Raw genomic sequence first — 115,343 nt, forward strand, 5'->3', positions numbered from 1 at the left:
CTGGGCAAAGAACAATGACATTGAGCTCAAATACATACAGCCGGGCAAACCTTCCCAGAATGGTTTAATGGAACGACTTAACAAGACCTTACGCGTTGAATGCCTTGATCTGAACTGGTTCCAATCTCTAGTGGAACTGAACGAGCGCATACAAGAATGGTCGGTAGTTTACAATCAGGTACGGCCACACAGCAGCATTGGATACAAATCACCCGTAAATCACGAGAAATCAAAACAGAATTTCTACTTTAGAGTGGTAGCGGCCTAGGGGAAGCGTACACTACCTTCCCTTGCACCAGCGTGCGCGCCCAATATGTACTTACGTAGAAGTACGAGATGCTTGTCGTGACAACAATATTTTATGTATTTTATGGGCGCGGCCGCCGGTGCAGGGGAAAGGACAAAAAGCAGGGTGGGGAGCCTCAAACCTACCTGCTAACCCGTCCCGAACCATCCCCTTCCATCAACTGCATTACTTCTTCCAACCGAATGCGGTTAAGGTCACCAAAAACGGAATGCTTCAGTGCGGAAGCTGCTAACGCAAAGTGCAACGCTTTATCGTCGTCTTCCGGCCAGGTCATCAGGCCATAAAGCAGGCCACCGACGAAACTGTCTCCGCCACCAACACGGTCGACCAGGTGGGTAAGCTCGTAGGTGGGAGCAGTATGTAGTTGGTCGCCATCATAAAGCAGCGCCGACCAACTATGGTGACTAGCTGAGTGGGACTGTCGCTGTGTAGCGATGATTTTCTTTGCCTTCGGAAAGCGTTTCATGAAGGTCCGGCCTGCTGCGATAAACTCGGCATGATCAGGACGAATATTTGCTGAAATATCGGGCTTTTCGAGCTGGAGGCCGAAGCAAAATTCGGCGTCAAAACCATTGCCAAAAATGATGTCACTGTATTCTACCAGAGCTGGCAGGATCTCACGCGGATGCTTACCATATTTCCACATCTTGGCGCGATAGTTGATGTCAGTACTGATGGTGAGGCCCATTTTCGCTGCCGTTCTGCAGGCGATGAGGCATTCATCTGCGGCCGCTTGCCCCAGCGCGGGCACTACGCCCGACCAGTGAAACCAATCAGAGCCGGTGAAAGCCGCTTCCCAGTCTATTTTGCCCGGTACCAGGGTCGCCATGCTCGAGTGAGCACGGTCGTAAACTACCTTCGGTCCGCGTTGCATGTCACCCATTTCCACGAAATAAATCCCCAGTCTGTCTCCGCCGCGAACCACCTGGTCGCACCCAACGGATTTCGTACGTAGAAAGCGCATGGCCCGGTCTCCGATATCATTATCCGGAATACGGGATACGAAGTTCGCTTTGATACCGTAGTTTGTCAGGGATGCGGCAACGTTAGCTTCTCCACCACCAAAAACCAGATCGAAGGAGGTCGCCTGACTGAAGCGTTTTCTGTTGGGCGGGCTTAAACGAAGCATTATTTCTCCGAAGGTTGTGAGCTGGGGCATGGGGGAGGGGAGTATTGGATTGGTAAATATAGTGCTTCAGATGAAGGAAGACCGGAAAGTAGTGTTTCAGAGTATTAGCCTGTTGTTAGAATGGACTCCAGGTAATTTGACCAATTTGCAGCGCTGTTTTACGCCGTCTCTGATGATGTTACCTCAGGTAAACAAAACAACGAAGCACATCACGACCACACGGGATATCCCGCTACCTGTACCGTATAAACTTCCGCTCATCACGGCCATGATCGCGCCGCTGATGCTGAAGATTAGCACCCCCGCAATTATGAAGTTGTTGCGCTGGGTTCTCCAATCCGCCTTAGACCATCCCTTACGCTGAATGAATAGCCGTCGCGACAGAAAAGTAGCCGCCGCCATAGTTGTACCAACAAATGCCGCAATTAGCATACCCGCTCCTTCGACTTCTGGAACCGTAGGGATGAGACCTCGGATGACATCACCTGGAAGTGGATAGACGAAGAATAGGGTATAATAACGGCTTCCATAAATATAGAAAGTTGAAATTGGTTAACCAAATTTTGGTCAACCAATTTACTTCGTCTATCTTTGGAAAACAATTCTGACCTGTCGGTCATCGAGCTGATTGCCCTGGCCACCGTCATAAACTACATCGACTGGCAATCATTATCGGCGCGGCGCTGGCTTTAATTGCAATCATCAGCGTGTGGGGGTTGATCTCAAAAGTTAAGCCATTCAAATCGAATTCGTCGATCACAATCTTATAAATCATTCATCAAACAAGCCATCCACTAAACCTTTAAGAAGTACGGATGGCGTATTTAAAACTAAACATAATGAGTAATCTTAATGGAAAAATTGCCATCATCACGGGAGCCACGGGCGGTATCGGTTTTGCGGTAGCAAAACGCTTAGGCCAGGACGGGTTCACCGTAATATTAAACGGTATTGACGACCAAAACGGCGCTGCCCGCGTAAAAGAACTAACGGAAGAGGGGATCAAAGCGGAATACCACGGATTCGATGTAACGAAAGAGGACGCAGTAACTAAAAGCATTACCAGTATCGGGGAGAAATACGGTAAGATCGACGTACTGGTCAACAATGCCGGAGGGCTTGGAGGACGTTCCCGGTTTGAGGAAATGACTACGGAGTTCTACCGTAACGTAATGGCACTTAATCTGGACTCAGTATTTTTCGCTTCGCGGGCGGCCATTCCTTTTCTAAAGAAAGGAGAGAGTGCAACCATCATCAATTACACCTCCAACGCAGCATGGAACGCGGGCGGGCCAGGAGCGGGAATCTACGGCACATCCAAGGCAGGCGTACAAACCATTACGCGGGCACTGGCCAAGGACCTGGCAGAATACGGTATTCGGGTAAATGCGGTGTCTCCCGGAACAATCGATACTCCCTTCCATAAGCAGATTAAATCTACGAAGCCCGAGGTTTTTGCTTCCTGGGCAAATAACATCATGCTCGGCAGGCTGGGCCAACCCGAAGACGTTGCCGGAGTAGTTTCCTTTCTAGCCAGTAAGGACGCTGCTTTTCTAACGGCAGAAACCATCCAGGTTGGAGGTGGTCAGGCTTTAGGCATTTAACACCGCTGCATCGCTGGACGTCTCAACCCGCCCTGCTTGCAAAACCTATAATTGTACCTGCGTCTGCGCCCGAATACTTTTACTTTAAAGAAGAGTGTTCGGGCGCGTCGCCGGTACAGCTATCCTACCTTCTTTGCTCTTTATAGATATATAATTACTAAATATATTTCAATGTCTACCTCGTCTAATTTAATGTTACTGATCGTCCTATGCTTAACATTGATCAGCTGTGGGGACAACACTCCCCCCGAAACGGAGAATACCAAGGAAAATGCCATCACTCATCCAAGTGACTTGATGCCTTCGATTGATCAGTGGGGAATACTGCTCGGTAACGGAGAGTCGATCAAAGACTTGGCGGGATTTTCTCACGAGGACTACTTCTACCACGTAAACGACGGCACCGATTGGGTCGTCTACAAAACACCAAATGGAGGAGTTACTTCCCCTAATTCGCACAATACACGGACGGAACTGGGGCAAAAGAAAGCTAACCGTTGGGTACCCGAAACCGGAGGAAAACTTACCGGAACGCTTAAGGTCACACACGTTTCCACTTCAGGGGACGCTAGGGTAGCGGCATCTTTTTCTGTAGTTGTGGGCCAAATCCACAGCGATAGCGGCCATGAGAATGAGCCCCTTAAAATATTCTACAAAAAATTTCCCGGTCACGCTAAAGGCTCTGTTTTCTGGAATTACGAAATCAATACGGCGGGTGATGACAACGCCGGACGGTGGGATTTCTCTACCGCCGTATGGGGTTACGACATGGCGAAGATCGGCGCTGACTCAACCGATTTTCCCGCTGAGCCAGAAGACGGAATCGAATTAGGAGAGGAGTTTAGCTACGAGGTTAATGTGTACAAAGGCATTATGTATCTCACCTTCACCAGTGATGGCCACGCGACGAAGGAGTTTACGAAAGATCTCACCGCTTCCGATTACGTCAACAAGTCGGATTTGCCCCAGCAAGTTATTACCCAATTCGTATCCATCGGTCAGGATGGAACGGAACGCCCGGAAGCTTATGCCGGCGAAACTCAGTTCTTCAAACAAGGAGCTTATAACCAAACTAACGGCCGTAGCCCGTCTACCAATATGGTATGGAGCACAGGCGGAAACACTTACGACGGCAATTTGGAGAAGCAATATGCCAACGGTGACTATGCGGAAGTCTGGTTCAGGGAATTTTCCGTTGGGCCGGGCGTCGCTCCACGTTAAAACTGTGGCGGGACCTCAAGCCTATGCGTATTTTGCCAGTTCGTTCCAATTGCTACTGATCGCTAAGCCAAACACTTAATAATCTTGTGCTTTGTTAACCAGAGGTTCTTTATTGAACAATGATTGGAACTGCAAATACGTGCCCACCCGCCAACACCCGAATGATGTAAGTCCCCGCCGGCTGCTGACTAAGGTCAAGCGACTGATCGGTAACCGGCAAGCCCAGTACACGTCCGCGCAAGTCATAAGCCCCAATAATTTGTGCCGGACCTGATACCTGCAAAACGCCCGTAGTCGGATTAGGAAACAACTTCACGCCCAGCTCAGCGAGTTCCCGGATTTCACTCAAAACATCGATGACTACATCTTGGAGAAGAGTATCCCTACACGGCCCGTTGATCGCTACGTAAGTGACCTCATAGGAGCCCGTCGCGGCATAAGTATGAGTAGGCTCCGCCTCCATACTCAGGCTATCATCCCCAAAGTTCCAGTAATGCTCCGTGGCGTTGAGGGAGAGGTTGACAAAGGTAGCCGCCGAAGTATCAACGGAAGCAGTTAACTCAGCCGTCGGTTGCGCATAGATACGTACCGGAATCGTGCGAATGGTATCATTGCCCACTGCGCCAAACAGCGTAAGGGTGATTTCGTAAGTGCCTGGTTCTGTATAAGTGACTTCCGGATTCGCTTCCTGGGATGTCTCCGGGCTGCCGCCCGGGAAGTTCCACTTCCGATCATCGTAGGTCCCGGTGCTGATATCGGCAATGGAGAATGTAAGTGGAGCACAGCCGTCTACATCTTTCAAGCTGATCTCTGCGACGGAAAATTCAGGAAGGATCGTCCTGGCTAATCCTGCCACGAGATCGCCACAATTCGCATTCAGCAGGGTAACTGTAACGAGGTAGGTCCCACCTTCCTGGTAAGTATGATCCAGTACCACAACGTTAGTATCGATGATTGTGCCGTCACCAAAATCATAGCGGATACTGTCGAAACCATTTGCACCGGTAAGGTTGACGGAAACAAATTCGTCATCGAAAATGATGTCTGTAGTTTCGACTACAGGGTTGGGAAACACCGTGAAAGTAGCGGTATCTCCAGGGTAGATGAATCCACGTGGTGTTTGCAAGGTTTGAATAGCCCTGAAGGTTCCGCGCACGGAGTCAGCAAAAAATATCCGAAGACTCAGCCCAACGGGCTGAACCGTTACTCCGGGAACCTCGGGAAGAACCTCCCAGGTTACAGCACGGGATCCCAGGCTTGCATCAGTGATTAACAGCTGCTCACCGCCGCACAGTGTGTCGGCAGATTGCGTGAAACCGCCAAAGGGTACGGGGTAAAGTATGGTGGTTTCATTTCCAACGCTGCCAACGCCTGCCGGCTCGTCGTTGGGGCCACACTCGTTAGAACCGAGCCTTAAGCCTGGTCCACCCTGGCTAAAATTTGAGACCGGACTAAAGGCGCTGCGTGCTCTGGCCGCAGAGATCATTCGGCCGCCGCTTCCGCCACCCCCGGGCCCAAAACAGCGATCAGGAGCGTTGGTTACATCGCCACCTTTTCCACCGGAGAGGTCGATTGCAGGATTTCCCCGAAGAGTATCGGCGATCAATAAGATGGAACCGGCCGCTCCGCCGCCACCGCCACCATCACCGTTGACGTCCTGCCCGGGCAGGCCAGAAACATCCAGCCGGCTACTGACGTCGAAATTGATGGTTGGGGCCCACAGCACGATGAGACCCCCTCCGTTTCCACCGGAGGCCATGTTCGTATTGTTGGCATGTCCGGCGCCACCACCTCCCCCGAAATAAAGAATGTCGTGATTGGTAATCAAGCCTGAGCCTCCCCAGCCGGGGAAATTCCCACGACAGGCGTTATTCAGCAGCCCCATAACGATGTTGCGCGCACCGTTGCCGCCGGGGCCGGAGTTGGCTCCACCTCCACCTCCGGAATTGTGGTCGTTGCCACCGCCGCCGCCGTTGGCGGCGAAGGCACGGCCTGCCTCCTGGCCGGCGGGTACGCCGGCAATGCCCTCGCCCCGTGGAGAGCCTCGCCAATTCGCCAGGTCGTAAACTTCTCCATCTGCCGAAGTGAACCGATTGCAATTACTGTCGGACTCCCGACCCGCAGCCCCACGAAAACCCGAGCCTTCGGCGTGTAATACGGCGTTCTTCTCCAGGCTGATTCGTGACTCCGCCGCCAGGAAAATGACGCCACCGGTAGTACCGTCGTAGGGTTGGCTGACCAATTGTTCTCCCGTTACCGATACCTCATTCCAGCTCTGATAAACCACGAGCTGTGTACTCGCCAGAGCATAATCATGTGTGATGGGAAAAGCCAGGAAAAGGGTGTCCCCGTTTACCCCGATGACTTTATTCAGATCGTAATGCCCTGCCCCGTTAGTAGCGCTTACCCGGCCGATGTTACTCCCGCTTAGATTAATGTCTGCACCGCCATGTTGGTAAATGAGTAACCGGGTTTGGTCATCTGCTCCCTGTGCCGCGGTACTACGCAGCCACTGCTCGGAGGAGTTAATTTCAACAATAACGTGATAACTGTTCTGTGCAGACAGCAATGCACAAAACAGCAGCGCCAGGCTACTAAATAAAAATTTCATTAGGGAAGATTGAATAGTGTCAGTGTCTGAAATCAAAGCTCTAAAGCATAAAGATACGTTTGGGATAGGGTAGGAAGGTAGAGCCTTAACTTACTCGTTATGATATTTCTCCCCCCGGAGAATGGTCATCGCCCGATACAATTGTTCAGAAATAAATAAGCGGATCATCTGGTGGCTGAAAGTCATTTTGCTGAGCGAAAGCTTCCCGTTGGCTCGTTCGTAGATAGCGGGTGGAAAACCGTAGGCACCACCCACAAGAAATACCAATCGGCGATAAGGCTTTTGCAGCTGTTTATCAAGCCAGTAAGCGAAATCCACACTCCCATGCTGTTTGCCACCTTCATCAAGGAGGATCAGGCCATCGTCGTTCTTCAGGCGGGAGAGAACCAGCTCTCCTTCCTTTTCTTTTAGCTTATCGGGAGACATTTTTCCGGCGCCCTTGATGTCGGGCAAGACCTCAAAAGTGATGGGGAGGTAGTGCTTTAGCCGTTTGGCGTAGATGGCTTCACCCTCCCGGAGATAGGGTTCGGTAGTTTTTCCAATGAAATAGACGTGGACTTTCATAAGGCGAAGATAAGGTGGGCAAACGAAACCCCAGCGATAGTAGTTAACCGACGAATTAGATGCGAGGGGGCAACTTACCCTGCGCTTAACCGCCTTATCTTTGCACCTGCGGCCGCGCCCCGTTTGTCAAACAGTCAGATAGTCCTGTGGTCAAGCAGTTGGTCGCATAGTTTTAACCCCAATAAACAAAAACCATGGAATTTTCCCAAGGTCGCTACCAGATTGGTGGCGTGGATGCCCTTCAGATCGCCGAACGCTTCGGCGCGCCTGTTTACGTTTACGATGCTGCGACGATGAAACGCCAGTATGCTCGTATGACCAAGGCATTCGGAAAAGTCAAACGGTTACGGATCAACTACGCTTGTAAAGCGCTGACCAACGTCAACGTACTGCGTATCTTCCGTGAGCTTGGCAGCGGACTCGATACCGTCTCAGTTCAGGAAGTCGAGCTCGGCCTGCTGGCCGGTTTTGATCCCCACGACATCCTGTACACCCCCAACTGCGTGAGCCTTGAGGAAGTAACCGAAGCCGTAGAGAAAGGCGTACGAATCAACATAGACAACATAGAGATACTGGAACAATTCGGTGCAAAGCACCCCGAAGTGCCCGTTTGTATCCGGCTTAATCCGCACATCATGGCGGGCGGAAACTCTAAGATCAGTGTTGGACACATCGACTCCAAGTTTGGAATCAGCATCCACCAGGTACCCCACGTACTCAAGGTAGTTGCTGCGCTGGGACTGAAGATCGAAGGGCTGCACATGCACACTGGTTCTGACATTTACGACGCTGAGGTATTCCTGCGGGCAGTCGAAATTCTGCTCAATGCTGCGGGTGATTTCCCTGATCTTGACTACCTTGATTTCGGCTCCGGCTTCAAAGTGCCTTACAAGGATGGTGGCATCGCTACCGATATCGAAGACCTGGGCGACCGCCTGGGCGACCGTTTCAACGAATTCTGTGCCGAATACGGCCGGGACCTTGAACTGATGTTCGAGCCGGGTAAGTTTCTCGTTAGCGAAGCCGGGTTCTTTCTGGTACGGACCAACGTGGTAAAAACCACCACGGCTTCCGTCTTCGCGGGGGTTGATAGCGGACTGAACCACCTCATCCGCCCGATGTTCTACGATGCTTACCATCACATCACCAATATCTCCAATCCGGAGGGTAAGCCGAGAATTTACAATGTTGTCGGCTATATCTGTGAAACGGATACCTTTGGTGTTAACCGCAGACTGAGCGAAGTGCGGGAAGGGGATATCCTGTCTATGGCTAATGCCGGTGCCTACAGTTTCATGATGGCCAGTAACTACAACAGCCGTTTCCGGCCCGCCGAAGTGCTGGTCCTCGACGGAGAGGCCCACCTCATCCGTCGCCGTGAAACGATGGAAGATTTGCTGGGGACGCAGGTGCAGCTGGATGCGCTAAGAAGAGAAGCTGTTGTTTAGAAAAGGAAGTTGAAAGGCAGCGAGTTTATTGGCTTTTGCGTTAGCAAAACAGAACCCTGATACATGAAATTCCTTCTAGCGCTACTTTCTTTTAATTTTCTGTGCGTCTGGTGCTTCGGTTTACAGGATTGTTCCGGTGACGACCTGATCTGCGAGGAATTCTTACCGGTCCTGCCGCAGCTTGCTACCGCAATACCTTATGAAAACGGTGAGGTTTTACAATTCCGCTTTGAGGACGATCCTGAAGTCATTAGCATCAATGTATTTAGGAACGAAGGTTTAATTGGTAGTCAGCAATGCCAGGATATGATTCTCACAGTTTTGGAAACGGGGGACTCTGATCGGCGGTTTCGGCTTTCTCTATCAACAGATACAAATGGCGAAAGCCAACTGTGGTTTGATTTTTCATTTACCTCTCTGGAGCCTGAGGATCGGGAATTTTTCAATCTTGAGTATGATGAATTGGACGTAGCGGGTGTGAGGCCACCGCTTGAGCTTCGTATGGTCGCCGATACGACTTTGGCTGGGTTCAATTACCAGGACGTAGCGATTGTTAGGATTTCCGAGGTGGTGGAGCCGGGAAAAATCAGCTCCTTCATTTATAACCGGGCAGACGGTTTGTTACGGGTGGAAAGAATGAATGCTCCCGCCGTCTTCCGTGTTAATTGATTCAACAACCAAGATCACGCTATCATGCATGTACATAAACTCTACCGCTACCCAGTCAAGTCTCTCGGCGGCCAGTCCGTGACGTCTCTAATGCCCGAAATCCGTGGCTTTCAGGATGACCGCCGTTGGATGTTCGTGGAGGAAAGCGGCCAATTCATTTCCCGTCGGGCAGTGCCAGCCATGTGCGAATACGCAGCGGAGGTACATGGTGACGAACTTAGGTTTGTACGTATTGCCGACGGTAGTGTTTTGGGCGCGGTCGCAGGTGCAAGGGAAGGTGACAAAAGCATTGAAGTCAATGTTTGGGATGATACCTTAACGGCTACGCTGATCGAAGATGAGCGCCTCCCTGCCATCGCCGCAGGCCTGGGTATCCCCGGCGCCCGGCTGGTGTACATGGGGGAGGAGAACCGCCGCCCGGTTGACCCGCGCTACGCTAAACCTGGAGAAGAAGTCTCTTTTGCTGATGGTTACCCTTACCTAATTACCGGAACCATGAGCCTGGTTGATCTTTCAGACAGGCTTCGTACCGATGTTGATGTGCGCCGTTTCCGGCCCAACATAGTACTGGAAACGGTTGTCGAATACGTTGAAGACAAATTAGCCTGGATAACGGTCGGTGCAAATCATTTTCGCCTCACTAAGCCCTGTGCCCGCTGCATCATGGTTACCCAGGATCCCGATACCGGAGAACGGGACCTGCGGGTGCTGGCCGAGTTGGCCTCCTATCGCAAAGAAGGTAATAAAGTGCTGTTTGGCATGAATGCCTGCTGGGAAGGAGGTTCGGGAGAAATTTCGGTGGGCGACACGGTGGATTATCCTCCGGTGTACAGTGACAAAACTTTTTAAGTAAAGTTATCCGGTTGTCGGGTTATCCGGTTCTCGAGTTGTCGTACTACTGGAATAATCCGACAACCGACAACCCGACAACTTGACTAATACCGATACCCCTTAACCGTATCCACAAACGCCCGCACACCCTCCAGCGGCGTATCCGGGTAAACGCCGTGGCCAAGGTTCACGATGTGCTTACCGCCGAAGTTTTTGATCATAGCGTTGGTCGCGGAAATGATCTCGTTGTGGGGGGCGTAAAGTTGAACTGGGTCCAGGTTGCCCTGTAAAACTTTGCCCTGTACCTGCTTTCTTGCTTCTACCGGGTCGGCGATCCAGTCCAGCTGGACAACGTCGCAGGCAAGTTGACCGATCTGCGGCAGTGCATGTCGGGCATCCTTGGCGAATATGGTCACTGGTGTCTTCCCACCTAACTCCTCAATAATAAGCTTCAAGTAAGGAAGGCTAAATTCCTGATAATGAGCTGGAGGCAACACGCCAGCCCAGCTGTCAAATAACTGAATAAGGTCCGCACCATGTTCAACTTTCCCCTTCAGATAGGCAGCGGTTGCCCGTGCGATTCGTTCCAGGAGCGCGTGACTTAGGGCAGGGTCTTTGTACAGCATTGCACGTGCTTTGCTGAAGGTCTTGCTGCCGCCGCCTTCAACCATGTAGGCGAAGATCGTCCACGGTGCACCGGCGAAGCCGATGAGCGGAACGCGGTTGTTGAGGGCTTTTTTCGTGGCATCGAGCGCATCGTACACGTAGCCGAGGTGGCTGGGGGCATCGGCTGCCGGACGAAGCTTATTAACGTCGGCCATTGACTTGATGACCTCGGGAAAACGGGGGCCAACTTTTTCCACCATCGTGTAATCCAGGCCAAGCGCCTCGGGGATGACCAGTATGTCGCTGAAAATGATGGCCGCGTCAACACCCAGTTCATCTACCGGCTGAATGGTGACTTCAGCGGCAAGGTCAGGGGTGGAAACCAACTCTTTAAAACCACTCAGCTGCGCGCGTAAAGCCCGGTACTGGGGCAGGATGCGTCCGGCCTGGCGCATCAGCCATACGGGCGGTCGTTCGGTGTTTTCGCCGCGCGCTGCGCGGAGGAATAGGTCGTTGTCGTAACTCATTCGGTAAAGATAGACTACGGATTATTCTGAATTCCTTTGAAGCGCAAAAGTTGATATTGACATGACATGACTTAATTTGCGTTAGATGGCAGACTAAGGACGCGAAGCTGCTGTGCTACCTGATCGTTGCGGGAGGGTAGTGAGCAAATGGCGCGGCCGCAGGTGCAAGGAGAGCTTAAGAAAGAGCAAGGATGTAAGATCGTTACTACTGCTGATTTTTTTACTCATTTGATACTTTCTCAAAATGAAATCAATAGTTGTGGTCGGGTCTTCCAATACCGACATGGTTGTAAAAACGGAACGCTTCCCTAAGCCAGGTGAGACGATTGTTGGCGGAGAGTTCTTCCTCTTTGCCGGAGGCAAAGGTGCCAACCAGGCTGTGGCTGCCGCCCGGCTGGGCGGCGGTGTTAAGTTCGTCGCCAGGGTAGGGGATGACCTGTTTGGCCGGCAGGCCGTGGCGGGCTTCAAAGCTGAAGGGATTGATTGTACCTCGGTCAGGACCGATCCGGACCTTGCCTCCGGGACGGCACTGATCACCGTTGATGCCTCGGGCGAGAACAGCATTGTCGTTGCCCCGGGAGCCAATAACGCCCTGGAACCTGAAGACTTAGCGGAGATTGATTTCTCCGCAGCAGGCCTGGTCCTGATGCAATTGGAAACGCCGCTTCCCACCATTGCTGCCGCTACTAAAGCCGCACCCGGAAAATGTGTCCTCAACCCGGCCCCCGCCCAAACCTTGCCCCCTGAAATACACAAAGGCCTCTACCTCATTACCCCGAATGAAACCGAGGCCGAACTGCTTACCGGTGTTTTACCAACGGACCCTGCATCCTGCGTGTGCGCCGCAAAAATCTTACATAACGCTGGCGTCCGGCACGTAATCATTAAGGAAGTGTAACTTTTGTTCCCCGGCACTTGTGCCGGATTTGTACTAACCGGCACAAGTGCCGGGGAACAATCAAGCAAAAATATTCTCATGCCCGGAGTCCATGACGAACAGGCATGTGGTGCCCACCTTTGCTGCGGTTTCATGATAATAATTCATGTCGTTACCGGGATGAATACCGAAAAAATTGAGGTCTGCCGGCGGAGTATGATTCAACTGTTCGAAAAAATTGCCATGGATCACCCGGGTTTCGTCAATCGGCATTCTGGCGAGGGCAATTACTTGCTGTAGGTAATTTCTTGCCTTAGTCTGGTCCTCAAAATCATCAACTACGGTGATGATGCGGACTTTGGCCGACCAGTTAAGCTTCAATTTGTAAGCCAATAATAAGGCCAGGTCCTGGTTCTGATGTTCAGGTGTCACCTCCCAGTCGGGTGCCTGGGCACGCAACCATACATTGACCGTTTGCTGGCGGCCCAGCATGGCCAACGGGTGTGGGGCGTAAACGATCACACCGAGTTCCAGCCGACGGGCTTCTCCAATAATTTTAGGAAAATCATCTACCGCCTCCTTGGCTTCCAGCAGGTTTAGGAATACAATGTTGGGCCTGAAGAAGGCCGCCGTCAACGCCTGGTTACCGAAGTTAACCCCTTCGGCAAAGCTGTTGGTCCGCATCATGGCCACCGACGAGTGCACGTCTACCTGCTGAAACGCTCGTGAGGTTGCGTGGAGACGCATATTCAGGTCGCCTTTTTCGCCATCACCGATACCTAGTAAAACCGCAGCTCCTTTAGGGTAGGCGAGGTCACGGATGATCGAGAAACTTCCCTGCACTGCCGCGTTATCACCAACGGGAACAATCAGGTTCGGTTTCCAGGTACGTTCTTGCTGGTGGACATTCTCCGCCGTATGCTTTGCTGCCCATTCGGCGAAAGAGGTGAACAGTCCGCTCCGGACGTCCTCAAACCGCGTCTCCAGTTTCCTCCGGCTAAGCAGGCCGTAAACGAAGAACATCAACGCCCAGGACACCAGACTGATGATGGGATTGATGATGAACATGGTAAAGAGACTACCGATCAGGCCAACCCATGGCACGATATGGTTGACGGTGAACGTAGGCCGAAAACTTACCAGGCCCAACCTTTGCTCGATGATGACTACAATGTTGAGCATCGCGTAAGTGATGAGGAAAAACATGGTCACCAGCGGGGCGACAGCATTGAGGTCGCGCAGCAGCATGGTGGCAAAAATGAGCACCCCGGTTACGAGCATGGCATTTCGGGGTTGGCCGGCCTTGTCCTGAAATTCAAGCCATTCGCTCTGTGGCAATACCCGGTGTTGCCCCATGGCAAACAGGATCCTGGAGGAACCAATGATGGAGGCCAGCGCAGAGGAAAAAGTAGCACCCAGCACGCCTGCAATAATTAGCGGAGGGAACCAGGCTTTTTCGATCATGATGTTGTAATTCGACACCAGCTCATATTCTGAAGCGGAGCGGGCGATCCAATAAGCCAACAACATGTAAATGACAAAACTGACGCCGATGGCCCACAAGGTTCCTTTAGGGATGCTCCGTCCTGGATTCTTAAGTTCTCCAGACATATTTGCCCCAGCCATAATACCGGTTGCTGCGGGGAAGAATACGGCGAACACCAGCCAGAATTTCTCTGAGCCTTCCGCTGAAACTCCGGAATAGCTTCCAAAGCGTACAACATCGGCCGTTCCGTTAACCATAGAACCATTAAAAGCGGCCATTACGATAACCGCCAGAGAGGCACAGATAATCGCCATGATGATGTACTGTGTCTTGATGGCCAGCTCTGCACTTTTCCAGGCAATGCCATAGAGCACCACGAATACGAGGACGTCTATAAGAAAAGCGGGATGCTCCGGGAAAATGGACAGCCAGCCTTCCCGAAAACCGAAGATGTACATGGTAACGGCCAATCCCTGGGATATGTAGCGTGGTATACCCAGACTTCCCCCAACCTCCAGGCCAAGGGCCCGGGCAATAATGGCGTAGGCACCTCCGGCACCAATGCGGGTGTTGGTCGTAATGGAGGACATTGACAGTGCCGTAGTCAATGTGATACCGAAAGCCAGAATGATGATGGACCAGGCACCGAGCAGCCCTGCATTACCGACCACCCAACCCAGGCGCAGGTACATGATTACGCCCAGGATAGTCAGCAGAGTAGGGGTGAATACGCCGCCGAAGGTTCCGAACTTTTTCATGGGTTTAGTTAGTAATGGTTATTGGACTGAAAACAGCTTGGACGGAATTCTCAAGGAATAATTCTAAGGACGCCCTTCGCCCAAATTAACGCTAAGTCTGCAAAACGCCCATCTTCCATTCTTCAGTAGGCGCAAACTGCGCTGCTTCCACCCCCGCTGAAATCCAGCTCCGGGTGGCCCGTGGGTCGATAATCTCATCTACCCATAAACGGGCCGCTGCGTAGTAGGGACTGGTTTGGGCGTCGTACCGGTCAGTGATTTTTTTGAGGAGTTCTTTTTCTTCGGTAGCCGTTACAATTTCACCTTTAGCCTTACGGCTGCCGACCTGAATCTGGAGTAATACCTTGGCGGCCTGCGCGCCGCCCATTACGGCCAGTCGGGCACTTGGCCACGAAAGCATCAACCTGGGATCGTAGGCACGGCCGCACATGGCGTAGTTGCCCGCTCCGTAGCTGTTGCCAGCCACGATGCTGAATTTTGGCACTACGCTGTTGCTCATAGCATTCACCATTTTAGCACCGTCTTTGATGATGCCGCCCTGCTCTGAGCGGCTACCGACCATGAAGCCGGAGACATCGTGCAGGAAGACCAACGGTATGCCCTTCTGATTACAGATCATGATGAAGCGGGCTGCCTTATCCGCCGAGTCAGAGTAAATAACACCGCCAAACTGCATTTCGCCTTTACCGGATTTTACGACTTGTCGGTTATTAGCCACGATGCCAACGCTCCAGCCATCGATGCGGGCGTAACCGCAAAGCAGGGTTTGTCCGTATTCTTCTTTGAATTCGGTGAATTTGCCGCCGTCTACCAAGGCTGCGATTAGTTCCCGGCCCTCATAGGGCTTGGCCCGGTCTTCGGGCAAGACTTTCAGAATGGCGTTGTTGTCGTCGCTGGGTGGTACCGCTTCAATTCGATTGAAATTAGTCAGTATGGTTTGGGGCATCCGGCCAACAAGGTCGCGGATGGTAGCGAGGCACTCCTGATCATCCTTACATTTGTAGTCGATGACGCCGCTGACCGAAGCGTGCATTTCCGCGCCGCCAAGGTCTTCAGCGTCCACCTTTTCGCCGATGGCGGCCCGCACTAGGTAAGGTCCGGCCAGGAAAATACTTCCGGTGCCTTCCACGATCAGGGATTCGTCCGACATGATCGGCAGGTAAGCCCCCCCAGCCACACAGCTGCCCATTACTGCAGCTATTTGAGGCACACCCATGGCACTCATTTTTGCGTTGTTCCGGAAGATCCTACCGAAGTGTTCTTTATCCGGGAAAATCTCATCCTGCATGGGCAGAAAGACCCCCGCACTATCTACGAGATAAATAATCGGCACCCGGTTTTCCATTGCGATTTCCTGGGCACGGAGATTTTTCTTAGCGGCAATGGGAAACCATGCGCCGGCTTTTACGGTGGCATCATTTGCCACTATAACGCAAAGGCGGCCATGTACCCGGCCATAGCCGGTTACTACACCTCCTGCGGGGCAACCGCCGTACTCTTCGTACATTTCATAGCCGGCGAAAGCACCAAATTCTAAGAAATCTGTGCTTTCGTCGCAAAGTTGGGCCACTCGTTCACGTGCCGTTAATTTTCCATTCGCGTGTTGTTTGGCAATTCGCTTTGCGCCGCCACCTTCGCGTATTTTATCCAGACGATGATTCAGGCGTGAGAGGGAAAGATGCATCGCATCTTCGTGTTCGAGGGCGGCTTGTTCTTTTTTGGTCATGTTGTGGTGGTAGTGTATTGGTTGGTTGGGCAATAGTCCTCGGCAATATACTGCTAGAGACACAAGATACTGCGGTAAGGTTCAATTTCATTTACTCTTGTATTTTTGCCCCATGACATCTTCAACTGCCGGCCTAATCGTCGAAATTCTACTCTTTGCCATCGGGCTCTATCTGTACCTCTTTGCCCGGGGAATCATCAGCTTCGGCAGCGACGAAGCAAAGGCCCGCGCCGAGGCCTTTCGCAAGGACAATGCTACCTGGATGCGCCTGATGGGTTTGGCCCTGGCGGCCGTAATGGCAATGAACGTATTTTTTCACGTTCGGGAGATGATGGGGTAGGGGAACAAAAAAACGGCCCCCAACATGCGTTGAGAGCCGTCCAGTATGTACTTGTACCCGGAACGGGAATCGAACCCGTACTTCCTCAATGGAAACTGGATTTTAAGTCCAGCGCGTCTACCAGTTCCGCCATCCGGGCGGTACAGTCGCAAAGGTAATTCTTTGGCGCACATTCACAAGCCCAAAGTGATTTTTAGCGCAACCTTGCACCTGTTAAATACCGTTACCCTTCTGGAAAGTTTCTCTTATTGGCTTTCCATGCCCCATTTTCCTTTACTCCTTTCACCTTTCTTCCTTTTACCGATGAGACAATTCGCCATTTCAGACATCCACGGCCACCTGGATACTTTTAAGGCCCTCCTCCGTCAATTAGCTTTCAGTAAAAGGGATGAACTCTTTCTATTGGGAGATTTTATCGACCGGGGACCAAATAGCAAGGGGGTGATCGATTACGTGAAGGCCCTTCAGGCCAAAGGACGTCGGGTCCATTGCCTTCGGGGCAACCACGAACAAATGTGTGTTGAAGCGCCAAATAACCGGGATTACTGGCGCATGTGGCTCCAACATGGTGGAAAGGAAACCTGCGCCAGCTTTGCCAGCCAGGACTACACAGTGCCCGAGAAATACCTTTCGTGGATGAAGGAATTACCACTGCACCTTGAAACAGAAGGGTATCTTTTTGTCCACGCAGGGATCGACACCCGCAAATCGGATCCGTTGGCAGACCAGGATTCGTTGCTTTGGGCAAGAAATTGGACAGATAAAATGGACCACGATTGGCTGGATGGCCGCATCATTGTTCATGGGCATACACCGACACCCGTTGAGGACATTCAGCTCAGCGTTCATGCCGTAGACCACCTGCCGGTCATTAACGTTGATGCAGGTTGCTTTGCGAAAAAAAGGAGCGGTATGGGCTATTTGTGCGCATTGGAGTTAGGGAGTCATGCGCTTACTTTTCAGAAGAATGTTGGCTAGGTAGGGAGCTCGAAGCGTCGCGCAGCGACTTTTGAGCGTCCATGAGAGAGCAACCTTGAAGAGGGGGCAAAAGCACCCTGAAACCTCCCTTTGCACCTGCGTCCGCGCGCCATTCATCTTACTCCGGCAACCCAAACGCTACATAGCTATCCCCAGCCCGGGTCCCCAGCTTTCCACCACCACAAGCAATCACTACTAACTGTTTTCCGTCAATTTCATAAACGGCAGGCGTAGCAAAGCCCGCAGCGGGCAGATCTGTTTCCCAAAGCAAGACCCCGGTACGTTTATTAAAGGCCCGGAATTTACCATCGGAGGTGGCGGCAATAAACAGCACGCCTCCGGCGGTGATCACGGGGCCGCCGTAGTTTTCTGTACCGGTGGCAGGTAGGCCCTTCGCCTTATAATCCGGGTATTCCCCGAGTGGAATTTGCCAACGGTGCTCCCCTGTATTCAGGTCAATAGCGGTGAGCGTTCCCCAGGGTGGTGAGATGGCTGGTTTGCCGTCTGGAGCCAGGAATTTCTTATAGCCGTTCATCTTCCAGGGTATAAAATACGGGTCTTCTCCGGGCGACAACGGTTTGAGCGTAAACGGCTGTTTGCCCTCCGTTTCTTGTTCCAGTACGAAGCTGGCCAGTGCTGCAACCTCCTCCTCTTTCAAGTGGCCAAAAGCTGGCATCATCCGTCGTCCGCTACGGATCAATTCGGCGAAGGAGCTGGTTTCGTAACGTTCGCCAATGTTGATAAGCGTAGGGTTGTTGCCCGTGCCAATCCGGTCCTCTCCGTGGCAGGTTTGGCAATGCTTCACGTACAGCCGCTGACCAGCTGCTGCCCAATTCTCGTCTCCCCGGGGCGTCCACTCTACCTCCCGCATATCAATCAGCCAGGCCATATTGCTGCTGTTAACGTAGAGCATGTTCTCCTTTGGGTCAAAGGCCGGTCCTCCCCATTCTGCACCGCCATCAAAACCAGGCAGCAAAATGAAGGGTTGCTTACCCGGGGGGAGATACGGATTGCCATAACGATGGGTACGAAATACTTCTGCTACTACCTCGCGGTCCGCTTCGCTGAGGTAGGGGTTAATGTCGCCCGGCCCAACAACTTGTCGGGCAAAGGGAGCAGGTTTGTCCGGAATCGGTTGGGTAGGGTGGAGCTGTTCACCGGGCATGGCACCAGCTTGCGGAACGGGCGTTTCGGTAACTGGGAAAACTGGTTTTCCGGTTTCACGATCTAACACAAATAAGTAGCCATTTTTAGTAGGCTGTGCTACCGCTGCAATGTCTTTGCCAGCGTGGTTGACGGTGACCAGTACGGGCGGGGTGGGGTGGTCTTTGTCCCAAAGGTCATGGTGGACGGTCTGGTAGTGCCAGCGGCGCTCTCCGGTAAGCGCATCCAAAGCAAGTACACAATTGGCGTAAAGATTTTCTCCTGGCCGGTTGCCACCGTAAAAGTCATAGGACGCTGAACCGGTACCGCAAAAGATCAGCCCCCGGCCCTTGTCCATGCTGAAGCCCGACCAGGCATTGGCTCCTCCGGTGTACTCCCAGGCAGATTTGTTGTCCCAGGTGTCAAATCCTTCGTCCGTAGGCCCCGGGATAGTGCGGAAGATCCATTTTTGTTCTCCGGTACGAACGTCATAGGCGCGGATGTGGCCCGGTGCAGCCGGTAGTGACTCGTTGACCCGGGTACCCATCACCAGCACGTCCTGATAAACAATCCCCGGAGAGGTGGAGACGATGAAATCATCGTCCACATTACGACCCAGCCCCTTGTGTAAATCAATATGGCCTCCGTTTCCGAAGGAAGTAATAATTGCTCCGTCAGCGGCGTCGATGGCATAGGTTAGCGATCCGGCGGTAAAGAATAACCGGGTGCCGCCATCGCCTTTCCAGTGCGCCAGACCACGAGCATTAATCATATTGTGCTTGAACCTGCTTCCATTCTCATCCAGTGCAACATCCTGAGGGTCAAAGACCCATTTCTCCATCCCAGTCGCTGCTTCAGCGGCGAAAAGGCGCATTTGTGGCGTTACACCGTATAAACTGCCGTCCACCACGATTGGGTTGCACTGAATTTGGCTGAAATTGGCCGTATCAGCATCACCAGTGTGATAGGTCCATAAGGGAACCAGTTGATCTACGTTCGCCGTGTCAATCTGCGTAGCTTCACTGTAATGACTTAGACCGGGGTCACCGCCATAATACGACCAGCTTGCAGGGGGCGCTTGATCAGGCGTACAGGCAAAAAGAACAAGGAGTAGCAACAGAGGAATTAAGCGCATAATCGTGTGGTTGATCCGCTTTAAAGGTAATACGTTCTTATTTTCTGGCGGGGCCGCGGGTGCAAAGGGAATTTTTGGAAAGCAAGGGAAAGAACTATAAAGAAACTAAGGCATTGAGTGCTACACTAAGAAGAATTCAATCAAGATGAGATTTAGCCAAAGCCAGGGAAGGTGCATCCGCCGCAAAGTCTGCCCTTAAACTTATCCTTGCACCTGCGGCCGCGCCCTGAAAGTCAAGGAGAGAATTCGTGAATGAAGGGGTAGCTACCGCATCAAAATGCCCACAGTACTCGTTTTGCCGACCCCGAAATTTAATCTTTTCTACGGCTCCATAATGCCTGAATGAACTTAATGGTTTCTGCCCTATAGCTCCCTTAGCGGAATTCCTTAGTTTTCTTAATGTCTTAGTGGTTACTGCCTCCCTACCTTGCAACTCTTTCACCAAATCTTCGTCTTTCCCATCGTGACGACTAGTAACCCCAATTTTTACCTCCTCATCCTGGCAGCCCTTGGCTGGGCGGTTAGCCTGTATTTTGGCTTTTTTCGCTACAGACAATATCTTTGGAGTCGAAATAAAGTCCGGTATGACCTATTGCAAAAGATCGATCAACGCCGGGCTGACCTTGCTTCGAAGCTGTTGATGTTTCTTGACATCAGCACTGCAACTAAGCCCCGAAAAGCAAGGACTAAAGCCCTACTTCGCCGATACTTCTCCCTCCTGCAGCAAGTTAATTTTTATCAGAATGAAGGGGTATTCGATGAGGCCATCCTGGTACATCTTCGGTCAACCATCTCCAGCGATCTCCGGGCCATTACCAGCCGCGATAAACAACTAAACAACTTACTACTCGAGTGGCTGGCGACAGTGGCTACTCCTGGTGATTTTCTCAGTAGTCTGAATTTTGAATAATATTTTAGATGAGCGTAATTTTCCTTAATTCTCACCGGGCAAAATCCGGTGTTCTCAATGGCCAGCCTTTACCAGAGGGCTATATTCTTGCCTGCAAATTCTTCGATTGTGGCATAATTGATCGTACCGCTACCCTTGATCAGGGCTTTAACTATGAGGTGCTTGATCCTATTCCCGAAGTATTGGGCGATGCAACCTCGTTTGCGGCAATTTGTGATCTGGTGGCAGCAGAAATTGTCGCCCGGGCCCGGGCGGAAGACCGGCCGATCCGGGTGCTGTGGTCAGGAGGTATTGACTCTACCGTAGCGCTCGTGGCTTTAATTAAGGCTTTACCGGAAGAAGAGTATTTTCGCCTGGTTCCGTTACTCAACATGATATCGATCAATGAGTATCCCTTGTTTTTTCGTCGGTACATCTTACATAAGTTACCCTTTCAGCATTGCTTGCCCCCAATTACCCAACACTTTGGAGATCGTGAATTATTGGTGACCGGAGAACACGGCGATCAGCTTTTCGGCAGTGATAAATTGCTTCCGCTGATCGTCAATGGCCTGAGCGAAGAGCCCTGGGAAAACGTTTTACCCCTGCACCTTTATGAGAAATTCGGCAAGGCTAAAAAGGTCGATCGGCTGATCGATTACCTACAGCCACAAGTTGGCACAGCTCCCCAACCGATCAACAGCACATTCGAGCTCTTCTGGTGGCTTAACTACTCCATTAAATGGCAGCAGGTTTCCCTCCGCTTACCGGTTTTTACATTCCGGCCTGACGTTAAAGAAATATTTGATCGGACCCATCATTTTTTCCGAGATGCTCGTTTCCAGCAGTGGAGCATTGCCAATCATCCTAATCGGGCCTGTACAAGGCTTAGTGATTATAAGATGGTCGCAAAAGAATACATCCACGCTTTCACTGACGATGAGGATTACCTGAACACAAAAACCAAGGAGCCTTCCCTGAAGCACGTCATTTTAGACCGTGCTACCCAGGGAGACGATCGCTATCGCATCGTGATGAGCACCGACTATCAACCAGTTATCGAAACCTTCCACAAGAACCTGAAAAACCAACGAATCGTATGACACCCGCTTACTCAGAATTTGAATTCACCAACGGACTTTTGTTCGATTATACGAACGACGAATACCCAACCCGCCTTCACGCCTGGACCGAAGATTCCGATTTTTCTTCGCCCGGCTCTACTTTTTACGGCTACGTATTCGAAGGCCCCGCTGCTGTTGCCGGTGGCGGCAACGAATACCAGCTCAAAGCCCGGCAGTTTTTCTGTTTTAATGAAGCAGTATCCATTGCCGGAGGACGGGGAATTATAATCGAACGCGTTGGGTTCCGCGGCATGAACTCCCTTGGTGGCCCCGTCGAGGATTGGGGGCGCCTTAAATACATCGATGGTTGTACGGATTCCTTATTAGTCCCACCCGTAAAACTCGGAGACCCCTGTCTGAACGCTTTATTCTTCCCCGAGAACATTGACCAAACTGCCCACACGCATCCCTCCATGCGCGTGGGGATGGTCATCGACGGCGCGGGCCGATGCGTGACTCCCGATAAAGTCTACGATCTGGTACCTGGAAAAATTTTCATCATCCACCCTGAAGGTACCCACCGTTTTCAAACGCTGGACGGGGGGAAATTAACGGTTGTCGCTTACCACCCTGACTCCGATTTCGGCCCGCAGGATGAGAACCATCCGATGATCAACAGAACGATTGTTGATGGGGTCTCGGCGGCTAAGATTGCTGAGATTCGGACGGTTTAATACTGGCAGGTCTTTTCAGAAATTAGGATCTACGTGTACTTCTAAGGTTGAAGATTGATGACAATCCAAAGAGCCTGGTTTGTAATAGCCGGCAGACAAACTTTTGTCCGGCTACGCCAGGCCAAAAGCATTTGTCGGACGGCGTGTGCGCCCCGTCCGACGGATGCTTTCTTGTTTGCGACGAAGGAGCGAAAAAAAGAAAGTCCCTCTCAAGGGTTTGGGAGTTATTTCAGCAGCACAATCGTCCCCGCACGCCTAACACTTTCTCCATTGATCAAACGAGCGGTCAATTGATAAGTAAAAGTGCCCGGACTTTCCTCGTCGCCATCCCACCAATTTTCGCCAGGAGCGTATTCCCAGACCATGCCTCCCCAACGGTTAAAAATCTGACAACTGGTGAGCGCTTCGACCTCCGGCCCTAAACCAGGAAGCCACCGGTCATTGATCCCATCTCCGTTTGGGCTAAAAGCGGTTGGCAGGTAAATCCGTGGCGCTCCATCCAGAACACTGAGCAGAATACTGTCGGTGACAACGCAGCCACGATCAGTAGTAGTCTGAAGTGTTAGGACAACATCTGCCACTGGCCTAAACTGGGCTACTGGACAATCCGAGCAGCTTATCGAATCCAGAGCTGTCCATTGGTAATCAACGAAATTGGTTCCAGTAACGGAGGTGGCCATAAGGCTTACTGTTTCTCCCAGGCGTATGTAAGGAGATGTACTGATTGACACCTCTGCCGGAACCGCGTCAGGTACTGTAACCTGGCGAAACGCCTCACAACCGGTGCTGTCGCGCAGGATAACCCCATAACTACCGGGCGGGAGACCTTCTATCCTGCCGGGTAAGAACGCGCCGTCAGGTATGAGCCGAAGACTTCCCCGGCCAGAAGGAGAAAGGCTGATGGTACCAGAGGAATCCCCGGTACAGGCCGGTGCTTCAGCCAAAAAACTAAGGGTTTGTCGGTTGGCTAAGTCAACAACAATATCTACGACTGAGGGCCTGCACCCAATGGCGTCGTTTACCGTTACCCGGTAATTGCCCGGGGGCAGGGTGGGGGTGTCGCCTAAAGCCGAGGGATCTGACCACGTGAAAGAATATGGGAACTCTCCGCCACTTACCGATAAACGTACTTCTGCCGTAGACAAACCACATTGCCCCAGTATGGAATAAGTTACCTCAGGGCCATCGGAGAAAGCCAGCTCCGTAAAATGGATGGAATCGCAGGCGTTCAATACTCCGGGAAATGTATCAGTATAAACACCTGCAATGCTTAGGAACCGTCCGTTAAGCAGCAATGAATCTCCACGACAGACCGCAGTTCGGCTGAAACTGGTAGATTCACAGCGATCACAGGACCGGTTGCAGTCATCGGTAATGACCAATGTTGATGCTTCCCGATCAGTTGCTTCGGGGAGCCAATTGGTGGCCAGGGCGTTTACGTCTAGCAAAATGGGTCCCCATCCATTTGAAAGACTGGAAACTTCTACCGTCAAACTTCGTAACTCCAGGCATTCTGTATTACTTCGCCCTTCGTCGGTAAGACTTAACACGGCACCAGTACGAGCACTTTCTCCCGGGTTGTCGAAGGATGCTAGGGTAAAAATGCCCTCATTCCCTACAAGTAGTTGCTGGTTTGCCCTTAGGTAGACGTTTGCATTTCCAGCCAGCAGGTAGCTGTAGCTCCAGTTAACGACTCCTTCAAGGTCAAGCTGCATTAACCAGGGGTCTCGCTTACCGATAAGTGAAAAGCCATAGGTGAAAAGTCTTCCATCCTGGGCGACCAACTCAATGGGAGACTCACCGTTGTATTCAGTGATGTCGTATCGGCGGGTCCAGTCTACGGAGCCATCTGAAATATTAAGCCGACTTAGCAGCATGGAGGTATTGAGGCCTCCGGTTACGACACCGATACTTCCCCAATGCAGGACATATAATTTGTCTCCCACTATTTCAAGGTCAAAGGCATAAAGGCGGGCATTGGAGGTGCCTGGTACCGGGCCGATTTGCGTCCAAAGCGGTGCACCTTCCGGGGAGAACCGGCTGATCATTGCTCTGATGTCACCGGCTCCGCCGGTGGCCGAAACATTGCCGACGGTGTAAATACTTCCATCTTCGGCAACGGCGGCGTCCAAAAAGGCCTCGTCTCCAAGGAAGTCGTACCGTTGGCCTTCCGTGATTGGTTGACCATTGGCTTGATTAATGCGATGCATCATGGCGGAGATAAAGACCGGAAAGGCTTCGCCCTGCTTGCTGCCGGTGATCAGGTATTCACCACCAACTAGTTCGCTAAGGCCGGTGGCCTCGGAAGGGTAATTGGGCTGTACGAAATACATAAGCTCGTCCTGGTTAGGGTCGTACCTGAACAGGTAGGCTTTTTGCAGGTTGTCGTTAAAGGTGGCACCGACGCCGGCAATCATTCCAGCCCGGTCAACGATCAGTTCATTAAGGGTTGAAAGCTCAGTACTTTCACTACTGGTGACGATCACCCGTTGCCAACGGGGCTTTCCTTCATTATCTATTCGCGACAAAAAGATGTCTCCACCTACGGTTCCACCCAGTAGAATATCTCCAGACGCTCCGGGGTAGGCCAACGCGCAGGTTGGTCGGAGATCGCGCCCTGATTCATCAGACCAAAGCTGAACAAAGGTTTCCCCGAAACAGCCTTCGCCCTGAGCGAAGAGTTGAATCGGACAGAAAAAAATCAGAATAAGGGATAGCTTACTTAATGCGGAATACATAATCTTTGGCAAGATAAGGGTTGCCAGGGAAACGGGGCGTTGGCAGGCTGTTCCCGCCAAAGTAATCGTAAGCTCGGCCAAGTAAAAGCCTTCGCTCTCCGGACGAGGCAGGAGGTACTGCCTGACTCGGCCGAAGAGCTATCTTGTGGTTGCACTGTTGTTTCTTTGGTCCCTTCCCTGGCACCTGCGGCCGCGCCCCTAAAACACGCCCGAGCAAGGCCGACATAAACGAAAAGCGGCTCGCCTTCCATAAGGAGGGCGAGCCGCTTTTTATCAATACAGTTCTGATCTAGAACTCAATCTTGTGTCCGCGCTTACGCTCGGCCTCGCGCAAAAGAATCTTCCGCAAGCGGATAGATTCAGGCGTAGCTTCCACGTACTCGTCGCCCTGAATGTACTCCAGTGCTTCTTCCAGTGTAAACTTCCGGGGTGGGATGATACGGGCCTTTTCATCAGCACCAGAGGAACGCATGTTACTGAGTTTCTTGGTCTTGGTCACGTTGATAACCAGGTCGTTGGCGCGGTTGTTCTCACCGATAACCTGACCTTCGTAGATCTCTTCGCCAGCATCAACAAAGAAGCGACCACGGTCCTGTAAGTTGTTGATAGAGAAAGGAATGGCCTTTCCGAGTTCCATTGATATCAAGGACCCGTTCATGCGTCCGGGGATGTCTCCTTTGTGCTCCTGGAATTCTTTGAACCGGTGCGTCATGATGGCCTCACCCTGAGTGGCAGTCAACATGTTTGAGCGCATACCTATGATACCACGTGATGGAATTTCAAATTCGAGTACGACACGGTCTCCCTTGGGGTTCATGCTCAGCATCATGCCTTTACGCTGGGTGACCATGTTAATGGCAGTTCCAGACATTTCTTCGGGAAGGTCGATGGTCATTTCCTCAACCGGCTCAGACTTGACGCCGTCAATTTCCTTAATGATAACCTGCGGCTGACCAATCTGCAGCTCGTAGCCTTCGCGACGCATCGTTTCGATGAGTACAGAAAGGTGCATTACACCACGGCCATAAACCCGGAAGGTATCAGCGCTTTCGGTATCTTCTACACGAAGGGCAAGGTTACGCTCGAGTTCCGCCGTCAGACGATCCTTGATGTGGCGGCTCGTTACGTACTTACCTTCCTTACCGAAGAAGGGGGAGTCGTTAATTGTAAAGCTCATGGAGAGCGTTGGCTCATCGATGGCGATAGTAGGCAGGGCCTCAGGGTTCTCAATGTGGGCGATGGTATCACCGATATCAAAACCTTCTGCGCCAAAGACTGCGCAAATGTCGCCGGTCTGCACTTCGTCTACTTCCGTCCGGCCGAAGCCTTCGTATACGTAGAGGTTACGCGCCTTAGCACGGGTTTCAACACCTTCACGATTGATGAGCGTGAGTTGCTGGTTCTGCTTCAGCGTACCACGGTTGAGGCGGCCAATGGCCATACGACCAATGTACTTGCTGAATTCAATGCTGGTAATCAGCATCTGGGTGTTTCCTTCCTCCGCTTTGTGCTCTGGTACATGCTCCAGGATGGCGTCAAGCAATGGAATGATAGAGTCAGTTTCGTTGCGCCAGTCGGTGCTCATCCAGCCGTTCTTGGCTGAGCCGTAGATGGTCGGGAAGTCCAGTTGTTCTTCCGTTGCATCGAGACTGAACATCAGGTCAAACACCATTTCGTGCACCTCTTCGGGCGTACAGTTGGGCTTGTCGACCTTATTTACTACTACGAGTGGATTCAGCCCTAGTTTCAGGGCTTTATCCATTACGAAACGAGTCTGGGGCATTGGGCCTTCGAAAGCGTCTACGAGTAGTAATACACCGTCAGCCATGTTAAGGACACGCTCCACTTCGCCACCGAAATCGGCGTGACCAGGGGTGTCGATAATGTTGATCTTGGTGCCTTTGTAGTTGATGGACACGTTCTTGGCAAGAATCGTGATGCCGCGCTCACGTTCCTGATCGTTGCTGTCCATGATCAGTTCGCCGGGCTTCTCGTGGTCGCCAAAGAGTTGGCCGGCAAGAAGCATTTTGTCTACCAGGGTGGTTTTACCGTGGTCTACGTGTGCGATGATCGCAATGTTACGAATAGACTTCATCTCGTTATTTTAGGGGCGCTATGCGCTAAGAGGGCGCAAAGGTACGGTATTTTGGTTAGGTTGTTAGGGTTAAGTTGTTATGGGTAGATTAAATTTTTCAGGAAGTGAATGGGTGAATGAGTGAATAATGGAATGGGAGAATAATTGAGTAGCACCAGCGGTAGCCTAATTCTCCCATTGTCTTATTCCCCCATTCACTTTTAGGGCGAGGACGCAGGATGCAAAAGAAGATTAGAAAAAGCAGGGTCAACCTGCTCTTTTCCTCCTTAATTATGATCCCTGATTTACTTGTTGGGTTGAGCGACTATGTCGCGATTACCAACTTTCAGATCGAGCTGCAAGCGCTCAACCTAATCAGGAAGTGAGTTGTCTGGCGAAATCAATTGAGCAGTATGTGGAAAAATGTGTTTGTATGCTATATTTAAACACAAAAAATTTCGTCATCGTTTGTCCGGCCCTCCCCTCCGTTCGTATATTTACCCTCCAGAAACAGCCCATATGCCCGATTCCGTAGCTCCTCAACAACCGCCGCACTACCTAGACGAACTCAACCCGGTTCAGCGGCAGGCTGCCGAGAAAAGGGAAGGACCGGTACTCGTCATTGCCGGGCCGGGCTCAGGGAAAACCAGGGTGCTGACTTACCGCATTGCGCACCTGATCGAAAAAGGAGCTGCTCCGTGGGAAATACTGGCACTGACGTTTACCAATAAGTCGGCGCGTGAGATGAAAGAGCGGATCGCTAAAGTGGTTGGCTCCAAAGCCTCAGACATCTGGGCAGGGACCTTTCACTCCCTGTTTGCCCGAATCCTGCGGGTTGAGGCAAAACACATTGGCTATCCGACAAACTTCACCATCTACGATAGCGACGACACCAAAAGCCTCATTGGCCAGATTATCCGGGAGATGAACCTGGACAAAACGGTTTACCAGGCGAACGCCATCAAAAACCGGATTTCCAGTGCAAAAAGCAGCCTCACTACGCCTAAACTATATGCGCAGAATGCCGAATTGCTGACGCAGGACAAAGCCGCGAAAATGCCCTTGGTCCATAAAATTTATGCAACCTATGTAGCCCGCTGTAAAAAGGCAGGTGCGATGGACTTTGATGATCTGCTCTTTCGCCTCTTTGAACTGTTTCAGAACCATCCTGACGTTGTCAAAAAATACCGTAGAAAGTTCAAGTACGTCATGGTGGATGAGTTCCAGGATACCAACACCCTCCAGTACGCCATCGTCAAAAAACTGGTGCAATACCCCAATAGCCCCCGTAACATTTGTGTAGTAGGGGATGATGCTCAATCGATCTATGCCTTCCGTGGGGCGACCATCCAGAATATCCTGGATTTTGAGCGGGATTTTGCCGATCACGGCATTGAGACTTTCAAACTGGAGCAAAACTACCGGAGCACGGAACACATCGTGCAGGCCGCTAATGCAGTCATTAGCCACAACCGACGGCAGATTCAGAAGAAAATCTGGAGCCATAAAGGGGAAGGGCAAAAAATCCGCATCCTCCGGGAAATGGACGACACCAGTGAGGGACGCCGGGTAGCGGATACCATCCTGGAACAGAAAAGCAGGTACCACCTGCGCCATCAGGATATTGCCATTCTTTACCGAACCAATGCCCAGTCCCGGATCTTCGAAGAATACTTGCGTCGTTTTAACCTGCCTTACCGGGTATACGGAGGATTAAGTTTCTACCAGCGCAAAGAAGTCAAAGACCTGATTGCCTACTTGCGGATGGTGGTAAATCCATCTGATGAGGAAGCCTTCCGCCGCAGTATCAATAACCCTAAACGGGGAATCGGCGGAACAAGCATCGAGAAAGTTGTTAAGTTAGCAACCCAGCAAGGGATCACTAACTTTGAAGCCCTGAAGCACGTTGCCCTGCCCAAGCGGACCCGCCATTCTGCGGATGGTTACATCGACGTTATTCAGAAAGCCAGTGCCAAAGCAGACACTGCGAATGCTTACGAATTGGCCGAGACCATTGCCCGTAAGTCTGGTCTGTTGGACAACATGCGTAAGGACACCTCCATTGAGGGAATGGGAAGGCTTGAAAACTTCCAGGCCTTGCTCGACGGTATCAAGTCATTCGTGGAGGAGGATACCTTGATCGATACGGATACACTACCAGATAAAACCCTGGCAACTTACCTGCAGAACATCGCCTTACTGACGGACTTCGACAGCAACGAAGAAAAGGACAATACTGATGTAGTTACGCTAATGAGTGTTCACGCTGCAAAGGGCCTGGAGTTCAAGTCAGTATTTGTCGTGGGCCTGGAGGAAAAGCTTTTCCCCAGCTGGATGAGCATGGATTCTGCAGAAGGAATGGACGAAGAGCGCCGCTTATTCTACGTCGCCATCACCCGCGCGGAGCAGTTCCTCACCTTGAGCTACACCAACACCCGTTACCGCTACGGTAAAATGGTTATGAATGAACCTAGTCGGTTCCTGACCGAAGTTCCCTCAGAGTCGGTAGAAAGTACTACCTACAGCCGGCGTTCGGAGGCTTCGGAGTATGATCCGCTGGAGCGCCAGCGGGCTAAGGTCACGGGCATAACGCCCGTGCGGCAGCGCGGGACGGCCAAATTCTCCAAGCCCAAGGTAGACCCATCAACTTTTAAGCCTAGCGCTCCCGGAGAGATTGAGGTAGGACAAAATGTTATGCACCTGAAGTTCGGAGAGGGTAGGGTAACTAAAGTCGACGGAGGTGCGGGCAACCGGATTGCCACAATCCACTTCAGTGATCTGGCGCAGCCGGAAAAGCGGATCATGTTGCGGTTTGCCAAGTTGCAGGTGCTGGACTAGTGGTATTGCTAATCCACTACTACCACCCGTTTAGTCCAGGTATTGTCTTTAGCAAATACCCGTAAAATGTAGGCTCCAGCCGGAAGACCTCTCAGTTGAACTTCGTTTACACCTGGGTTTAAGCGTGCCGGCAGGTTAACAACCTGCCCTTTTGCATTGATCAATTCCCCCCGCAGATTCCTACCTTGATTGGCTTGTAACCGGACGAACAAGTTTGTCGTAGCAGGATTGGGCCATACCTCAAGTTGACCTTCAGTTGCTTCGGAGGCAACGCTAACCGGCGGCGCCAGGGAAAATTTCATGATGGTTCCCGGGTTACGGACACCACTAATCAGGTTTAAGCCCGACTGGTCCGTGATGTTGCCAACCTGATCTGTAATCAAATAGAAAGTCTTGCCATCAGGACTGGCGGCAATATCGCGGTAGCGGTTGCCGGTGTAGAACAATTCGGTGGTATCACCAACAATGGCAGATCCCGCCTCATCGAGCTTTAATCGGTAGACCTTACCTCGTTTAAGGCTTACCACCAGTAAGGAATTGGTCCAGGAAGGAATGGCATCGCTTTCATAGATGTCAATGCTTGAAGGGGCTACGTTTGGCCGGCAGGTGTAAGCATTCTGGCAGGCAGGATTGTTGTAGTCATAGTCGTCCGTTACCGCAAACATGGAGAATAGCGGCTCCTGGTAATTCGTGTCCACAAGGCTACTTTCTTCCACCAGAGTAGCGTCTGCGGGACAGCTGCCATTTGAGTAGTCTTCTCCCTCACAATCAGCAGCGGTGGACCAGTTGCAATAGTCGTAGGCCTGGTCGTCCTGAAAGCCGACCACTATGGGCCAGCCATAGTTTTTGCCTCCCCTGATCAGGTTCACCTCGTCATCAGTGTTTGGTCCGTGCTCATCAGAATAAAGTATTCCATTGCTACCGAAAACCAACCCCTGCGGATTTCGGTGTCCGTAGGAGTAGATATGGCTTTGCACACCGTTGAATATCGGATTGTCATCCGGTATCGAGCCATCGGTATTGAGCCTGAGAATTTTGCCAGGATAATTCTGCCAATCTGATTGGTTTACCTCCTCTTGGGTGGGCAGCACTTGTGCTAAAATAGGATTGCAGTAATTACGATTCTGGTTTCCGCCCTGGTCTCCAATGGAGTAATACAACTTTCCGTCGGGGCCAAAGACCAGCCTCCCCGAATTGTGATCATTACTAGCCGGCATATTTTCGATCAGCGTTACCGGTTCCGTCAAAACACCATCTCCCATCGAGATCGAATAAGTGTAGCGTACGATTTTTTGCTTACGTTCCCCTTCGATCTGCTGGGTATAGGAAAGGTAAACGTAGGGGCTATCTCCCAAAATGTCTTCGTGCAGCGCCATACCCAACAGGCCGTCTTGTCTTGAGTCTGTATAAACATTAGGTACCCGGACTAATTCGTCCTTTGCACCACTGTCAGGATTTATTCTGAAAACCCTGCCGGTTTCTCTTTCCGTCACCCATAAAAAGTCATCCGGACCATAGTGCAGGTCCCACGGCGTGTCCAGGAAGTTATTGGCTCCAACCTGAGTCACCGTGAAGGTTTCTTCCTGGCTGTAAGAATGATGCGTATAGAGAAGGATAAATAGAAAAAGAACGAAGCGTATGGATAGCGAAGCTTTCATGTTGGAGTCAGTGGATAATTAACAAGGGTAAATGCTTACTTACCCGAACGTTAGCGCTTGGAGAAATCCGCCAACGGCAGAACGCGGTTGGCGGAATGTCCGACAAGGTAGCTAATGTGTCAAATATACACAGTTTAATTTTTCTCCACTTCCATTTCTTGAATCAGGGCGACTTCTTCCATGTTGTAAGGCGTACCATCCACCCTGAAAACATCGTGGTGCCAAAGGTGGGGCTCAGCCGTAAAGGTGGAATCCCAACTGGACCAGGGGTAAATGGTATTTGACTTTCCGGACACGAGGCCCCAGTTGTAGGCACCTACTTTATGCTCAGAAATTAAGGGAAGAATTGACTCGAAAGTGGAGCCATGGGTTCGGGCTATGTATTCGGTGCAAACTAATGGCCGACCATATTTCTGTAATCGCCCGATTGTTTTGGCGTGATGGCTGGCATCCCGATAATTATGATAAGAGATGAGGTCACTATGTGCTAATTGGAATTTGTTGAATCTACCAAGTGGGAGGTCTTCATCAATTATATTAAAAAGGTCTCCCCACCAAACTCCTGCGGTAAGTGGCTGGGATGGATTGACCTCCCTGGCCCATAAGAAGCTCTTCACCAATAATGCAAAGGCAAAATCAGCCTTGTTTTCAGGTTCATTTGGGAACTTCCCAAAATTATCGTTGTCGGGTTCATTATACAGGTCCCACATGTAAATGCGTTCGTCGTTCTTGAAATGGCGCAGAATACCCTGAACGTAGTTTCTTCCGAGGTCGTAGTACCGGTCACCATTCATCAACTGACGACTTTGGGGGCTTTGCACCCACCCGCTGTTATGGACGCGGGGTAGGGGAGCAGGCTGATCTCCGAGTTCGGCTACGGGATTCCAAACGGCGTCATACAATACAAAAGTGGTGGATATTCCATGCTTCTCAGCAATTCCCAGATACCGTTCTATTCGCTCAAGGAATCCGGTGCTGTCCTGTTCCCAGACGAGGTTGTGGAGGTAAACCCGCATGGAGTTCATGCCGATATCGGCGGCCCAGCCAAGTTCCTCGTCGATCTGGTTTGGATTGAATGATTCTGCCTGCCACATTTCCAGCTGGTTAATGGCGTCACGATTAATGTAGTTGGCGCCAATCGGTTGAGGCCGGGCAGCAGCATAGGCATTAGCTTTTTCTGCAGACCATCGATTTTCAGTAGCAACCTCCTCTGAAACATCAGGCGCGGCCGCAGGATCAGGGTCCGGACCAGAAGAGCAGGCAAAAAACAGCAGACACAGCAGTAGGCAGAGGGATCCTTTCATAGTGCTCAAGATATAAATAAGCCAGCAACTAATCCAGTAAGGGTAACTGGTGGCTTAAGGCCATGAAATAGCGAAGATTGGGGAGATCGCATTGCCTGAATCTATTTGCTGCACCTGCGTCCCCGCCTCCTCCAAAAGTGTGTGGAAAACGGCGAGTAAGTAGGCAAGTAAAGCCAAAAAATGACCTCTATTGTCATCCATTACAGAAAAATTGCGACCTTACTCCACCTTTTACGAACTTTGTTGTTCAACGAATAACCAATCACCAAGAAATGCTACGAAACACGATCCTTTTTGCCGTAATGATGCTACTGATGATCAGTTGTAAAACTGAAGGCACTACTGCGACCACTCCTGATACGCCCGATGTGGATGCCCCCGCCCCTAACCCCATCGTCTCTGATACTTCAGAAGATGTAGATATGTCTACCAAGAGCTATGTCCTTAATGTTGTCGACGCTACCATCAAGAGCCCCCGCAAGGAACTGGTTGGGAAAGCTGGCGACGTGCCCCTGGTTATCAATTACGGTAGCCCAGCCGTAAATGAACGTACCATTTATGGTGATCTCGTCCCCTACAACAAAGTGTGGCGTACGGGCGCTAACGAAGCTACCCGCATTACCTTCAGTGAAGACGTAATGGTGGGTGAAGCCAACAAAAAATTGTCTGCCGGCACCTACTCTCTCTTTACCCTTCCCTCCAGCAAGGAAGAATGGACGGTTATCTTCAACAAAGTAGCCGACCAATGGGGAGCCTACGATTACGAAGAAAGTGAGGATGTTGTTCGCATTAAAGGAATGTCTAAGCCAGCTGCTCAAAGAGCCGAACGCATGGACTTCGCTCTGGACGGCAACTCCATACAACTGATGTGGGACGACCTGGTCGTTGCTTTCCCGGTGACTAGCGCTACTAAATAATAGTTCGAGTTGCCCAGGTTTTCAAGTTGTCCGGGTTGTCCGGTTATCCATACCCAATTGCCCTCACAATAAAGCATAAGCCCCGGTTTCCATTTCGGAAACCGGGGCTTATACTTTTTAAGATGGCGTATGCTTCGACAACCCGAAAATTCGCCCCCACTACCCCCCCGTAGGCCGGCCAATAATGTCCGCTTTGATTACTTGTCTGGGCTCCGGTATCGGGGCCTTTTCATATTTATGGCTAAACACCTTAGATGCTTCGTGCCAGCGACCGTCCTTCCCTAACTCAAGCGCATGATAGCTACCGTCTGGCATATTTACCGGTCCTTCATTATCGGGCCCTTCAGCGATGATCAGGTTCTCATAAATGATGCGCTGGCTTTCCTCCTCAAACCGCATAGCTACGCTGGCTTCCGCGCTGTATTGCAGGATCAGGCGGGTACGATCTTCTAATAAGTGACCTTCCGGCGTGTAGGTTACAAAAACCGGAAGACCGAAGGATGGGGTTCCTTGTTCGTCAAAATAGAACACGTCCAGTATTTTCTGCCGACGGAAAGTGCCGTAGCGATCATAGCCAAAGAGGATGTAATACTTTTTACCCTCAAAGGTCCCTCCAGGCAGGATATTATAGGCAACGTAGCCCAACCAGTTTTCGTTGGAGGTGATAACCACTTCCGGATTCTGCCGGATCTTATCTCCTCTGTCAATAAGCGGAGCCAGCTTGAGTTCCCCCGAATTGTACTGAATGGCACCGTAATGCCGATAGTTGTCACGGTCTATGTTCAACTCCCAGGTAAAAAACCGGAAGCTGTTATCGGGCGCAGTAACGACGTTTACACCTTTCAGGGCCGCAAAATCATAGTTGAAACTGTTAGGTGTCTTTAACGCATTCACCAACTCCTTTATCAAGGATTTGCAAGCAACGAAGCGTGCCTCCTCATTGCTGTCAATATGCATGGTGTAGGAAAGCTTTAAAAGATCGGCTTCAAGTGCGGTGAGGCTGGCTCGATCATCTGCAGAAAGCGGCCCTGCCTGTGCGTACAGGGAAAGTCCACAAAGGAGGCTGAGTAGAATGGAAAAAACTGATTTCATGGGATGTGTTGGTTACAAAGACGGGAATAATACGTTTGCGGGCAGTAAAAAGTATTTATAAGACGGCTACATTTGCATTATGGTAACAACTGATTTCACAAATCGTACGGTATTAGTAACCGGAAGTAGTAAAGGCGTAGGTGCCGCAACGGCCAGGATTATGGCTAAGGCAGGTGCCAGGGTCTGCGTGCATTATAAGAGCGATGTCGCAGGTGCAAAGGCCGTTTTAGCGTCGCTGCCGGGGGCGGGACACACCATGTTTCAGGCAGACCTGTCGGATCCTAAAGCCGCCAGGCGATTGGTGGAAGGTGCCGCGGTAAAACTTGGTCGTCTGGACATACTCGTCAACAACGCCGGCATCTTTCAGCCGCATCCCGTTGATGGTTCTATGGCTTTTGATCAGTGGCTGGAGTCTTTCCAGTTGACTTTGCAGACTAACCTGGTAGGCCCCGCAGCGGCGGCTTTCGCCGCCATTCAGATCATGCGAAAGCAGGGTGGGGGGGTGATCGTTAATGTTGGTAGCCGTGGTGCCTTCCGTGGCGAAGCTGGCCAGGTCGGCTACGGCGCTGCGAAGGCAGGATTACATTCATTGTCTCAATCTCTCGCTCAGGCTGCCGGTCCCGACAACATTACCGTCCACGCCGTAGCGCCGGGATTCATAGAAACGGCCATGGCACGCCCCCACCTCCAGGGAGCTGCCGGTGATGCCGTTAAAGCTCAAAGCCCCCTCAATCGGGTAGCGACGGTAGAAGAAGTGGCCCGCACCATTCTTTTCCTCGCCAGCCCCGAAGCTCGCTTTACCACGGGTGGTATTGTGGACATCAACGGTGCCAGCTATCTTCGGTAAGTGATAAGCAAATAGATGAAGGATTGAATAATGACCGAACACAACAACTACTTCCCCTCCGGTATCTGGGACGGTTTTTACCTCTACCAGTCAGGCCCCGATAGTAATCGCCACGAAATGTATTTCTATCTCGACTTCAGCGACGGTGTCGTAACTGGATCAGGAAGCGATGACGTAGGAGGCTTCACGTGGAACGGGACGTATAATACAGAGACTTTCGTTGTGAAAATGACCAAGTATTACCAGATGCACACAGTACACTACGATGGGCGTGCTGACGAAACCGGTATTTACGGTCGTTGGGAAATAAAAGGCGACCTTAACGGCGGTTTCCACATCTGGCCCCGTAAAGGAAAGGCGGAGGAAGAAGTCGCAGAAGAAGTGGTAGAAGCAACCATTTCTGCCTAAATTGGTTTCAAGGGTTGCACGGTCACTTCTCTCCTGTTGCAGTTGAACGCGAGTTATCATCCCCTGCAATATCTACACCTCTGGCAATGAAAGCTTAAACGAACCCTGTAATCCTTGTAACTACTGCAACTATGTCTGATTCTTCCAGCCAGCTACTCGACGATAACGCCCTCCCCGGAGAGTATGCCGTCTACCAACGGTTTAACCGGGAAGAGGACATGCTCTCTGTCCTGGAGGTGTTGAAGGAGAATAACATTCTTGTTCGGCACGCATCAGAAGATCAGGGAGAGTGGCGGGAGTCTACCATTATTGGTTCTCCGCTCCAACCAAAATTCTGGATTGAAATCCCGGCAAATCAGTTCGAGAAAGCCAACTTCATGCTACAGGAGGCGGCGGACGAAGCCCTCAGCGAGGAAGACCTTCAATCACATCCCTTTGCCGACTATTCAAAGAAAGACCTGGAAGAGGTGCTGCTGGAAGAAACGGACTGGAGTCCGGAGGCAGTCGTGGTGGCGCGCAGGCTGCTACTCAGCCGTGGTCATGATGTCGATCTGGCTAAGATCAGGCAGGCAGCCCGGGAAAAAATAGCGAAGGATTACACCCCTAAGTCCGGCAATAGACTGGTGATCATCTTCTTTTCACTTTTTGGAAGCTTTTCCGGACTCTCCATCTGGTTCACCAGTGTATTGATTGCCCTTGGCGTATTGCTCTACTACGTAGTTGGCAGCCGGCGCGATCCTAAGGGCAACAAACATCCGGCTTATGATACGCCCACCCGGCAATTCGGCCGGATCGGCTTAGGCCTGATGGTTGTTTGTACTATACTGGGTTTACTCAACTTCTTTTACCTGCACTGGGTGCGGTTTCCAGAAATTGACCCCTGGTACTGGATTTGGCTGTAAGCCCCGGGGTCAGTCAAGCGAACTATTTCAAGACTTCCAATGCTTTCGCTAGCACAACATCCCGGCCGTCAAGATAGTCCCGGATCGATGGGGTAACATGAATGTCAACGCTCACTCCGGGCCCTACGAACACTTTCCCATCCGGATAGGTATCCCGCTTAGTGCATATCCTTGCAGAGCCACCTCCGGGTAGCGATAGCATCAGCGGCTGTCCGGTACTCCCAAAACTTGGCTCTCCGATGAAGGTGAAATTTTCAAGCACGTCTGCGGCCACCAGGAAATCTTCAGCAGCGGAGGCAGTATAATTGCTCACTAAAACTGCGACGGGCATATCCGGCATCGGATCATCGGCAGGCTGGATAGTATCAGCAGGAGCAATGTGCCAAACCTCCCCGAAATACATCTTCTGGTTGTTCCGATCCCATTCGCTTAGGGTTGTGGGATCATCTTTGGCAACAAATTTACCCCAGGCCCGGTTTGCGGCCCGGTGTTCGCGGGTCTGCCACGACGAGGTCAGCAGTGGTTTATCCGTAAAGTATTTCAGCATGTCATATCCGACGCCTGAATTTCCGCCACCATTTTCCCTTAGATCGATGATCAACTTCCTGCACTTTCGGATTTCAGGAAGGTATTCCAAAAATTCTTCCGCCGCCCTGCTGTTGCCAAAAGAGTTTAGGGTCAAACGCCCCACGTCACCTTCGAGCATTTCAAATTTTGTCAAAAACCAATCTGGATCAGGCACCTCCCAGGTGATGTCGCTACTGTTGCGGTTGCGCGGTAGGGTGGCGCTGCCTCCCATTCCCTCAACTTTCTGGTAGCTAAAGCCGACGTTACTTCCTGCCGGTCCTTTCAGAACATCATGAGCCCCCCAACGCTGGCGCACGTGGTCACTGCCGATCGAAATATAGGGGTAAATGTGCTCTTCCAGGTAAGCAGCAACGGGTTGGTTATTCACCGAAGTGATTCGGGCACCCAGCGGTATCATGTAACTAAGCCCCTCGGACCGGTTTACGACAACGGGCGCGCCGTCAACGAGTTCTATTTTCAATTGCGGCCGGTCGAATTGCTGCGCAACGTGTGCCGGCGGATAAATATTCGTATGCCCATCCTTAAGTAGTGCACAAAATTGTTCTAGTAACCGATAGTACGAAGCGTCATCCTCAGCCGCCTGCACCAACGGTAAGTATTCCTGCAAGGCAGCATCCCAATTGAGCTCCGGTACCTGATCGAAGTAGGCGAAATTATATTTAGCTTCCGTCCAGAATTGCACCAGGCCGAAGGTCCGTTCAGCGGCGGTAAGCGGCCGGTCAGGATGGGTGGCGTAAATCATCCGGTCTTTGGGGACAAGGTGGCTAACCAGCTTGTCTACTCGTTCTGACAGCACCTCTACCGCATTCAGGTATGCTGCCTGTTGAGCAGCGTCAGGAAATTCACCCCAGGCAGGTAAAGAGAAAGGGAATTCTATGCCCGTGGATATTACCAGTGTGCCAATGATGGCAGTCGCCTGTAAAGTACTGAGCTCTTCCCCTCCAAGTTTCAGGTAAAAACACGAATTATTGTACTGGACGCCACTGTAGGTACCGATCATTTTCCACATTTCATTTTGTGGGTCATTAACACCGACCCCAAAATTGAAGAGGGTCAGCCACTCGGAACCAGAAGCATTTTCCTGATGCAACTTCACAATTATGGTATCCGAAGAGAGCCGGTTGTTTCCAATACGCAGTTGCGTAGGTGTTCGTTCCGTTAAACGCTCACTATCGCTGAATTCCTTTGCAAACTGGACAAGGTTTGCTTTCGGAAACTTTGGATCTCCCTCCTTAGTTAAGAAATCCAGTTGGCCAGCGGGAGGTCTCATTGGAGGAAAATAGTCGAACCCGTCGTCGGTTTGGGCGCGGACGCAGGTGCAAAGGAGGAGTAGGATAAGCAGGGTGGGGTACCATCGCTGTTGCATAAGGATCAGGATTGGGGGCAGTCGCTTCCAAGGTCAGGGAACAGAACTACTATCAGTACTTAAATAACCTCAGGAAGATACAAAACACATAAAGCTTTTTTGTGAAAGGTAAAGGGCACCGGAAAGGAATATGGTATTCCTCAGGAGAAGTGGGAGACTTTTGCATAACTGCTTCTGTAAGCTGCTTATGAAAAGGACACCAACTGGTGCTCTCATTGCTTTCCCCTTTCTACTTTGCGCAGCCCGGCAGATGGACTTTCTCACTGACCAATCCATCTCCCTTTTACCACCTGGGGCAACGAATACAAGACGCCTTACCAAAGAAGTTGAAGAACGAAAGCTCAATGGCCCCCACACTATTCGTCGCTGAACGAAGACGCGAAACGTTCATGTCGTAATTAGCAGAAAACCGGTAGCCGGGCCCGTTCCACTGTCCGACAATGATTAAAGCATCAGACCCTAATCCGTTCACGCCGATATTCATTCGGTAGGCTGCCCCAAGCGAAAGGTATTTTCCGTCTCCGGTTTTGGTCCTTTCCAGGTTGAGCAGTACCCGACCCAGAATTTGGTTGTGCGGACCTTGAACGCTCACTAACCCGAGCACGCTTAGGGTTGTATTGCCCAATGCCGGTGTAGGTAGGTTGTTCCCACCCGCATGGATTGTCCAACGGGTAGGGAGGTTGACGCTCGTCTGATTGTCAGTGGCGGGGTTGTCAATAAACCTCAGTTCGGGCTGACCAAGGTGCTTGGCTGAAATGCCGGCATTAAAACCGTAGCCCGACTTCGCCTTCGAGAACTGGGTAAAAAAAATGCCGACACCATAATCAAAAAGCAGGAGGTTCTGAAAGCCCAGGGCCTCATCCGGTAACCCCGGGTCGTCAAACTGATCGTCGAAGGTAAGGCTGCCCTGCTCCAGGTTGAACTGTAAATAACCAGCCTCCACACCTGCGCTGAGTAGGCGCGTCTGGAAACGGGACGAGAAATCTTTGGTATAGGCAAAACTGCCGAACAGATTGATTCTTCGCAGACTGGGATCTCCCTGCCAATCCGCCTGCACGTTGGCCCCAAAAGCAAAGTAATCACCGTCGTCATTACCACAAAATCGTTGCTCAATGCCAGTCGTCATCGTTCGATACGCGCCCGTACCCAAAAAGCTGCGCCATTGTTCTCTGGCCCTGACTTGCAAGCGAGTGGTGGCATCTCCTGGGATGAAACCCGTTAGCGCAGGGTTGTGGTAAAAGCTGGCCTCGTCGAAATTTGTGAACAGGCCATCCTGGCCGTGTAGTGTACCTGCAATAAGGAGCAGACAAAAAAGTAGTTTTTGGGATAACATAAACGTTGGTTTCTTGCTTGTTGAAAAACTTACCTGGCACCTGCGGCCGCGCCTTATTAGTTAAGTAGTCAGATAGTCAAATAGTACTACCGCATTTGGATGCTCGCCTCGCTCGTAAGCAGCCTAACTAAACTTTAGCACTTCCGATTAATGGAAAACCCGGACACTTCCACTCAACTCTTTTGTCTCGCCGTCTACGTAGCGGACTTTGGCCTGGTAGACGTAGTAGCCAGGGACAACCTTGGTGCCGTTGAAACGCCCGTCCCAACCAAAGGCGAGGTCGTTTGGCGGGAAGTCTTCGGCGGAGAAGAGTAGCTGGCCACCGCGATCCCTAACCTCAAAAAACTCAATTGTTTCTATACTCTTTTCAAAGTTGCTACGTACCCTGAAAATGTCATTGCGCCCGTCAGCATTCGGGGTGAATGTGTTTGGAATGTATACCTCCCGGCCAAGGTTTACCCTGATGTACACCTCATCGCTGGCCGGGCAGCCACGGTCACCCTGCATAGAGAGCAGGTAGGTTGTATTGGAAAAGGGTCGGGCAATCGGCGACTGGCAATCGGTACAATCCAATCCCGCCGAAGGCGTCCAGCGAAAAATAGGATCATCGGCATTAAACAGGATCGTATTCAGCGCTACTTCTTCTCCTAATTCAAGAAAAATCGTATCCTCCAGAATATCTACGGAGACGGGATCAGGCTCGATGATCTGTCTTTCAAAATCCAGTACACAGCCAGCAGAGTCAATGAGCTCCACACTGTAGAAATCAGGTCCAAGGCCGTCAAACCGTGATATGCCCAATCCACTTTCCTGGTAATTTGTACCAACAATATTGATTTGATAGGGAGGGACACCGCCCGAAATAGACCGGAACCGGATGGCGCCGTCCATAGCGCCATAACAACTTATTTGCTGCACAGAATCCTGACTAAGGATTGGCGGGTTTTCTGGCACCGTTACCGGAACATCAAACCTGCAGCCGTTTACATCCGTAACCGTTATCAAGTAAGCTCCTGCGAATAAGCCAGTTGCATTCTGGTCGCTGGTTCCGCCGGTCCAGGAAACGGTGTAGGGACGAACGCCGCCGTCAATATCGAGGGCTACTGCTCCATCGGCACCATTCGCGCACGTTACCCGCGTCACGGAAGGAATTGCCGTCAGCGGGGCAGTTTCAGTAAAGGTGGCCTCCGTTTGAAATTTGCAGCCTTCCCGATCAGTGATGCTTACCGAGTAAGTACCCGCCGTAAGCTGGTCAACAATTGGCGTGTTCCGGCCGTGTGACCAATCATAATCATATGGTGGTGTGCCCGACGTAACAATGAGCGAAAGCAATCCACTACTGTCGCCATTACAGATAACTTCTTCCCGCCGGTCAAACTCAGCAATGACGGGTGGATGAACGGTGACAAAAACGGAGGTACTGTCCGAACAGCGCGTATCTCCCGCTACGGTGAGGACCACTTCGTAAGTTCCCGGGGAGGTAAACTCATGGGAAGGGTTTGGGTCAAAGGAGGCTGTACCGTCGCCGAAATTCCAGAAATGTTCTTCGACATCACCCGTAGCGAGGCTGCTGAAATTGACGAATTCGCCAAAGCAGACGTCCTGGACGTCAACTTCTAAGTCGGCAATCGGTGCTTCCCGGATAATGATTTCCTGGGAGCTTTCGGCAAAGCAAATACCTCCCTGGGTAGCACGCAGGGTGACGGTATAAGGGCCTGATGCCGGATAGCGATGAATGGGGTTGGTGGCCGTTGAAGTCGTGCCGTCACCAAAATCCCAGAAAAACCCGTTGGCTCTGGTAGTTTCATTGGTAAAACGTACGGAGTCTGAATCACAGGCAGTTCTGACGGCAAAACTGAAGTCCGGCTGGGGTACCGGCCGGATGAAGACACGTTGTGAGCTGCTGTCCCGGCAGCCGTTCAGGTCCGTCACGGTTTGGGTCGCAAGAAAGGTTCCCGACGACGTGTAGGTATTCTCAGCCGTACAACTGACACCAAAGTTACCGTCGCCAAAATCATACGTACAGGCTAAACCTCCCGCGGCGGTGGAAGAGAACAAAACTGTCCCGTTCTGACAGACGCTGTCGCTCGCCATAAAGCCGGCCTCCGGTGTCGGAAATACTTCCATTACTTGACATACCTGCCGGTCACACCCGGCAGGATCGGGGTTGGTCACCGTCAGGCAGACGCGGTAGCTACCGGGTGTGGTATAAGTGTGTATTGGGCTGAAGTCTTCGCTGAGTGCAGTGCTGTCACCAAAATCCCAACTGACGGCCAGTCCATTGGCACTGGTGTTGATGAATTCAACGGGTTCATTAGGGCAGACGAAGTTGGGATTCCTGAAAGAGGCATTTGGCGCTGCCAGTACCTCTACCTGATTCAAAAACTCATCTTCGCCGCAGCCAAAGGCCCGCTGGCTGATCCGGTAGGTCCCCGGCAACTCATAGACAACATAAGGATTCGGCTGGCTGCTGCCCTGTCCATTACCAAAATCGTACAATACGGGTACGCCATTAGAAGCACCGCTCATCAGGAAAAGGGTATCGCCAACACAAAGAGTAGTTGCACTCACGTTAAAGAAGGCAGAAACATCGGATGGGGTGACGATAACGTCCCGGCACAAGGTGTCCCGGCCGCAAACGCTGGCAATTTGCAGGCACACCTCAACGGTGTCCAGACCCCCAGTTTCCCGTACGATCAGTGGTGGGATGGAATCGGTACTTAGCAGCATTCCATCTACCACCCACCGGTAGCTGTCTGGCCGGCCAAAAACGTTGCTCGAAAGCTGAATTGTGTCACCGGAACAATAGGCCACCTGATCGGTGGAAAAGCGACTTTGCGGCAGCGGCCGGGTGACGACAGATTCGAAAAACTGACGGGTTTCACAGCCGTTGCTCAACGCCAGGCTGATCTCGAAGACAGAGTCCCGGATAACCGAGGCCAGCGTTAATGAAGGGGGCTGGCGCAAATCGCTGAAAGTTTCCCCGTTAAGCATCCAGTTGTAGGTTAGCTCTGCCCCGCTATTCGAATTGTTTACGATCGATACTTCAAGGCCGGAGCAGCGGTCCGGATCATAAACCAAAGCAAAAGAGGGCGCGGGCGCAGGTGCAACGCGGATGTTTTGAAGCGCAAAGGCCGTACAATTGCCGCGTTGTACTTCCAGGCGGACGGGGTAATCCCCCGGGCCGGGAAAAGTGAAACAAGCATCGCCGGAAGTAACATCAAGCGTACTATCCGCAATGATCCAGCGTAAGGAATCGTAAGCTACACCCACGGGCGCCGTGAAGCAAAGCTCGTTGCCATCACAATCGGAGACCTCGAAACTGGTGACTAATTCAGCTACGGTTACCGTAAAGGTGTCCTGACTACTGCAACCTGGAAGTGCAGCACTTTCAAAGCGATAGGTTAGCGGATAGACTCCCTCCCCAGTCAGGCCCGGATCAAAAAAGCCGTCAGGCTGGACGCCTGCTCCGCTGAAGAGACCACCTGAGGGAGCGCCCGAAAAGGTGACTGGGGCGTCATCATCGCACAGTTCCAGATCTTCAGGTACGGTGACGCTGGCACCGACAACCGTAATAACTACCTGATCGCTAATCAGGCAAGAGTCCCGGCCATAGCTAACCACGTAGTCTCCTTCGCTATAAGCTGCCGGATCAAAAATGCCGTCAAACTCCCGGTTATCTACTCGCCAGATCCCTCCGGTGGCGGGGCTGGCCCGCAGGGCAAACGGCTGGCTTTGATCACAAACAGTAGTGTCCGGAATACCAATAGCGGCAACTTCCTGGGACGTGACGTTGAAGGAATCCACTAACGGTGGCGTAGCACAAAGCGCGGTGGTATCAATGATCTCTGCGTCCACCCGATAGCTTCCGGGGGGAAGGTTGACGGGAAAATCTCCCGGTTGAATCGTGTCTCCGTTGACCAGGTAAGTGGCCGCTTGATTCAAAGGGCTTGGACTATAGCTTAACGATAAACAAGCATCTTCCTGCGGGGCCAACCTGAGTATTGCCGCATTCACTACTTCTACTTGAAAGGAAGTAACTTCTTCTACGCCGCAATCTTCATTCAACCCGGTAAACAAAACCGTGTATAAGCCCGCCTCCGTAAAACTCACGGTAGTGATCAAGGCAGAGGTATCAGCTACTACGGCTCCGGTATCCGGACTAACGGTCCAACTCCAGTCCGTAAGCCCGGTTGACATGGAAGCGTTTACCCGAATGGGAGAGACACTGTCCAGGCAAACCTGGTAAGGCATGGTATTCGGTCCGGTCAGATTGGAATCCGGGAAGGCAATGATGTTTGGTCCCTCGATCACGGTCACAAAACCGGTGACGGAGTCCTGACCACAAGGGTTGGTGGCGCGTAGCGTCACCGGGAAAACGCCGGTATTTGGATAAGTATTTGTCGTGGTGTCCGAGTAACCATTTCCAAAGTCAAACTCCAGCGTCAGTGCTTCTGCGGGGCAGGCGCTTGCGCCAAAGTCGACCGTTTCTCCCTGACAGACGATACTTGGAAAATTACCGAACATGGCTTGCGGCGGATTCCGGACCGTTAAAGGAATAATGTTTTGATTAGGATTGTCAGCCCCGGCTATGTAGGAGGTCAGAATAACAAACGTACCCGACAACTCGTACTGGCAAGTGAGGTAAAAGTCGCTGAAGTCATAACGATGAGTACGGTTAAATGAAGCGGTGCCGTCATAGAAAAACTGAGGGTCCGAGCCATCCCCCCAGGTAATGGACAAGGAGTCCACGATGCCTTCAAAATCGGGGTCGATGGCTACCGTTACGCACAAGTCGAGGGTAGAGTCCTGCAGGCAAACGAACTGGTCCCCACCACAGATTTGAATGGTGGGAGCACTGGTGTCTTGAGCGTTAACGGTAGAAAAAAGAAGGAAAGAGAGTATCAAACCACCGAGATATCCGGCGGAGCAGCTAAGGCGCATTAATTTCAGTTATTGGGTATAGTCGACCCCAAAATACAGGTAAAGGCACTTAAATTGATGACAAAAACAAATCCGCTGCCTGTGTGGTTGGGTTTTGAAGGGGATCGGTCGGTTTGAGGGTGGGGAAGGTAGATGGTACATTCGGCCAGCATTTTACGACCTGCATCTTGACCCAAGCGGATCTTTTCTTATCGCCTGAATCTTTCTTGACTAGTGCCTGAAGCGAACGTAGTAGGGAATAATACTACCTCCACTACCATAAGTATAGCCACTTGCAGCCCAATCCAGTCTATCTCTTCCGGTAGTTCTCACGGTATGATAATGACCATATCGAGTGGTGCTACGGGTACTCAGCCGGGGATAATAAATGACAAAATCGCCCCAAACGCCAACACCACTACTGGCATTATAAGGTCCTCCACCGAAGGCAGTGATCATACCAATTTCCTCTTTGTCATTAATGTCAAAATAGGGATAAGCAAATGCAAAACCAGGATTCCAGACCTGCATTTGGTTGGTGAGACGGAAGTTATTGCGGTTTATTTCCACGATCTGAATATGAGGTTCTGGGAAATTGCTATTGGTGCCCGCGTTCCAGGCGAAATAAAGTTTATTACCGCTAACTGCAGCAGCTCGTACATAGGTTTTCCAGCTGCCGTCCGCCAGCCAGTCGCTACCATCTGCAGTAGTGGAGGTCATGGTGTTATTCGGCCAGGAGTTAACGGCTACGTCGCGCCAGCTATAGAATCCATCACCGTCCATCATACTGTACACCTTCATGGTACTGTTGTCTTCGTGTCCAGCCCAATAGACGCCGTTATTACTATTTTGGGTCACGTGCGACCAAAAGGCATCGGTAGTTCCTGTAAACTGAAAGTTAACCGTAGATCCAGCTGCCAGTTGAGAAAGTGGTACGCGAACAACATGACGGTCTCCACCAATAATACTACTTGTCCAATACAGAAAGCTGTTGCCGACACTCATGTCGTTGTAGTCAAGTGCTCCGCTGGAAGCAAATGTCGTATTGGTGAAATCCCAGTAGGTCCAGGCAGTTCCGTTACTGGACCGTACTTGTTGGGTATTTTGAACGGCAATGCGAATGGCGTTGGTCCCGGCACCGTTAGTTTGGTATTGCAGCAGCCATACAAACAGGTCGTATTCCGGTACGTAGTGAAGCACCTGGTCACAGCAGAAGCCACCGTAGTCCTGTGGGAAAATGGTGGTTGGGTTGACGCTGTTAAAGCTTTGTCCTCCATCCAGCGAAAGAGAAATGAACCAGTTACCAGACATCATCACGGTATTACCGTTAGCAGCTACGCTGGGCTCAGGAAATCTTCCGGAAGTTTGAGGAGAATCGCCAATTTCGTCGTACTCCTCAAAAGTTACGGCTTGGTTGATGTCGCCCATTTTATCAAGTTTGGAAGACGTATTCAGTGGTTCCATTTTTCCTCTTAGTGGGCCGTTCGGAACTATGTAAGGCGTTGTAGGCTCATTAAGCTTAATGTCCGGATCAATCCGTACTGGTGGAAATCTACCGCCGCTTACTTTTTTAGGCTCCACGGTTTTGGTGGTAAGCTCAAGCCTGCCACCGTTGTTTTCGTCCGAGTCTAATGGTGGAATTGGATAGGTTGTACATCCATATCCAAAGAATAAAAGAAGGATGATCAGGTTGCGAATAATGGTGTTTCTATGCATAATCAGGGTATTTAGGGATGAGTGTTCAAAGCGTTCAGAGGTTGTTACTCTAATCTCCCTACATACTACTATACGTTAAGCCGGTTGCTAAGAATCCAGGTTGGAAAGAAGAAGCTTAGTGGTATAAATCACTCTATCTTGGTAAATAGTAGTTAGGATTCCGCTGGGTTCACCACAAAGTTCAGGAGAATAGTCCCACTATGCATTATAACTAAAGTTGGTAAAGCTTTTAGGCGCGGTCGCAGGTGCAAATAAGGCTTTTAATGAAAGGAGCCTTCCCTAAAATCCATAAACTTTCCTATGAGAATCCAATTATTACGTCCTTCTACTGACAGGTAAGATTGCGAATAAGTGAAAGCGGCACACGAGCGCAGCGAGCGACCCCATGCGGCAGCTATTCTCTGATTCCATCATTCATTTACTCAACTATCTCCTACAGCGGAATATTCCCATGCTTCCGCCGCGGCCCCTTCACCACCTTATCCTCCAACATCCCATAAGCCTTGATCAGCTTCCGGCGGGTATCCTTCGGTAGGATTACTTCGTCGATGAAACCGCGCTGCGCCGCGCGGTAAGGATTCGCGAAAGTCTTCGCGTATTCAGCCTCCTTCTCGGCGAGTTTTGCGGTAGGGTCATCGGCCGCCATGATCTCCCGGCGGAAGATGATCTCACTGGCGCCTTTGGCGCCCATAACGGCAATCTCTGCCGTCGGCCAGGCGAAGTTCATATCTGCACCGATGTGCTTGGAGTTCATCACGTCGTAGGCACCGCCGTAGGCTTTACGGGTGATCACGGTGATGCGGGGGACGGTGGCTTCGCTTAGGGCATAAAGTAGCTTCGCGCCGTTGGTGATGATGGCGTTCCATTCCTGATCGGTACCGGGCAGGAAGCCAGGAACGTCGACAAGTACCAGCAGTGGTACGTTGAAGCAATCGCAGGTACGGGTGAAGCGGGCGGCCTTTTTGCTGGATTCTACGTCCAGGACGCCCGCCAAACTCATTGGCTGGTTGGCTACGATGCCGATACTACGGCCCGCCAGGCGGGCAAAACCGACTACAATGTTATCCGCATAATTTTCGTGAATTTCGAAGAAGGTATCTTCGTCAATGATGCCGTTGATCACCGTCCGCATATCGTACGGTTGGTTGGCGGATTCCGGGACGAGTCCTTCCAGCTGTTCCCGTACTTCAGTCCCTAGTTCGTAGGGTAGGGCAACTGGCTTTTCTTCGCAGTTCTGCGGCAGATAGCTGAGCAGGGTTTTAAGTTTGTTCAGGCAGTCGACGTCATTGGCTGCCGTCAAGTGCGTCACACCTGATTTGGTAGAGTGCGTGCTTGCTCCGCCCAATTCTTCGCTGGTGACCTCTTCGTTGGTCACCGTCTTTACCACGTTCGGGCCGGTAACGAACATGTAACTGGTGTTCTCCACCATGATGGTGAAATCCGTCATCGCCGGGCTGTACACTGCACCTCCGGCGCAGGGGCCCATGATGGCCGATAGCTGGGGTATAACCCCGCTGGCCTGTACGTTGCGGTAAAAGATGTCAGCATAGCCACCCAATGAGCGCACGCCTTCCTGAATCCGTGCACCACCACTGTCATTAAGGCCCAGTAGGGGAGCACCGACTTTTACGGCCATGTCCATCACCTTACAGATTTTCTCCGCGTGCGTTTCTGATAAAGAGCCGCCGAAGACGGTGAAGTCCTGGGCATAGACGTAGACCAGTCTTCCGTTTACGGTGCCGTAGCCGGTAATTACACCATCTCCGTAAAAAACCTGTTCCTGCATCCCGAAATCGGTGGTGCGGTGGGTCACCAGCGCACCGATTTCTTCAAAGCTTCCGGCGTCTAATAAGATATGGACGCGTTCCCTGGCAGTTAGCTTGCCCTTGGCATGCTGCTTTTCGATACGGGATTGGCCTCCGCCGAGGTGGGCTTTGGCTAGTTTTTGGTGGAGTATGTCTTGTGGCTTCATGGTTGATGGGGTGCGCCGGCTGCGCCGGCATGTATCGTATTGTATCTCGTTGACTTCACTTTATGCTGCGTGCCCGGCTTAGTTTGGGGCTATTCCGGAGCTTCACTTGTGCTCCGCACTTGTTCGGTGTGGGGGTAGCCCCGGACTTCACTTGTGCTTACGCACTTGTTCGGCGTGGGGGTAGCCCCGGACTTCACTTGTGCTTACGCACTTGTTCGGCGTGGGGGTAGCCCCGGACTTCACTTGTGCTTACGCACTCGTTCGGCATGGGGGTAGCCCCGGACTTCACTTGTGCTTACGCACTTGTTCGGCGTGGGGGGTGCCCCGGACTTCACTCGTGCTTACGCACTTGTTCGGCGTGGGGGGTGCCCCGGACTTCACTCGTGCTTACGCACTCGTTCGGCGTGGGGGGAGCCCCGGACTTCACTTGTGCTTACGCACTCGTTCGGCGTGGGGGGTGCCCCGGACTTCACTCGTGCTTACGCACTCGTTCGGCCGGGGTTAAAGCGATTTGATCCCTCCGGGATCGGTTACAGGTTGCGTTGGTAGTCTTCGAGGAGGTTTTTTTCTTTAGAGGTGAGGGAATCGATGCCTTGGTTGGATATTTTATCCAATAATTCATCGAGGGTGGGTTGTTTCTTTTTGGGCATTTTGTAGATCTTTAACTGGTGGGCTTCTTCTCCCCAGTAGTTCTCAACGTACATGATGGCGGGGTTACGCAGGAGAATGAAGAAGAAGATCAGCGAAGGGACCATGATGAGGAGGACCATCCACCAGTTTTCGATAGCCAGGGAAGGCTCCAGGGCCAGTGCAAGTAGTACTCCGGTGATACCTCCACCGAGGTGGGCGTCGTGACCGATGTTGTCTTTCTGGTACTTCATCCCAAAGATGGAGATGATGACGAAGAGAAAGCCGATGACCCAGGCTTTGATGCCGATATCAATAAACGGGAAGCTAAGATCTGCGTTGGGGTAGAGAACGATGAAAGCCATGATGACACCGCTTACCGCCCCAGAAGCCCCCAGGCCACGGTACTCCCCGTGGTTTCGGTGGATGTATAAAGCCAGCAAACTTCCCCCCAGCATACTCATGAAGTAGATCAGGAGGAAATACCAGATGCCGAACCGTAATTCGAGAACCTGATTAAAGCTCAGCAGTGCCATCATATTGAAGGCAAAGTGAATCCAGTCGCCGTGCAGAAACCCGGAGGTAAACAATCGGTCGTATTCTTTTCTGATTAGTACGCCGTCGGTCCACAACAAGTACCGCTCCCTGACCTCGGTATGGTTGAGGGCGGAGTAGGTGGCAAGGCCCGTAAGGGCCAGTAGTAGAAAACCGATTGGGCTTTGGTCCATAGTTGCAAGTGTTGCAGGGTCGCTTACGCTCCGGTTGAAGGCCAGTCGCTACGCTCCTTGTTGCAGGGGGGGCAGTGCATTTATTGTGATTAATTTTTCACGTCGCATCAAGGTAGCATGATTTTTAAAATAGTAGACGCCGCTTTAGCGATGACCGTTCCAGGGCCGAAGATGGCGGCGACACCATGATCGTAAAGGAATTGGTAATCTTGTTCGGGGATCACACCGCCGGTTACGACCAGGATGTTGTCCGCACCGTAGCTTTTCAGGGCAGCGATGGTTTGTGGTACCAATGTCTTGTGCCCCGCGGCAAGAGAGGAGATACCCAGGATGTGAACGTCGTTTTCAACGGCGTGACGCGCGGCTTCTTCCGGGGTTTGGAACAGCGGACCTACGTCGACGTCGAAACCGATGTCGGCAAAGCTCGAGGCGATGACCTTCGCCCCCCGGTCGTGGCCATCCTGCCCCAGTTTAGCGACCAGGATGCGGGGCTGTCGACCGTAGGCTTCAGCAAAGGCTTTAGTGAGGCCCCGTGCCGCTTGAAAGTCGTCGTTGTGTTTCATTTCGTTAGCATAGGCTCCGCTGATGATGCGGTTAGTGGCGCGGTAGCGCCCAAAACTGGCTTCCATAGCGTCGGAGATTTCCCCGAGGGTTGCCCGGGCTCTTGCTGCGGCAACGGCCATCCCAAGAAGGTTACCCTTGCCGGTTTCCGCACATTGCTTTAAAGCCTCCAGTGCACCTGCGACCGCGCCCGAATCCCTGTTTGCTTTTACTTCTTTAAGGCGGGTCACCTGTCCTTCACGAACGGCCTTATTGTCTACCTCCAGTACGTCAATCACTTCCTCCTCGTCAAGGTTGGGAAACAGGTTGACGCCAATTATCTTGTCCGTTCCGCCGTCAATCCGGGCCTGCTTACGCGCCGCCGCCTCCTCAATGCGCAGCTTGGGGACGCCCTGCTCAATCGCCTTGGCCATCCCCCCGAGTTCTTCGATCTCTGACATCAATTCTCTGGCCCGTTCGGCCAGTTGTGCGGTCAGTTTTTCTACATAATAGCTACCGCCCCATGGATCAACCACCCGGGTAATGCCCGTTTCCTGTTGCAAGTACTTCTGGGTGTCCCGAGCAATTTTTGCCGAAAAATCGGTGGGTAAAGCGATGGCTTCATCCAGCGAATTAGTGTGTAAACTCTGGGTGCCGCCAAAGACCGCAGCCATCGCTTCGATGGTTGTCCGGGCAACATTATTAAAAGGGTCCTGCGCCGTCAGGCTCCATCCAGAGGTCTGGCTGTGCGTCCGCAATGCCATTGATTTTGAGTTCTCCGGATTGAATTGACCGACGATCTCCGACCACAGCAACCGACCAGCCCGCAACTTAGCAATCTCCATAAAGTGGTTCATCCCAATGCCCCAGAAGAAGCTAAGTCGTGGTGCAAAATCATCAATTTTCAGGCCCGCCTTCAGCCCGGTTCGGATGTATTCCAACCCGTCGGCCAGCGTATAAGCCAGCTCGATGTCTGCCGAAGCTCCCGCCTCATGCATGTGGTAGCCGCTGATGCTGATGCTGTTGAACTTAGGCATGTGCTTCGCCGTAAATTCGAAAATGTCTCCCACGATCCGCATCGATTCTGCCGGCGGATAGATGTAAGTATTCCGCACCATGAATTCCTTCAGGATGTCGTTCTGGATGGTACCAGACAGCAGGGCAGGGGAGACCCCCTGTTCCTCGGCAGCTACAATGTAAAACGCCATGATCGGCAACACCGCACCGTTCATAGTCATGGACACCGACATTTTATCCAGCGGAATCTGGTCAAAAAGCATTTTCATGTCCTCCACCGTGTCGATCGCGACCCCAGCCATACCGACATCGCCGGTTACTCGTGGATGATCAGAATCGTAGCCCCGGTGGGTAGCCAGGTCAAAGGCCACGGAGAGCCCTTTCTGTCCCTGCGCCAGGTTGCGCCGGTAAAAAGCGTTGCTTTCCTCAGCAGTGCTGAAGCCAGCGTACTGACGGATCGTCCACGGGCGCACGGCGTACATGGAGGAGTAAGGACCACGGACGTAGGGCGGCAGGCCGGCTACCGAGCCGAGATGCTCAAGTCCTTCGATGTCGCTGGCAGCGTAGACCGGTTTAATGGGAATACCTTCTGGCGTCATCGTTTCGCTGCCAGAATTACCGCTATCGGTCACCACTCGTCGGAAGGGAATCTTACTAAAATCTATCGGTTCCATTAGCGACGGTTATTTTGCCAGGCGTGCCCCGTAGGACAGGCAACCCGCAAGGTTTGCTGCGCTTCAGAGAACAGTCTTGCCCCAACCAGCGCGGCAATCTCTTCTTCAGCGTGTTGATCAGCAAGAATTGCCTCGGGTGAGTAATGTTCTTTAACAAAGTTCGTGTCGAAGTCGCCACTTATAAATGCCTCGTGGTCAACGACAAAGCGACCAAATGATAAAGTGGTTTCGATGCCTTTGATGTGGTAATTGTCAATGGCCACCCGCATTTTTTGCAGTGCTTCGGCGCGGGTAGCGCCAAAAGTGATCAACTTGGCGATCATCGGATCGTAGTAGATCGGGACATCCATTCCCTGCTCAAAGCCGTCATCGACACGAATGCCCTCACCTTCCGGTTTAACGTACACCTCCAGGGTGCCAATACTTGGCAGGAAGTTGTTCAGTGGATCTTCTGCGTAAACGCGGAGTTCGATGGCGTGGCCCTGGATTTTGAGGTCTTCTTGTTTGATGTCGAGCACTTCCCCACGGGCCACCTTGATCTGCAACTCGACCAGATCAACACCGGAGATGATCTCGGAAACGGGGTGCTCCACCTGTAGTCGGGTGTTCATCTCCAGGAAGTAGAAATTACCCTGACTGTCAAGCAGAAATTCTACGGTACCTGCGCCGAGGTAGTCACAGGCTTTAGCGCATTTTATGGCTGCTTCACCCATGCGGGCGCGAAGATCAGGGTTCAAATTCAGTGGAACGGCCGGAGCTTCCTCTACTACTTTCTGGTGCCTGCGTTGGACGCTGCACTCCCGCTCAAACAGGTGGATAACGTTGCCGTGAGCGTCCGCCATTACCTGGATCTCGATGTGGCGCGGATTGGTGACGTATTTTTCGATGAAGACGGAACCGTCGCCAAAGGCAGAGGTCGCTTCACTGATGGCACGTTCCATGCCTTCCTTAAGACCGGCTTTGTTGTCGACAACCCGCATACCTTTGCCGCCACCGCCTGCGGCGGCTTTAATCAGAATAGGATAGCCTACTTCTTCGCCAATCCTGGCGGCCAACTCCAGGTCGGTGATCGCTTCTTCGATACCCGGCACCATTGGGATGTCATAGGCAGCTACGGCTTCTTTGGCTGCCAGTTTGTTGCCCATTACCTCAATGGCGTGGGGACGAGGGCCGATGAAGGTGATACCTGCATCGGCTACCATCTGGGAGAAGGTGGCGTTTTCACTCAGGAAGCCATAACCTGGATGAATGCCATCGGCACCGGTGTCTTTAGCGGCCTGTATGACTTTGTCCATCACCAGGTAAGACTGATTAGACGGTGCGGGGCCAAGTAAAACAGCTTCATCCGCGAAACGTACGTGCGGTGCGTTTCGGTCCACTTCAGAGTATACGGCTACGGTTTTGATGCCCATTCGGCGGGCGGTGCGCATGACTCTGAGGGCAATTTCTCCACGATTGGCGATAAGGATTTTCTTCATTTTTCTTGGGTCGCTTAGCGACTATTTTTTCTCACAGGTTTTTCTCACAGAGGGCTGCACGGAGGGAGGTACAGAGGATCAGATCAATTTGCCTAACCATGCTTGCTGATTTGCTGGAATTCTTCCCAGATTTTTTTGGCGATGGTGTCGGTCAGGGCTTCGATGTAGTAGCTGCCGGCGGCGGGGTCGGTTACCTTGCCAAGGTGGGACTCTTCAATTAATAAGTGTTGTACGTTTCTCGCAATTCGTCTGGAGAAAGCAGTGCCTTCACGGCCATCAGATGGGTCAATAAATAGAACATCCACCCCGCCAAGGACTGCAGCCATCGCCTGGGTTGTTGCCCGTATTTTATTGTTATGCTCACTTGCTTCCGGGCCCGGACTAACCTGTACAAAAATCTCACACGTGTTTTCTTGTTTCAGCGCATCTTGAATTTGCTGCCAACACAAACGAAGTGCTCTAAGTCGGGCAATGGTCACAAAGAAATCTTCTGAACTGTTTAGCCAGAAAGCCGGCGTGTAATCAGCCCCTGAATTTTGTTGATAGGCGACGTGGAGCGCTTTTGCTAACTGACGTAATGTTGCTTCTTCTTCTTTGTTTCTAACGTCAAAGTGACGAACGCCCTCTCCCGAAATGCCATCCGCAGTTTCTTCATAAACTGAAATCCAGCCCAATTCAACGTCCTTTAAGAGCTGTTCTCGATCAGTTGCCACAAGTGGCTTTTCCATTACGATACTAATCGCCTGGGCACCGTTAAGAAGGGCCTCTAATATTTGCTTATTCCCTTTTCCGACATCGGTAACGTAGATCCTTTCTCCGATCAACCAATGATTGGCGGACTGTATGCCTTTTTCAGAGATGGCGATCGGCGGATGCGCTAAATCTTCCCGATGCCAGAACGGCGAATATATTTCTCCTTCCACCTCCCAGTTCAGGCCCTCCAAAGGCTTCCCCTTCAGGTCCTTTTCCACCTTAGCCAGCCATTCGGCTTTAGATACGTTTGGGAATTCGGTTTGCATGATGGTTTGGTTTTGTTCCCCGGCACTTGTGCCGGCAAGTAGAGCTATCCGGCACAAGTGCCGGGGAACGATTACTCCAGTTCAATCAATAACTGCCGTTTCTCTACAGCATCGCCTTTCTTCACGGAGATGGATTTCACGACACCGTCTCCCTCCGATTTCAGGACGTTCTCCATCTTCATTGCTTCCAGGATGAGTAGGGGAGTACCATCCGTAACGGTATCGCCAACGGCGACCATAATGTCGAGCACCAGACCGGGCATCGGAGCAATCGCGTTGAGGCTTTTAATGGCGCTGACGGCGGAGAAACCCAGTTTTTTTACCAGTTGGTCCGTTTTATCGGCTAATTGGAGGTGGTGCTCCCGGCCGTTGACGCGCAGCGACATGGTTTTAGCATCGGCGTCGGTACGGAGGACTTCTACAACGTATGACTTACCGTCGTGCAGGAGATGATGGGTTCCCTCCCCCGTAGCGATCAGGTCGAGCGCATTCAGGGCTTCTTCGGGGGCCGGGTACTCCCGGTCGGCAATGGTTACCTGGTATTTGGGCATTCAGGACGGTTTTCATTTACAACCACCCAAATGAAGGTATGTTGTAAGTTATTTGTGGTGGAGGGCAAGATAGTAATTTGTCTTGTTCTCTGGTAGTCTTGCGGGTTGTGAGCGGTAAATAGGCAAGGCGAGGAGTAACCACAAAGGCACTAAGGCAGTAAGAAGATGGACTAAGGGGAGGGGGGGTAAGTAACCATTAAGAGACATTTAGGCATTAAGATGAAGCTTTGGCCCACTGAGGTCTGAACACTTTGTCTTAAACCTGAATACTGTTTCCTGAATACTCCTTTGGGCGCGGCCGCAGGTGCAATGACCGGATGGAAGGAGCAGGGAAAAAGAGATTGTAGTAACCATTAAGGCAGTCAGGTAAAACTTATGGACACTGAAATCTGATCCCTGTACCTGAGACCTGAATACTGCCACCTGAATACTACCTTGCGCCCATGGCCAGACTAACCCTAGAAGATTTCAAGATAAGCACCTCCTTTCCCGTCCACTGGGGAGATATGGATGCTGCGCAGCACGTCAATAATCTTGTGTACCTGAAATGGACGGAGACCGCCCGTTTGTTCTACTTCGAGGAGATGGGGATGGACGTATCCTTTAAGGGCGGCGAAGCCGGCCCGATCCTCGCCTGGCAGGACTGTAAGTACACCTTTCCGGTTACCTATCCGGATACCGTCCACGTCGGTATCCGTACCGTGCAGATACTCGAAGACCGTTTCATGATGGAATGCGGCGTCTTTTCCGAACGGCACAACCGCATGGTGGCACTTGCTAAACAGATGATCGTACCGTACGATTTCGAGGCGTTGCAGAAGGTTTCCATGCCGGAGGCATGGCTTGCGGCGATTCGGCGGATTGAGGGGATGGCTTAAGGACCGCAGATCGCCTGCTCTCTAAATCTCTCCCTTTGCACCTGCGGCCTCGCCCATATTAGTTCAATAGTCGATAGTTCAGTAGTACAAAATTGCTCGACTACCTTCTTTGAACTACTAAACGATCCACTAGTTCACCCCCAACAAATAGAGCAACCCAACGCCTATCAGGCCGCTTAGTCCCATGACCAAGGATTGAAGTGTATAAGTTCGATACAAGGTCGCCACAGGCACGCGATGCAGCCGGTTGAGCAACCAAAAGAAGCTGGAATTGGCGTGAAAGACACAGAAAGCGCCGCATCCGGTAATTGCTGCCAGCAGTTCCGGAGAGTAGGGTAGTACGTCCACCAGCGGGCCAACCATTGAGGCGGCCCCAATTAGGGAAACGGTGATGGATCCTGTAGCTGTAGTCAGGACCGCCGCAAGCAGAAACGGCAAGAAAAAGCCAAGAAAAGGCAGTTCTGCGAAGAAATCCGTCAAGGCAGTTTGTACACCAGACTCTTTTATGAGGTAGCCGAAAGCTCCGCCTGCTCCTGTGATCATTATGACCAGGGCAGACTTGACGATGGCTTGCTCAACAAGTTCACCGAGGTTGCCTTTGGTGGTCCGGCGGCGGTATTGTAGCCCGGCAATGCCAGCCCCAACGAGTACGGCTACCATTGGCGTGCTGAATAAACCGACAATCTCCTGAAAAACACTGTTTTCATCAGATTGCAGAAACGCGCCAGTGCCCATGAGCAGAATGGGAATTAGAATGGGCAACAGGTCCAGCAAAGGAGACTGGTTAGCAGCTGTCTCCGCATCTGGTGCTGCAGGTGTTGCGTGGAGGTTTTTCGCAAGTTCTTCATCGTAATCTATCCATTGATCTTTGCAGAAATGCCTGGCCCACAGCACTCCTCCGGCAAGCGCGAAGAGCCCCACAAAGGCGTTTATTAGGAGCAAGCGGCCAATGTCTGCACCGAGGATGGAGGCAACCGCTAATGGCCCGGGCGTGGGGGGCAGTAGCGTATGGGAAACGGTGAGCCCCGCCGTAAGTGCCAGGCCAATGACCAGGACCGGCTTTTTTGCTCGTGCGGCTATGGCTTCGGTTACTGGTTGGAGGACGATGTAAGCAACATCGACAAAAACGGGGATGGAGACCAGGTATCCGGTAAAGCCCATTGCCCAGGGAAGTCGCTTCTCTCCGAATAACCTGACCACGGCGTTTGCGATACGAAGGGCGCCGCCGGTTTCCCGCAATACCTCGCCAATAAAAGCTCCCAGGATCACCACAATTGCGATCCACTTGAGGGTATTGCCAAAACCTTCTCCCAGTAGCCGGACAGTTTCGCTTCCACCGATACCTGAGCAAAGCCCTAGTGCCAGGGCGGAAAGTAATAAGGCAATGAAAGGGTGCCATCGCCAGCGGGAAACCGCCAATACCAAGAGGACCAATACGACTAACAGAACGCTAAGTTGCCACATCCTTAATTTTTGACGATTATAAGGTTATTAACCCAAAAAAGAAGATGCGTTGCCGTTTAAGGTTAAAATACGGTCACTGTTGGGTAGTTTTAGGTAGGTTTTGAAGGTAATAAAAACAACTTACGCCATACCTTTACAAAAGATGAGGCTAAAGATCGAATTATGAAACTGCACTACAAGCCGACGGATAAGAATCCCTTAAGTTCCGTTTACGTCAAACGTATCCATCAGCCTTATTTAGGCGAGAACTGGCATTTTCATGAAGAGTTTGAACTGATCTACTTTCTGAAGGGGAGTGGGATGCGGATAGTTGGGGATCATATCTCCAATTTTCAAGCGGGTGAGCTAGTGTTGGTTGGGCAGTGGTTGCCGCACCTGTGGCGGAATGCAGAAGATGGTCCCGAAACCGCAGGAGGGGCAGATTTCATTGTCGTTAAGTTTTCCCGGCTACTTAAGGGGATTGATTTTTTTTCGTTACCTGAACTGAATGCCGTCAGGTCAATGCTGGCAAAAGCCATCAGGGGAATACAATACTCTTCTGCTACTGGCGCGGCCATCCATCATTTATTGACTAAGCTACACGGTAGTAAGGCTTCGGAACGCCTGATCTTGTTTCTCAGAGTATTGGAAATGCTTGCAGCAGACACGGAGTATGTTTTTCTGAGCACCCCTGGCTTTACTTTGCCCAATGAAGTATCCAATGAAAACCGGCTTCAGAAAGTGATTAGCTATATTTTTACCAACTATAGTCGGGAAATAAGCCTGGATGAGATCGCCGATCTGGCGTGCATGACTTCACCGGCATTTTGCCGCTTTTTCAAAGGGCGGACAAACAAAACATTCTTTGGTTTCCTAAATGAATTCAGGGTGAACAAAGCATGTCAATTACTAATTGACGGAGAGCTCCCCATTAAGGAGGTGTGTTATGAAGTCGGGTTTCGTTCCCTCACTAATTTTAACCGAACGTTTAAAAAAATTAAGGACGTTACCCCAGGGAATTACCGAATGACATCGGCCAGAATTCGTCAACAGCTATAAACTTGTCCCGCTTCAACATCAATTAACTCTGCACAGGTTTCCAAATAAAAGCGGAAGGTTAAAAAGTGGTCAGTCATTGGTAAAACGGGGCTGTTTTCTAGCTGTTAGCCTGCTTAGCTTTGCTTCACCTGGAATTTAGGGGCTTGTATTAACCTTTAAGTTCAGGCATAGATCACCTTCAAAGTCGAATAAGTGAAAATCGCGAGCGTAGAAACATATTTATTGTCGGACAAGCTGGAGGAGAGTTTTTTCTTCTCCCAGTGGGCTTACGCTGAACGACGAATTTGCGTCGTTAAGGTGACGACTACCTGCGGGATAGTCGGATGGGGAGAAGGGTATGGCCCAGCCGATGTATTGGAAGCCGGAATAAGGCTACTCAAGCCAATGGTGATTGGTAAGAACCCGCTGGAGCAGGAAAGCATTTGGTTCGATTTGTACCGCAAGACACTCGATTTTGCCCGTAGAGGTATTCTCGTAGCATCCATAAGTGCCATTGACCTGGCACTGTGGGACATAAAAGGGAAGTTCTTAGGCCAGCCGGTAAGTGTGTTACTTGGAGGGCGTCATCGAGAACGTGTACTGCCATATGCTACTGGTCTTTACTTTTCCGAAGGGGAGGGTTTAGCGAACCGACTCGCCTGTGAAGCTACGGAGTATGTCAAGCAGGGATTTAAGGCCATCAAGATGAAGGTCGGGCTGACGATTGAGCAGGACCTTGCCAACGTCCGTGCAGTCCGTGCAGCAATTGGGGATAATATAAAATTAATGGTGGACGCTAATCATGCTTACTCGCTACGCGAAGCCACCGAACTGGCCAGGAAAATTGAAAAGTATGATATTGGCTGGTTCGAAGAACCAGTATCGCCGGAGTTTTACCACCACTATAAAGCCCTTCGGGGAAAAACCACCATCCCCATCTCGGGTGGTGAGTGCGAATACCTTCGCTATGGTCATCATCAACTGTTGAAAAATGAAAGTGTAGACATTCTGCAAGTAGACATTTGCTCGGCCGGCGGCCTCACCGAAGCAAAACGAATCGCGGCACTGGCAAGTACTTACGGCGTCGAGATCATACCGCATACCTGGGGTACCGGCATCGCTTTTCACGCTGCTTTGCATTTCATTTCCAACCTCGAGCCCGTCCCCGGCCGCCTCTACAACCCTGATTTTTACATAGAATATGACCGCACCAGCAACGGAATCCGGGAACGCCTGACGATCCCTTCCATTGAAATGAAGGAGGGCTATATTGAGGTGCCGACAGCCCCTGGCCTCGGCATTGAGGTGGATGAAGGAGCGCTCGCTTTCTACAGTGGCAAGAAGCTTCACGGTACGAAAACCGGCTGAAGAACAACATAATAGTGAGAATCAGCCTGGCGGTAGCACCTGCTACAGCCCAGAACGCTATTGCCCGAAACCTAGATGATTTACCAAAATTAAACGCAAGACTAATGTTTCCATTCATTTTAGTCCTCATCGCCAGTGTCTTCCAGGGAAGTTTTGGCGTGGGTATGAAACATATGGCTCCCCTTAAATGGGAGGCATGGTGGCTCGTTCACGCTACGGTGGCCATGGTTATTTTTCCGCTTACCTGGGCATTCATCGTAGTCCCTGACCTCTTCGGAATTATCGGCCAGGCACCTTCCAATGCAATCATGCTGGGTATGTTGTTCGGGTTCTTATGGGGAATTGGAGGCATTATGTTTGGCAAAAGCATTCCCTTTATCGGCATATCACTGACCTACGGCATCGTGATGGGCGTCTGCTCCGCTGTAGGCAGTCTGATTCCTTTCTTCAACTTAGAAAATGCCACCAGCCTCCCTGCATTCCCTTACGTGATTGGTGGGGTAGTGCTGATGCTGATCGGAGTGGCAATTACCGCTTACGCTGGCATTAAAAAAGATAAATTGTTAAATCAGGAAGTAGAAGGTGGTGCCTCCAAACTGCGCGCAGGCCTCATTATCGCTTTTGTTAGCGGCGTCCTTTCTGCCTTATTGAACGTCGGATTTGTGTACGCACAGCCAGTGGGAGAAATTGCTGCTGAATCGGGCGTCATTACCCGAAATACCAGTTTAGCCGTTTGGGTAGTTGTACTACTTGGTGCCTTCGTGATGAATGCTGGCTACGCCATTTTCCTCTTAGTTAAGAACAAGAGTTGGAGTTCCTTTTCAGTGGCCAATTCGAGAAAAGCATACAGCTGGTCAATCGTAGCAGGTTTGCTCTGGTTTGGCGCATTGGGTGTGTACGGCCAGGGCGCCACTTTGCTAGGCGATATCGGCCCCGTAATCGGCTGGCCAATACTATTGGGTGTATCACTCATCATTAGTAACATATGGGCCTATTTCAATAAAGAATGGGAAGGTGCCCGTGGGCCATTCAACATTCTTCTTGGTGGGCTTTTGGTGCTGATTATTGCCACCATAGTACTAGGGTATTCCAACGGGGTATAACGGCTTTGCTACTTATAACTCTCCATGGCACCTGCGTTCCCGCCCAAAAAAAGGGAAGAAAGGTTGAAAGGAGGAAGGGAACGCATAAACCCATAATTCCACTAGTCCCTTACCACCACCTTATTCCATTATCTCTTTTATTCCTTTACTATGCAATTCGGATATAAAAAACTGTACCTCGACGGCCAATTGGTCGATGCTGCAAGCGGAAAGACCTTTGACGTGGTTTGCCCCGGAGACGAGACCGTGATCGCTTCCGTCGCCTGGGCAGGAAAGGCGGACACCGCTCGGGCATTGGAATCTGCCCAAAATGGTTTCGAAACCTGGTCCGTCTTGCCGCTCACCGCCCGGCTTGATTGGATGGACAAGCTCCGAAATAAGATCTTGGAGCGCCGGGAATATTTACGCCACGCCATCTCGAATGAGATGGGCAAAGTCTGGGCCGGTACCGACGAGGACCTCACCAGCATCACCAATTCTTTGCAATACTACGCCGACGAAATTCGGAAGCGTGGAGACATTGAGATAAAGGACCGGGAAGGCACCCATCGTCACCGAATTGTGGATCAACCGCTTGGGGTTACGGTCGCTTTTCTGGCCTATAACTTCCCCTTGTTGAATCTGGGGTTTAAGCTCGGACCGGCGCTAGCTACGGGCTGTTCCATCATAATAAAACCATCGGAGTTTTCACCACTCTCAGCTTACATTATCGGAGAACTTTGCCACGAGATCGGCTTTCCTGCCGGCGTCATCACGATCCTTTGCGGAGACGTGAAGGAGGTGGGGGTCCCGCTATGTGAAAGCACTATTCCGAAGCTTATTACCATGATTGGTTCTACGGAAACTGCCCAAAAACTCATTCAGCAAAGTAGTGCTACCTCCCTGAAACGCTTCAGTATGGAGTGCGGTGGCAACGCGCCTTTTATCGTCTGCGAAGACGCTGACCTGGAGGCTGCTATCAACCTCGGTGCAGCGCTGAAAACGGGCAATTCCGGTCAGATTTGCGTAGCTCCGAACCGCTTCCTTGTTCACGAATCGGTCATCGATGATTTCACCGAAGGTATTCGAGCAAAGTTTGCCGCAACGAAAACCGGTTTCGGGGAAAGCGAACAACCTGATATGGGGCCGTTGACCAACCAGAGCTCAGTGGATAAAATAGCGGAAATTGTTCAGGAGGCGCGGGCGCAGGGTGCAAAGCTGGTTTTTGGAGGCAGGGCAATCGATCGGCCAGGGTATTACTTTGAGCCGACGATTCTTCGCCTCGACGATGCCCACGCCCCGGTACTTCAGCGGGAGATATTCGGACCGGTAGCTACCATCCTCCCTTTTTTTACCCGCGAGGAGGCGATCAAGATTGCCAATGACACTGATGGTGGCCTGGCTTCTTACGTCTTCACCAATGACCAGGGCAATGCAGATCACTTTGCTGCCCGCCTCGAATTTGGGGAAGTCCAGATCAATGGCGTCAAGTACGACATCTATCTTCCACATGGCGGCATCAAGAACAGCGGTTTTGGGGTAGATTGCTCCGAATATGCACTTGATGATTACCTGATCCGGAAACGAGTCAGTCAGGCCATATCTTAACCTTATGATTCTACCGACTCATTTCATAAGTTGCGACTGGGGGACGACAAACTTTCGCCTGCGGTTAGTTGTCACCGATAGCCTGGCGGTCCTCGCCGAACGTACCACCGAACTCGGCGTGCGTGAGCTCAACGAACGGTTTAGGCTGAGTGGCGAATCCGACCGATGCTCCTTCTTTGTAGCTTACCTCCGTACTCAAATAGCTAAACTTCCCTCAGCACATCACGGCGCTCCAATCGTGATCAGTGGAATGGCATCTGCCAATATTGGTATGCGGGACCTGGCTTATGGTAACTTACCTATCGGAGCCGAAGGAGCCAATTTCATCTTCGAAGACCTCATTTCCTGGCCTGGTCAGCAAGTCCGGCTCATTTCAGGGATCAAAAGTGCCACGGGAATGATGCGTGGCGAAGAAACCCAGGCACTTGGCCTGCTGGAAATCATGAGTGGATCCAAAGATGGTGTCCTGCTTCTACCAGGTACCCATAGTAAACACCTCACTTTCGAGAATGACCAGTTTACTGACTTCACCAGTTTTATGACAGGAGAGCTGTTTGAGATCATCTCTAAAAAGAGCATTTTGTCCAACTCCGTAGCACCAGGAGAATGGAATGTCCAGACGGGAGACAGCTTTCGTGAAGGTGTCCGGCAAGGCTTCAAAAATGGGTTCTCCTCACATCTGTTTGCTATTCGGGCAGGTCAGGTACTGAGACAAACGGATGTAACCGACAATTTCTACTTATTGAGTGGGTTGCTCATTGGAGATGAATTGGCACATTTGCCCCATGATCATGCTCAGAGGATTTATCTAGCTGGTTCTGGGCCATTATTCCGGCTGTACCGGAACGCCCTGGAAATTACCGGCAACGCCAACCGGTTAATAGCCTATGATGATCAGGTAATTAGTGAAGCCCTATTGGCCGGACAACGAGAAATATTGCAGCGTGATGCATGAGCTGAAATATCCACCTACAGCGCCCTGATAAATCCCCTGACCTAACCTGTAATAAAAAACCTACACTTCCATGAACCACGCCACTTTCTCTTGGGATATTTTTAATGCTACTCCCGTCGTCGCCATTCTACGTGGCCAGTCTATTCCTACCTGTGTCAGGATCGCCAAAACCTTAAAATCTAACGGTTTTGGCACCCTGGAAGTCACGATGAATACGCCGGATGTTGCTGAAATAATTGCTGAATTACATGATCGCTTTCCCGACCTCAATGTTGGGGCTGGCACGGTGTGTAACCTTGCGGAACTTGAAGTAGCCCTGGGAGCTGGTTCAAGTTTCATTGTCACACCGATCATTGACGAAGCGGTGATCACCACCTGTGTAAAACTGGGCGTTCCTGTTTTTCCTGGCGCTTATACGCCCACCGAAATTTATAAAGCCTGGAGCCTGGGGGCTTCAGCCGTGAAGGTGTTTCCGGCAGGCCAGTTAGGGGTCAAATACATCAAGGATTTGAGTGGGCCGCTGCCGCAGGTCAAATTGGTGCCCACCGGCGGGGTATCGCTTTCCAACATCCGTTCCTTCTTTGAGGCCGGAGTTGCCGGGGTAGGGATGGGGAGTTCTTTGTTAGATAATAGGCTGATCGCAGAAGGGGATTTCGAAGGGCTGGGAAGGCACTTTCAGGCTATTCGGGAACAGATCATTTAGTATTGCGGTAGCCGCGCCTGAATACCCATATGTGTTACTAATGACCAACTACCCCTAAATCGGGTAAAGGACGATGGTTTCAGGTTAAAATGCGGCTATATACCAGCAGGAAAGACTCGTTGCTTTGTAAAGTCAAGCAGCAACAGCGGAAAAGCTGATGCTCAGAGTGCCACATATGGTTCGGAAGTATTTTCTAACGGACCAGTATAAAGCCCTCTTGTACGCTCACTTTTTTAACAACCAGTCGATGAAATACATGCAAACTCCCCTGTGGAAAACAGTGCTTCCACCCAATGCACGGAGGACGAAAAAACGCCCCCTGCTGCAAGTCGCATTCCTTCTTTTATTCTTATTCTTTTACCTGCCGTCAGTAGTTGCAGGCTCACCTATGCTACCGCTTACGGTTACTGGATCCGTTGTCGATGACGACGGTCCGCTGATTGGCGTAAATATTATCGTTAAGGGCTCCACCGAAGCGGGGAACCTGATTGGAACAGTTACGGACTTCGATGGCAATTTCAGTATTGATGTACCCGAAAACAACTCGATATTGATCTTTACCTATACAGGGTACGATACCCAGGAAGTACCCGTTGGCGGACGCTCCGTAATTGACCTGAAATTATCCTCCAACAGTGAAGTATTGGAGGAGGTGGTCGTGATTGGCTACACCACCCGTAAAAAGGGAGAACTGACCGGCTCAGTTAGTTCGATCAGTTCCAAGGAGATTGAGACTATTTCCACCGGGAACATTACCAAGGGTATGGCCGGGCGGGTTTCCGGTCTGATCATTAATGACCGTGGCGGCTACCCAGGTGATGACGGTGCCGATGCGGTCAGCATCCTTATTCGTGGTCAGGCGACCTTGGGCAACAACTCCCCGCTCATCGTAGTGGACGGCGTACCGACCAACAGCTTCTCCTTTCTGGCACCGGGAGACATTGAAACCTTTACCGTACTGAAAGATGCTGCGGCCGCCATTTACGGTGCTCGGGCCGCAAACGGGGTTATTCTGATCACCACTAAGCGCGGTAAAGCCGGTAAACCCAAGCTAAATTTCAGCACGACCAACACCTTCTCGGGGTTCACTCGCGTGATGGACATGATGAACTCATCGCAGTTCGCCGAATACCAGAACGATTACAACGAACGTGAAGGCAATCCGCTGAACTACTCCGAACAGGATATTGCCAACTACCGGTCCGGTAACGACCCGATCAACTACCCCAATACCAACTGGTATGACCTGACGATGAAGGATCTTTCCTTTGAGACCCGGAACAGCCTTTCCGTCTCTGGTGGAGATGAGGGCGTCAAGTACTTCGTAAGTGGTAACCATTTTGATCAGGACGGACTCTTCCGTTCCGACGCACTTGGATTCAAGCAGTACCAGCTTCGGTCCAATATTGATGTTAAGATCAACGACTACATTAGTTTGGGCGTTGATCTGTCCGGTATTCAGGGCCAGCGCCGCCAACCGGGAGCCCCGTCCGGCATAATTCATAAAGCGTTGCAGGTAACCGAGCCTACCCGTGTAGGCCAGTACCCCAACGGCCTGTATGGTGTGGCTGGAGAAAACGGAACTAATCCTGCCGTGCTGGCCAGCAATGCCAGCGGGTTTCAGGACCGGAGAAACTCCGAACTCCGTTCTCGTTTTACCGCCGACATCAACCTTGGCTTTATTACCGAAGGGCTTAGCCTCCGGGGCAATGCTACCTTCCTTCAGCGTTCCTACGATACTAAACTTTTCCGCGATACCTGGACGGTTTACGACTTCAATGAGAACTCTGGTGAATACGATCCCATCAACGGTTTTGACTTTAATGCAGGTAACTTCCTAAGCGTAGAAGATTCCTACTTCAAGTTCAATGAGGAGTACTACAGCGCACAGCTGAACTACAGAAAGGAGATCGGCAAAAACACCATCAGCGGGTTTGTCGCGACCGAACGGATTACCAATCGTTCGGAGTCCTTTGAGGCCTACAAGCGGGACCTCATTTCTGCTGAACAGCCTTCGCTTTTCGCGGGTTCTGATGACGGGCAACGCAGCACCGGTGTCTCTACGGAATCTGCCCGCCTGAACTACTTTGGCTCCATTTCATACAACTATGACCGCAGGTACCTGATTGATGTTACCTTACGACGCGACGGCTCCAGCAACTTTGCTGCGGGCAACCGTTTTGGCACCTTTCCCGGTATTTCTCTCGGCTGGGCCATCTCGGAAGAGGCTTTCATGGGTGGCATAAAGGGGGACTGGCTGTCTAACCTGAAGCTGCGTGCCTCCTGGGCGCAATTGGGCAACGACCTCATTCCTGGTTTCCAGTTTCTTACCCAGTACCTCTATGGTGGTGGTAGCCCCGGCAACCGGAATTACTACATCTTTGGAGAAAACCCAACGCAGTACAACTCTTTCTTCAACTCGAATACGCCGAATCCGGACATCACTTGGGAAAAGGCCGACAACCGGAACCTCGGCTTAAACTTCGCCTTGTTTGAATATAAGTTGACGGGTAACGCCAATTACTTCATGCAGAAGCGGACAGATATCCTGATCCGTCGCAACGCCTCAGTTCCGGACTTTACGGCCCTGGAGCTTCCCCAGGAGAACCTGGGTGAAGTGGACAGCCGTGGTTTCGAACTGGAACTGGCTTACCGCAATAGTACCAGCAGAGGGCTTACCTACAACTTCGGCGGTAACCTGACGAAGACGAGTAACGAAGTCGTCTTCCTGGATGAACCAGCAGATGTACCGGAATGGCGCCAGCGGGAAGGCTTCCCGATCAATTCCTTTGTGCTGTACCCCAGCAACGGTCTGTTCCGGACCCAGGCCGAGGTAGACGCTGCCGAGGTAAAACTTCCCGGTACTCTGCCTGGCGATGTACGCTATATTGACACCGATGGTGATGGCGAAATCACCGGCAACGACCAGGTACGCCGCTACACTTCTCCAACTCCGACTTTGACCTATGGCTTCTTCGGAGGAATCTCCTACAAGAACCTCGACCTCAACTTCCTCCTGCAGGGGCAGGGAGGGGCCGACATTGAAGTGCGCTACGATAACGAAGGCAACCGCCCCGCTTTCCTGGCCGATCGCTGGACGCCTGAAACACCCAATGGGACCTACCCACGCGCCTTCGGCCTCGATGATACCTACAACGCCAAGCTAAGTGACGTCTGGATTCGTGATGCTGATTTCATCCGCCTCAAGCAACTTGAACTGGCCTACAGCATCCCGACCAACACCATCTCGTTTGCTTCCATTCGCGTGTTCGTTCGGGGCACCAACCTAATCACCATTGATAAGATCAAAGACGTAGACCCTGAGCAGTCCCGTTACTACAACTTCACGGACGGCCTCTATGCTCCCCTCAAGTCTTATTCCTTCGGCGCCACCATTCAATTATAAGCGCTTATGCGGGAAATGGCCAGAGGCTGGTTCCCGCACAAGCACCCAATTATCAATATCATGCAACAATTCAAGATAAAACTCATCCTGCTTGCGCTGGTCCTGATCGGCACTTTCGGCTGTGAAAAGGACATCCTAGAGACTCGTCCGGGCAATACTTACTCTGAGGCGGACATTTACGCCAACATCGATCTTACCCAGAGCCTTGTTGATTACACCTACAACGTCACTGAAAACTGGGGGCTCAATGTAGACAACTGGTGGACCCGCCGTATCGGCATCGAGAACGCTTCTGACGAGACCTGGTTCCATTTCGTACCACAGGGCTACCGGATTACCCGTGGCCAGATTCAGCCCAACAATATGGGATTCTGGACCCAGAAATGGAGCCAGTACTATCGCTACATCGGTACGGCCAACGACTTCCTTAGCAAGATTGACCAAAGCCCGGTGGCACAGTCCGACCCCGAACGCGTTGCCACCCTCAAAGGGGAGATGAAATACTTGCGTGCAAATGCTTATGCCCGGCTGATTAACCTCTTTGGAGGTGTACCATTGTTCGACACGCCATTCGAATTAACGGATGATTTCAATATTCCACGGGCCGCTTACCAGGAGTGCGTCGATTTCATCGTACGCGAATTAGACGAAGCAGTTGGGCTATTGCCCGCCGGCCCCCGCAACGGGGTTGAATTCGGGAGAGTATCACGCGGAGCTTGCCTGGCTATGAAATCACGTGTGTTGCTCTATGCCGCCAGCGAACTTCATGACCCCGCCACGGCACCGAACGGCCCCTTGTACGATTACGATAAATCCAACAAATGGCAGGAGGCCGCCGACGCTGCCAAAGCCGTAATTGACCTGAACGAATACAGTTTGGTCCCGGTAACGACGGCAGATGATTATCAGAAGTTGTTCCTTACCCCCAATAGCGAACTGATTTTCGCCCGGCCTTTCAGCCCTGACTTCGCTAACACGCCCGGCGATTTCAATACCCTTCCCGATAAGGCGCAGTCGCCAGTCGGTGCCGGCGGGTGGGGCCTGAGTAATCCTACGCACAACTTCGTTCAGGATTTCAAGATGGCCAATGGCCTGCGCATCGATGCAGCGGGCAGTGGTTATGATGATGCAGACCTTTACACTAACCGGGAACTCCGTTTTTATGCTAATATCCTCTACCAGGGAGCTTCCTTTAAAGGGAATGAACTGGAATATTGGTCTCCCGGTGGGACAGAAAGCCGGGAGGCTCCCGGGCCCAACCATTACGCCGCTACGGGCTATAACCAACGTAAATTCCTCGATGAATCGATCGTGATCGACCAGGAGCAATCGGCCAGCCGTCCGTATCCGCTGGCGCGCCTGCCGGAGATCTACCTCAACTATGCTGAGGCACTCTATCACCTCGGTCGGGAGCCAGAGGCCCGTACTTATGTCAACCTGGTAGCCGGCCGCGTCGGCCTGCCGGAAATTACCACCTCCGGTGAGGCTTTGCTGGAAGACATACAGTATGAACGGCAGATGGAATTGTTCGTGGAAGGGCACCGCTTCTTCGATACCCGCCGCTGGATGATGGCCGACAGGATGAACGAAGACATCATGGGAATACAGTGGGAAAAGCGAAATGCCGCCGGAGAACTGGACCCATCTGGTGCGCTGACGCGCCTAGGCCCGCTGCTCATCGAAGACCGAATGTTTAACCCTACGTTCTACTACCTCCCCATCCCTTTTGCCGAAGTGGAGAAGGCCGGACTGGAGCAGAATTTTGGCTACTGATGAATAGTTGATTGTAAAATACTAGTGAATTGGTTGGCGCGTAGTGGATAAGCATCTGCTATGCGCTTTTTTGTAGACACCGAGCTGAAGATATGCGCACTTACTCCTTGCTCCTCCAACTTCCCATGCACCTGCGGCTGCGCCTGAATCTTCAGACCTCAATTCCACCATAAATCAGTTTCAGTATCATTTTGCAGCCAATAAGCGGGACAAACCCCATTTAGGGTTAAAATACGGTCACTACCAGGCAAACGTCTGCTACTCCTGCTTGATCTGAAGGCATAAATTTGTGTCCGGGAGCAAGATCAATGAATCTCGCTTATCCCAGCTATTACCAAATTGATCAGCGTCGAATTATTGCAAATGAGAAATCTACTTATCCTTACCAGCCTTTTGCTCGTCTCCCTAACTGCCGGAGCACAAGGCCACGGCATCGTCAATAACAGCAAAAGCCCCCACGTTACTTTCCGAAGTATCGACATTGGTGATTGCCAGTGGACGGAAGGTTTCTGGGCAGACAAACTCGAAGTCGCCGAACACACGATGATCCCCCACATGGGCACCCTGCTGAAGGGCGACACCGGCCACGGCCTTAACAACTTCAAGATTGCCGCAGGCATGATGGAAGGCGAGGCCAAGGGCATGTGGTGGCACGACGGCGATTTCTATAAGTGGATGGAATCCGTCACCTACCTCTACGCCATGAATAAAGACGAGCGCCTGCTGAAGGAACTCGATGGCCTCATCGAGATCATCGGTAAAGCGCAGGAGCCTGACGGCTACCTCTCTACACACACGCAGATTAAGGGGACCCAGCGCTACTCCAAGATCAACCACCACGAGATGTACAACAGCGGCCACCTGATCACCGCCGCCGTGATCTACAAGCGCGTGACGGGTAAAACTAACTTCCTGGACATCGCAGTAAAGCACGCCGATTTTCTGTACAAAACTTTCCAGCCCACGCCCGATCACCTGCTCTCGTTCGGCTTTAATCCGTCCCAGATCATGGGCCTGGTGGAGCTGTACCGGACCACTGAAGACAAACGTTACCTCGAATTGGCGCAAACCTTCGTCGACAACCGCGGTGCCGTCATGAAAGGCAATAAGTTTGCCCTGCCGGACGACCCCACCGTACCGAGTTTCTTCCAGGGCGATCAGCACCAGAACCGTACACCCTTGCGCGATGAAACCGAAGCCGTAGGCCACGCCGTACTCGGCATGTATCTCTGGTCGGGGGCGGCCGACGTCTACGCCGAAACCGGTGAACAGGCCATCGTGGACGCCCTCGAACGGATATGGGACAGCGCCGTCAACCGCAAAATGTACCTCACCGGCGCCATGGGGCAGGTACACCATGGTGGCGGTACCAAGCCTTTCGATATGGTCCACGAAGCTTTCATCGACGATTACATGATGCCCAACGCCACGGCCTACAACGAAACCTGCGCCAACATCTCCAACGCCATGTTCAACTGGCGGATGCTGGGACTTAAGGGAGAGGCCAAGTACGCCGATGTGATGGAAACTGTACTCTATAACAGCGCCCTGGTGGGCATCAGCCTGGAGGGCAAGGATTACTTCTACGCCAACCCGCTGCGAATGAATAAGAACGCAAGAGATTACTCCGGTACAGAATCTGCCTGCCGGGAGCCTTATATCGATTGTTTCTGCTGCCCGCCAAATCTGGTGCGTACCCTGGCCAAAATGTCCGGCTGGGCCTACAGCCTTACAGAGAACGGTATTGCCGTCAACCTTTATGGAGGCAACAAACTTAAGACCAATCTCAACGACGGTTCCGAAATCCAGTTGACACAAGAAAGCGGTTACCCGTGGGACGGGAAGGTGAAGATCACCATAGAGCAAAGCAAGCGGGAGCCTTTCGCCCTGCAGCTTCGCATCCCCGCCTGGGCAGAAGGCGCTACGCTGATGGTAAACGGTAAATCTGCCGACGCCAAAGTCACCCCTGGCATCTACGCTTTCGTAGAGCGGAAGTGGAAGAAGGGCGACGTCGTTACCCTGGAATTACCCATGGATGTGGTCATGGTGGAAGGCCACCCCCGCATCGAAGAGGTGCGCAACCAGGTAGCCCTTAAGCGTGGTCCGCTGGTGTATGCCATCGAATCGCCTGACCTCCCGGAAGACACAAAAATTCTGGATGTTTACCTGCCCGGTGACCAGGAACTCAAAGCGGTGGTACGCCCCGATTTCCTTGGCGGCGTAACGGTGATCGAGGCAGAGATCGCCCTACGTACCGACAAGAAAGACGGGATGTACCGCAAGGTGTCCAAACCTGAATTCACCATCTACCCGACTCAGTTCGTGCCGTACTACGCGTGGAACAACCGGGGCATCAGTGAGATGACGGTGTTTGTTCCGATTATCTGGGGAATGGGGAAGTAAGGTTCGCTGATCTGAAAAGGTCCCGGACCTACCACAAAATCAAGAAATCCAATCATGCATAAATATTTCTTTCCCGTTATCGGGCTGTTCTTCCTGTGCTTCTCCTGCGAGCAGCCGGTAGCTAGCAGCAACGAAGAAGAAACGCCAACTGAAGACCTCAATAGCGAGATTCACGCAGCCGCTAAAACGACCAACCTGTCGACGGCGATTGTCGGCAATACCCACAGCCCCTACGTAAAGCTGAAAAGTATCCCGATCGGAGATTGCCGCTGGACGGAAGGCTTCTGGGCCGATAAATTCAAGGTGGCGGAAGAGGTGATGGTACCTTACATGGGCACTTTACTTACCGGCGATACCGGCCACGCCCTCAACAACTTCAAGATCGCCGCAGGCCTGAAGGAAGGCGAGCACAAAGGGATGTTTTGGCACGACGGTGACTTCTATAAATACATGGAAGCTGCAATGTACATCTACGCCATCAACCGTGATGAGAAAGTCCTTGCCGAACTCGATGAATACATCCACATCATCGGTAAGTCCCAGCAAGCCGATGGCTACCTCCAGACCCAGGTTACCACCAGAGATAACGTAAGCCGCTACGAAAACCGGAAGTTCCACGAGATGTACAATACCGGCCACTTGCTTACCAGCGCCGTAATCCACCACCGGGTTACTGGCCAGACCAATTTCCTGGACATTGCCGTAAAACATGCCGATAACCTGTACGAAACCTTCAGCCCACAGCCTAAAGAGCTGTCCCGTTTTGGCTTCAACCAAACTCAGATCATGGGCCTGGTGGAGATGTATCGGGAGACCGGGGATAAGCGCTACCTAGAATTAGCGGAGCAGTTCATCAACGCCAGGGGGAAATCGAAAGTCGAGGTCGATAAGACCACCCGCTACGGCCACATCGGTGACATGGTGCAGGAGCGGACGCCACTACGCGAAGAAACTGAAGCCGTTGGCCACGCCGTACTCGCGCTGTACTTCTACGCTGGTGCAGCCGACGTTTACGCCGAGACCGGTGAGCAGGCGCTGATCGATGCGTTGGACCGTCTTTGGGACAATGTCGCCAACAAGAAAATGTACGTGACCGGTGCGGTAGGGCAGACCCACCACGGGGTGTCTTCTCAAAACGACATGGTGCATGAAGCCTTTATCAACGACTACATGATGCCCAACGCTACGGCATACAATGAGACCTGCGCCAACATCTGCAACGCCATGTTTAGCTACCGGATGCTGGGCGTGAAAGGGGAGGCCAAACACGCCGACCTGATGGAACTTGTGCTGTTCAACAGCGCGCTTTCGGGCATCAGCATCGAGGGGAAGGATTACTTCTACGCTAACCCGCTGCGGATGAGCAACGCTGCAGACCGGGATTACTCCTCCACGGAATCGCGAGACCGCGAACCCTACATCAATTGTTTCTGTTGCCCGCCGAACCTGGTGCGAACAATAGCAAAAGTGTCTGGCTGGGCCTACAGCCTTTCCGACAATGGCGTCTCCGTCAACCTATACGGCGGCAACGAACTGAGCACCAAATTGGCTGACGGCTCTGGTTTGAAACTGACGCAGAAAACGAATTACCCCTGGGATGGTAACATCAGTATTACCGTCGATGAGGCAAAGGCGGAGGCCTTCGATGTCCTACTGCGCATTCCGGAGTGGGGCGATGGCGCGCAGGTACAAATTAACGGTACAAAAGCAGCGATTGTAGCCGAGCCCGGAACCTTCGCCACCATCAACCGAACCTGGAAGAAAGGCGACGTCATCACCCTCGACCTACCGATGGACATTCACCTGGTAGAAGGCAATAGCCTGATCGAAGAAGTCCGTAACCAGGTAGCTGTTAAACGCGGCCCAGTAGTCTACTGCCTCGAAACACCCGACCTGCCGGCCGGCACCAGTATCCTAGACGCTTACCTGCCTGCCGATGCAGGTTTAACGGCAACATACAAGCCTGAAATGCTCGGAGGGATCACCGAAATCAGCGGCGATTTCCTACTTCGTAAGGACAAAAAGAACAAAATGTACAACGTATTGACAAAGCCGGAGTGGGAACGCCGCAAAACATCGCTGGTTCCCTACTTTGCCTGGTCTAACCGCGGGGAGGCTGAAATGACGGTCTGGCTACCGATGGTCTGGCAAAGTAAATAAAGCAGATTATGCAGGGAACTAAAAGCAAGGCTTTTCTTTACGCCACCATCGTTGCGCTGGGCGGATTCATCTTCGGCCTTGATGCCGCAGTAATTTCGGGGACGATAGGTTACATCACCCAAGAGTTCGGACTCACCGCGTTACAACAAGGTTCCGTGGTAGGTTCTGCCGCACTAGGCGTTTTGGTCGCGCTGCCCTTTGCTGGCTATGCCTGTAATGCTTTTGGGCGAAAGCGGACGCTGCAGATCATCGCAGCCCTTTACGTCTTCTCAGCGCTGTGTTCCGCGCTGGCACCTTCGTTCGTTACCCTGGTAGCGGCCCGTTTCATTGGCGGACTGGCCTTCAGTTCGATCTCCGTCTCTTCCATGTACATTGGGGAGATCGCGCCTCCGCATATGCGGGGCAAACTGGTTTCCATGACCCAGATCAACATCGTGGTTGGGCTATCTGCCGCCTACTTCGTTAACTACCTGATCCAGTCCCTGGCTGGTTCCGGAGCGGATTGGGTGTCGGCGATCGGTCTCGATGTACACACCTGGCGCTGGATGCTCGGCACCGAAGTGCTCCCTGCGCTGTTGTGGCTGGGCATGCTGAGTATAATTCCCCTCAGCCCTGCCTGGTTGATTTATCGCGGAAGAAAGGAAGAGGCGAGCCAAACGTTGGCAAAGCTTTTACCTGCCGCTGATGTCCCGGAAGCCGTCCGGGAAATGGAAGCCAGCCTTGGTTCTGATGGAGCGGAGCAACCTGCTATGGAACAGTTGAAGGAGATCTTTAGTCCGGCGATGCGCACCATCCTCATCATCGGGGTTACCATGGGCATTGTGCAGCAGGCTACGGGGATCAATGCCATTCTGTTTTACGCACCGACCGTTTTTGAACAACTTGGTATCGGCACCGATGCTGCGTTCATGCAGGCCATCTGGGTAGGTTTGACGGGTATCTTCTTTACCGTACTGGCCATCCTGCTCGTCGACCGGCTGGGGCGGCGGCCAATAATTCTTGGTGGCTTGCTCTGGATTGCGCTCAGCCTGGCCCTTTGTGCCTACGGCTTCAGTAGTGCGCGCTACAATATCACCGATCAGGCCATCACGGAAATGGCAGAAGTCCCCGGCGTAGAGAAACTGCGCGGGTTGGTAGGCCAGGAATTCACCAGTGACATAGCCTTCAAGGACGCGGTGAGCGATCTACTGGGGGTAAAAGTAGCGCGGGAGAACTCCAGCATCTTACTCGAAAAGTCGGGGACATTGCCCGCCATTCTGATTTTGATCGGCATACTGAGCTTTATCGCGGCCTTCCACTTCTCGGTTGGGCCACTGATGTGGGTGTTGTTTTCGGAGATCTTCCCCATTTCGATCCGGGGCATCGCTATTCCCTTTTTTACCCTCATCACGAGTATTACGAGCTACTTCGTGCAGCAGTTTTTCCCCTGGCAACTAGAGACTATGGGTGGCACAGCCATCTTCTTGTTCTACGCTTCGATGGTCACCATCGGTATGATCATTCTCTGGTTCTACCTGGTGGAAACCAAGAACATGACCATTGAAGAGATTCAGGCCCTGCTGATTCGACTGGAAAAAAAGGTAGAGGAGTCTACATAGAATATGGCGGGGCCGCAGGTGCATGGACCGTTTTAAAACCAACCCTTGCACCTGCGGCCCCGCCAAAAAAAAATTGGAATTCGGGCCTTGTTCTTTGGCACTTCTTCCCAACCGGCACAAGTGCCAAGGAACAAAGCCCAAATATTAAACGACTAATTTCTAATGAATTCACTTGCTACCGAAAAATCCCGGACCAGCTCCTTTCTGAAGCATGCCCCCATTGCCTTCGGCGACTGCCGATGGACAGAAGGCTTCTGGGCAGAAAAACTCCGGAACTGCGAGCAAACCATGCTGCCCTATATGGGCGAATTACTGTGTGGTGATGTTGGCCACGCCCTTAACAACTTCAAGATCGCTGCTGGCCTCAAAGTAGGGGAACACAAGGGGATGTTCTGGCACGATGGTGATTTCTATAAGTGGCTCGAAGCTGCGACCTACGTCTACGCCCAAAACGGCGACGAACGACTGATTGACCAGGTAAACGAACACATCGCCATCATCGCCCAGGCTCAGGAACCAGACGGTTACCTGCAAACACAGATCCAACTCCGCCCCAACGTAGACCGCTACGAAAACCGAAAGTACCATGAAATGTACAATACGGGGCACCTCCTGATCGCCGCATGTGTACACCACAAGGTTACTGGCCGGAACAACTTCCTGGATATTGCGATCCGCCATGCCGATCTGCTCTACACCATCTTCCACCCGGAAACCAAACAGTTCGGCCGCTTCGGTTTTAACCAGACGCAGATCATGGGGCTGGTGGAGTTGTACCGAAGTACCCACGACAAAAAGTACCTGCGCCTGGCGGAGCGTTTTATCAATCGGCGTGGCACCTTCGAGGTGGTCCACCATCCCGTCACCGAGGGATATCCAATCGGCGACATGGTGCAGGAACGTACGCCAATCCGCGAAGCCGACGAGGCTGTTGGGCATGCAGTATTGGCGCTTTACTACTACGCCGGAGCGGCTGACGTCTTCGCCGAAACGGGCGAGCAGGCATTGGGTGACGCGCTCGACCGGCTGTGGGCCAACGTCACCGAAAAGAAAATGTACGTTACCGGTGCAGTGGGACAAACACACTATGGTGCCTCAACTAACCGGGACAAGATCGAAGAAGGCTTCATCGACGCCTACATGATGCCCAACATGACGGCCTACAACGAAACCTGTGCTAACCTCTGCAATGCCATGTTCAGCTACCGGATGCTGGGCATCCGCGGGGAGGCGAAGTACGCAGATGTAATCGAACTGGTGATGTACAACAGTGGCCTCTCCGGAATCAGCGCGAGCGGCAAGGAATACTTCTACGCCAATCCGCTGCGCATGGTTGATGGCGCCCGCAGCTACAACGACCACGAAAGCGCGACAGAAACACCCGAAAGGGAGCCTTACCTGGAGTGCTTCTGCTGTCCGCCCAACCTGGTGCGGACCATTGCCAAAGTGTCCGGATGGGCCTACAGCCAGACCGAAAATGGCATAGCCGTCAACCTCTACGGTGGCAACCAACTGGACACTAAGTTGGCCGATGGAAGCCGGTTGGCCCTGGACCAAGAAACGGCCTACCCTTGGGAGGGCCGCGTAAAACTTACGGTGACAACCTGTAAGGCTACACCCTTCGAAATCAAGCTCCGGATTCCTGGATGGGCGGCCGGAACAAAGGTTAGCTTGAACGGGGTGGAAGTTAAAGAAGAAGCCATAGCTGGTAACTACTTAATAGTGAATAGGCTATGGAATTTTGGAGATGTGATACTTATAGACATGCCGCTTGACATAAAGCTGATTGGAGGCCACCCCCGCATAGAGGAGGTCCGGAATCAGGTAGCCATCCAACGTGGGCCGATGATTTACTGCCTGGAGTCTCCGGATTTGCCGGCGGAGACAAGCATCCTTGACGTTTACCTGCCCGCTGGGCAGAAGCTGAAACCGGAACACCGACCTGATTTACTCGGTGGTTTAACCACCATTAGCGGTACTGTGAAATTACGTGAACACCCGACCGACAAGATGTACCACACTACGGGAAAACCGGCCTGGAAAACAGTCTCCACCAGTTTCCTGCCTTACTACGCCTGGTCAAACCGGGGCAAAAGCGAGATGACCGTCTGGCTGCCGGTGCTTTGGGACTGAGTCCATTAACCCTCAAAAATCTAACATGACTACAAAGCTTAATATGAAATACTTGTTACTCTTATCGGTACTGTTCTTTACCTGGTCTTCTTTACAGGCCCAGGAAAAGCAGCCGAACATCATATTCCTGTTTGCTGACGACGCTGGCTACGCCGATTTTGGATTCCAAGGAAGTAAGTCGATGATCACACCTAACCTGGATCAACTCGCCAAACGCGGGGTGCGTTTTCTGCAGGCTTACGTATCACACCCAACCTGCGGCCCCTCCCGGGCAGGTATTATGACGGGCAGGTACCAACACCGATTCGGCTACGAGGAGAATAACGTGCCTGGTTATATGAGTGCAGTCTCCGCCGCTGACGGGATAGAGATGGGGCTGCCGCTGGAAGAAAAAACCATGGGTGACTACATGAAGTCGCTGGGCTACCGAACGGCTTACTTCGGAAAGTGGCACCAGGGTGGGGCGGATCGTTTTCATCCCTTAAAGCGTGGATTTGATGAGTTTTACGGCTTCCGGGGCGGTGCCCGCGACTATTACCCCTACGAAGAAGTACCCAATGAGGTCCAGAATAAATTAGAGCGAAACTTCGGTGATTTCAAAGAACACGAAGGTTACCTGACGGATGTGCTGGGGGAAGAAACTGCGCAGTTTATGGAACGGAATAAGGACGAGCCTTTCTTTGCTTTCCTGGCTTTCAATGCGGTGCATACCCCGATGGACGCCCTGCCTGAGGATATGGCGAAGTTCTCCCAAATGGAAGGTAAGCGCCAAAGGGTAGCGGCCATGACCCTTGCCCTGGATCGTGCCTGCGGAACCGTGCTGGACAAACTGGAGGAACTGGGGCTGACGGAAAACACCATCGTGGTATTTACCAACGACAACGGCGGTCCTTCGAACGCAAATGCCTCCAGCAATTACCCGCTTAGCGGCGTGAAATCAACGTACCTGGAAGGTGGTATCCGCGTTCCTTTTCTAATGAGCTGGCCGAACCGGGTTAAGGCGGGAACAACGTACGACAATCCCATCAGCACCATGGACCTGCTGCCGACCTTCTTCGCCGCCGGAGGCGGAGACGTGGCTGATGTGACGCCGACAGACGGCGTAGACCTGATCCCGTATCTGACGGGAAATCAATACGGCCGCCCCCACCAACGGCTGTTCTGGAAACGCGACGTCCGGGCCGTAGTCCGCGACGGAGACTGGAAGTTAATCCGGTTCGGTGATCGCCCGGCGGAACTTTATTATCTCCCCGATGACGAACGGGAGCAAAACAACCTCGCTATGGCCCAGCCCGAGCGGGTACGGGAGCTCTTCAAAGTACTTTTTGATTGGGAGATGACGCTGGAGCGTCCTCGCTGGCTACTAAAGCGGCAGTATGAACGGATGGATGTGGAACGGAGGATTGAGTACCGGGACCAATCGAAATTATTTCAGGAAGAAAGAAATTAATGGTGGAAATTTTGGGCGCCCATATTCCTCTTAACCACGCAGAATTCTAACGTATGAAATATTTTCCTTGGATTATCTTCGGTTGTTGTCTTGCACTTGCCGGATGTAAAACGAGCGGTGGCACGGCGCATACGGAGACAATTACGTCAGCTCCCTCCGATGATTTCCGGTTCGAGGTTCTTACCGGAGAACGACCTATAAATAAAAACCCCGGGGCCTGGGTGCTCATTGAAAGTCTTTCTGATCAGTTTGGTGAAGGCGAGATCGACGCGAGAAAATGGAATGATAACCCCGACGACTGGGGCCCCTGGTCATGGGAGCCCGACAATGTCTTTCAGGAAGACAATGTGCTAAATATCAGGATACGATATGAAGAACACCAGCGTAACGGCACCGATATGTTCTATAAGTCGGGGATCATCCGCTCGCTGGATACCATCACCTACGGCTACGTGGAAGCACGGATCAAAGGTCTAAAAACCTTCCCCGGTGCGAGCCCGGCATTCTGGACGTATAGCCTTGGCCAGGAGCTGGACGGCTGGGGAATGCGAGGAAAAGAGGAAGGGGATATTCGGTATTCCGAGGTGGACGTCGTGGAAATGCAGCAGGCCGAATGGTCACGTGAGCGGGGACGCCATGGTCCAGAAGTGATTGATTGTAATCTGCATACCGTAGTGGTGGAAAACGGCAAGGACAAATGGAAGCGCCCCACAGGCTATCCGGAACTCACTAAAAACGAATTCATCGCACCATGGGACCCAGGTAATGACTACCACACCTACGGCGCTGAGATCGCCCCCGACAAGGTTACCTGGTACATCGACGACGTCAAGGTAGCCGAAAAGGGGAACTTGTACTGGCACTTGCCGATGCACGTCACTTTGTCACTGGGCCTACGCTATCCCCACGTTACCTACAAGGATTGCCCAGGTGGCGCTGCCCGCTGCCCGGTACCCGAAGCTGCTACGCGGGAGGGCTTCCCCGCCACGATGAAGGTCGATTGGGTAAGGGCTTACCGGAAGAAAACATAGCATAAATTCAAAATCGTAAGATGAAAATCATGCCCTTCTTTTTATTGTTTGCCCTTCTCTTCAGTAGCTGTGAGAAGGCCCCTGTCGTTGAAGAGCACCAGGGCCCTACTCAACGTTTGCTTCCCGAATCGGATCCCAATAATACCGGACGTTGGGTCCTTAATGAGGAAGTTAGTGATGAGTTTGATACCGGCCCGATTGACGAAACCAAGTGTGGTGAACGGTGCCGTTAACCTTCCATTGCACCTGCGGCCCCGCCCAGACCCACCATCTTTACTAATCATGCAAAGCATATTTCATATGAGATTCCTCAACGCTTTACTTTTCCTGACGCTGATGGCCTGTGGTGGTGCGGCACCAACGGCGGAAGCGCCAATGAAACCCCTCAACGTTCTCTTTATCGCCATTGACGACCTCCGCCCGGAGCTGGGCTGCTACGGTTCACCGATTGCGATTACCCCCAACATTGACGCACTTGCTGCAGGAGGCCTGCGCTTCAACCGTGCCTATTGCCAGCAGGCAATTTGCAGTCCCTCCAGGGCCAGCCTGATGACCGGTGCCCGCCCCGAAACGATCGGGGTGATCGAGAATTATACCTACTTCCGGGACGAGAATCCCGACATCATCACGCTGCCCCAACACTTCCGGGCCAACGGCTATGAGACGGCTTACAGTGGCAAAATCTATCACGGCAAGTTTACGGACGAGGAGAAATCCTGGAGCCGGGAGCCCGCCAAACTAAGTACGCCCAGAGCCCAGCTGCCCGGAGGGTACGCACTGCCCGAAAACGTAGCCACCTTTAAAGAAGCGCAAAGAACCATCAGGGAGAAATACGGGAACACGGAGCATTACGCTTTGGGCCGGGGGCCGGCATATGAGTCTGCTGACGTGCCGGACATTACGTATGCGGACGGATACAACACCGAGGTCGCGATGGCCACCATCAAGGAGATGTCGGGGGAAGGCAAGAAACCCTTCTTTTTAGGCATGGGGTACAAGCTTCCCCACCTCGACTGGGTCGCTCCGAAAAAATACTGGGATTTGTACGACCGGGAAGCCATCCCGATGGCCGATTACGTTGAAGCTCCGAAGGATGGGGCGGAGATGGGGCTACATGCCTCCTTTGAACTTCGGGTCCGGGCCGGCATTCCGAAATCAGGCCCAATTGAAGGCGAGTTGGCCCGAACGCTTAAGCACGCCTACCTTGCCAGCGTCAGTTATGTGGATGCCCAGATCGGTAAGTTAATGGCCGCGCTGGACGAAGCTGGTGAGCGGGAAAACACCATCATCATTCTGTGGACGGATCATGGCTGGCACCTTGGTGATATGGGGGTGTGGGGCAAGGCGACCAACTACGAAATAGCAACCCGGGTTCCGATGATCATTCAAACACCAGATATGCCGGAACAGACCCGGGGGAGGTCTTCGGACGCGCTGGTTGAACTAGTGGATATGTATCCAACCCTCGTGGAACTAGCAGGCCTGGAAAAGCCAGCGCACCTCGAAGGTCAAAGCTTCGTGCCGCTACTGAGCGACCCACAACGACAGTGGAAGGCGGCGGCCTTCAGCCAGTACCCGAATCCCGCCTTGCGGGAATGGGCGGCCAACCCCCTTACCTCCGGTATGCGCGAAACCTATTTTGGCCCGCTGATCGAGGAAGTAGAGGCCCGGATCATCCAGCAACAGGAAGGCAAGTGGGATCGCGACCTTTTCGAGAACCACCTGATGGGCTATTCCATGCGAACGGACCGTTACCGGCTGGTGGCCTGGAAAGACCGTCGGAACCCGGAGGTCGCTCCGCTCTACGTAGAAGTCTACGATCATCAACAGGATCCGCAGGAACAGATCAATATTGCTGCCTCCAACCGGGAACTCGTTGCGAGATTGTTGGAACAGCTTGATCAGGGGTGGGAGGGGAATCTTGCGCCTTGATTGACTTCTATCGGTGGAAAGACTATATAAGAACTCTGGATTTCATTTTACTCATTTAATAATTCCTCAATTTTATAATTACGCGTTACCGTAAGCAAAAGCCCGGTAGCTTTGCAAATGACTTGATGAACTCTACTGTTTGGACGGTGGGAAAGTCCGACGGCGGAGAATTTATCAGAGGGGGCGGGGTATTGTTTTGGGTAAAGCGCTCAAGGTAATGGGGACCTCTGAAAGGATCCACCATAACAGTATAACCCCTAAGGGCTATGCCCCGAGAAATCTCGGGGCATAGTCCACTCGCCCTAAGGGCAAAAAATGCTGCGTTTTTGGCGAAGAAACTAATTTTACGGTGCCCTAAACGCCCTCACTCCAACTTAAGCGCCTCCGTTCCACCAGTCTGAACCCCACGAATAGCCTCAAAAGTCTCCACCATGGCTGCGAGTTTCTCCGGATTAGACTCGGCCAGATTGGTCTGCTGCCCCAGGTCATCCTTGAGGTTGTACAGTTGGTAGGCCTTATCGTTACCCAACTCAATGTTCACCTGTTTACTGATCGGACCACCGGGGTAGGGGGGAATCATGATCCAGTCACCCTGGCGCAGCGCAGTTCGGGAAGTAGCCTCAATGACCAGTTCTTCGCGTCCCTGATCACTGGTACCCATAAATGCGGAGAGCAGATCCTGTCCATCAACGGAGGAAGCAGAGGTTTGCACTAACGCGGCTATGGAGGATAGCAGGTCCATCTGGCACACCATAGCGTCAGAAACTTTTGGCTCAATCTTACCTTCCCAATAGGTGATGAAGGGCACCCTGGTTCCCGCTTCAAAAAGGCTGTACTTACCACCGCGTAAAGGGCCGGCAGGCGTATGGTTACCAATTTTCTCCACGGCATCATCGTAGTAACCGTCGTTCAGGACGGGCCCGTTGTCAGACGTAAGCACAATGAGGGTGTTTTCCAGGAGTTCTTCTTCACGCAGGGTAGACATAAACTCACCGATGCACCAGTCAGCTTCAACAATCACGTCACCGCGGGGGCCAAGTCCGGAGGTCCCTACGAAACGAGGGTGCGGCGTCCGGGGAACGTGTGGTTGCTGCAGGGCGTAGTACAGGAAGAAGGGTTCGTCCTTATGTTCTTTTACGTAACGTTGGGCGTAGTCAAGGAAGTGGTCAGCCATATCCACATCACTCCACTTTGCCTTTTCTCCTCCTTTCATAAAGCCAATGCGTGGTACCCCATTAACAATGGTACTGTTGTGGCCATGGTGCCATTTCATGGTTAGCAGTTCAGGGTTGTCTTTCCCCGTTGGCTGCCCGGGGAAGTTATTATCGTAGTCGATTTCAATGGGGTCATCTGTTTCAAGGCCTTCAACGAGGCCATTCTCCAGGTAAACCGTCGGTACCCGGTCCTGGGTAGCGGCCATGATGTAACTGTAGTCAAACCCTACCTCATTAGGCCCAGGACTTACCTTTTTATTCCAGTTTACGTTACCCGTGCCGAGCCCCAGGTGCCACTTCCCGACCACGCCGGTATGGTATCCTTTGCTTTGCAGCATTTTGGGCACGGTTATTTGGTTCGTGTCAATGATCAGTGGTGCCGTCCCCGGAAGAATTTTGGCATGCTGATTCCGCCAGGGATAAACGCCCGTCAGCAGGGCATAACGGCTTGGCGTACAGGTGGCAGACGAAGCATAACCGTTGGTAAATCGTACACCTCCCGTTGCCAGCGCATCAATATTCGGTGTTTTCAGTTCCGTGGCACCATAGGCTCCTACATCACCATAGCCGAGGTCATCGAGGTAAATGAAGATGACGTTGGGCTTGTCTGATTGGCTATTTGATTTTGTGGCTACCTGCCCATCTGACTGTTTGACACCCTGACTTTCAGAGGCGGGGCCGCAGGTGCAAAGGAGGAGGAATAGAGGAGCAAGGAGGAAATGGGTGTACTTCATTTTTAAGCTGATGTGTTTAGTGACCGTATGATTTTTGGGATATTTTGTTATTGCTTATGCGCCAGGTACAACTTTCGGGACTTCCCAAAGCCGATTTCTTCCCCAGCCAGCATGCGCTTGTAAAGCGCAGGTTTTTCTTTTTTTATGTAGTCCAGGATCTCAACCGAGATCGGGTGAACGGGACGATAGACATCAGAGACAGGTTTCATCTTCCGGTCGTAGCGCTTGGTGAGTTTGCGTAATCGACGTAGGGTGCGTTTATGGGCGTCTTCCCCTACAAGGTTATGTAGTTCTTCCGGATCGTTTTCCAGGTCATAAAGTTCTTCTCCTGGTTTGGTGGGCAGGAAAAAAAAGGCTTGTTCCGGTGTGAGTTGTCCGGCATCCCGCAAGGTTCGCATGCGATGCACCGCTGGTCGGTAAAACTCGAGGTATGCCTGCCCGGCATCGAAGGGTGTTTCAGGTTTATCGTTGCGGATGTATTTCCAGCGGTCGGAGGTTAGGGCACGGGAGTCTTCCATGATTTCGTCCCAAAGATCTCGGGCGGCGTACACGTATTTGCGGTTGAAGCCCTTGTCAAAAATAGGTTTACCCGTGAGGTAGCCTGGCAGCTCAGCCCCGGCATAGGCAAGGATGGTGGCAGTAATATCTGTGGTGCTTATAACCTTACTTTGCACCTGCGGCCCCGCCCCTTTTGCTCTGGGATCGTAAATAATTAACGGAATGCGAAGCCCCGGGTCGTGCAGGTAGCCCTTCCCACGGATATTACAACGACCGTTATCACCAATAAAAATCACAATGGTGTTATCAGCAAGGCCCTTATCTTCCAACTCCTGGCGGATCATGCCGACCTCCCGGTCCATATATTCAAGTTGATCGAGATAGCGCGCCCAATCCTTACGAACGACCGGATCATCGGCCATGTAAGTTGGCAAACTTACTTTGGCGGGGTCATGCCGATCAGGAGATTCCTGACTAATCCTTTCCCACCAGTCACCGCGGTGGGTAACATTAAGTTGAATCTGAGCGAAAAAGGGACCGTCCTCCGGCAAGAACTCGTCATACTTGTCGAAGAGTCCAAAAGCAGATTTTCCGTCCCAAAGGCCTAAATCCTCATGTTTGAAATTGACGTCGGTTTTTCTTCCTTTTCCCATGACGCTGTGGTTGCCCAGCACGGTCGTATATCCAGCTTCCCTCAGAAGCTGCGTAAAGGGGCGGTAGGGTAGCGACAGTGGCACCTCCCGGTTACTTCTGTGCTGGTGGGTATTTGTTTTAACCTGGTGAGCCCCAATCATCATCGATGAACGACTGGGCGAGCAAATGGGGTTGGTGACAAAGCAATTCTCAAAGCGGATACCCTTTGCCGCCATTGCGTCTAAATTTGGGGTGCGTACATCGGGCATGTCATAGCAAGAGAGGTCGGTACTAATGTCCTCCGCCATGAGCCAGATGATGTTTGGTTTAGCTTGGGCAGTTAACTGGAAACTGATAAATATGAGGGCCAGCAACGGCAGAAGTTGTTTGCACATTTCTATTGGACGTTGTACGAGTTAGGTCTTAGTTTGAGTGGAGCCTAATAACTCACTCCGGGTAAGGCCATACGGAAGTAGGGTAAAGATGCCGCTACAAGGCTATTACCAAGGGGGCATAAGCGTTCATCTGACTGCCCCATATCGGCCAATTCGTTTGATTTGTTGGCACAATCACTGCGGTCATTGGATCTGTCGCAACAAATCGGGTCCTACTCATACTTCTTCACGAACGGCCACTTCAGCGAGCTCATAGACCGGTTGGCTGTGTGTAGCGGTGTTCGGAACTGGTACCCTCAGGCAATAAAAAGCCTACTTTTCCTAAGTTTATATCCGCAGGATTACCCCGATGACGCATTCCCATTTTGCCTGGTCGACCGATAAATTGAAGGAAGTTCGTCAAACTCTTGCTGAAAACTTTTCCTGAAGTACTTAGCATCTTTAAAGCCAACTTCGTAGGCAATTTGCCCGATCGGCGTTTGGGGTTCGGACAGCAAGCGTTCAGCGGCACGCCGCAACCGGACGCCACGGATAAAGGCCGAGATCGACAAACCGGTCAGCGACTTGGTTTTTCGAAAAAGAGTGGAGCGGCTCATAAAAAGCTCCTTGGCTAAAATGTCTCCACTTAGGTTATCTTCATCAAAACGCTCAAGAATCAGCGTAGTTAACTTACGTAAAAATTCCTCTTCAGGATCAGCTTCAACGGGCAATTCCCCTGGTTCGAAACGAAGCTGATTGCGGTAGTATTTCCTTAATTTCTCCCGGTTATTCAACAGGCTACCCAGGCGAGCCCGTAACACATCCGAGCTGAATGGCTTGGTGATGTAGTCATCAGCCCCTTCGCTTAATCCACTTACCTGAAATACCGTACTGGTACGGGCAGTGAGTAATAAGACTGGAATATGAGAAGTCGCTACGGTTGTTTTCAGGTGTTTGCACAACTCGATGCCATCCATCTTCGGCATCATTACATCGCTCACTACAATATCCGGTATTTGTTTACGAGCCAGGGCCAGTGCTGCTTCGCCGTCTCCGGCTGTTATCACCCGGTACGTTCCGTTGAGCTGCCCTTTCAAGTAGGCCAGGATCTCGGTGTTGTCATCCACCAATAGGAGGGTAGGCTGGTGCTCGGCAGCGACCATTACCACAGGTGGGGCCATATCTCCGGCGTAGTGCCGTTGATCATCATGCCCCTTGAAATCAGACAATACCTCTTCATCACCAAAATGCGCCCGGCCGGAAGGTAAGTACACTTCGAAAACAGCCCCACCTTTCGGTCCATCTGCCAGGCTAATTCGTCCGTGGTGCAGCTCAATGATTCGTTTTGAGAAAGCCAGACCGATGCCACTACTGATCGGCAGGGCAATATCATCATGATGCAATTGCACAAAGCGGTCAAATACTTTCTTTCGGTCCTCTTTCGGGATTCCCGGACCATCATCTGCCACCGAGAAACACAATCCTTCTCTGTCTGGCGAAAGGGTGAAAACTACTTCCTTTTTACAGAATTTGAAGGCATTGCTCAGCAGGTTACAGATCACGATTTCCAACTTGTCCCGGTCGTAGTAGAAGTCGTTGAACGTGCCTTTACTGATGAAGTGGTAATTCAGCTTCCGGCTGTCGGCCAAAGGCTGAAAAGACCGGTATATTTCTCTGGCGAAAGCTTCAAAATCTCCGGGGGCTGTCTCGAGCTGTAACTGCCCACTTTCTGATTTACGAAAATCAAGCAGCTGATTTACGAGGTTGAGTAAGCGGGAAGCACTTCTGTGAACCCCGGTGATGACGTCGTGGGTATGGGCGACCAACCTGCGGTCTCCCAACAGGTCGGTTAGCGGGCTCAGAATAAGGGTCAGTGGCGTTCTTAATTCGTGGCTTATGTTAGTGAAAAATTTGAGCTTCGCCTCGGTCAGTTCCCGTTCGTTCTGCTCTGCTAATTCGGCCAATTCTGTGCGGGTAGTAAGTTCCTGCCGGCGCATTTCATTCCGCCGGACCAAGTATAGAATGAGGCCAATCAACAGGACATAAAGGAGATAGGCGAAGTTTGACCGCCAGGGTGGGGGAGGGATTCGTAAACCCAGGACCACGGGGTCGCTCCAGTTCATACGGTCGCGGCTACCCCTTAATTCCAGGTCATAAGTGCCGGAGCGCAGGCCCGTAAACGTAAGGCTGCCAAATTCCGGCACATCAATCCATTCTTCGCTTAACCCCCGGAGGCGATACTGACTGGTCACCGTCTCGGTCCCCAGGTAATCGGTGGTTGCGTAAGCCAGAGAAAAACTGGAATGTTGGTAAGAGAGGTCTAATTCTTCTATATCACTGATCACCCGGGACAGTGGTGTTTTTCCAGCGATCTCTTCACCAACTTTGATCCGTTTTCCATCAATATCGAGGCTCGTGAGTACCAGAACCGGGGCCGGACGGTCGGTACTGATGGCGGAAGGGTCAAAATAAATCAGGCCATTGGTCCCACCAAAATACAGAACCCCCTCTTTGTCAATGGCCGTTGCATCAATGTTAAACTGCCCTGCGGTTACCCCATCGGACACACCGAAAGATAAGATATACCCCGTTTGCGGATCAAGGCGAAATAGGCCTCGGGAGGTACTTCCCCAGATAAAGCCGTTGTGATCGATATTGACCGCCGTAACGAAATCATCCGGCAGGCCTTCCGCCGCAGTAAACGTTTTGACCGCAATTAAATGGCCATCATCAGTTATTTTCATCCGTTCTAGCCCCGCAGGGGTGGCTATCCAGAGCTCTCTACTCCGTACCAACAGATCGTGGCATATAAGACTTGCCAGGTGATCACCTCCGTTCATCTCCGGAGGGAACAATTCTCTGCTGTCAAGGTCAAAACGATGCACCCCGGCATAGCTTCCGATCCAGACGCTTTCCGCGCCCTCTGCAAAAGAACGAATGCGCAAACTGGCCATCTTTTCCTTAAAATCCGGGAACCCGATGGGCGGTAGAGGACTTTGCGCATCTGGCAAATATGCCACGCCGTCCCTTTGGGAACCCAGCCACAAACCACCTCCCTTTTCTCGGTGCAAAACAGCAATGTACACGGCTCCTCCCGCCAGCCTGACGATCTTACCGTTCGCGTCCTGGCTGAAGACACCCTCTAGCCCACCAGTTATTGGTCGGTTATCTTCCGTGACTACGACAGCTTGTATCTTACTCATTTTAAAATCCTCCCGTACTTCCGGCTGGCTTCCATGTTTCCATTCATGCAGGCCACCAGCTCTAGTCCCTAACCAAATGGTGCCGTCCTGTCCGGTTGCAATACAACGAACGTTATTATCCAGCAAGCCGGTTTTTCGATTAGGTTGATTGCCCAAATAAGAAAAGCCACCACGGGGCGACAACTTCACCACCCCACCATATGCCGTACCAAGCCAAACCAAGTCCTGGTTATCAATGTGAATATCGATGATTGATCGAAGAGAAGTGTTCAGTGGACCTTCGTAAGTTCGGCTGATCGGAATCTCCTCTATCTCACCAGTGACCTTCCTGACGAACAAACCACCACCCCAGGTTCCAATCCATAGCCGTCCATGATGATCAACGTTTAAGGACTCAATATTGAACCCTGGTGAAATTTGCTCGATCAGCTCCAACTCATGCATCTTATGTGTTGTCAGATCAATATTCGCAAGTAAGCGATTAGTTCCCAACCAGATTCTCTGACCCAACGTGTCCTCCACCAGCCTGTGTATCTGGCGGGAAGTAGGGAAACTTACAAAGTTGTCTTCCGCAGCATTATAATAAAAGACTTCCTCCACTGCACCGTACCAAATGTTGCCATATCGGTCGGAAATCACTTCCCGCACGTGAGTATCCGGGTGGCGGCGCATCACCACCTCGTTTTTTTCGGGGTCCAGGACGATGATGCCATGCCTTGAAGTACCAATCCATAGTCGGCCGTGCTTATCCTCTGCTAACGACACTGCCCAGAAGTTGACGTCCATCAATGCTCCTAGCACCTCATTATAATTAGTGAACTGGTCAAGTTTAGGATCATATTTGGAGATTCCTCCGTTTTTTGTCGCCAACCAAAACTGGCCATCACGGGAAGGGCACAACGTCTCTACATTTTCACTTAGCAAGCCGTCATTTACGGTTCGGGGGGTGTAAGTCTTAAAGTTCTTCCCGTCATAGGTATTCAGACCACCCTCCGTAGCCAGCCACTTGATTCCCCGGTAGTCGCTGATGATCGATGAGACGTAATTGCTGGCAAGTCCGTCTGCTACATCCAGATAGGTGATCGCATAGGATTCCTGTATGCTTCCCTGGCCAGATAAATGACCAAAAGAACCAACCAATACATACAGACTAAATGATAATAAGATGGTAATCCGCATAGCTCAACGTCCAGAGTTTTTCAAACCACTAATCACGCGCTTAGGTCTCTGCAGTGGAATCCTCTCCTACCTCAATGTAGTCAGGATTCCTCATTTCTGTAATCGTTACGGCCAAAATGAACCTCCCTTCCCCCTTTAATCGGATAAATCTGACCGGTTTGCCCTCGTTATCGTGGTGTATATACAGTCAAAATGTCATGAAAAGCCAGACGCTTTAGGCGCGGACGCTGGTGCAGATGAAGGGTTAATAAAAGCAGGGTTCCTGGATGCTTGGGTTGGAGGAGAAGAATTTGAAGTTTAACTGCCCTAAATCGCCTGGCCTCTCCTCCAGCGATAGCCTCACTAGACAGTGGCGATGGGTTCTTTGATCATAAAGGACCATTGCTGACAACCTCGTCTGCTACATCCTTACAGTACAGATGAACTTTGCCTGAGATCTAGGAAACACAAGCCTTGAGCAAAGATTTGCCCGATCAACACCCGTAGGATGAACGGTTATCCCCCCTCGTTTGAGGTACCCGTTAGGCCATCTTTACGATGCCCGGAGGAATTATCCGGGGCTAATCTGACACACCACTTACTTTTTACTTTAAGTCGAACACTTGTATATGAAAAATCACATACTATTAAAAGCTGCTCTGATGTTCTCCGGGTGGCTCTTCTGCGGGCTCTTAGTTGCCCAGCAAAGCGTTTCGGGCACCATAGTTGACGCCGATGGTACTCCACTGATCGGGGTGAACATCGTGCAACAAAACACTTCCAGTGGAACGGTTACTGATCTCGATGGCACCTATCAGCTAACGGTTCCTGGCGACGCTGTCCTCGTTATTAGTTATACCGGGTTTACCACAATTACCGAAGCAGTAGCTAATCGAAGTATTATCAACATCACGATGCAGGAAGGTGCCACACTGGATGAGGTAGTCGTTGTTGGTTATGGCCGTGAGAAAAAGTCAACGCTTACCGGCTCCGTTTCGGCGATCAATAGCGAGCAATTAACGGCGGTCCCCGTAGCCAATGCTGCTAACCTGCTTAGCGGTCGGGTCCCGGGCGTAATGACCCGTCAAAACTCCGGACTGCCGGGGGGAGAAGATACCCAGATCCGAATTCGTGGCTTCGCCAGGGCTCCTCTGGTACTGGTGGATGGTGTGCAAATGGACTTCAGCCGCATCGACCCCAACGACATTGAAACCATCACCATACTAAAAGATGCCGCCGCTGCCGTTTACGGTGCCCGGGCGGGCAACGGGGTTGTTTTGGTCACCACCAAACGGGGGACCACCGGCAAGCCTAAGATTGCTTACAACGGAAGTTACACCCTGCAGTCTGCTGTCTCTTTCCAGGAGCACGTCAGTGCCGGCCAGTATGTACAGTTGGTCCGTGAAGGAGACCTGAACGACGGCAACGGCTACGACTTCACCTTTGATGACCAGCTGCAGCAAAATTATGAAACCGGTGCTCCAGGTTTCGAGGGCGGAGACTGGGTCGGAGCCCTGATCGACAACAACGCGCCGATGCAACAGCACAATCTCAGCGTTTCTGGTGGCACGGCCGACATTAAGTATTACACTTCTTTCGGATACACCGATCAGGAGAGTTACTTCCGGACCCGGGATTTCGACTACAACCGGATCAACGCCCGATCTAATATCGATGCGCAGATCAACCAAAACCTCAGCTTCAACCTGGATCTTTCTTACCGCGAAGAAACGACCAATCGGTCCACCAGCAATCTAGGTGCCATCTGGACGGATCTGGCTACCGCCCAACCCATACTACCAACTAGTTTACCTGATCCTTCCATCGGAAACGCCTACTCAGGTTTTTCTCAGCGGAACCCGGTCCTGCTTACGGACCGGAGCAAAGTCGGCTTCTGGGATCAGGTTGACAATGTATTTCGTGGTAAACTCGGAGGCAATTATAAGATTCCCTTCATTAAGGGGCTGACCCTCCGGGCGGAAGTCAACGTCGAGCAGCTGAGCCGAGCCACCAAAAGCTTCCGTAAGTCGGCCGAACTTTATCAGTACCTGCCTGAAACGGACAATTACACGCTGGAAGGCGTGTTTAGCCCGGTAAGCAGTATTTCAGACGCTCAGTTTCGCCGGACCCAACTATACCCCCTCGTTTCCCTGGAGTATCAAAAGAAGGTTGGCAACCACAGCGTAAAGCTGCTCGGTATTGCAGAACAACAGACGCGGAAGTTCAGTAGCCTGAGTGCTTCCCGGCTGAACTTGCTGGCCAGCTCCATTCCTGAGCTCTTCATTGGATCCACTGATCAGCAACTGAACAGTGGTAATTCCGGAGCCGATATTGGCCGTAAAAGTGTCGTTGGCCGCCTCAACTACGGATTTAAAGACCGTTACCTTTTCGAAGCGACCATGCGCGCTGACGGTAACGTCCTTTTTGCACCCGAAACCCGTTGGGGCTATTTCCCCAGTGTATCCGCCGGGTGGGTTATTTCCGAAGAATCTTTCTTCAACAGTTCAAAGGTTGTTGACTTCCTGAAGTTACGTGCATCATACTCCCGGTTGGGGGACGACCAGGCCAACGGCCTCAATGGCTATGATTACCTGACGGGTTACGATCTGGAGGGTAGCCCATACTTGTTTGGCGAAAGTGAAGGTCAGCCAAGAATTCGTACCCGTGGCCTGGTCAATCCGGCCCTGACCTGGGAGATTCTGACAATGACCAATATTGGCCTGGAAGCGACCCTATTTGATGGCAAGTTAGGCGTGGAAATTGATGTGTTCAATCGTAAGAGGGAAGGCATCATCGACATCAACGTGGAAGACGTACCCTCTACTTTCGGTGCCGTCCTTCCGGTGGTCAACATCAACTCTCAGGAGAGCAGAGGTTTTGAAGTATTGCTGAGTTATGAGCAAAGAATCGGTGCCTTCAAGATTGACATTTCTCCAAATATATCTCTTGCGCGTTCTACCTGGCTGGAAGTCAAAAGCCAGGAAGATTTCACCGACCCTGACCAGAAGCGCCTGTTTGAACTCGATGGCAAGCGTGTCAACCGTTTCGTCGGCTACCGCAGCGATGGTATCTTCATGAGCCAGGCTGAGATCGACGATTATGGCGTTGTCCAGGATGGTAACGCTAACACTACCCTGCGCCCGGGAGACATTCGCTACCGGGATCTCGACGGCGACGGTGAGATCACCTTTCGCGACCAGGATGAAATCGCCTTCAATACGGGCTTGCCCGAACTGGCCGGCGGTCTTAACCTTGGCATAACGTACAAGAATTTCCGCTTGAGTGGCCTGCTGCAGGGCGCGTCCAATTTCAGCATCAACATTTCGGGTAATGCACGCAGCGCCTTCAGCAACGCCTCCATTCCATTTGTTTACCATTACGACAACCGCTGGCAGCCAGACCCCAATAACCCCGGGGTCAACATCAACCCCAACGCCAGCCTGCCCGCCATCACCCAGGCACCAGGAGCCAACAACAACCGTGTCTCCGATTTCTGGGTAAAGAATGTGAACTACTTAAGGCTTAAGAATCTTAACCTGACTTACGCACTGCCCGCCAGTATCCTGTCTAAAATCGGGATCGGGACGATGGATGTCTACGTTGCAGGTGAGAACATTCTTACCACCAACAACCTTGGCATCTTCCAGAATGCTTTCGACCCCGAAGCACAGTCAGGTAACCCCGCCCGAACCTTCCCAATCACCAGGACCATCGCCTTCGGCCTGCGGGCTTCATTGTAAACTATCATATACAGATTGATTATGAAAAATTCATTCAATTACTTACTACTTGCTGTATTCCTGGCCTTTTCCTCGTGTCAGGATCCTTTTGAGTTGACGCCAACCGATATCATTTCCGGATCAGTCGTCTTTGAAGATGAAGGCCTCGCGGATGCTTTTCTGGCAGACCTCTACGAACGGGCATTGTTTCATTATAACACTGGTCAGTCGAACTTCGAAATGAATCTGGTCAATGCTTTTGGTGGAGAATCACGAAATTTCGCCCCCTGGCAATCTCCGTTTGGCCAGGTTATGGACACCGATTTTGATGAGAATGGTGCCGGAGTCATCGCTCATTGGCCCTACAATACCATTCGCGAATGCAACGTCTACATTGAAGGGTTACCGTTGTCTGCAGGGTTGGACCAGGATTATATTGCCATCAGGGTGGGGGAAGCACGCTTTATCCGCGCCTGGGAATATTTCCAAATGGTTATCCGGTATGGGGGAGTGCCGATCGTGACCAGCGCCTTACCCGCAGATGCCAGCGACGAAGAACTCTTCGTTAACCGTAATTCTGAAAAAGAGGTGTATGATTTCATCGCCTCGGAAATGGATGCCATTGCCGCCGTCCTGCCCGGGCAAGCGGATATCGACGGACGCGTTACCCGGTGGGCGGCCCTGGCGCTGAAAAGCCGGGCCATGCTTTACGCTGCCAGCGTCGCCAATTTCGGGACACAACAACTCAATGGTATCCTTGGCTTCCCTTCCAATGAGGCAAACAACTACTACCAGCAGTCGTTAAGTGCCTCTATGGAAATCATGCAAAACGGACCGTTTTCCCTCTATCGAAATAATGCTGACCCAGTGGAGAATTTCACTAACCTGTTCCTTGATGAAGCAAACAACCCGGAAGTCATCTTTGCCGAAAAGTATGACCTCGAAGCCGGTAAGAACCACAGCTGGGACATAACCGGAACACCCGCAGGCTTTGGCTTTGCCTGGAACTCCAACTATCCGGTTTACCTGGAAACTATGGAGTTGTTTGACTTCACCGATGGTGCATCCGGCAAGGTAGATCGTTCGCTCTATGACGACGCAACCCCCATTGACCCAGCCCGGTTCTTTGGCGAACGTGACCCTCGTTTCCGAGCTTCGGTATTCTATCCGGGTACTTCCTTTAAAGGCGGCACCTTTTACTCTCACCGTAGTACAGACTACACGGACCCCGCTACCGGAATGGTTACCCAAACCACTGCACCCGGATTCATTATTCCGGGCTCCGATGGCTGGCCTGGTTCCGGCCATCCACGGCACCGTGGTGGTAACCCAACTGGTCTGTTAACCCGTAAAATGATCAACCCCGCCACGCCCGACGGCACCGCCTCCAGCACCGACGTCATCATCATGCGCTACGGAGAGATCCTGCTCAACTACGTGGAAGCCGCTTTCTATCTGGGCGACCCCAACGGTGATATGGCAACGGTCTTCAACGACATTCGCGACAGAGCCGGCATGCCGGAACTTACCACCGCCGAAATCACGGAGGATCGTATTCGTCAGGAAAGAAGGGTCGAGTTGGCCTTCGAATCCCAGATATTCTGGGACTTGAGAAGGTGGCGGACTGCCGTTGAAGAACTGCACAACGTGCAGCGTCACCGGACGCACTATCGCTACAACTACGATACGGGCATGTACACTATTGCCATTGCAGACGGTGACCTGGGCAGGGTACGCCTGCACCCCGAAAAAAACTACTACTACGCCCTTGGCTTAAACCGGATTGCCGACAACCCTAACCTTGTGGAAAATCCAGGTTATTGATACATATGTTTTCAGCCACACGACCTCGAATAAAACCTTAGCATAATAGTATGTTGCTAAATATTCCGGTGGTACAGCTATAAATTTTTGCTGTTTTTCACTTGTCGCTTAGTGACCGCCCTTGAGTTGCCTGGGACAAGGAGGAACGACGCGGTCCCAGGTAACTCAAGGGCCGTTAAGGTAGGACGACGCGCTGCGTCGTTAGGTTAATGCAAAGTCCGTTACCCCGGACTTTGCCCAGGGTAGCTATTGTATATTCGATACGCGAAATTCGGACCCGTTAAACTTTTTAGAATTTATGTTACACTGTACTAGTGCTCTGTCAGGCCGACCTTGTCACACTACCTGCGGCGCCTTTTGCCCGCTGGTGACGTTTGCTTGAATCCTCATTTAGCTACGGCTAACTCTGGTTAAAGCGCCTTGTCAGCAGGGCAATACCCACCAGCATTTAATGCGACGGAATCGACCTGACAGAGCACTAGCTGTACCACCGGTTTTGATTAGGGCGGGGCCATAGGTTCAAAAAGGATTTAAGGAGCAAGAGACGAAGGGTGACAGTAACCACTAAAGTATTCAGGCGCCAAGAGCTACACTAAGGAGAATTAGGGGGCGGGGTCGCAGGTGCAAAATGGAAGATCGAAGCAGGAACATACCCTTCACGAAGTGGTTTTGGGAAATTGCGTGGCGCTGAGCGCCTTCAAGCGCTACCGACGAACCTGCTAGTGAAGTGAAAACTATGTTTCATTTCAGAAACTTCCTGACTTATTCCGTACGAACGGAGCTTTGCCCGTGAGTATCGGCACACTGAAGGTCTCTTCCTTGCCTTCCGACCTTTCCTTGCATCCTGCGGCCGCGCCTCCTTCTCTTGCCCTCCTCCCGCCAAACAAAAAAACCAGCCACCTTTCCATAAACTTTGATCATGCGCTTCCCGCTTCTCTTATTATTCCTGGTCCTGATCCTCCCCGCCTGCAAAAGCCCGCAGACCAGTACTGACCGCCCGCCCAACCTCGTCCTTATATTAGTTGATGACCTGGGATATGGCGATGTAGGCTTCAACGGTTGCCAGGACATCCCCACGCCTCACATTGATCGGCTGGCGGCAGCAGGCGTGATCTTCACCAACGGCTACGTTAGCTACCCCGTATGCGGCCCCAGCCGCGCCGGGTTAATCACCGGTCGTTACCAGGATCGTTTTGGCTTCTCCCGTAATCCACTCTTTGCCCCCAATGACCCCGATATGGGATTGCCGGTAGCGGAAGAGACCATTGCTGAGGTCCTGCACAAGGTGGGCTACAAATCAGCAGCTCTGGGCAAGTGGCACCTCGGTGCGCACGAAAGCCAGCGGCCTTTGGTACAGGGCTTCGATGATTTCTTTGGTTTCCTTACCGGCGGGCATCGGTATTTTCCTAAGGACTATACCCTGGCCGACGAATACGAGGTAAATAGCCAATACGCTGCCTACCGCACAAAATTATTGCGGAACGAAACCCGGATCGAGGAAACGGAGTACCTCACCGATGCGCTCTCCCGCGAGGCGGTGAATTATATTGAGAAGTACCAGGGCAACCCCTTCTTTATTTACCTGGCATATAATGCGCCGCATGCGCCAATGGAAGCCACCGATAAATACCTTGATCGATTCCCCCACATTGAAAACAAACGCCGACGAACCTACGCCGCCATGGTGAGTGCCGTCGATGATGGGGTAGGGCGCATCCTTGATCAGCTGGAAGCACTCCATCTGGAAGAAAACACCCTGGTCGTTTTTCTTTCCGACAACGGTGGGCCGGAACACGTTAATGGTTCGGATAATGGGGCCTTACGTGGCAGGAAAGGCGATCTTTTTGAGGGAGGCATTCGGGTTCCTTATGCGATGAAATGGCCAGGGGAAATCCCGGCAGGTCTTCGATACGATGAAATGGTTAGCTCGTTGGACATTTTGGGTACCATGGCTGGCCAACAGGCAGGTGGTAACCCGGCAAAGAACCCCTTAGATGGTGTTGACCTTTTGCCATTCCTCAAAGGAGCGGCTGATGGTCTGCCACACAATCAGCTTTTCTGGAAGAAGGTGGATCAACAGCGACATGCTATCCGGAGAGGGACAGATAAATTGATCAGTTTTCAGGATGGGCCGCAGTTGTATGATCTGGGCGAAGACATTGGGGAAGCAAATAACCTGGTGGAGCAACAGGCTGCTAAGGTGAAAGGCCTGGAAGAAGCCTGGGAGGCTTGGAACGCGAACAACCAGGACCCCGTATTCCTCGGTCTCCTGCAGGATTCTCTTTACAGCACCCTTCACCCAAACCGTTTCACCCGACCAAACGATTAATTTATGCGTCTTCTACTACTTAACCGATCACTTCTCCTGGTCTTCATGGCCCTGTTCTTTTTGTCCGGCTCCCTTTCAGCCACCACCTTCTACGTCAGCACCTCCTCGGGGGATGATGGAAATGACGGCCTGAGCGCCACATCAGCCTGGCAAACCATCGGAAAAGTGAACGCCCGGTTAATGGAACCCGGTGACAGCGTGCTTTTTCACGCTGGAGAGACCTTTGTTGGTCAACTTCGACTCGTCAACGAAAGTGGGGATCCGGGCTTTCCGATTGTAATCAGTAGATATGGGACAGGGGAGCGGCCGGTGATTGATGGTGACGGCCATTTAGCCACCATCCTCCTCGAAAACAGTGGTCAGGTCCACCTCTCTGAGTTTGAAATTAAAAACGACGGAGGGCCTGCTCAACCTGGCACTTCCGTGAAACTCCGGTATGGCCTTTACCTGGTCAATACCTTCACGGACGGGACCACTTTCGATCACTACCGGTTCACCAACCTGACCTTTCGGAATATTTACTCCACCCAGCAAATAAACGATGATGATCAAACGGGGGTTAATGCCCACGCCATCAAAACGAAAAACTCCGGATTCAATCCTGAACATCCCATTCACTTCCGGGATATGCTCGTGGAAGGCTGCTTTTTTACCCGCACCGGCCGCCATGCCGTGGTGATTGGTGCCACCGACCAGCTTACCCTGCGGAGTAACCTGTTTCAACACGTGGGCGGAGCTGGTATGGTCATGGCCGCTCATAGCCGGAACATCCTCGTCGAAGACAACATAACTGATCATACCGGTTCTAACCTCGACCCGCGTATGGCAGCAAGGGGAAGCGGTTTGTGGGCATACCGCACGACCAACCTGACGGTGCAAAACAATCGATTCCTGCACGCCCGGGGCTTTAAAGATTCCTTTGGCATGCACATCGATATTGGCAACCGCAATGTGGTGTATCAGTACAATTACAGCGAAGACAACGAAGGGGGATTTGTGGAAATCCTGGGCGGCAACAGGAACGTCGGATATCGTTACAACGTAAGTGTCGGAGACGGCTGGCGGATGCGGGGCCCGCAACTGGGTAGAATCTTTTGGGTCGGTGGCTGGTCCGGGACGGTAAACCAGCCCGCAGCCTCCGACAGTGTTTTTATCTACAATAACTCAGTGTACGTACGAGACACGATCGCCCCACGGATATGGATTGAGGCCGTAACGAAAAACACCCGGATCTATAACAACATCGTCTACGTAGCGAATGAATTCAGTGACGTGTTCATTAAGAATGACCCCAGACTAAATGACTTCAGCCACAACATCTGGTTCGGCAATATTGCTAACCGGGACACGGATGGGGAAGTCTATCAGGGAGTTACAGATTTTCACGAAGACCCACGATATGAAAAGACCCCACCAAGGGACTGGGAGGACGTTCGACTTTTAGCTGGTAGTCCGGCGATAGGTACCGGAAAATTGATCTATGACCCAGCCGTCAGTCATCCGTTCGATGGGTACAGCAATCATGGCGGTCGGGATTTCTTTGGGCAGTGGGTGTCTACTACGGAACCTTCTAATATTGGGGCTTATAACGGCTTGCCGGTCAGCACGGCCTCTCCGGAAAGACTTCCGGTGCAGGTGTATCCTAATCCGGTTAACCGGGGCAAGGCACTCACCATTGAAGTGCCGCGCGAAATGCAGCGGGACCGGGTTCAGCTGCAGTTGGTTGACACTACCGGTAGGGTAGTGCTGGAATTCGCTGCTCAGGGACGGGAGACCATTGAGTGTAAGACTTCTATGCTTTCTGGGGGGAGTTATTTGCTGCGGCTTAGTGGCGGTAGGTTTCGGGTTACTCGGTGGGTTGTTTTAGTAGAATAGTTTGGGAGGCCGCTTTACCTTCTGCATATCTCAGGTATTGTTCCCCGGCACTTGTGCCGGTTGATAAATGGGGCCGGCACAAGTGCCGGGGAACTAAAGTTGCAGCCACCCCATCCTCACTCCATCTCATACCGAATATCCGTATCCGGCAGCACCTTCCGCCAGTAGGCCACTTCCTCGGGTGGGATGCTGGTGCCGCGCAGGTCGAGGATTTTCAGGGTGGGGGCCAGGTTGATGAAGGTTTTGGGGAGGGTGTGGATGTTGGGGGAGGTGTTGTAAGTGGTGAGATACGGTCCGGGAGGTGCGTAAATTGGGCTAGTTAAATATATTTCTTTGATTTCAGCAAACCCGAGCCAGTCGTTCAAGGTAATTTGCTTGTCTTTATCCCCATTCATTACGAGAAACAGTACGTTTATCTTGTTTGTCTTCACATTAGAGGGGGGAAGACTATCTAATAGAGCATTTCTTTCGACAAAAAGAGTGTCAATATTTACTGACCAGGGTGATGTTGACAAGGATGAAATCGAGCGATTATAATTAATGTTTAACCTTTGGAGGTTTATGGTTTCTTTCCAGGTGGGTACGTCGCTTAAGACTTCGTTGCCGCTAATTTCAAGTTTTTGAAGTTGGTCCAGCCCTTGCCAAGTGGGTAAGTCTCTTAAGGCGTTATTACCCCAGATTTCAAGTTTTTGAAGTTGGTTCAGCCCTTGCCAATTGGGTAATTCCCATAAACTACTATTGTTGCTAATTTCAAGTGTCTGTAGTTGTTCCAGCCCTTGCCAAGCCGGTAAGGTGTCTAGTCTGCCGCTAATTACAAGTTTTTGCAGTCGGCCCAGGCCTTGCCAGGTGGGTAAATTGTATAAACTATAATTGTTGGTGATTTCAAGTTTTTGCAGTTGTTCCAGCCCTTCCCAAGTGGGTAAGTCGCTTAAGGAATTATTGTAATGAAGTATAAGTTGCTGTAGCTTTTCCAGCCCTTGCCAGGAGGGTAAAGTATCCAGGTTGTGGCTGGCACTAATTTCAAGTTTTTGAAGTTGGTCCAGCCCTTGCCAGGAGGGTAAGGCGCTTAGGACGTTGTTGCCGCTAATTTCAAGTTTTTGCAGTTGTTCCAGCCCTTCCCAAGTGGGTAAGTCGCTTAAGACGTCGTTGCTATTAATTTCAAGTTTTTGCAGTTGTTCCAGCCCTTCCCAAGAGGGCAAGGCGAATAAATTATAATTACTACTAATTACAAGATTTGTTAAGTTGTCTAATTTTTTTATTGCCTTAGGAATACTAATAATTCCTAACGGGTAATCATTTCTTACTGGCCCAAGATAAATACTATCAATATCCGTCAAATCACGACTTCCGACCTCCCGCTCCCAAATCCCCAAAGTACTCTCCAGCTGTGCAATCCGTATTTCAGTCATTGTAAACTGCAAAAAAGTATCCTGTTTGATTAAAAGCTCCCTAAAACCAGCTAACGATTCCTCAATTTCTCCTTTAAGAATTTGCTCATCCTTCTTTGCCGTAGCCTTAGCAATTCCTAAATATTTTTCCGCAAGGGCTTCTTCCAAACTACCTTCTTCCGCAAAAAACCGCGCCGCCCCCCAATAAGTAACCGCATCCCGCCAAGCGCCCTCACCGAAGAAGTCATTCCCCCGGTCCAGCAAATACTGGAAGGCATCGTCTTCTGCCAGGGCTTCATTCAGGGCGGCGGCGCGGGCGGCGCGCTCCACTGCTTCGTTTCGGGCACTGGTGGCCAGGCGAGTTTGCTCATTGGCTATTTCTCGCTGCTGATCAGCCGTATCCTTAGCAGCCACGGCAATACTCGTCTGTAGTTTCGCCTCGGTAATATTGTCTTCTGCCACCAGCCGCAAACTATCTGCAATAATCGTCTTCCGCTGAGCATCCGCCTGCGCTTCTTCAGCCTCCTGCCGTTGTCCCAAAGCCCATACAAAAGCCCCCACAGCCAAAACTGCCAAAACCGCCATCACCCCCCCAAACAACCGCTCCCGCCGCCGCTTTTTTTGCTCCGCCAGCAGCACCGCTTCCTGCTCCTTCAGCTTAGCCTCAGCCGCCAATTTCTGCTCTTCCAACAAAGCAGCCGCAAGCCTCTCTTCACGGCCCTTCCGCGAAGCAAGGGCAGGAACCAATAGCGTATCATGGCTCAGCTCATAGCTCAAGCCGCCAGTGCTGTTCGGCTCCCGACGGAGGAGGTAGCTTTCAACTAATCTGTCGAGAAAGGGCTGATCTACTCCTTCCAAGCGGTACTCCTGAAGGAGTGCTCGCCCATCCACACTCATGCGGAGGCCAGTTCCGTCTTCCGCTACCTGAACGAGTCTATCTTCAATCATCCGACGGGCCACGGGCTGAAGGCCGGGGGCTACCGCGCCGATTTGGCGGGCATAATAGTCTTCCATGACCTGGTTCGTCGCAGGCAGGTCGGAGACTTCCACGTCGGGTAAGCCGTTGCCGTCCCGGTCCGGGATCTCGCCAGCGATTACGCGGGCCTCGATGGCGTTGCAGAATACCTGTAACAAGAAGGCTTCTACGCCACCACCGGCTCCGGGCTGGGAGTTTTGCAGGGTTTTCAGGAGGTGAGCCAGGGTATCGGGACGGTACTCGAAGGGTGGGGAGGCAAAATCATGGCCTCCGGTAGCTACAGCGCCGAGCAGTGCAGGCTGCACGATGGCTGCCTGTGCCTGGGTAGGGGAGAGGGGGCCGAGTTGGAGGCGTTTATGGAGGATGGCGGGGAGGCGGTCCTGTAACCGGTCGAGCTCGCTGAGCCGGTCGGAGCGGATGGAAAAGAGGGCACGAACGTCGATTCGGCGACTGAGGTAGCTCAGGGTCTCTTCCTCCAGCTTGTCGTCGTTCTCTTCAAGGTAGCGGGGGTAATCTGTGTACAGCAGTTCCGCAAGTTGTTCTTTGAAGGCGGCCTGTTGATCGGTGGGGTAGGTGAAGAATTCCTCGAACTGATCGAAGATGAGGACCAGGTGGGCGTTGTCGGGGAGGTTTTGGCGCTTCCAGTCGCCCCAGAGTGTTTTGGGTAGGGTAGCGGGCAAGTTGGTGCTGGTGGGTGCGATGCCCCATGCCTTCAAGGCGGCAGATTGCTGGAAACGGTACTTGTCGAAGAGGTCTGCTCCGGCCTGCCAGGCGTTGAAATGGATCACCAAAGGCAGGTACAAGCGGCGACCCCGATCATTTTCAGCGGTCATCCATGGTAAAAGGCCAGCCTGAATGAGGGAAGACTTGCCGTAGCCGGACTTTCCGTAGAGCACGGTCAGTCGCTCTCCGCTTACAGTACTGAATAGGCGTTGGGTATCCTCCTCGCGGCCGAAGAAGATGCCTTGCTGCTCCGTCCGGAAGGGCTGGACACCGGGGTAACGATTGCGGTTAGCTGCCTTAGCCATCAACGGGGATTTTGGTGACCAGAGATAGGAGGGCGTAACGAATGCGGTTCAGCACCAACCGGAGATCTTCGGCGGAGGCTGTACCATTTTGTTGTGTTTTTAAATAGTCGCGATACTGCCCCTGCAAAAGCGGTAGGGTAGTCGTTGTTTCTTTCGAAAGAAGCACGCCTTTAAGGGCCGTGAAAGCCTGTTCAAAATCACCCGCAATCAACAACTGACGAACCTTGATGGCGGCTGGAGCGTCCGGCTCGGTTAGCTCGCGCAGCAGGCCGGGGCTCGCCGCGCAAGCGGCGTGGATGTCGGAGAAATCTTCGCGGGATAGCGACTGGTGGGTAATGTTGAATTGCTTGAGAATGAACTGGCGGTTGTTATCGCTCAGGTCGCAAAGGATGGGGTAATTCTGGTTGTAATTATTGAACGGACTGTCGAGCTGGTTGATGTAGTGCAGGAAGAGTTGGAGGTACCAGCGTTCCAGTTCCACGCCGAGGAGGACGAAGTGGTCTGCTTCCCTGAGTTTGTCGGTCAGTTCGCGGGGAACCCCGGTGTCAGAAAGCAGGTATTTGAGCCGGTCGAAAAGGTCGTGGTAATCGAGGACGGTAGAATCCATCTTATCCAGTGCGCTACCGGCAAGGTTGTAAAGGAGGGGGCGCTCCTTGCCATTGGGGTAGGCGAGTTCTTTTAGCTCTGGCTTATCGTGGGTAGTGAAGTAGTCAAATTGCGGCTCGCGCCAGTAAGTGACGAAGGCGTCCCACACTCTTTTGTCCGGGTTCAGGTTAAGGATGACGGGAAAGGGGATGGCGACGATCTGTCGGAGTAGCTCAGCGTCAGGTTGCCATTCGTCGGTTCGGGCTACTTCCCGAATGCACTTGCGGGCACGGCGTTTGGCCTTAGCGTCCCGAAATTGGAAGAGGTTATCGCGCTCGTAGAAATGTCCGATACCTTCTCCAACCTCAGCCTGCACCCGCGTCCGCGCCAACTCACTGAAGGACGTTTGCTCTGCGCCCCGGTAGTAGGGAATAGCGTCTGGCCCCAACACGAGGATGGCTTCTCCGTCGCGGATACTATCTACGAGGTCTTCCCAATCCGGTGGGGTAGGCGTTTCTGACATTTTTTGGTACTCTGTATGTATGGGCACGGGAAAGGTAGGGAATATTGCTGGTTAGTGAACTGTTATTGCTTTTGAACCCCTTCCTTGCTCCTGCGTCCCCGCAAAATGCTTTTATAATGATGGGGAACTGATTCGATGGGTATGAAAAGGTGTAACCATACGAATTACGAGCACATATCTACATCTCATGCTATACAGAAAAACCTTGCATATTTGCATCAAGACCATTCATTTCGGTGAAACAACGGAGGTTTTCCTCGTGACATAGAGGACGGTGCCGAAGTTCCGGTAGAGGGCACCACCCACCCTACGGCCAAAGAAGACGACAATGCCATACCACTTACTAAGAGAAAACATAAACAATTACCTGCCACTTTCTAACAAGGATTTGGACACCATCAGTGATTGTTTTACGCTTAAAGAAGTTAGTAAAAAGGTTTTTCTATTAAGGGGAGGTAAGACCTGTAGGTTCGAGGGCTTCGTTTTAGAGGGCTGCTTCAGGGTATTTACCTTAGATCAAAAAGGGAATGAGATCAACTTATACTTCGCAGTTGAAGGTTGGTGGTTGATGGACATCGATAGTTTTATGAACCAAACGCCCTCGGATTTATACATACAAGCGCTGGAGGATAGTAAAGTGCTCCTGATTAGCAAGGAAAGCAAAAGCAAGTTGTATGATTCGCTTCCAGTAGTGGAGAAGCTGTTTCGGATTATATTCCAAAAAGCACTGGTTTCGTGGCAAAGACGGTTGATACGCAATCATTGTCTGACCGCCAAAGAACGGTACTTCCATTTTATTGAGGCGTATCCGAACATCAGCACAAAATTGAGCAATAAACATATCGCTAGCTATCTGGGAATAAGTCATGAGTTTTTGAGTAAGATTAAAAACTCAAATAAGGCCACGTAGGAAACTGCTTTAACGGGCGTAAACCAAATTTTCGCATAAGACCGCTGTGTGACTGTTCGGCAGCCTTTGGGTTGCTGTTGAGCAGGCTTTAGCCTGAAGGTTAATTTACGACTGGTAAGCATAGTTATCAGCAGTTGAACTTGTTCAACTTTTTCATCAGATTCAATCCAGACATTTGCGTAAATAAAACATCAAATAGCGCTTAAATAACGGACTATGAAAGACAGTTTTAAACGTATCGTAAATATAAAAACATTGCTTTTAGCTGTCCTCCTTAGTGTTGGTAGTGTTCATGCCCAAAACGCCTATGACATTACCCACGGAGAAGCCCTGACGGCGATGATGGCGGCAAAAAAGCATGCTGAAAAATCGGATGTTTTGGTAAACATCGCAGTCGTTGACGCAGGAGCGAACTTAAAAGCCTTCATCCGTATGGATGGTTCGTTTTTAGGAAGTATTGACGTGGCCATCAAAAAGGCTAAAACTTCACGCTACTTCGATATTGACTCTGGCGAATTGGGGGAATTGACGCAGCCCGGAGGCATCATCTACAATATTGAACATTCTAACGGAGGACTTATGACCTTTCCCGGAGGGGTCCCAATCAAAGATGAAAATGGAACCATTATCGGAGCGATAGGTGTCAGCGGAGGCACAATCGAACAAGATCGTGCCATTGCTACTGCGGGGGCAAAAGCTATAATCGAGTAACTATTTTTTTGGAGAGGAACATCCTACTGGACATTTTTGGCTCCCTCTCCGTTGCGCTTTTGGCGAAACGAACCGGAGAGGGCGGGGGGTGAGGTTGAAAACCAAAAATGTCCAGTAGTCTGGGAGAGGTATATTAAAGCAGGCTCAAAAGTCTAGCTACAGATAAGTAATTCTTGTCTTAAAACATTGATCATCACTGTTGTACTTAAAAGTAAAATCATGCCTAGTATAAAATACACTATTCTTTTTGGCATAATGCTATTGTCTCAAATCTGTTTGTCTCAAACAACGGATGAGCTGATGCTCTACCGGCAAGACTTCAAGAGCATATCCGCTAACAATACGGTTACCATAACCAGTTACGAAAAAAACGAATCTCATTTCGTGTACGTGGGAGGCTTTGGAGGCCTTGATGTATTCAGCTTAAATAAAGAAGGGCAGCTAACACCGGTGAGCACCCATGAACTATACAAAAAAGAAGGACCAGCCAGAGGCATGGTTGCCGACAACATTAACGGAACAGACTTCCTATTCGTAGCCAACAAGCACGGGGATGCCATTGAAACGTTTAAGATCCTGGATGATGGATCCCTTGAGCAAGTCTCCTTAACCTTAGATACGGAGGAGACTTATCTGGGTACCGCCATTACTTTGCAGGTCGTTCATATGGAACAGGCATCCTACCTTTTCATTGGAGGGCTAGAAGAAACTCCGGGGTTGAGTAGTTTTAAAATTGAGGATGATGGCAAGTTGACCCACGTCCAGTCTATGCCAGACAATGAGAAAATTCATACGGACGGCATCATTGGGATGTTTACGCATAAAATCAAGGGTAAAACGTATTTATATACTGGGGGATTCCAAGATAATGGCGTCAGTAGTTTCAGAGTTGATGAAGATGGTCGGTTCAAAAACATTAATAACATTAGTGACAACACTACGGACAGGTACCTAACGGGCGCTTACCCCGTAACCGGAGTAGAATTGGGAGGCAATTATTACGTCATCGTCGGTCACAGGCATCATAAATACTACGATAGAGCTGGCAGCTTCATAAAAAACAAGGACTTCGTCTATCACGGTGACGCCGTAAGTGTTTTTAAGATCAATAAAAAGGGAGCTTTGGTGCTTCATTTCACGCTAAAAGATGATGACGGCACGAAACTATCAGGGCAAACCAGAATCGAAATAGTTTCAGTAACCGACAACGAAGCCGTTCTGGCGGTTGGTACGAGAGACGATGCCAGTATTCAACTTTGCAAGCTTGACGAAAATGGAATTCTTAGTCCCATCAATTATTTAGAAACTGGATTCTCTATTTATTACGGCTTGAGGTCTCATACAATAGGCGAAGACAACTTTCTCATTGCGGGATCTAATCGGTTCGATTTGCATAAAGTGGCTGCTTACAAGGTTGCCCCTGGAATTGATCGAAGCGAGAGAGTTCTAAGACACATCGTCAACCTGAAATACAAGGAAGAGGCCACGGAAGCGGAACTTGACGATGCGGTTGAAACGTTTTTAAACCTTAAAGACGAAATCCCGGGCATTGCAAATATTGAATGGGGAATAAACGACAGTACGGAAGGGGCCAGTAAAGGGTTTACTCATTCGTTTATCCTGACCTTCAATGATGAACACGCCAGAGAAGTTTATTTATTTCACAAAGCACATTTAGATCTGGTGAAAAAAGTGGGGCCAATAATAGCTGATGTTCTGGTTATGGATTACTGGACGAAAGCTAATTGATGTTCCAATAACAAGCAATTACTATTTCTCATTAAAGCATGAATAAGACGCTCGAATCGCCTTAATAAGGAGAATGGAAAATTTGATTTTATATTATTATGTTAACTAGAGTTTTGTAGAAAATTCTTCCCGTCCCGTTGTAGGGTAGGGGTGAAAGCGCATTTTAGCGATCATGCGTCCGAACCCTAAAAAATTAGTTGTCAGCTGCCTTCTGTTGATAATTATGCTGTATTTGATGTTGTACTTATTGATTGGAATGAAGCTTGGTGAAGGCCTGGCAAAGATTGCTAAAAGTGACGTACAAGGTCTGGATTTCGTTTCGCTGCTTTACTTCGTCACCACTGCAGTTGCAACGTTCTGGCTACAGTATGCATTTTCAAAGACTGAGTCTGGCAGAGATAGTGAGGCAAGAGCATTTGGCTTATCAGGGATAGTTCTCTTGATACCGCATCTGGCCGTGCTTTTAGTGGTTGTATTAAAATTTGCAAAACATTTATTCCTATAATTAATATTCTCTTAATCTCAGGCCTTAAACCCTAATCATTACTATAGCATCATAATCATTGAACGAACTCAAGTAAAACTCACCTTCCTACAATTATTCACTAGCCATTTTTCAAGCAGTGTATATTGGAATGAGCGAGAAGCTTTCAACGCTTGGCCACCAGAAGTTGCTGGTGGCTCTAGTGCATGATGTTTAACATAAGTTCTTGGACAAACACGTAAAAAAGTAGTAGATTAACGCAGCAAGTAAGAAAATGTTTGCTTGAGTCAGCCTTGACAGTTTTTGTAATCGAAACTAAAAGTAATGCCAGATATTTTCATCGAGTTTGGACCCCGCTCCATCTTATCTTTAGTAGGAATCGTAACCATCATCGGAGGAGTTTGGCACATCGACAGGTCATGGGACGAGGAGGGATCAAAAGCCTATGAGCGCGCCAAATCAAACTCAGACGGATCGGGAAAAGTAACCATTCCGCAGAAAGAAAAAGAGGCAGCGTTTCCGATGCCCATCGTGTTTATAGTTGGGTGGTTGATTTTTTCCGCGTCTTATCTGTTTCCTACGAGTGGGGAGTTTACGGTAGAATTGAGTGCTCCCATACTGGCAGCCATGGTGCTTTCCGTCATCCTAAGCATCGTTGCTTCCGTACCCATGGGCGATGCCGTAATGAACCGAAAAGCGGATAAAAAGAAAAAACTGGGGATGGCTTTTATGCTTTCGTGGGTTGGGCTAACCGTCGCTACGGGGCTCTCCTCCGAACTAGGAACACTCGCTTACGTTTTTTGTGGCTTAGGCGCGATGTCAATAATCGCAGCCATGCGCATACTGTGGAAATTCCGGAAGATGGGGGACTCTTGGGAACAAGATGGTCGTCCGAACCCAAACCCGGTCGTCTACAATCCAGGTGCTCCGCTTTTCGTCTTTGGGTGGTTTCTTTTTTGGGTAGGCATGGCATCCACAAATCAAGGGACACTAGAAAACGGAATTCCCTTCTATTTTAATCTGCGCACGGCCATGGCATTTTTTGCGGGCTGCGGTATGGTGCCCGTGGTCATGATGATCGACTATGCACACGACGAAGGCGCCAAGTACGTGGGCTTCGGTACTAACGGTACCTACTTCGGTCGGTTTTTCGAATCGCCAATTCCATTCATTACCATGTGGACAATATTCGGCTTGTCAAGTTTTGTAGCTATCGACAACACTTTTGTACAGCCCGACCTGCGCAAGTGGCTTTTACTAATAAATAGTTTGTTGCAAGCCGTAATGGCGGGTATCCTGATTCAGACCGCACTGTACAAAGGAAATTATCCTCTGAAGACTAAGCTGTCAATGGGGTTCGTCGTCCTCTTTTTGTTGCTAGCATTTAATATCGGGTTTGAAAAAGACGTGTCCATTTACCTAGCATTCGCGGGGGCTATGCTTGCGATAGCGGGGCAGAAGACCATATTCGGCGACCGAAAGCGTGGGGATTACTGGATGAAGAACGATGAAGAAAACCCCAATCCGATCGTGTATTCGTACGGGGAATTGTTCTTCATGGCCGGTTGGATTCTATCGTCAATCGCGATAGCGACACCGATGGATTGAAATAAGCTTGTTGAGATACTGCTATTTCCCTCTCCACTAGCTGAGACGTACAACATCGGACTCAACAAACAACTGACTACTGACCAACAATCCGATAGTTGAAGTACCGTATAGGGCAGGAGGAACACTGATGTTGCCCAGAAACAAATTCCCCACTTTAGGCACTGCCTTTTTTTCAAATAAGCCATGCTTTGGCAAGGCTAAGGTAAGTGTTGCGGCAGCCTTTATGGTCGGGTTATGTACCGTACCGGTGGTCAGGTCCAGACCGGAGGGAGTATCCAAAGCCAATACAGGTGCCTCCTGTTCGTTTGCCCAATCGATCATATCCTTCACTTTACCTCTCGGATCACCATTAATACTGTAACCTACAAGACCATCAATGATCAGGTCCGCAGAACTAACTTTATCAAGGTATTCGGGATCGACAATCGGGACACCCATGTTCTTCAGAATAGACAACTGATGGTTTGGTACAGGGGTCATCTTGTCAGCATTAGCAAGGTAAACGTAAATGTTACAGCCTAAGCTATGTAGGCGGCGGGCACATACCAACGCACCACCACCATTTCCACCATTTCCTGCCAGAACAACTACCTTTTTATTTTCAAGCGCCGTTTTCAGGAATTCTTCAACCGCAACCATCGCCAGGCAGCGTCCCGCGTTTTCCATCATTTGAATCAACTCAATGTTGTATACTTCTATCATTAGCCGATCGACCTCGATCATTTGATCTGTAGTCAAGTTGGGGATTTTTATATCCGTTTTTCTAATAGTACTCATCTTACTAATTGATTTAAACCAAATCTTTTAAGTATTCCCGGCGTACATCCGGACGACCACGTTTTCATTTATGCCAAACAGATCAGCGAGCGTGAGGTTATCCGGGTTTGAGAAGTTCTTTCCCAAGTGCGTGAGCGTTGGAATAATTCGTTTGCTATCGTTTATCCGCTCAAATAATCTTGTTGCTTCTTTTTCAAGGTCTAAATCAACAACTTAAAATTTATTTCATTGGCTTTGAGGTAGTCTTTTGCACGGCGGCAATCCGGGCACCAGTCGGCACCGTATAAGCTGGGAAGCGGAAGTTGGTTAGGCATGTTAATAAGTTTTGCGTTAATATGGATCAATAATTAGTAGTGGCTATAAGTCTGAAATTTGAACTCGTAAAAGTTTCCTTGCAGTAAATACCCTGCTCTTCACCGTGCCTACCGGCACGTCCAGACAGTTCGATATCTGCTGATAATTCATTCCCCTTAGCATCATCAGGAAAGTCTTTCGATAAATCTGAGGAATACGCTCTATCAACAAAGACAGATCTTCAGCACACAGTTTACCCATCACTGGATTTTCCACGGTATTTTGATTGATCCAACTGTCAGTAGGAGGTTTTTCAGATAGTAACTCTTTACGACGCTTATCTCTACGGTAATGCGATGCGAACGTATTGTACACAATTCGTTTTATCCAGCTACTAAGATTAGTATTATCCTCGTATTTATGCAGGTACTTATGTGCTAGATAATAAGACTCCTGCACCAGGTCCAGCGCCAATGTCCTTTCTTTAGTTAAAGAGATGGCTAAGCCGATACATTCTTGATACAATGGGCCATTGAGCCGTTGTAATTCCTCGGAAGTCATTTAATTGATTTGTGTGTATCTGTTGGCTTGTATCGAGAGTAGGGAATTAACAAATGGAGAGGCTTAAGCAGTCTCGGCCCGAATTTCGCGACTTACTCCAGTGGCTGTAGCGGAATGCTTCTTTCTGCAATTTTTAATAAAATGAGCGAAGTGAAAATTGCTAGCGAAATGAAGCACATGGGTGTACCATTGCTCGTTTTAGGGCACTCGGCAGTGCCCATGAGTTGCGTAGTGGTACCGTATGCCGCAATACTCCACGCCAGGATGGTTCCGGTAAAGAACAGCACCTGGTTCAACTCAAATAACTGAGCGAAGAACGGGATCAGGAAACAGGCCAGAATAATGTAACAGGCGGGTATCCCTAATAGCTCCGGACAAATATCACCAGCGTGAAATTGCCGGTAAGAAAGTCTGCCCGCACCGTATATGCCAAACATCAGAATCAGGAAAATGGCGTAATAGAGTACTTTACTCATTCCGTTTCGTTATCTGTTGTTTGTTGCGCCAACACGACCATCTTCGGAACCATCGTTCTTGCATTGATCTTCACGTCATCGAGGTTTTGTGTCCGCCCGTCGATATAGGTTATCTGAATACTTTTGATGTCATCTTTGCCTAAACCGAAGTGTACCGTCGCACTCTGATCGGAGACAAGACCTTCACCGATGACGTAATCTTCGGTGATGGTTTTACCGGAGCTGGTAACTACTTTAACCTTCGCACCGATGTTTTCGAAGTTTTCAGGGAAGGTCAGCTGGAGGTAATTGTTGTCTCCTCCTTCATTCAGAAAGGCGTTGACGGGGCCGTCTATATTGACCCATACCAGGTCTTGGTAACCATCCTGATTGAAGTCAGTTACCAGCGGCGTAATACCATAATGCTTATTTACGACTTTGCTTTCGTCTTCGGTAGCTCCAAACGTGTGATCCTCCTTCTGAATTAGCATCCTGCCGGGTAGCTTGAATATCTTATGCGGTGGCAGGGCAACATAGTTTTCAGCGACCATCAAGTCCTGTAAGCCGTCGTTGTTCATATCGGCGAATACGGCACCCCAGGAGAACTCAAAGTCTTTGACCTTAACCTTACCCGCGACATCTTCAAAAACAAAGTTGCCTTTATTCTCAAAGAAGAACCAGTCGGAATTAAAGAGGCTCTTGTCCTCAATGTTTCCGCTGGCCATGAAGTGGGGCACGGTGGAGCCGGTGTTGGAGAACATGAAGTCTACCAAACCGTCGTTGTTGTAGTCACCCACGGCAATGCCCATCGGGTAACCGAATTTACCGGTGGTGGGGTTGGGCATCATGTTGAAGGTGCCGTCGCCCTTGTTTTTGTACGATCTTACTTCTCCGGTGTCGTGGGCGACGATGAGGTCAAGGGAGCCATCGTTGTCTATGTCGACAAATACCCCCATAAAGGTATTGTGCTCGTAGTAGAGACCCGCTTGCCGGGTTACGTCGCTGAAAGTGTTGTCGCCATTGTTCATCAGCAACTGATCCGCCGGGCCATAGTCTGCGGTGAAATTATTCTGCCCCTGCATTTGCGCTTTGCGGATGTAGTTAGACAGGAAGATATCGAGAAAGCCATCTTTATTGATGTCACCGATCGCAAACCCAAGCGGAGTAGCGTCACTGGCCATTGTGTACTCGACCTTCTTTGGAGAAAAAACGGTTCCGGAGTTATAATAAATGGTTACTCCGTCTTCCCGGGAAATGATGAGGTCAGAGAAGCCGTTGTTGTCAAAATCCGCGGAGGCGGCAGCGAGGGTACTTACGCCTTCCTTTACCGGTAGGCCAAAGGATTTGCCAACAGACCGGAAAGCTCCGTCTTTAAAGCTGAACAATTCATCTTGCTGCTCCAAACCGCCGCCCAGGAATAGTTCATCCGTTCCGTCGTTGTCCACGTCGATCAGGCAGGAAGCCGTTACGGGAAGAGATTTATCTTTATTAAATTGGTGTGTGAAGCCAAGGGGTATTTCCTTAAATACGGGTATCATCTCCTCACTTATCGGGTTGTCGTAGGGATCATTTCCGTCGGTCCCAAACATGAAAGCGACAACCATCATCATAAGTAAAACCATACCTATGATAAAGAATAAAATATATTTTAGGTACTTCATAATTATTGGTAGTTTTTATTGAATTGAATTAAGGAAACACTGAAGAGGACAAAGTGTGCAACGTTCATGGCGATGGGCGCAATGTAGCGGCCAACGACGGGTACCGCGAAATAAATCCCGAAAACCAGTAACAGCAGCGCGAACGGATTGAAGAAGGCCATCCACCGGTCATAATAGGTGGAGGTTCTCAGAATAGCGGCTACGAAAGCAACCGACAATAATAATATGATGATTCGTAGTGCAGTGACCAACGATTCGCTGATCAGGGTGTAGTTGTCAAGTATTTCCTGATAGACTCCCGCTTCAATCTGTCCGCCGAGCTGAACGATGGTACCTAGGAACGCCCTTGAAGAAATCCAGAACCCGCCGACGGTAAACGCCAGGATCCCTAAACAGAAAACCGCCGCCGCCCACCGGCTGTCTTTACCTTTCAGCATCCGATATAGGTGGTAGTACCCAACGAAGTAAAACGGCGTACCGGCTACCGCTATAAAATGGCCGTAAATCAAATTCTGTTTGGGGATACTGGCAAAGAAATGGTAGTTCCCCGTATTCTCCGTCATGGTAGAACTGTAATGCAACAGGAACTCCCCGAAGCCTACGGTTATGCTGGCTAGTAGTCCTAGAAGTCCTGTGATCAAGACTATTTTTCTTTCGTTCATAGTTATTTATTTTTCCATTGTACCTGCGACCGCGCACCGTTCTTAAAATCCTTCATCTTCCAAGCAGTGGGCAGTCAGGTTCATTCTTTAGCAGCGTCGGTCTCGTCAACAAGTTCTTTTTCTAATGTTGGTTCCATAACCAGGCGGATGGAGCGTGAATAAGTGAAATAATTACTAACCCAGCTATACAGCGTTAGCATTCGGTTACGAAAACCTATCAAGTAATACAAGTGAACTACTACCCAGGATATCCAGGCCAGAAACCCACGAAAGTGCCAGCCGTTAGCTAAATCAGCCACCGCCTTATTACGACCGATTGTGGCCATATTTCCTTTGTCCAGGTATGTAAACGGAGTGGCTTCCTTACCGGCAGCCTGAGCGTTTAGGTTTTTCGCCAGCCTTTCTCCCATCTGAATGGCTACCTGGGCAACTCCGGGATAGCCACGTGGCCAATCTTCAGTAGTACGATGGGCCACGTCACCCAAAGCA

The 115,343-nt window shown here is 51.3% G+C and carries 79 protein-coding genes and 1 tRNA gene (1 of these 80 running past the window's edge); 43 read left to right on the forward strand and 37 right to left on the reverse strand.

Annotation, left to right across the window (positions count from 1 at the left end; translation table 11 throughout):
• Positions 1 to 268, forward strand: a 268-nt coding sequence (locus tag B036_RS28500; protein WP_020568161.1) for an integrase core domain-containing protein, incomplete at its 5' end; no start/stop codon positions are given.
• 160 nt (positions 269 to 428) lie between these two features.
• On the opposite strand, the gene B036_RS0107930 is transcribed toward B036_RS28500, so the two are convergent.
• Together B036_RS0107930 and B036_RS32875 are read right to left on the reverse strand one after the other, a co-directional pair.
• Positions 429 to 1,466, reverse strand: coding sequence for a sugar kinase (locus tag B036_RS0107930; protein ID WP_020568162.1), 1,038 nt, complete (start codon positions 1,464 to 1,466; stop codon positions 429 to 431).
• A gap of 153 nt (positions 1,467 to 1,619) precedes the next feature.
• Complete coding sequence (locus tag B036_RS32875; protein ID WP_083926162.1) at positions 1,620 to 1,985, reverse strand: divalent metal cation transporter; 366 nt, start codon at positions 1,983 to 1,985, stop codon at positions 1,620 to 1,622.
• Positions 1,986 to 2,275: 290 nt separating this feature from the next.
• On the opposite strand from B036_RS32875, the gene B036_RS0107945 reads away from it, so the two are divergent.
• Together B036_RS0107945 and B036_RS0107950 are read left to right on the forward strand one after the other, a co-directional pair.
• On the forward strand, positions 2,276 to 3,040 hold the full coding sequence (locus B036_RS0107945) for an SDR family NAD(P)-dependent oxidoreductase (protein ID WP_020568166.1): 765 nt from the start codon (positions 2,276 to 2,278) through the stop codon (positions 3,038 to 3,040).
• 171 nt (positions 3,041 to 3,211) lie between these two features.
• Complete coding sequence (locus B036_RS0107950; protein WP_026231793.1) at positions 3,212 to 4,261, forward strand: polysaccharide lyase family 7 protein; 1,050 nt, start codon at positions 3,212 to 3,214, stop codon at positions 4,259 to 4,261.
• Between the two features lie 109 nt (positions 4,262 to 4,370).
• On the opposite strand, the gene B036_RS0107955 is transcribed toward B036_RS0107950, so the two are convergent.
• Together B036_RS0107955 and B036_RS0107960 are read right to left on the reverse strand one after the other, a co-directional pair.
• Positions 4,371 to 6,872 carry a PKD domain-containing protein gene (locus B036_RS0107955; RefSeq protein ID WP_020568168.1) on the reverse strand — a complete coding sequence of 834 codons (2,502 nt, stop codon included), beginning with the start codon at positions 6,870 to 6,872 and terminating at the stop codon, positions 4,371 to 4,373.
• 90 nt (positions 6,873 to 6,962) lie between these two features.
• Positions 6,963 to 7,436: a 23S rRNA (pseudouridine(1915)-N(3))-methyltransferase RlmH gene (locus tag B036_RS0107960; protein WP_020568169.1), complete on the reverse strand. Its 474-nt coding sequence runs from the start codon at positions 7,434 to 7,436 to the stop codon at positions 6,963 to 6,965.
• 194 nt (positions 7,437 to 7,630) lie between these two features.
• Here B036_RS0107960 and lysA point away from each other — a divergent pair, with 194 nt between their 5' ends.
• The 3 genes from lysA to B036_RS28505 all read left to right on the forward strand — a co-directional run bounded on the left by lysA (position 7,631) and on the right by B036_RS28505 (position 10,402).
• Complete coding sequence (gene lysA, locus B036_RS0107965; RefSeq protein WP_020568170.1) at positions 7,631 to 8,884, forward strand: diaminopimelate decarboxylase; 1,254 nt, start codon at positions 7,631 to 7,633, stop codon at positions 8,882 to 8,884.
• Between the two features lie 63 nt (positions 8,885 to 8,947).
• Positions 8,948 to 9,553: a hypothetical protein gene (locus B036_RS0107970; protein WP_020568171.1), complete on the forward strand. Its 606-nt coding sequence runs from the start codon at positions 8,948 to 8,950 to the stop codon at positions 9,551 to 9,553.
• A gap of 24 nt (positions 9,554 to 9,577) precedes the next feature.
• Positions 9,578 to 10,402, forward strand: coding sequence for an MOSC domain-containing protein (locus B036_RS28505; protein ID WP_044102135.1), 825 nt, complete (start codon positions 9,578 to 9,580; stop codon positions 10,400 to 10,402).
• Positions 10,403 to 10,488: 86 nt separating this feature from the next.
• Here B036_RS28505 and hemE read toward each other — a convergent pair whose 3' ends face one another.
• Positions 10,489 to 11,517, reverse strand: a complete 1,029-nt coding sequence (gene hemE, locus B036_RS0107980; protein WP_020568173.1) for a uroporphyrinogen decarboxylase — start codon at positions 11,515 to 11,517, stop codon at positions 10,489 to 10,491.
• A 244-nt stretch (positions 11,518 to 11,761) separates the two neighbouring features.
• Between hemE and B036_RS28510 the strand changes: the two genes are divergently transcribed.
• Entirely contained in the window at positions 11,762 to 12,415 is a 654-nt protein-coding gene (locus B036_RS28510; protein ID WP_020568174.1) for a PfkB family carbohydrate kinase, read from the forward strand.
• Positions 12,416 to 12,475: 60 nt separating this feature from the next.
• Here the strand turns inward: B036_RS28510 and B036_RS0107990 are convergent, their stop codons facing one another.
• Together B036_RS0107990 and B036_RS0107995 are read right to left on the reverse strand one after the other, a co-directional pair.
• Positions 12,476 to 14,638 (reverse strand): amino acid permease, encoded by a 2,163-nt coding sequence (locus tag B036_RS0107990; RefSeq protein ID WP_020568175.1) that lies wholly within the window; start codon positions 14,636 to 14,638, stop codon positions 12,476 to 12,478.
• Positions 14,639 to 14,729: 91 nt separating this feature from the next.
• The gene (locus tag B036_RS0107995) at positions 14,730 to 16,364 is read right to left on the reverse strand and encodes an acyl-CoA carboxylase subunit beta (RefSeq protein ID WP_020568176.1); all 1,635 of its coding nucleotides are present in this window, start codon (positions 16,362 to 16,364) and stop codon (positions 14,730 to 14,732) included.
• Between the two features lie 112 nt (positions 16,365 to 16,476).
• Here B036_RS0107995 and B036_RS0108000 point away from each other — a divergent pair, with 112 nt between their 5' ends.
• The gene (locus B036_RS0108000; RefSeq protein ID WP_020568177.1) at positions 16,477 to 16,704 is read left to right on the forward strand and encodes a hypothetical protein; all 228 of its coding nucleotides are present in this window, start codon (positions 16,477 to 16,479) and stop codon (positions 16,702 to 16,704) included.
• A 54-nt stretch (positions 16,705 to 16,758) separates the two neighbouring features.
• Here B036_RS0108000 and B036_RS0108005 read toward each other — a convergent pair.
• Positions 16,759 to 16,843, reverse strand: a tRNA-Leu gene (locus B036_RS0108005).
• A gap of 164 nt (positions 16,844 to 17,007) precedes the next feature.
• On the opposite strand from B036_RS0108005, the gene B036_RS0108010 reads away from it, so the two are divergent.
• On the forward strand, positions 17,008 to 17,682 hold the full coding sequence (locus B036_RS0108010) for a metallophosphoesterase family protein (RefSeq protein ID WP_026231794.1): 675 nt from the start codon (positions 17,008 to 17,010) through the stop codon (positions 17,680 to 17,682).
• Between the two features lie 118 nt (positions 17,683 to 17,800).
• Here B036_RS0108010 and B036_RS0108015 read toward each other — a convergent pair whose 3' ends face one another.
• Positions 17,801 to 19,960 (reverse strand): outer membrane protein assembly factor BamB family protein, encoded by a 2,160-nt coding sequence (locus B036_RS0108015; protein ID WP_020568178.1) that lies wholly within the window; start codon positions 19,958 to 19,960, stop codon positions 17,801 to 17,803.
• 427 nt (positions 19,961 to 20,387) lie between these two features.
• Here B036_RS0108015 and B036_RS0108025 point away from each other — a divergent pair, with 427 nt between their 5' ends.
• The 3 genes from B036_RS0108025 to B036_RS0108035 are packed head-to-tail and all read left to right on the forward strand — an operon-like array spanning position 20,388 to position 22,647.
• On the forward strand, positions 20,388 to 20,870 hold the full coding sequence (locus B036_RS0108025) for a hypothetical protein (RefSeq protein WP_020568179.1): 483 nt from the start codon (positions 20,388 to 20,390) through the stop codon (positions 20,868 to 20,870).
• Positions 20,871 to 20,878: 8 nt separating this feature from the next.
• Entirely contained in the window at positions 20,879 to 21,952 is a 1,074-nt protein-coding gene (locus tag B036_RS0108030; RefSeq protein ID WP_020568180.1) for a hypothetical protein, read from the forward strand.
• Positions 21,949 to 22,647, forward strand: coding sequence for a cupin domain-containing protein (locus B036_RS0108035; RefSeq protein ID WP_020568181.1), 699 nt, complete (start codon positions 21,949 to 21,951; stop codon positions 22,645 to 22,647). The genes B036_RS0108030 and B036_RS0108035 overlap by 4 nt, the downstream gene beginning before the upstream one ends.
• Before the next feature lie 224 nt (positions 22,648 to 22,871).
• On the opposite strand, the gene B036_RS0108040 is transcribed toward B036_RS0108035, so the two are convergent.
• Positions 22,872 to 25,385 carry a T9SS type B sorting domain-containing protein gene (locus B036_RS0108040; RefSeq protein WP_020568182.1) on the reverse strand — a complete coding sequence of 838 codons (2,514 nt, stop codon included), beginning with the start codon at positions 25,383 to 25,385 and terminating at the stop codon, positions 22,872 to 22,874.
• Between the two features lie 289 nt (positions 25,386 to 25,674).
• The gene (gene typA / locus B036_RS0108045) at positions 25,675 to 27,480 is read right to left on the reverse strand and encodes a translational GTPase TypA (protein ID WP_020568183.1); all 1,806 of its coding nucleotides are present in this window, start codon (positions 27,478 to 27,480) and stop codon (positions 25,675 to 25,677) included.
• A 498-nt stretch (positions 27,481 to 27,978) separates the two neighbouring features.
• Between typA and B036_RS0108055 the strand changes: the two genes are divergently transcribed.
• Positions 27,979 to 30,297, forward strand: coding sequence for an ATP-dependent helicase (locus B036_RS0108055; RefSeq protein WP_020568185.1), 2,319 nt, complete (start codon positions 27,979 to 27,981; stop codon positions 30,295 to 30,297).
• Positions 30,298 to 30,305: 8 nt separating this feature from the next.
• Here B036_RS0108055 and B036_RS28515 read toward each other — a convergent pair whose 3' ends face one another.
• Both B036_RS28515 and B036_RS0108065 read right to left on the reverse strand, forming a co-directional pair.
• Positions 30,306 to 31,955, reverse strand: a complete 1,650-nt coding sequence (locus B036_RS28515; protein WP_020568186.1) for a glucose/sorbosone family PQQ-dependent dehydrogenase — start codon at positions 31,953 to 31,955, stop codon at positions 30,306 to 30,308.
• 134 nt (positions 31,956 to 32,089) lie between these two features.
• Entirely contained in the window at positions 32,090 to 33,259 is a 1,170-nt protein-coding gene (locus B036_RS0108065) for a glycoside hydrolase 5 family protein (RefSeq protein ID WP_020568187.1), read from the reverse strand.
• A gap of 272 nt (positions 33,260 to 33,531) precedes the next feature.
• Between B036_RS0108065 and B036_RS28520 the strand changes: the two genes are divergently transcribed.
• Complete coding sequence (locus B036_RS28520; protein WP_020568189.1) at positions 33,532 to 34,176, forward strand: DUF2911 domain-containing protein; 645 nt, start codon at positions 33,532 to 33,534, stop codon at positions 34,174 to 34,176.
• A 159-nt stretch (positions 34,177 to 34,335) separates the two neighbouring features.
• Here the strand turns inward: B036_RS28520 and B036_RS0108075 are convergent, their stop codons facing one another.
• On the reverse strand, positions 34,336 to 35,268 hold the full coding sequence (locus tag B036_RS0108075; RefSeq protein ID WP_020568190.1) for a hypothetical protein: 933 nt from the start codon (positions 35,266 to 35,268) through the stop codon (positions 34,336 to 34,338).
• Between the two features lie 79 nt (positions 35,269 to 35,347).
• Here B036_RS0108075 and B036_RS0108080 point away from each other — a divergent pair, with 79 nt between their 5' ends.
• From B036_RS0108080 to B036_RS0108090, 3 genes are all read left to right on the forward strand, one after another.
• Positions 35,348 to 36,115 carry an SDR family NAD(P)-dependent oxidoreductase gene (locus B036_RS0108080; RefSeq protein ID WP_020568191.1) on the forward strand — a complete coding sequence of 256 codons (768 nt, stop codon included), beginning with the start codon at positions 35,348 to 35,350 and terminating at the stop codon, positions 36,113 to 36,115.
• Between the two features lie 30 nt (positions 36,116 to 36,145).
• Positions 36,146 to 36,523: a hypothetical protein gene (locus B036_RS0108085; RefSeq protein ID WP_020568192.1), complete on the forward strand. Its 378-nt coding sequence runs from the start codon at positions 36,146 to 36,148 to the stop codon at positions 36,521 to 36,523.
• Positions 36,524 to 36,654: 131 nt separating this feature from the next.
• Positions 36,655 to 37,425, forward strand: a complete 771-nt coding sequence (locus B036_RS0108090; protein ID WP_020568193.1) for a hypothetical protein — start codon at positions 36,655 to 36,657, stop codon at positions 37,423 to 37,425.
• A 22-nt stretch (positions 37,426 to 37,447) separates the two neighbouring features.
• On the opposite strand, the gene B036_RS0108095 is transcribed toward B036_RS0108090, so the two are convergent.
• The 10 genes from B036_RS0108095 to B036_RS0108140 all read right to left on the reverse strand — a co-directional run bounded on the left by B036_RS0108095 (position 37,448) and on the right by B036_RS0108140 (position 55,957).
• Positions 37,448 to 39,379 carry a S41 family peptidase gene (locus B036_RS0108095; RefSeq protein WP_044102140.1) on the reverse strand — a complete coding sequence of 644 codons (1,932 nt, stop codon included), beginning with the start codon at positions 39,377 to 39,379 and terminating at the stop codon, positions 37,448 to 37,450.
• 283 nt (positions 39,380 to 39,662) lie between these two features.
• Positions 39,663 to 40,712: a PorP/SprF family type IX secretion system membrane protein gene (locus tag B036_RS0108100; protein WP_020568195.1), complete on the reverse strand. Its 1,050-nt coding sequence runs from the start codon at positions 40,710 to 40,712 to the stop codon at positions 39,663 to 39,665.
• A gap of 147 nt (positions 40,713 to 40,859) precedes the next feature.
• Positions 40,860 to 45,656: a PKD domain-containing protein gene (locus B036_RS0108105; RefSeq protein WP_020568196.1), complete on the reverse strand. Its 4,797-nt coding sequence runs from the start codon at positions 45,654 to 45,656 to the stop codon at positions 40,860 to 40,862.
• A gap of 210 nt (positions 45,657 to 45,866) precedes the next feature.
• The gene (locus tag B036_RS0108110; RefSeq protein WP_020568197.1) at positions 45,867 to 47,351 is read right to left on the reverse strand and encodes a hypothetical protein; all 1,485 of its coding nucleotides are present in this window, start codon (positions 47,349 to 47,351) and stop codon (positions 45,867 to 45,869) included.
• Between the two features lie 433 nt (positions 47,352 to 47,784).
• Positions 47,785 to 49,323, reverse strand: a complete 1,539-nt coding sequence (locus B036_RS0108115; RefSeq protein ID WP_020568198.1) for an acyl-CoA carboxylase subunit beta — start codon at positions 49,321 to 49,323, stop codon at positions 47,785 to 47,787.
• Positions 49,324 to 49,853: 530 nt separating this feature from the next.
• Positions 49,854 to 50,678, reverse strand: a complete 825-nt coding sequence (locus B036_RS0108120) for a rhomboid family protein (RefSeq protein WP_020568199.1) — start codon at positions 50,676 to 50,678, stop codon at positions 49,854 to 49,856.
• A 107-nt stretch (positions 50,679 to 50,785) separates the two neighbouring features.
• On the reverse strand, positions 50,786 to 52,909 hold the full coding sequence (scpA, locus tag B036_RS0108125; protein WP_020568200.1) for a methylmalonyl-CoA mutase: 2,124 nt from the start codon (positions 52,907 to 52,909) through the stop codon (positions 50,786 to 50,788).
• Positions 52,909 to 54,387, reverse strand: a complete 1,479-nt coding sequence (locus B036_RS0108130) for an acetyl-CoA carboxylase biotin carboxylase subunit (RefSeq protein WP_020568201.1) — start codon at positions 54,385 to 54,387, stop codon at positions 52,909 to 52,911. Before B036_RS0108130 ends, scpA begins: the two co-directional genes overlap by 1 nt.
• A gap of 92 nt (positions 54,388 to 54,479) precedes the next feature.
• The gene (locus B036_RS0108135) at positions 54,480 to 55,406 is read right to left on the reverse strand and encodes a methylmalonyl-CoA mutase family protein (RefSeq protein WP_020568202.1); all 927 of its coding nucleotides are present in this window, start codon (positions 55,404 to 55,406) and stop codon (positions 54,480 to 54,482) included.
• Between the two features lie 71 nt (positions 55,407 to 55,477).
• Positions 55,478 to 55,957: an acetyl-CoA carboxylase biotin carboxyl carrier protein subunit gene (locus tag B036_RS0108140; RefSeq protein WP_020568203.1), complete on the reverse strand. Its 480-nt coding sequence runs from the start codon at positions 55,955 to 55,957 to the stop codon at positions 55,478 to 55,480.
• Between the two features lie 443 nt (positions 55,958 to 56,400).
• Here B036_RS0108140 and B036_RS0108145 point away from each other — a divergent pair, with 443 nt between their 5' ends.
• On the forward strand, positions 56,401 to 56,835 hold the full coding sequence (locus tag B036_RS0108145) for an acyl-CoA thioesterase (protein ID WP_020568204.1): 435 nt from the start codon (positions 56,401 to 56,403) through the stop codon (positions 56,833 to 56,835).
• Positions 56,836 to 56,964: 129 nt separating this feature from the next.
• Here the strand turns inward: B036_RS0108145 and B036_RS0108150 are convergent, their stop codons facing one another.
• Complete coding sequence (locus B036_RS0108150) at positions 56,965 to 58,299, reverse strand: GntP family permease (RefSeq protein ID WP_020568205.1); 1,335 nt, start codon at positions 58,297 to 58,299, stop codon at positions 56,965 to 56,967.
• Positions 58,300 to 58,461: 162 nt separating this feature from the next.
• Between B036_RS0108150 and B036_RS28525 the strand changes: the two genes are divergently transcribed.
• The 16 genes from B036_RS28525 to B036_RS0108230 all read left to right on the forward strand — a co-directional run bounded on the left by B036_RS28525 (position 58,462) and on the right by B036_RS0108230 (position 82,918).
• Positions 58,462 to 59,337: an AraC family transcriptional regulator gene (locus B036_RS28525; protein ID WP_020568206.1), complete on the forward strand. Its 876-nt coding sequence runs from the start codon at positions 58,462 to 58,464 to the stop codon at positions 59,335 to 59,337.
• A gap of 192 nt (positions 59,338 to 59,529) precedes the next feature.
• Entirely contained in the window at positions 59,530 to 60,684 is a 1,155-nt protein-coding gene (locus B036_RS0108160) for a mandelate racemase/muconate lactonizing enzyme family protein (protein ID WP_026231797.1), read from the forward strand.
• A gap of 104 nt (positions 60,685 to 60,788) precedes the next feature.
• Positions 60,789 to 61,787 (forward strand): L-rhamnose/proton symporter RhaT, encoded by a 999-nt coding sequence (locus tag B036_RS0108165; RefSeq protein ID WP_020568208.1) that lies wholly within the window; start codon positions 60,789 to 60,791, stop codon positions 61,785 to 61,787.
• A gap of 150 nt (positions 61,788 to 61,937) precedes the next feature.
• The gene (locus B036_RS0108170) at positions 61,938 to 63,374 is read left to right on the forward strand and encodes an aldehyde dehydrogenase family protein (protein WP_020568209.1); all 1,437 of its coding nucleotides are present in this window, start codon (positions 61,938 to 61,940) and stop codon (positions 63,372 to 63,374) included.
• A gap of 4 nt (positions 63,375 to 63,378) precedes the next feature.
• Positions 63,379 to 64,329, forward strand: a complete 951-nt coding sequence (locus B036_RS0108175) for a 2-dehydro-3-deoxygalactonokinase (RefSeq protein WP_020568210.1) — start codon at positions 63,379 to 63,381, stop codon at positions 64,327 to 64,329.
• Positions 64,330 to 64,399: 70 nt separating this feature from the next.
• On the forward strand, positions 64,400 to 65,032 hold the full coding sequence (locus B036_RS0108180) for a bifunctional 4-hydroxy-2-oxoglutarate aldolase/2-dehydro-3-deoxy-phosphogluconate aldolase (protein WP_020568211.1): 633 nt from the start codon (positions 64,400 to 64,402) through the stop codon (positions 65,030 to 65,032).
• Between the two features lie 247 nt (positions 65,033 to 65,279).
• Positions 65,280 to 68,438, forward strand: a complete 3,159-nt coding sequence (locus B036_RS28530; RefSeq protein ID WP_211217379.1) for a SusC/RagA family TonB-linked outer membrane protein — start codon at positions 65,280 to 65,282, stop codon at positions 68,436 to 68,438.
• A 60-nt stretch (positions 68,439 to 68,498) separates the two neighbouring features.
• A complete protein-coding gene (locus B036_RS0108190; RefSeq protein ID WP_026231798.1) occupies positions 68,499 to 70,211 on the forward strand; it encodes a RagB/SusD family nutrient uptake outer membrane protein in 1,713 nt (570 codons plus the stop codon).
• A 363-nt stretch (positions 70,212 to 70,574) separates the two neighbouring features.
• On the forward strand, positions 70,575 to 72,614 hold the full coding sequence (locus B036_RS0108195) for a glycoside hydrolase family 127 protein (RefSeq protein ID WP_020568214.1): 2,040 nt from the start codon (positions 70,575 to 70,577) through the stop codon (positions 72,612 to 72,614).
• Positions 72,615 to 72,668: 54 nt separating this feature from the next.
• Positions 72,669 to 74,774 carry a glycoside hydrolase family 127 protein gene (locus B036_RS0108200; protein ID WP_020568215.1) on the forward strand — a complete coding sequence of 702 codons (2,106 nt, stop codon included), beginning with the start codon at positions 72,669 to 72,671 and terminating at the stop codon, positions 74,772 to 74,774.
• Between the two features lie 8 nt (positions 74,775 to 74,782).
• Entirely contained in the window at positions 74,783 to 76,372 is a 1,590-nt protein-coding gene (locus B036_RS0108205) for an MFS transporter (protein WP_020568216.1), read from the forward strand.
• A 162-nt stretch (positions 76,373 to 76,534) separates the two neighbouring features.
• Entirely contained in the window at positions 76,535 to 78,505 is a 1,971-nt protein-coding gene (locus tag B036_RS0108210; protein WP_020568217.1) for a glycoside hydrolase family 127 protein, read from the forward strand.
• A gap of 43 nt (positions 78,506 to 78,548) precedes the next feature.
• Positions 78,549 to 79,955 carry a sulfatase gene (locus B036_RS0108215; protein WP_020568218.1) on the forward strand — a complete coding sequence of 469 codons (1,407 nt, stop codon included), beginning with the start codon at positions 78,549 to 78,551 and terminating at the stop codon, positions 79,953 to 79,955.
• A gap of 53 nt (positions 79,956 to 80,008) precedes the next feature.
• Positions 80,009 to 80,986: a kappa-carrageenase gene (locus tag B036_RS28535; RefSeq protein ID WP_020568219.1), complete on the forward strand. Its 978-nt coding sequence runs from the start codon at positions 80,009 to 80,011 to the stop codon at positions 80,984 to 80,986.
• Positions 80,987 to 81,006: 20 nt separating this feature from the next.
• Entirely contained in the window at positions 81,007 to 81,219 is a 213-nt protein-coding gene (locus B036_RS0108225) for a hypothetical protein (RefSeq protein WP_020568220.1), read from the forward strand.
• 67 nt (positions 81,220 to 81,286) lie between these two features.
• Entirely contained in the window at positions 81,287 to 82,918 is a 1,632-nt protein-coding gene (locus tag B036_RS0108230) for a sulfatase (RefSeq protein ID WP_020568221.1), read from the forward strand.
• 364 nt (positions 82,919 to 83,282) lie between these two features.
• Here the strand turns inward: B036_RS0108230 and B036_RS0108235 are convergent, their stop codons facing one another.
• From B036_RS0108235 to B036_RS0108245, 3 genes are all read right to left on the reverse strand, one after another.
• Positions 83,283 to 84,866, reverse strand: coding sequence for a sulfatase family protein (locus B036_RS0108235; protein ID WP_020568222.1), 1,584 nt, complete (start codon positions 84,864 to 84,866; stop codon positions 83,283 to 83,285).
• Between the two features lie 47 nt (positions 84,867 to 84,913).
• The gene (locus B036_RS0108240; RefSeq protein ID WP_044102145.1) at positions 84,914 to 86,392 is read right to left on the reverse strand and encodes a sulfatase family protein; all 1,479 of its coding nucleotides are present in this window, start codon (positions 86,390 to 86,392) and stop codon (positions 84,914 to 84,916) included.
• Positions 86,393 to 86,733: 341 nt separating this feature from the next.
• The gene (locus B036_RS0108245) at positions 86,734 to 90,753 is read right to left on the reverse strand and encodes a two-component regulator propeller domain-containing protein (protein ID WP_026231802.1); all 4,020 of its coding nucleotides are present in this window, start codon (positions 90,751 to 90,753) and stop codon (positions 86,734 to 86,736) included.
• Between the two features lie 608 nt (positions 90,754 to 91,361).
• Here B036_RS0108245 and B036_RS28540 point away from each other — a divergent pair.
• From B036_RS28540 to B036_RS0108270, 4 genes are all read left to right on the forward strand, one after another.
• On the forward strand, positions 91,362 to 94,472 hold the full coding sequence (locus B036_RS28540; protein ID WP_020568225.1) for a SusC/RagA family TonB-linked outer membrane protein: 3,111 nt from the start codon (positions 91,362 to 91,364) through the stop codon (positions 94,470 to 94,472).
• 21 nt (positions 94,473 to 94,493) lie between these two features.
• Positions 94,494 to 96,275, forward strand: a complete 1,782-nt coding sequence (locus B036_RS28545; protein ID WP_020568226.1) for a RagB/SusD family nutrient uptake outer membrane protein — start codon at positions 94,494 to 94,496, stop codon at positions 96,273 to 96,275.
• 919 nt (positions 96,276 to 97,194) lie between these two features.
• On the forward strand, positions 97,195 to 98,604 hold the full coding sequence (locus B036_RS0108265) for a sulfatase-like hydrolase/transferase (protein ID WP_020568227.1): 1,410 nt from the start codon (positions 97,195 to 97,197) through the stop codon (positions 98,602 to 98,604).
• Positions 98,605 to 98,607: 3 nt separating this feature from the next.
• A complete protein-coding gene (locus B036_RS0108270) occupies positions 98,608 to 100,479 on the forward strand; it encodes a right-handed parallel beta-helix repeat-containing protein (protein WP_083926163.1) in 1,872 nt (623 codons plus the stop codon).
• Positions 100,480 to 100,595: 116 nt separating this feature from the next.
• Here B036_RS0108270 and B036_RS0108275 read toward each other — a convergent pair whose 3' ends face one another.
• Both B036_RS0108275 and B036_RS0108280 read right to left on the reverse strand, forming a co-directional pair.
• Positions 100,596 to 103,871, reverse strand: a complete 3,276-nt coding sequence (locus tag B036_RS0108275; protein ID WP_020568229.1) for a leucine-rich repeat domain-containing protein — start codon at positions 103,869 to 103,871, stop codon at positions 100,596 to 100,598.
• Positions 103,864 to 104,979 carry a hypothetical protein gene (locus B036_RS0108280; RefSeq protein WP_020568230.1) on the reverse strand — a complete coding sequence of 372 codons (1,116 nt, stop codon included), beginning with the start codon at positions 104,977 to 104,979 and terminating at the stop codon, positions 103,864 to 103,866. Before B036_RS0108280 ends, B036_RS0108275 begins: the two co-directional genes overlap by 8 nt.
• Before the next feature lie 328 nt (positions 104,980 to 105,307).
• Between B036_RS0108280 and B036_RS0108285 the strand changes: the two genes are divergently transcribed.
• The 5 genes from B036_RS0108285 to B036_RS0108305 all read left to right on the forward strand — a co-directional run bounded on the left by B036_RS0108285 (position 105,308) and on the right by B036_RS0108305 (position 110,441).
• Entirely contained in the window at positions 105,308 to 105,889 is a 582-nt protein-coding gene (locus tag B036_RS0108285; protein WP_020568231.1) for a Crp/Fnr family transcriptional regulator, read from the forward strand.
• Positions 105,890 to 106,105: 216 nt separating this feature from the next.
• Positions 106,106 to 106,600: a GlcG/HbpS family heme-binding protein gene (locus tag B036_RS0108290; protein WP_020568232.1), complete on the forward strand. Its 495-nt coding sequence runs from the start codon at positions 106,106 to 106,108 to the stop codon at positions 106,598 to 106,600.
• 186 nt (positions 106,601 to 106,786) lie between these two features.
• The gene (locus B036_RS0108295) at positions 106,787 to 108,349 is read left to right on the forward strand and encodes a Dabb family protein (RefSeq protein WP_211217380.1); all 1,563 of its coding nucleotides are present in this window, start codon (positions 106,787 to 106,789) and stop codon (positions 108,347 to 108,349) included.
• Positions 108,350 to 108,521: 172 nt separating this feature from the next.
• The gene (locus tag B036_RS0108300; RefSeq protein ID WP_020568234.1) at positions 108,522 to 108,854 is read left to right on the forward strand and encodes a hypothetical protein; all 333 of its coding nucleotides are present in this window, start codon (positions 108,522 to 108,524) and stop codon (positions 108,852 to 108,854) included.
• 303 nt (positions 108,855 to 109,157) lie between these two features.
• Complete coding sequence (locus tag B036_RS0108305) at positions 109,158 to 110,441, forward strand: hypothetical protein (protein WP_020568235.1); 1,284 nt, start codon at positions 109,158 to 109,160, stop codon at positions 110,439 to 110,441.
• Positions 110,442 to 110,477: 36 nt separating this feature from the next.
• Here the strand turns inward: B036_RS0108305 and B036_RS28550 are convergent, their stop codons facing one another.
• From B036_RS28550 to B036_RS0108340, 7 genes are all read right to left on the reverse strand, one after another.
• Positions 110,478 to 111,182, reverse strand: a complete 705-nt coding sequence (locus tag B036_RS28550; RefSeq protein WP_169435041.1) for an NAD(P)H-hydrate epimerase — start codon at positions 111,180 to 111,182, stop codon at positions 110,478 to 110,480.
• Between the two features lie 239 nt (positions 111,183 to 111,421).
• Positions 111,422 to 111,535, reverse strand: a complete 114-nt coding sequence (locus B036_RS34510; protein ID WP_020568237.1) for a glutaredoxin family protein — start codon at positions 111,533 to 111,535, stop codon at positions 111,422 to 111,424.
• Positions 111,536 to 111,578: 43 nt separating this feature from the next.
• Positions 111,579 to 112,076, reverse strand: coding sequence for an RNA polymerase sigma factor (locus B036_RS0108320; RefSeq protein WP_020568238.1), 498 nt, complete (start codon positions 112,074 to 112,076; stop codon positions 111,579 to 111,581).
• Positions 112,077 to 112,168: 92 nt separating this feature from the next.
• Positions 112,169 to 112,552, reverse strand: coding sequence for a hypothetical protein (locus B036_RS0108325; RefSeq protein ID WP_020568239.1), 384 nt, complete (start codon positions 112,550 to 112,552; stop codon positions 112,169 to 112,171).
• Positions 112,549 to 114,192, reverse strand: a complete 1,644-nt coding sequence (locus B036_RS0108330) for a CRTAC1 family protein (RefSeq protein WP_157472082.1) — start codon at positions 114,190 to 114,192, stop codon at positions 112,549 to 112,551. Before B036_RS0108330 ends, B036_RS0108325 begins: the two co-directional genes overlap by 4 nt.
• 2 nt (positions 114,193 to 114,194) lie before the next feature.
• Complete coding sequence (locus tag B036_RS0108335) at positions 114,195 to 114,854, reverse strand: DUF6796 family protein (protein WP_026231806.1); 660 nt, start codon at positions 114,852 to 114,854, stop codon at positions 114,195 to 114,197.
• 80 nt (positions 114,855 to 114,934) lie between these two features.
• On the reverse strand, positions 114,935 to 115,343 hold the 3' portion of the coding sequence (locus tag B036_RS0108340) for an NAD(P)/FAD-dependent oxidoreductase (RefSeq protein WP_157472083.1). It continues 926 nt past the right edge of the window; only the last 409 of its 1,335 coding nucleotides appear in the window; the start codon falls outside the window, past its right edge — the gene reads right to left on this strand; the stop codon is at positions 114,935 to 114,937.

It is taken from the genome of Neolewinella persica DSM 23188 (assembly GCF_000373105.1).
Lineage (GTDB): Bacteria > Bacteroidota > Bacteroidia > Chitinophagales > Saprospiraceae > Neolewinella > Neolewinella persica.

What these genes read in the sequence shown, in the direction of transcription:
- B036_RS0108230 (WP_020568221.1), top strand. Translation starts at nt 81,287, where the DNA reads ATGAGATTCCTCAACGCTTTACTTTTCCTGACGCTGATGGCCTGTGGT.
- B036_RS0108245 (WP_026231802.1), bottom strand. Translation starts at nt 90,753, where the DNA reads ATGCGGATTACCATCTTATTATCATTTAGTCTGTATGTATTGGTTGGT.
- B036_RS0108215 (WP_020568218.1), top strand. Translation starts at nt 78,549, where the DNA reads ATGAAATACTTGTTACTCTTATCGGTACTGTTCTTTACCTGGTCTTCT.
- typA (WP_020568183.1), bottom strand. Translation starts at nt 27,480, where the DNA reads ATGAAGTCTATTCGTAACATTGCGATCATCGCACACGTAGACCACGGT.
- B036_RS0107990 (WP_020568175.1), bottom strand. Translation starts at nt 14,638, where the DNA reads ATGAAAAAGTTCGGAACCTTCGGCGGCGTATTCACCCCTACTCTGCTG.
- B036_RS0108175 (WP_020568210.1), top strand. Translation starts at nt 63,379, where the DNA reads ATGATTCTACCGACTCATTTCATAAGTTGCGACTGGGGGACGACAAAC.
- B036_RS0108180 (WP_020568211.1), top strand. Translation starts at nt 64,400, where the DNA reads ATGAACCACGCCACTTTCTCTTGGGATATTTTTAATGCTACTCCCGTC.
- B036_RS28530 (WP_211217379.1), top strand. Translation starts at nt 65,280, where the DNA reads ATGAAATACATGCAAACTCCCCTGTGGAAAACAGTGCTTCCACCCAAT.
- B036_RS0108240 (WP_044102145.1), bottom strand. Translation starts at nt 86,392, where the DNA reads ATGTGCAAACAACTTCTGCCGTTGCTGGCCCTCATATTTATCAGTTTC.
- B036_RS0108030 (WP_020568180.1), top strand. Translation starts at nt 20,879, where the DNA reads ATGAGCGTAATTTTCCTTAATTCTCACCGGGCAAAATCCGGTGTTCTC.
- B036_RS0107970 (WP_020568171.1), top strand. Translation starts at nt 8,948, where the DNA reads ATGAAATTCCTTCTAGCGCTACTTTCTTTTAATTTTCTGTGCGTCTGG.
- B036_RS0108135 (WP_020568202.1), bottom strand. Translation starts at nt 55,406, where the DNA reads ATGCAAACCGAATTCCCAAACGTATCTAAAGCCGAATGGCTGGCTAAG.
- B036_RS0108170 (WP_020568209.1), top strand. Translation starts at nt 61,938, where the DNA reads ATGCAATTCGGATATAAAAAACTGTACCTCGACGGCCAATTGGTCGAT.
- lysA (WP_020568170.1), top strand. Translation starts at nt 7,631, where the DNA reads ATGGAATTTTCCCAAGGTCGCTACCAGATTGGTGGCGTGGATGCCCTT.
- B036_RS0107930 (WP_020568162.1), bottom strand. Translation starts at nt 1,466, where the DNA reads ATGCCCCAGCTCACAACCTTCGGAGAAATAATGCTTCGTTTAAGCCCG.
- B036_RS0108335 (WP_026231806.1), bottom strand. Translation starts at nt 114,854, where the DNA reads ATGAACGAAAGAAAAATAGTCTTGATCACAGGACTTCTAGGACTACTA.
- B036_RS34510 (WP_020568237.1), bottom strand. Translation starts at nt 111,535, where the DNA reads ATGCCTAACCAACTTCCGCTTCCCAGCTTATACGGTGCCGACTGGTGC.
- B036_RS0107945 (WP_020568166.1), top strand. Translation starts at nt 2,276, where the DNA reads ATGAGTAATCTTAATGGAAAAATTGCCATCATCACGGGAGCCACGGGC.
- B036_RS28525 (WP_020568206.1), top strand. Translation starts at nt 58,462, where the DNA reads ATGAAACTGCACTACAAGCCGACGGATAAGAATCCCTTAAGTTCCGTT.
- B036_RS0108000 (WP_020568177.1), top strand. Translation starts at nt 16,477, where the DNA reads ATGACATCTTCAACTGCCGGCCTAATCGTCGAAATTCTACTCTTTGCC.
- B036_RS0108090 (WP_020568193.1), top strand. Translation starts at nt 36,655, where the DNA reads ATGTCTGATTCTTCCAGCCAGCTACTCGACGATAACGCCCTCCCCGGA.
- B036_RS0108150 (WP_020568205.1), bottom strand. Translation starts at nt 58,299, where the DNA reads ATGTGGCAACTTAGCGTTCTGTTAGTCGTATTGGTCCTCTTGGTATTG.
- B036_RS0108130 (WP_020568201.1), bottom strand. Translation starts at nt 54,387, where the DNA reads ATGAAGAAAATCCTTATCGCCAATCGTGGAGAAATTGCCCTCAGAGTC.
- B036_RS28505 (WP_044102135.1), top strand. Translation starts at nt 9,578, where the DNA reads ATGCATGTACATAAACTCTACCGCTACCCAGTCAAGTCTCTCGGCGGC.
- B036_RS0108235 (WP_020568222.1), bottom strand. Translation starts at nt 84,866, where the DNA reads ATGAAGTACACCCATTTCCTCCTTGCTCCTCTATTCCTCCTCCTTTGC.
- B036_RS0108110 (WP_020568197.1), bottom strand. Translation starts at nt 47,351, where the DNA reads ATGCATAGAAACACCATTATTCGCAACCTGATCATCCTTCTTTTATTC.
- B036_RS0108080 (WP_020568191.1), top strand. Translation starts at nt 35,348, where the DNA reads ATGGTAACAACTGATTTCACAAATCGTACGGTATTAGTAACCGGAAGT.
- hemE (WP_020568173.1), bottom strand. Translation starts at nt 11,517, where the DNA reads ATGAGTTACGACAACGACCTATTCCTCCGCGCAGCGCGCGGCGAAAAC.
- B036_RS28520 (WP_020568189.1), top strand. Translation starts at nt 33,532, where the DNA reads ATGCTACGAAACACGATCCTTTTTGCCGTAATGATGCTACTGATGATC.
- B036_RS0108165 (WP_020568208.1), top strand. Translation starts at nt 60,789, where the DNA reads ATGTTTCCATTCATTTTAGTCCTCATCGCCAGTGTCTTCCAGGGAAGT.
- B036_RS0108200 (WP_020568215.1), top strand. Translation starts at nt 72,669, where the DNA reads ATGCATAAATATTTCTTTCCCGTTATCGGGCTGTTCTTCCTGTGCTTC.
- B036_RS0108195 (WP_020568214.1), top strand. Translation starts at nt 70,575, where the DNA reads ATGAGAAATCTACTTATCCTTACCAGCCTTTTGCTCGTCTCCCTAACT.
- B036_RS0107955 (WP_020568168.1), bottom strand. Translation starts at nt 6,872, where the DNA reads ATGAAATTTTTATTTAGTAGCCTGGCGCTGCTGTTTTGTGCATTGCTG.
- B036_RS0108275 (WP_020568229.1), bottom strand. Translation starts at nt 103,871, where the DNA reads ATGGCTAAGGCAGCTAACCGCAATCGTTACCCCGGTGTCCAGCCCTTC.
- B036_RS0108035 (WP_020568181.1), top strand. Translation starts at nt 21,949, where the DNA reads ATGACACCCGCTTACTCAGAATTTGAATTCACCAACGGACTTTTGTTC.
- B036_RS0108190 (WP_026231798.1), top strand. Translation starts at nt 68,499, where the DNA reads ATGCAACAATTCAAGATAAAACTCATCCTGCTTGCGCTGGTCCTGATC.
- B036_RS0108015 (WP_020568178.1), bottom strand. Translation starts at nt 19,960, where the DNA reads ATGCGCTTAATTCCTCTGTTGCTACTCCTTGTTCTTTTTGCCTGTACG.
- B036_RS0108290 (WP_020568232.1), top strand. Translation starts at nt 106,106, where the DNA reads ATGAAAGACAGTTTTAAACGTATCGTAAATATAAAAACATTGCTTTTA.
- B036_RS0108075 (WP_020568190.1), bottom strand. Translation starts at nt 35,268, where the DNA reads ATGAAATCAGTTTTTTCCATTCTACTCAGCCTCCTTTGTGGACTTTCC.
- B036_RS0108325 (WP_020568239.1), bottom strand. Translation starts at nt 112,552, where the DNA reads ATGAGTAAAGTACTCTATTACGCCATTTTCCTGATTCTGATGTTTGGC.
- B036_RS0108040 (WP_020568182.1), bottom strand. Translation starts at nt 25,385, where the DNA reads ATGTATTCCGCATTAAGTAAGCTATCCCTTATTCTGATTTTTTTCTGT.
- B036_RS0107960 (WP_020568169.1), bottom strand. Translation starts at nt 7,436, where the DNA reads ATGAAAGTCCACGTCTATTTCATTGGAAAAACTACCGAACCCTATCTC.
- B036_RS0108140 (WP_020568203.1), bottom strand. Translation starts at nt 55,957, where the DNA reads ATGCCCAAATACCAGGTAACCATTGCCGACCGGGAGTACCCGGCCCCC.
- B036_RS0108210 (WP_020568217.1), top strand. Translation starts at nt 76,535, where the DNA reads ATGAATTCACTTGCTACCGAAAAATCCCGGACCAGCTCCTTTCTGAAG.
- B036_RS0108300 (WP_020568234.1), top strand. Translation starts at nt 108,522, where the DNA reads ATGCGTCCGAACCCTAAAAAATTAGTTGTCAGCTGCCTTCTGTTGATA.
- scpA (WP_020568200.1), bottom strand. Translation starts at nt 52,909, where the DNA reads ATGGAACCGATAGATTTTAGTAAGATTCCCTTCCGACGAGTGGTGACC.
- B036_RS0108330 (WP_157472082.1), bottom strand. Translation starts at nt 114,192, where the DNA reads ATGAAGTACCTAAAATATATTTTATTCTTTATCATAGGTATGGTTTTA.
- B036_RS0108100 (WP_020568195.1), bottom strand. Translation starts at nt 40,712, where the DNA reads ATGTTATCCCAAAAACTACTTTTTTGTCTGCTCCTTATTGCAGGTACA.
- B036_RS0108265 (WP_020568227.1), top strand. Translation starts at nt 97,195, where the DNA reads ATGCGCTTCCCGCTTCTCTTATTATTCCTGGTCCTGATCCTCCCCGCC.
- B036_RS0107950 (WP_026231793.1), top strand. Translation starts at nt 3,212, where the DNA reads ATGTCTACCTCGTCTAATTTAATGTTACTGATCGTCCTATGCTTAACA.
- B036_RS28540 (WP_020568225.1), top strand. Translation starts at nt 91,362, where the DNA reads ATGAAAAATCACATACTATTAAAAGCTGCTCTGATGTTCTCCGGGTGG.
- B036_RS0108120 (WP_020568199.1), bottom strand. Translation starts at nt 50,678, where the DNA reads ATGGACCAAAGCCCAATCGGTTTTCTACTACTGGCCCTTACGGGCCTT.
- B036_RS0108095 (WP_044102140.1), bottom strand. Translation starts at nt 39,379, where the DNA reads ATGCAACAGCGATGGTACCCCACCCTGCTTATCCTACTCCTCCTTTGC.
- B036_RS28515 (WP_020568186.1), bottom strand. Translation starts at nt 31,955, where the DNA reads ATGAAAGCTTCGCTATCCATACGCTTCGTTCTTTTTCTATTTATCCTT.
- B036_RS0108225 (WP_020568220.1), top strand. Translation starts at nt 81,007, where the DNA reads ATGAAAATCATGCCCTTCTTTTTATTGTTTGCCCTTCTCTTCAGTAGC.
- B036_RS28545 (WP_020568226.1), top strand. Translation starts at nt 94,494, where the DNA reads ATGAAAAATTCATTCAATTACTTACTACTTGCTGTATTCCTGGCCTTT.
- B036_RS0107995 (WP_020568176.1), bottom strand. Translation starts at nt 16,364, where the DNA reads ATGACCAAAAAAGAACAAGCCGCCCTCGAACACGAAGATGCGATGCAT.
- B036_RS0108085 (WP_020568192.1), top strand. Translation starts at nt 36,146, where the DNA reads ATGACCGAACACAACAACTACTTCCCCTCCGGTATCTGGGACGGTTTT.
- B036_RS0108065 (WP_020568187.1), bottom strand. Translation starts at nt 33,259, where the DNA reads ATGAAAGGATCCCTCTGCCTACTGCTGTGTCTGCTGTTTTTTGCCTGC.
- B036_RS0108205 (WP_020568216.1), top strand. Translation starts at nt 74,783, where the DNA reads ATGCAGGGAACTAAAAGCAAGGCTTTTCTTTACGCCACCATCGTTGCG.
- B036_RS0108145 (WP_020568204.1), top strand. Translation starts at nt 56,401, where the DNA reads ATGGCCAGACTAACCCTAGAAGATTTCAAGATAAGCACCTCCTTTCCC.
- B036_RS0108280 (WP_020568230.1), bottom strand. Translation starts at nt 104,979, where the DNA reads ATGTCAGAAACGCCTACCCCACCGGATTGGGAAGACCTCGTAGATAGT.
- B036_RS28510 (WP_020568174.1), top strand. Translation starts at nt 11,762, where the DNA reads ATGAAATCAATAGTTGTGGTCGGGTCTTCCAATACCGACATGGTTGTA.
- B036_RS0108270 (WP_083926163.1), top strand. Translation starts at nt 98,608, where the DNA reads ATGCGTCTTCTACTACTTAACCGATCACTTCTCCTGGTCTTCATGGCC.
- B036_RS0108055 (WP_020568185.1), top strand. Translation starts at nt 27,979, where the DNA reads ATGCCCGATTCCGTAGCTCCTCAACAACCGCCGCACTACCTAGACGAA.
- B036_RS0108320 (WP_020568238.1), bottom strand. Translation starts at nt 112,076, where the DNA reads ATGACTTCCGAGGAATTACAACGGCTCAATGGCCCATTGTATCAAGAA.
- B036_RS0108105 (WP_020568196.1), bottom strand. Translation starts at nt 45,656, where the DNA reads ATGCGCCTTAGCTGCTCCGCCGGATATCTCGGTGGTTTGATACTCTCT.
- B036_RS0108115 (WP_020568198.1), bottom strand. Translation starts at nt 49,323, where the DNA reads ATGAAGCCACAAGACATACTCCACCAAAAACTAGCCAAAGCCCACCTC.
- B036_RS0108305 (WP_020568235.1), top strand. Translation starts at nt 109,158, where the DNA reads ATGCCAGATATTTTCATCGAGTTTGGACCCCGCTCCATCTTATCTTTA.
- B036_RS0108010 (WP_026231794.1), top strand. Translation starts at nt 17,008, where the DNA reads ATGAGACAATTCGCCATTTCAGACATCCACGGCCACCTGGATACTTTT.
- B036_RS0108285 (WP_020568231.1), top strand. Translation starts at nt 105,308, where the DNA reads ATGCCATACCACTTACTAAGAGAAAACATAAACAATTACCTGCCACTT.
- B036_RS28535 (WP_020568219.1), top strand. Translation starts at nt 80,009, where the DNA reads ATGAAATATTTTCCTTGGATTATCTTCGGTTGTTGTCTTGCACTTGCC.